This window comes from Pseudomonas sp. NPDC089752 (assembly GCF_044748725.1).
Lineage (GTDB): Bacteria > Pseudomonadota > Gammaproteobacteria > Pseudomonadales > Pseudomonadaceae > Aquipseudomonas.
Window position 1 is genome coordinate 230,257 of sequence record NZ_JBIVGP010000008.1, and the last position, 115,343, is coordinate 345,599.

General features: G+C 56.6%; 103 protein-coding genes (2 of these 103 only partly in view). 49 read left to right on the plus strand and 54 right to left on the minus strand.

Going from position 1 to position 115,343, the window contains the following annotated elements:
- The 14 genes from ACIPZF_RS15785 to ACIPZF_RS15850 form a co-directional block, all read left to right on the plus strand.
- Positions 1-796, plus strand: the 3' portion of a protein-coding gene (locus ACIPZF_RS15785; protein ID WP_400801013.1) for an L-dopachrome tautomerase-related protein. 341 nt of this gene lie to the left of the window's left edge; the window shows 796 of its 1,137 coding nt (coding positions 342-1,137); its start codon lies beyond the left edge, outside the window; it ends in the stop codon at positions 794-796.
- Positions 797-917: 121 nt separating this feature from the next.
- Positions 918-1,925, plus strand: coding sequence for a LacI family DNA-binding transcriptional regulator (locus ACIPZF_RS15790; RefSeq protein ID WP_400801014.1), 1,008 nt, complete (start codon positions 918-920; stop codon positions 1,923-1,925).
- A gap of 283 nt (positions 1,926-2,208) precedes the next feature.
- Positions 2,209-2,934, plus strand: coding sequence for a gluconate 2-dehydrogenase subunit 3 family protein (locus tag ACIPZF_RS15795; RefSeq protein WP_400801016.1), 726 nt, complete (start codon positions 2,209-2,211; stop codon positions 2,932-2,934).
- 52 nt (positions 2,935-2,986) lie between these two features.
- Positions 2,987-4,759 (plus strand): GMC family oxidoreductase, encoded by a 1,773-nt coding sequence (locus ACIPZF_RS15800; RefSeq protein ID WP_400801018.1) that lies wholly within the window; start codon positions 2,987-2,989, stop codon positions 4,757-4,759.
- Positions 4,760-4,769: 10 nt separating this feature from the next.
- On the plus strand, positions 4,770-6,062 hold the full coding sequence (locus tag ACIPZF_RS15805; protein WP_400801020.1) for a cytochrome c: 1,293 nt from the start codon (positions 4,770-4,772) through the stop codon (positions 6,060-6,062).
- Positions 6,063-6,166: 104 nt separating this feature from the next.
- On the plus strand, positions 6,167-7,525 hold the full coding sequence (locus ACIPZF_RS15810; RefSeq protein ID WP_400801022.1) for a carbohydrate porin: 1,359 nt from the start codon (positions 6,167-6,169) through the stop codon (positions 7,523-7,525).
- Between the two features lie 34 nt (positions 7,526-7,559).
- Entirely contained in the window at positions 7,560-8,288 is a 729-nt protein-coding gene (locus ACIPZF_RS15815; RefSeq protein WP_400801024.1) for a gluconate 2-dehydrogenase subunit 3 family protein, read from the plus strand.
- A 17-nt stretch (positions 8,289-8,305) separates the two neighbouring features.
- A complete protein-coding gene (locus ACIPZF_RS15820; protein WP_400801026.1) occupies positions 8,306-10,075 on the plus strand; it encodes a GMC family oxidoreductase in 1,770 nt (589 codons plus the stop codon).
- Between the two features lie 79 nt (positions 10,076-10,154).
- Positions 10,155-11,408: a c-type cytochrome gene (locus tag ACIPZF_RS15825; protein WP_400801028.1), complete on the plus strand. Its 1,254-nt coding sequence runs from the start codon at positions 10,155-10,157 to the stop codon at positions 11,406-11,408.
- A gap of 150 nt (positions 11,409-11,558) precedes the next feature.
- Positions 11,559-12,305, plus strand: coding sequence for an SDR family oxidoreductase (locus tag ACIPZF_RS15830; RefSeq protein ID WP_400801030.1), 747 nt, complete (start codon positions 11,559-11,561; stop codon positions 12,303-12,305).
- 71 nt (positions 12,306-12,376) lie between these two features.
- Complete coding sequence (locus ACIPZF_RS15835; RefSeq protein WP_400801031.1) at positions 12,377-12,751, plus strand: hypothetical protein; 375 nt, start codon at positions 12,377-12,379, stop codon at positions 12,749-12,751.
- Positions 12,752-13,032: 281 nt separating this feature from the next.
- A complete protein-coding gene (locus ACIPZF_RS15840; protein WP_400801033.1) occupies positions 13,033-13,629 on the plus strand; it encodes a carboxymuconolactone decarboxylase family protein in 597 nt (198 codons plus the stop codon).
- 221 nt (positions 13,630-13,850) lie between these two features.
- Positions 13,851-14,186 (plus strand): LysR family transcriptional regulator, encoded by a 336-nt coding sequence (locus ACIPZF_RS15845; RefSeq protein ID WP_400801035.1) that lies wholly within the window; start codon positions 13,851-13,853, stop codon positions 14,184-14,186.
- A 72-nt stretch (positions 14,187-14,258) separates the two neighbouring features.
- Entirely contained in the window at positions 14,259-15,266 is a 1,008-nt protein-coding gene (locus tag ACIPZF_RS15850) for a phenylacetaldoxime dehydratase family protein (RefSeq protein WP_400801037.1), read from the plus strand.
- 486 nt (positions 15,267-15,752) lie between these two features.
- On the opposite strand, the gene ACIPZF_RS15855 is transcribed toward ACIPZF_RS15850, so the two are convergent.
- From ACIPZF_RS15855 to ACIPZF_RS15875, 5 genes are all read right to left on the minus strand, one after another.
- Positions 15,753-17,096 (minus strand): OprD family porin, encoded by a 1,344-nt coding sequence (locus tag ACIPZF_RS15855; RefSeq protein ID WP_400801038.1) that lies wholly within the window; start codon positions 17,094-17,096, stop codon positions 15,753-15,755.
- A 62-nt stretch (positions 17,097-17,158) separates the two neighbouring features.
- Positions 17,159-18,013: an acyl-CoA thioesterase gene (locus ACIPZF_RS15860; protein WP_400801039.1), complete on the minus strand. Its 855-nt coding sequence runs from the start codon at positions 18,011-18,013 to the stop codon at positions 17,159-17,161.
- A gap of 8 nt (positions 18,014-18,021) precedes the next feature.
- Positions 18,022-19,116 carry an alkene reductase gene (locus tag ACIPZF_RS15865; RefSeq protein WP_400801041.1) on the minus strand — a complete coding sequence of 365 codons (1,095 nt, stop codon included), beginning with the start codon at positions 19,114-19,116 and terminating at the stop codon, positions 18,022-18,024.
- A gap of 23 nt (positions 19,117-19,139) precedes the next feature.
- Positions 19,140-19,916: an enoyl-CoA hydratase/isomerase family protein gene (locus ACIPZF_RS15870; RefSeq protein ID WP_400801043.1), complete on the minus strand. Its 777-nt coding sequence runs from the start codon at positions 19,914-19,916 to the stop codon at positions 19,140-19,142.
- Positions 19,917-19,931: 15 nt separating this feature from the next.
- Positions 19,932-21,452, minus strand: coding sequence for a class I adenylate-forming enzyme family protein (locus tag ACIPZF_RS15875; protein WP_400801045.1), 1,521 nt, complete (start codon positions 21,450-21,452; stop codon positions 19,932-19,934).
- A 275-nt stretch (positions 21,453-21,727) separates the two neighbouring features.
- Between ACIPZF_RS15875 and ACIPZF_RS15880 the strand changes: the two genes are divergently transcribed.
- Both ACIPZF_RS15880 and ACIPZF_RS15885 read left to right on the plus strand, forming a co-directional pair.
- Complete coding sequence (locus ACIPZF_RS15880) at positions 21,728-22,492, plus strand: SDR family NAD(P)-dependent oxidoreductase (protein ID WP_400801047.1); 765 nt, start codon at positions 21,728-21,730, stop codon at positions 22,490-22,492.
- 36 nt (positions 22,493-22,528) lie between these two features.
- Positions 22,529-23,128, plus strand: a complete 600-nt coding sequence (locus ACIPZF_RS15885) for a TetR/AcrR family transcriptional regulator (protein WP_400801049.1) — start codon at positions 22,529-22,531, stop codon at positions 23,126-23,128.
- Between the two features lie 55 nt (positions 23,129-23,183).
- Here ACIPZF_RS15885 and ACIPZF_RS15890 read toward each other — a convergent pair whose 3' ends face one another.
- Genes ACIPZF_RS15890 through ACIPZF_RS15900 form a run of 3 tightly spaced genes read right to left on the minus strand, consistent with a single transcriptional unit; the run spans position 23,184 to position 25,929 of the window.
- Complete coding sequence (locus ACIPZF_RS15890; protein WP_400801051.1) at positions 23,184-24,128, minus strand: hydroxymethylglutaryl-CoA lyase; 945 nt, start codon at positions 24,126-24,128, stop codon at positions 23,184-23,186.
- Positions 24,129-24,133: 5 nt separating this feature from the next.
- On the minus strand, positions 24,134-24,535 hold the full coding sequence (locus ACIPZF_RS15895; protein ID WP_400801052.1) for a cupin domain-containing protein: 402 nt from the start codon (positions 24,533-24,535) through the stop codon (positions 24,134-24,136).
- An 11-nt stretch (positions 24,536-24,546) separates the two neighbouring features.
- Positions 24,547-25,929, minus strand: coding sequence for an acetyl/propionyl/methylcrotonyl-CoA carboxylase subunit alpha (locus ACIPZF_RS15900; protein ID WP_400801054.1), 1,383 nt, complete (start codon positions 25,927-25,929; stop codon positions 24,547-24,549).
- Between the two features lie 187 nt (positions 25,930-26,116).
- Here ACIPZF_RS15900 and ACIPZF_RS15905 point away from each other — a divergent pair, with 187 nt between their 5' ends.
- From ACIPZF_RS15905 to bioB, 6 genes are all read left to right on the plus strand, one after another.
- The gene (locus ACIPZF_RS15905) at positions 26,117-26,893 is read left to right on the plus strand and encodes an enoyl-CoA hydratase/isomerase family protein (protein WP_400801056.1); all 777 of its coding nucleotides are present in this window, start codon (positions 26,117-26,119) and stop codon (positions 26,891-26,893) included.
- Positions 26,890-28,422 carry an acyl-CoA carboxylase subunit beta gene (locus ACIPZF_RS15910; protein WP_400801058.1) on the plus strand — a complete coding sequence of 511 codons (1,533 nt, stop codon included), beginning with the start codon at positions 26,890-26,892 and terminating at the stop codon, positions 28,420-28,422. The genes ACIPZF_RS15905 and ACIPZF_RS15910 overlap by 4 nt, the downstream gene beginning before the upstream one ends.
- 34 nt (positions 28,423-28,456) lie before the next feature.
- The gene (locus ACIPZF_RS15915; RefSeq protein WP_400801060.1) at positions 28,457-28,669 is read left to right on the plus strand and encodes an acetyl-CoA carboxylase biotin carboxyl carrier protein subunit; all 213 of its coding nucleotides are present in this window, start codon (positions 28,457-28,459) and stop codon (positions 28,667-28,669) included.
- 17 nt (positions 28,670-28,686) lie between these two features.
- Positions 28,687-29,538, plus strand: coding sequence for a fumarylacetoacetate hydrolase family protein (locus ACIPZF_RS15920; RefSeq protein WP_400801061.1), 852 nt, complete (start codon positions 28,687-28,689; stop codon positions 29,536-29,538).
- A gap of 68 nt (positions 29,539-29,606) precedes the next feature.
- Positions 29,607-30,965 carry an MFS transporter gene (locus ACIPZF_RS15925; RefSeq protein WP_400801062.1) on the plus strand — a complete coding sequence of 453 codons (1,359 nt, stop codon included), beginning with the start codon at positions 29,607-29,609 and terminating at the stop codon, positions 30,963-30,965.
- Positions 30,966-30,983: 18 nt separating this feature from the next.
- Positions 30,984-32,054: a biotin synthase BioB gene (gene bioB / locus ACIPZF_RS15930; protein ID WP_400801063.1), complete on the plus strand. Its 1,071-nt coding sequence runs from the start codon at positions 30,984-30,986 to the stop codon at positions 32,052-32,054.
- A gap of 30 nt (positions 32,055-32,084) precedes the next feature.
- On the opposite strand, the gene nthB (ACIPZF_RS15935) is transcribed toward bioB, so the two are convergent.
- From nthB (ACIPZF_RS15935) to ACIPZF_RS15945, 3 genes are all read right to left on the minus strand, one after another.
- Entirely contained in the window at positions 32,085-32,714 is a 630-nt protein-coding gene (gene nthB / locus ACIPZF_RS15935; protein ID WP_400801064.1) for a nitrile hydratase subunit beta, read from the minus strand.
- A gap of 15 nt (positions 32,715-32,729) precedes the next feature.
- On the minus strand, positions 32,730-33,314 hold the full coding sequence (gene nthA / locus ACIPZF_RS15940) for a nitrile hydratase subunit alpha (protein ID WP_400801066.1): 585 nt from the start codon (positions 33,312-33,314) through the stop codon (positions 32,730-32,732).
- Between the two features lie 88 nt (positions 33,315-33,402).
- Positions 33,403-34,641 (minus strand): GTP-binding protein, encoded by a 1,239-nt coding sequence (locus ACIPZF_RS15945; protein WP_400801068.1) that lies wholly within the window; start codon positions 34,639-34,641, stop codon positions 33,403-33,405.
- A gap of 239 nt (positions 34,642-34,880) precedes the next feature.
- Here ACIPZF_RS15945 and ACIPZF_RS15950 point away from each other — a divergent pair, with 239 nt between their 5' ends.
- Positions 34,881-36,176 (plus strand): MFS transporter, encoded by a 1,296-nt coding sequence (locus tag ACIPZF_RS15950; RefSeq protein WP_400801070.1) that lies wholly within the window; start codon positions 34,881-34,883, stop codon positions 36,174-36,176.
- A 90-nt stretch (positions 36,177-36,266) separates the two neighbouring features.
- Here ACIPZF_RS15950 and fahA read toward each other — a convergent pair whose 3' ends face one another.
- Positions 36,267-37,565: a fumarylacetoacetase gene (gene fahA / locus ACIPZF_RS15955; RefSeq protein ID WP_400801072.1), complete on the minus strand. Its 1,299-nt coding sequence runs from the start codon at positions 37,563-37,565 to the stop codon at positions 36,267-36,269.
- Positions 37,565-38,866 carry a homogentisate 1,2-dioxygenase gene (gene hmgA / locus ACIPZF_RS15960; protein ID WP_400801073.1) on the minus strand — a complete coding sequence of 434 codons (1,302 nt, stop codon included), beginning with the start codon at positions 38,864-38,866 and terminating at the stop codon, positions 37,565-37,567. The genes fahA and hmgA overlap by 1 nt, the downstream gene beginning before the upstream one ends.
- 320 nt (positions 38,867-39,186) lie before the next feature.
- On the opposite strand from hmgA, the gene ACIPZF_RS15965 reads away from it, so the two are divergent.
- A complete protein-coding gene (locus tag ACIPZF_RS15965; protein ID WP_400801075.1) occupies positions 39,187-40,224 on the plus strand; it encodes a carbon-nitrogen hydrolase family protein in 1,038 nt (345 codons plus the stop codon).
- Positions 40,214-41,023, plus strand: coding sequence for an SDR family NAD(P)-dependent oxidoreductase (locus tag ACIPZF_RS15970; protein WP_400801077.1), 810 nt, complete (start codon positions 40,214-40,216; stop codon positions 41,021-41,023). Before ACIPZF_RS15965 ends, ACIPZF_RS15970 begins: the two co-directional genes overlap by 11 nt.
- 121 nt (positions 41,024-41,144) lie before the next feature.
- On the opposite strand, the gene ACIPZF_RS15975 is transcribed toward ACIPZF_RS15970, so the two are convergent.
- On the minus strand, positions 41,145-42,068 hold the full coding sequence (locus tag ACIPZF_RS15975; RefSeq protein WP_400801079.1) for a LysR family transcriptional regulator: 924 nt from the start codon (positions 42,066-42,068) through the stop codon (positions 41,145-41,147).
- Positions 42,069-42,270: 202 nt separating this feature from the next.
- On the opposite strand from ACIPZF_RS15975, the gene ACIPZF_RS15980 reads away from it, so the two are divergent.
- Positions 42,271-43,353 (plus strand): alkene reductase, encoded by a 1,083-nt coding sequence (locus ACIPZF_RS15980; RefSeq protein WP_400801081.1) that lies wholly within the window; start codon positions 42,271-42,273, stop codon positions 43,351-43,353.
- Between the two features lie 45 nt (positions 43,354-43,398).
- Here ACIPZF_RS15980 and ACIPZF_RS15985 read toward each other — a convergent pair whose 3' ends face one another.
- From ACIPZF_RS15985 to ACIPZF_RS16025, 9 genes are all read right to left on the minus strand, one after another.
- Positions 43,399-43,905: a nitrile hydratase accessory protein gene (locus ACIPZF_RS15985; RefSeq protein ID WP_400801082.1), complete on the minus strand. Its 507-nt coding sequence runs from the start codon at positions 43,903-43,905 to the stop codon at positions 43,399-43,401.
- Entirely contained in the window at positions 43,902-44,570 is a 669-nt protein-coding gene (gene nthB, locus ACIPZF_RS15990) for a nitrile hydratase subunit beta (RefSeq protein ID WP_400801084.1), read from the minus strand. Before nthB (ACIPZF_RS15990) ends, ACIPZF_RS15985 begins: the two co-directional genes overlap by 4 nt.
- Before the next feature lie 9 nt (positions 44,571-44,579).
- On the minus strand, positions 44,580-45,191 hold the full coding sequence (gene nthA, locus ACIPZF_RS15995) for a nitrile hydratase subunit alpha (RefSeq protein ID WP_400801086.1): 612 nt from the start codon (positions 45,189-45,191) through the stop codon (positions 44,580-44,582).
- Positions 45,192-45,387: 196 nt separating this feature from the next.
- Positions 45,388-46,818, minus strand: a complete 1,431-nt coding sequence (locus ACIPZF_RS16000) for a carbohydrate porin (RefSeq protein WP_400801088.1) — start codon at positions 46,816-46,818, stop codon at positions 45,388-45,390.
- Between the two features lie 127 nt (positions 46,819-46,945).
- A complete protein-coding gene (locus tag ACIPZF_RS16005) occupies positions 46,946-47,953 on the minus strand; it encodes an ABC transporter permease (RefSeq protein WP_400801090.1) in 1,008 nt (335 codons plus the stop codon).
- Positions 47,950-50,433 (minus strand): ATP-binding cassette domain-containing protein, encoded by a 2,484-nt coding sequence (locus ACIPZF_RS16010; RefSeq protein ID WP_400801092.1) that lies wholly within the window; start codon positions 50,431-50,433, stop codon positions 47,950-47,952. The genes ACIPZF_RS16005 and ACIPZF_RS16010 overlap by 4 nt, the downstream gene beginning before the upstream one ends.
- Before the next feature lie 19 nt (positions 50,434-50,452).
- Positions 50,453-51,529 carry a substrate-binding domain-containing protein gene (locus ACIPZF_RS16015; protein ID WP_400801094.1) on the minus strand — a complete coding sequence of 359 codons (1,077 nt, stop codon included), beginning with the start codon at positions 51,527-51,529 and terminating at the stop codon, positions 50,453-50,455.
- Between the two features lie 33 nt (positions 51,530-51,562).
- On the minus strand, positions 51,563-52,651 hold the full coding sequence (locus tag ACIPZF_RS16020) for a substrate-binding domain-containing protein (RefSeq protein WP_400801095.1): 1,089 nt from the start codon (positions 52,649-52,651) through the stop codon (positions 51,563-51,565).
- Positions 52,652-52,791: 140 nt separating this feature from the next.
- The gene (locus tag ACIPZF_RS16025; RefSeq protein ID WP_400801097.1) at positions 52,792-54,045 is read right to left on the minus strand and encodes an MFS transporter; all 1,254 of its coding nucleotides are present in this window, start codon (positions 54,043-54,045) and stop codon (positions 52,792-52,794) included.
- A 427-nt stretch (positions 54,046-54,472) separates the two neighbouring features.
- Between ACIPZF_RS16025 and ACIPZF_RS16030 the strand changes: the two genes are divergently transcribed.
- The 4 genes from ACIPZF_RS16030 to ACIPZF_RS16045 all read left to right on the plus strand — a co-directional run bounded on the left by ACIPZF_RS16030 (position 54,473) and on the right by ACIPZF_RS16045 (position 59,401).
- Entirely contained in the window at positions 54,473-55,414 is a 942-nt protein-coding gene (locus tag ACIPZF_RS16030) for a helix-turn-helix domain-containing protein (RefSeq protein WP_400801099.1), read from the plus strand.
- 150 nt (positions 55,415-55,564) lie between these two features.
- Positions 55,565-56,971 (plus strand): amidase, encoded by a 1,407-nt coding sequence (locus ACIPZF_RS16035; protein ID WP_400801101.1) that lies wholly within the window; start codon positions 55,565-55,567, stop codon positions 56,969-56,971.
- A gap of 339 nt (positions 56,972-57,310) precedes the next feature.
- Positions 57,311-58,420: a phenylacetaldoxime dehydratase family protein gene (locus ACIPZF_RS16040; protein WP_400801103.1), complete on the plus strand. Its 1,110-nt coding sequence runs from the start codon at positions 57,311-57,313 to the stop codon at positions 58,418-58,420.
- Between the two features lie 81 nt (positions 58,421-58,501).
- Entirely contained in the window at positions 58,502-59,401 is a 900-nt protein-coding gene (locus ACIPZF_RS16045; RefSeq protein WP_400801104.1) for a transporter, read from the plus strand.
- 111 nt (positions 59,402-59,512) lie between these two features.
- On the opposite strand, the gene ACIPZF_RS16050 is transcribed toward ACIPZF_RS16045, so the two are convergent.
- The 6 genes from ACIPZF_RS16050 to ACIPZF_RS16075 all read right to left on the minus strand — a co-directional run bounded on the left by ACIPZF_RS16050 (position 59,513) and on the right by ACIPZF_RS16075 (position 65,429).
- Entirely contained in the window at positions 59,513-60,529 is a 1,017-nt protein-coding gene (locus ACIPZF_RS16050) for an LLM class flavin-dependent oxidoreductase (protein ID WP_400801106.1), read from the minus strand.
- 2 nt (positions 60,530-60,531) lie between these two features.
- Positions 60,532-61,008, minus strand: a complete 477-nt coding sequence (locus ACIPZF_RS16055) for a nuclear transport factor 2 family protein (protein ID WP_400801108.1) — start codon at positions 61,006-61,008, stop codon at positions 60,532-60,534.
- 563 nt (positions 61,009-61,571) lie between these two features.
- Positions 61,572-62,714 carry an L-dopachrome tautomerase-related protein gene (locus tag ACIPZF_RS16060; RefSeq protein WP_400801110.1) on the minus strand — a complete coding sequence of 381 codons (1,143 nt, stop codon included), beginning with the start codon at positions 62,712-62,714 and terminating at the stop codon, positions 61,572-61,574.
- A 163-nt stretch (positions 62,715-62,877) separates the two neighbouring features.
- Positions 62,878-63,420 carry a 2,4'-dihydroxyacetophenone dioxygenase family protein gene (locus ACIPZF_RS16065; protein WP_400801112.1) on the minus strand — a complete coding sequence of 181 codons (543 nt, stop codon included), beginning with the start codon at positions 63,418-63,420 and terminating at the stop codon, positions 62,878-62,880.
- Positions 63,421-63,617: 197 nt separating this feature from the next.
- Positions 63,618-64,523: a helix-turn-helix domain-containing protein gene (locus ACIPZF_RS16070; protein WP_400801114.1), complete on the minus strand. Its 906-nt coding sequence runs from the start codon at positions 64,521-64,523 to the stop codon at positions 63,618-63,620.
- 498 nt (positions 64,524-65,021) lie between these two features.
- Positions 65,022-65,429 (minus strand): cupin domain-containing protein, encoded by a 408-nt coding sequence (locus ACIPZF_RS16075; protein WP_400801116.1) that lies wholly within the window; start codon positions 65,427-65,429, stop codon positions 65,022-65,024.
- A 224-nt stretch (positions 65,430-65,653) separates the two neighbouring features.
- Here ACIPZF_RS16075 and ACIPZF_RS16080 point away from each other — a divergent pair, with 224 nt between their 5' ends.
- Positions 65,654-68,038, plus strand: a complete 2,385-nt coding sequence (locus tag ACIPZF_RS16080) for a membrane-bound PQQ-dependent dehydrogenase, glucose/quinate/shikimate family (RefSeq protein WP_400801118.1) — start codon at positions 65,654-65,656, stop codon at positions 68,036-68,038.
- A 38-nt stretch (positions 68,039-68,076) separates the two neighbouring features.
- Here ACIPZF_RS16080 and ACIPZF_RS16085 read toward each other — a convergent pair whose 3' ends face one another.
- Entirely contained in the window at positions 68,077-68,382 is a 306-nt protein-coding gene (locus ACIPZF_RS16085; protein ID WP_400801120.1) for a DUF2790 domain-containing protein, read from the minus strand.
- A gap of 164 nt (positions 68,383-68,546) precedes the next feature.
- On the opposite strand from ACIPZF_RS16085, the gene ACIPZF_RS16090 reads away from it, so the two are divergent.
- The 5 genes from ACIPZF_RS16090 to ACIPZF_RS16110 all read left to right on the plus strand — a co-directional run bounded on the left by ACIPZF_RS16090 (position 68,547) and on the right by ACIPZF_RS16110 (position 75,382).
- The gene (locus ACIPZF_RS16090) at positions 68,547-69,230 is read left to right on the plus strand and encodes a response regulator transcription factor (RefSeq protein ID WP_400801122.1); all 684 of its coding nucleotides are present in this window, start codon (positions 68,547-68,549) and stop codon (positions 69,228-69,230) included.
- Positions 69,227-70,594 carry an ATP-binding protein gene (locus ACIPZF_RS16095; protein ID WP_400801124.1) on the plus strand — a complete coding sequence of 456 codons (1,368 nt, stop codon included), beginning with the start codon at positions 69,227-69,229 and terminating at the stop codon, positions 70,592-70,594. Before ACIPZF_RS16090 ends, ACIPZF_RS16095 begins: the two co-directional genes overlap by 4 nt.
- 266 nt (positions 70,595-70,860) lie before the next feature.
- On the plus strand, positions 70,861-72,294 hold the full coding sequence (locus ACIPZF_RS16100; protein ID WP_400801126.1) for an ABC-three component system protein: 1,434 nt from the start codon (positions 70,861-70,863) through the stop codon (positions 72,292-72,294).
- Positions 72,291-72,995, plus strand: a complete 705-nt coding sequence (locus tag ACIPZF_RS16105) for an ABC-three component system middle component 1 (RefSeq protein WP_400801128.1) — start codon at positions 72,291-72,293, stop codon at positions 72,993-72,995. The genes ACIPZF_RS16100 and ACIPZF_RS16105 overlap by 4 nt, the downstream gene beginning before the upstream one ends.
- Positions 72,992-75,382 (plus strand): AAA family ATPase, encoded by a 2,391-nt coding sequence (locus tag ACIPZF_RS16110; RefSeq protein ID WP_400801129.1) that lies wholly within the window; start codon positions 72,992-72,994, stop codon positions 75,380-75,382. Before ACIPZF_RS16105 ends, ACIPZF_RS16110 begins: the two co-directional genes overlap by 4 nt.
- Positions 75,383-75,499: 117 nt before the next feature.
- Here the strand turns inward: ACIPZF_RS16110 and ACIPZF_RS16115 are convergent, their stop codons facing one another.
- The 3 genes from ACIPZF_RS16115 to ACIPZF_RS16125 all read right to left on the minus strand — a co-directional run bounded on the left by ACIPZF_RS16115 (position 75,500) and on the right by ACIPZF_RS16125 (position 77,928).
- Positions 75,500-76,129 carry an HAD family hydrolase gene (locus ACIPZF_RS16115; RefSeq protein ID WP_400801131.1) on the minus strand — a complete coding sequence of 210 codons (630 nt, stop codon included), beginning with the start codon at positions 76,127-76,129 and terminating at the stop codon, positions 75,500-75,502.
- A 69-nt stretch (positions 76,130-76,198) separates the two neighbouring features.
- Positions 76,199-76,696: a hypothetical protein gene (locus tag ACIPZF_RS16120; RefSeq protein WP_400801132.1), complete on the minus strand. Its 498-nt coding sequence runs from the start codon at positions 76,694-76,696 to the stop codon at positions 76,199-76,201.
- A gap of 497 nt (positions 76,697-77,193) precedes the next feature.
- Positions 77,194-77,928, minus strand: coding sequence for a metallophosphoesterase (locus ACIPZF_RS16125; protein ID WP_400801134.1), 735 nt, complete (start codon positions 77,926-77,928; stop codon positions 77,194-77,196).
- A 216-nt stretch (positions 77,929-78,144) separates the two neighbouring features.
- Between ACIPZF_RS16125 and ACIPZF_RS16130 the strand changes: the two genes are divergently transcribed.
- Positions 78,145-78,633 carry a helix-turn-helix domain-containing protein gene (locus ACIPZF_RS16130; RefSeq protein ID WP_400801136.1) on the plus strand — a complete coding sequence of 163 codons (489 nt, stop codon included), beginning with the start codon at positions 78,145-78,147 and terminating at the stop codon, positions 78,631-78,633.
- A gap of 123 nt (positions 78,634-78,756) precedes the next feature.
- Here ACIPZF_RS16130 and ACIPZF_RS16135 read toward each other — a convergent pair whose 3' ends face one another.
- From ACIPZF_RS16135 to ACIPZF_RS16155, 5 genes are all read right to left on the minus strand, one after another.
- Positions 78,757-79,269, minus strand: coding sequence for a hypothetical protein (locus ACIPZF_RS16135; RefSeq protein ID WP_400801138.1), 513 nt, complete (start codon positions 79,267-79,269; stop codon positions 78,757-78,759).
- A gap of 4 nt (positions 79,270-79,273) precedes the next feature.
- Positions 79,274-80,197 carry a hypothetical protein gene (locus ACIPZF_RS16140; protein ID WP_400801140.1) on the minus strand — a complete coding sequence of 308 codons (924 nt, stop codon included), beginning with the start codon at positions 80,195-80,197 and terminating at the stop codon, positions 79,274-79,276.
- A gap of 52 nt (positions 80,198-80,249) precedes the next feature.
- Positions 80,250-81,116 (minus strand): hypothetical protein, encoded by an 867-nt coding sequence (locus ACIPZF_RS16145; RefSeq protein ID WP_400801142.1) that lies wholly within the window; start codon positions 81,114-81,116, stop codon positions 80,250-80,252.
- Positions 81,116-82,018 carry a TniB family NTP-binding protein gene (locus ACIPZF_RS16150; RefSeq protein ID WP_400801144.1) on the minus strand — a complete coding sequence of 301 codons (903 nt, stop codon included), beginning with the start codon at positions 82,016-82,018 and terminating at the stop codon, positions 81,116-81,118. Before ACIPZF_RS16150 ends, ACIPZF_RS16145 begins: the two co-directional genes overlap by 1 nt.
- A 435-nt stretch (positions 82,019-82,453) precedes the next feature.
- Entirely contained in the window at positions 82,454-84,382 is a 1,929-nt protein-coding gene (locus ACIPZF_RS16155) for a Mu transposase C-terminal domain-containing protein (protein WP_400801146.1), read from the minus strand.
- A gap of 1,036 nt (positions 84,383-85,418) precedes the next feature.
- Here ACIPZF_RS16155 and ACIPZF_RS16160 point away from each other — a divergent pair.
- Positions 85,419-85,673 carry a type B 50S ribosomal protein L31 gene (locus tag ACIPZF_RS16160; protein WP_400801148.1) on the plus strand — a complete coding sequence of 85 codons (255 nt, stop codon included), beginning with the start codon at positions 85,419-85,421 and terminating at the stop codon, positions 85,671-85,673.
- Positions 85,674-85,764: 91 nt separating this feature from the next.
- Here ACIPZF_RS16160 and ACIPZF_RS16165 read toward each other — a convergent pair whose 3' ends face one another.
- The 4 genes from ACIPZF_RS16165 to ACIPZF_RS16180 all read right to left on the minus strand — a co-directional run bounded on the left by ACIPZF_RS16165 (position 85,765) and on the right by ACIPZF_RS16180 (position 89,982).
- Positions 85,765-87,870, minus strand: a complete 2,106-nt coding sequence (locus tag ACIPZF_RS16165) for a TonB-dependent receptor (RefSeq protein ID WP_400801150.1) — start codon at positions 87,868-87,870, stop codon at positions 85,765-85,767.
- Between the two features lie 150 nt (positions 87,871-88,020).
- Complete coding sequence (dksA, locus tag ACIPZF_RS16170) at positions 88,021-88,425, minus strand: RNA polymerase-binding protein DksA (RefSeq protein WP_400801151.1); 405 nt, start codon at positions 88,423-88,425, stop codon at positions 88,021-88,023.
- Positions 88,426-88,456: 31 nt separating this feature from the next.
- Complete coding sequence (locus ACIPZF_RS16175) at positions 88,457-89,803, minus strand: dihydroorotase (RefSeq protein WP_400801153.1); 1,347 nt, start codon at positions 89,801-89,803, stop codon at positions 88,457-88,459.
- A complete protein-coding gene (locus ACIPZF_RS16180; protein WP_400801154.1) occupies positions 89,800-89,982 on the minus strand; it encodes a hypothetical protein in 183 nt (60 codons plus the stop codon). Before ACIPZF_RS16180 ends, ACIPZF_RS16175 begins: the two co-directional genes overlap by 4 nt.
- A 101-nt stretch (positions 89,983-90,083) precedes the next feature.
- Between ACIPZF_RS16180 and ACIPZF_RS16185 the strand changes: the two genes are divergently transcribed.
- Both ACIPZF_RS16185 and folE2 read left to right on the plus strand, forming a co-directional pair.
- Positions 90,084-90,521, plus strand: a complete 438-nt coding sequence (locus ACIPZF_RS16185; RefSeq protein ID WP_400801155.1) for a DUF4440 domain-containing protein — start codon at positions 90,084-90,086, stop codon at positions 90,519-90,521.
- Between the two features lie 59 nt (positions 90,522-90,580).
- On the plus strand, positions 90,581-91,510 hold the full coding sequence (folE2, locus tag ACIPZF_RS16190; RefSeq protein ID WP_400801157.1) for a GTP cyclohydrolase FolE2: 930 nt from the start codon (positions 90,581-90,583) through the stop codon (positions 91,508-91,510).
- Positions 91,511-91,542: 32 nt separating this feature from the next.
- Here folE2 and ACIPZF_RS16195 read toward each other — a convergent pair whose 3' ends face one another.
- Positions 91,543-93,624, minus strand: coding sequence for a PAS domain-containing protein (locus ACIPZF_RS16195; protein WP_400801159.1), 2,082 nt, complete (start codon positions 93,622-93,624; stop codon positions 91,543-91,545).
- Positions 93,625-93,820: 196 nt separating this feature from the next.
- On the opposite strand from ACIPZF_RS16195, the gene ACIPZF_RS16200 reads away from it, so the two are divergent.
- Positions 93,821-95,023: a zinc-dependent alcohol dehydrogenase gene (locus ACIPZF_RS16200; RefSeq protein ID WP_400801161.1), complete on the plus strand. Its 1,203-nt coding sequence runs from the start codon at positions 93,821-93,823 to the stop codon at positions 95,021-95,023.
- Positions 95,024-95,119: 96 nt separating this feature from the next.
- On the opposite strand, the gene ACIPZF_RS16205 is transcribed toward ACIPZF_RS16200, so the two are convergent.
- The 3 genes from ACIPZF_RS16205 to ACIPZF_RS16215 all read right to left on the minus strand — a co-directional run bounded on the left by ACIPZF_RS16205 (position 95,120) and on the right by ACIPZF_RS16215 (position 96,207).
- Positions 95,120-95,278: a hypothetical protein gene (locus tag ACIPZF_RS16205; RefSeq protein WP_400801163.1), complete on the minus strand. Its 159-nt coding sequence runs from the start codon at positions 95,276-95,278 to the stop codon at positions 95,120-95,122.
- Between the two features lie 82 nt (positions 95,279-95,360).
- The gene (locus tag ACIPZF_RS16210) at positions 95,361-95,681 is read right to left on the minus strand and encodes a hypothetical protein (RefSeq protein WP_400801165.1); all 321 of its coding nucleotides are present in this window, start codon (positions 95,679-95,681) and stop codon (positions 95,361-95,363) included.
- Positions 95,662-96,207 carry a cupin domain-containing protein gene (locus ACIPZF_RS16215; RefSeq protein WP_400801166.1) on the minus strand — a complete coding sequence of 182 codons (546 nt, stop codon included), beginning with the start codon at positions 96,205-96,207 and terminating at the stop codon, positions 95,662-95,664. Before ACIPZF_RS16215 ends, ACIPZF_RS16210 begins: the two co-directional genes overlap by 20 nt.
- A gap of 146 nt (positions 96,208-96,353) precedes the next feature.
- On the opposite strand from ACIPZF_RS16215, the gene ACIPZF_RS16220 reads away from it, so the two are divergent.
- The 4 genes from ACIPZF_RS16220 to ACIPZF_RS16235 all read left to right on the plus strand — a co-directional run bounded on the left by ACIPZF_RS16220 (position 96,354) and on the right by ACIPZF_RS16235 (position 101,960).
- Entirely contained in the window at positions 96,354-98,141 is a 1,788-nt protein-coding gene (locus tag ACIPZF_RS16220) for a thiamine pyrophosphate-requiring protein (protein ID WP_400801167.1), read from the plus strand.
- Positions 98,142-98,239: 98 nt separating this feature from the next.
- Positions 98,240-98,767 (plus strand): (2Fe-2S)-binding protein, encoded by a 528-nt coding sequence (locus ACIPZF_RS16225; protein WP_400801168.1) that lies wholly within the window; start codon positions 98,240-98,242, stop codon positions 98,765-98,767.
- Positions 98,764-99,765, plus strand: coding sequence for an FAD binding domain-containing protein (locus ACIPZF_RS16230; protein ID WP_400801170.1), 1,002 nt, complete (start codon positions 98,764-98,766; stop codon positions 99,763-99,765). The genes ACIPZF_RS16225 and ACIPZF_RS16230 overlap by 4 nt, the downstream gene beginning before the upstream one ends.
- Complete coding sequence (locus ACIPZF_RS16235) at positions 99,762-101,960, plus strand: xanthine dehydrogenase family protein molybdopterin-binding subunit (RefSeq protein WP_400801172.1); 2,199 nt, start codon at positions 99,762-99,764, stop codon at positions 101,958-101,960. Before ACIPZF_RS16230 ends, ACIPZF_RS16235 begins: the two co-directional genes overlap by 4 nt.
- A 39-nt stretch (positions 101,961-101,999) precedes the next feature.
- Here the strand turns inward: ACIPZF_RS16235 and ACIPZF_RS16240 are convergent, their stop codons facing one another.
- The gene (locus ACIPZF_RS16240) at positions 102,000-102,929 is read right to left on the minus strand and encodes a malate dehydrogenase (RefSeq protein ID WP_400801174.1); all 930 of its coding nucleotides are present in this window, start codon (positions 102,927-102,929) and stop codon (positions 102,000-102,002) included.
- A 54-nt stretch (positions 102,930-102,983) separates the two neighbouring features.
- On the minus strand, positions 102,984-103,406 hold the full coding sequence (locus ACIPZF_RS16245; protein ID WP_400801175.1) for a hypothetical protein: 423 nt from the start codon (positions 103,404-103,406) through the stop codon (positions 102,984-102,986).
- Between the two features lie 166 nt (positions 103,407-103,572).
- Between ACIPZF_RS16245 and ACIPZF_RS16250 the strand changes: the two genes are divergently transcribed.
- On the plus strand, positions 103,573-103,743 hold the full coding sequence (locus tag ACIPZF_RS16250) for a hypothetical protein (protein ID WP_400801177.1): 171 nt from the start codon (positions 103,573-103,575) through the stop codon (positions 103,741-103,743).
- Here the strand turns inward: ACIPZF_RS16250 and ACIPZF_RS16255 are convergent.
- Both ACIPZF_RS16255 and ACIPZF_RS16260 read right to left on the minus strand, forming a co-directional pair.
- Positions 103,735-104,343, minus strand: a complete 609-nt coding sequence (locus ACIPZF_RS16255) for a dTMP kinase (protein ID WP_400801179.1) — start codon at positions 104,341-104,343, stop codon at positions 103,735-103,737. The genes ACIPZF_RS16250 and ACIPZF_RS16255 overlap by 9 nt on opposite strands.
- A 68-nt stretch (positions 104,344-104,411) precedes the next feature.
- A complete protein-coding gene (locus ACIPZF_RS16260; RefSeq protein WP_400801181.1) occupies positions 104,412-105,356 on the minus strand; it encodes a GlxA family transcriptional regulator in 945 nt (314 codons plus the stop codon).
- A gap of 106 nt (positions 105,357-105,462) precedes the next feature.
- Here ACIPZF_RS16260 and ACIPZF_RS16265 point away from each other — a divergent pair, with 106 nt between their 5' ends.
- The 3 genes from ACIPZF_RS16265 to ACIPZF_RS16275 all read left to right on the plus strand — a co-directional run bounded on the left by ACIPZF_RS16265 (position 105,463) and on the right by ACIPZF_RS16275 (position 110,101).
- On the plus strand, positions 105,463-106,257 hold the full coding sequence (locus ACIPZF_RS16265; RefSeq protein ID WP_400801183.1) for an SDR family NAD(P)-dependent oxidoreductase: 795 nt from the start codon (positions 105,463-105,465) through the stop codon (positions 106,255-106,257).
- Between the two features lie 137 nt (positions 106,258-106,394).
- Entirely contained in the window at positions 106,395-107,402 is a 1,008-nt protein-coding gene (locus tag ACIPZF_RS16270; protein ID WP_400801185.1) for a zinc-binding alcohol dehydrogenase family protein, read from the plus strand.
- Positions 107,403-107,563: 161 nt separating this feature from the next.
- Positions 107,564-110,101: an HWE histidine kinase domain-containing protein gene (locus ACIPZF_RS16275; protein WP_400801187.1), complete on the plus strand. Its 2,538-nt coding sequence runs from the start codon at positions 107,564-107,566 to the stop codon at positions 110,099-110,101.
- A gap of 165 nt (positions 110,102-110,266) precedes the next feature.
- Here the strand turns inward: ACIPZF_RS16275 and ACIPZF_RS16280 are convergent, their stop codons facing one another.
- From ACIPZF_RS16280 to aldA, 4 genes are all read right to left on the minus strand, one after another.
- Positions 110,267-111,874, minus strand: a complete 1,608-nt coding sequence (locus ACIPZF_RS16280; protein ID WP_400801189.1) for a GMC family oxidoreductase — start codon at positions 111,872-111,874, stop codon at positions 110,267-110,269.
- 54 nt (positions 111,875-111,928) lie between these two features.
- Positions 111,929-113,146, minus strand: a complete 1,218-nt coding sequence (locus ACIPZF_RS16285; protein WP_400801191.1) for a mandelate racemase/muconate lactonizing enzyme family protein — start codon at positions 113,144-113,146, stop codon at positions 111,929-111,931.
- A 1-nt stretch (position 113,147) separates the two neighbouring features.
- Entirely contained in the window at positions 113,148-114,470 is a 1,323-nt protein-coding gene (locus tag ACIPZF_RS16290; RefSeq protein ID WP_400801192.1) for a nitrate/nitrite transporter, read from the minus strand.
- 100 nt (positions 114,471-114,570) lie between these two features.
- Positions 114,571-115,343, minus strand: the 3' portion of a protein-coding gene (gene aldA, locus ACIPZF_RS16295) for an aldehyde dehydrogenase (RefSeq protein WP_400801194.1). Its footprint extends 652 nt past the window's final position; 773 of the gene's 1,425 nt are visible here — the last part of the coding sequence; its start codon lies beyond the right edge, outside the window — the gene reads right to left on this strand; the stop codon is at positions 114,571-114,573.

Below are 115,343 nucleotides of genomic sequence, written 5' to 3' on the forward strand. Positions count from 1 at the left end.
CCAAGGCGCCCCCGATAACAAGGCGACACTCTCCGGCGCAGCCAAGGTCGTGCAGTTCGACAGTAAAACCGGTAAGGCGCTTCGGGTACTTCGCTTCGACGAGAAGATCCTTCCACCCGGCGCAGTGATGAATGACTTGCGCATTTTTGACCAGAAGCTTTATGTCACAGATGCCGGTGTCGGGGCAGTGATCGTTCATGATCTAAAGACAGGGAAGACGCTGCGTCGCCTGGACAAACACCCGATGATGCGGCAAGCAGCAGATCGGCCTATCAAAGCCACCGGCGGGCGCCTGTATGAAGACGAGCACGGTAACCGCCCACAAGTGCATGGCGACATGCTGGAGGTGACCCCAGATGGGCAGTGGCTGCTGGTCTCCACGCCGAGCAGCCCTATGTACAAACTGCCAACCAAGCTGCTGAACGACCCTGCTGTGACGGATGAAGAGCTGGCCAAGCACATTGAGGTCGCCTTTGACAAAGGAACCATCAACGGCACGGCCATTGACTCCCTGGGCAACGTCTATCTGGGGCTGGTTGAATCACGCAGTATTGAAGTCGTGGCGCCGGACGGGCGCCGAGCAACGCTGATCCAAGACGACAGGTTGATCGGGCCGGATGCGCTGTTTATCGACTCGAAACGGCGCCTACTCATTCCTGCTTCTCAGGGGGAGCTCATGGCCAACTTCAACAAAGGTGTAAACGCGACGTCAGGCTCCTTCCACATCTACTCGCTCGCCTTGCCGGAGTCGGTCGGCGGGATTCGCCTGGGGCAGTCGATGTCGTTCCGCAAGTAAGTCCCTAAGGCGATAGCGTCAAGTGGCATGAGGCGCAAGTGGCCAGGTTCACACCTGGTCACATCTCTTGGCAACGAAGGCTGTACTGTCTGGCGGGTACGTCTTATAGTCGTGCCCGCCTATGAACAAGCCATTCACCACTCTGGACGATGTCGCCCTCGCGGCGGGCATGTCCCGCGCCCAAACCTCTCGAGCCCTTCGAGGGGATCCCGGTGTCCGAGCGGAAACCCGAGAGCGTATTGCCAAAATCGCGTCAGAGTTGGGGTATCGCCCCAACCTGGCAGCCAGAAGCCTCGTCTCCGCACACTCTTCCATGGTCGGCTTGCTGATTGGCGACCCGACTAACCCGTTTCACATTGAATTGGCCCAATCCATCGACCGCGCCCTTATAAAGGCGGGTTTTGAGCCGATGACCACGTTGCGTGCAAGTGATGACGCCTCTGTAGGCAGCGCTGTCGAACGGCTTCTGAGGCTGCGTGCCGCCGGCGTCGTTCTGATTGCGAACTCGATTTCATCCAAGACGGTCAGCAATGTCGCCGACAGCCTCCCTTGTGTGTACCTAGGTAGCCTGTCAGTGAAGCACCCTCGCGTTACCGCCATCACAGTGGATGACAACGCTGGCATCCGGAGTGCGATGCAGCACCTGCTTTCACTTGGCCATCGGCGTATCGCGCACCTTGGCGGTGGCACGGAGGCCTCGGCGCGCGAGCGCACCAAGGCGTATTGCCAGGCCATGGAGGAAGCCGGCCTCGAGCCTTTCTTCCTTCGCGGTACCCACGATGCTGCTTCCGGCCGACGCGGCGTCGATGTTTTATTTTCCGACCCTGAGCCGCCAACTGCCATCGTCGCATCCAATGACTTCCTTGCGCTGGGTATCCTCGATCGGCTTCGGGGTATGGGCATGGCGGTGCCTGAAGACGTGTCGGTGATCGGCTTCGACGACATCCCAAACGCGTCTAACTCGGTCTTCTCGCTGACGACCCTGCGTCAGGATACCGAAGCACAGGCGCAGGTTGTCGTCGATTCGCTGCGTGAAATCCTGGCCAATAAGCCCAAGCGTACCAGGCGCCACATCATGCCAGTCGAGTTGATTGTGCGCGACTCTTCGGGCCCTCCCAAAGCGCAGTAATCCCCCTTCCCTTCGCCGTACTCGTTGACGAGACAAATTGTCGCGCCTATGATTTGCCGCCACCAGCCCTCCTGATCACCCCGCAAGGGTGGCCAACGCAAGCTGGTTTTTTTGGCCATCAAAATGAGAGCGTTCTCATTGCAGGCTGCCACCAAGTCGGTGAGCGGCATTTTTTTGGCCATTAAATGAGAGCGCTCTCTAGATTCATTCCAGAATGAAGTCACCCTCTTCGGCGTGAATGAGCGCGACAGGTAATGCCCCGCTAAGGCTCGAAGGAGTTGAGATGGAACGAAGACATGTACTGAAGGCTGGCCTGGTGCTCATTGCGACCTCTGCAGCGGCCTCAATTTTCCGCCCTGCCGGCGCTGCGTTGCGCGTGCTTTCTGGTGGGAACCGTTGGCATGCGAAAGAAACGCCCCCTCCGAGCCTTGTCGATCCCAGCAAGCGCATGTTCCTTTCCGACAAGGAATACGCTCAGGTCACGGCCATTTTTGATCGACTCATACCGGCAGATGAACTGAGCCCAAGCGCTTCGCAAGCAGGATGCGTCGTCTTCATCGACCATCAACTCGCGGGGCCCTATGGTCGTGGCGATGCTCGTTACCGCAAAGGCCCCGAGCAAAAAGGGTCGGCCACTCAAGGTGATCAATCGCTGCGTAATGCGCAGGAGCTGTATCGCACCGGTCTGGCGGAGCTCGAAGCGTACTGCAGCAAGCAATACGGCAAGAGCTTCGAAACGATGTCCGCAGATCAGCAAGACGCGCTTCTTGAGTTGATGGAAAGCGGCAGCGTTGTGCTGGGCACCATTCCATCGGCGGCGCTCTTCAAGGTGCTTCTGGCGAATGTCCAGGAAGGCTTTTTCGCCGATCCACTCTACGGCGGCAATCGCGACATGGTCGGCTGGAAAATGATTGGCTTCCCCGGCGCCCGCTACGACTACCGCGATGTTCTGCCCCTCAAGGGCCAGAAGATCGATCTGATTCCCGTCAGCCTCATTGGTCGCATCTGACCCTCAAATCCTTAGACGCCGTAAAGGCGCGTGCCTGATCTGGAAGTGAAAAATGGATTACAAACGTCCCAAAGCTGACGCCGTGATCGTCGGTCTTGGCTGGGCTGGTTCTTTGATGGCAGAAGAACTGACCCGAGCAGGCCTCGATGTGGTTTGCATCGAGCGCGGCCCCTACGAGGTGACTCACCGTAATTTCTCGCCCAACGTCGCCGCCGATGAGCTGCGCTACGGCGCCCGTCGTGAAGCCCTTCGCCCGCCAAGCGTCGAAACGCTGACCTTTCGCAACCACCGTTCCCAGACGGCCTTGCCGGGTCGCGACTTCAACAACTGGGTTGTTGGTTACAGCGTTGGTGGCGCAGGCAAGCACTGGTCTGCCAACTCTTGGCGGTTCCTGCCTTCCGATTTCACAATGGCGACCCGGGTCAAGGAGCGCTATCCCAAGATGCAGCTCCCTGAAGGGTTGATTGTCCAAGATTGGGGCGTCACCTATGACGACCTTGAGCCGCATTACGACCGCTGGGAGAAAATCGCTGGCGTATCCGGGAAGGCAGGCGTCCTCAGCGGTGTCATTCAGCCAGGCGGCAATCCCTTCGAGGGCTCGCGCAGTTCGGAATACCCAACGCCGCCGCTTGAGCGTTCGCGCTGGAATGACATCTTCCACGCCACAACCGAGAAGATGGGCTTGCACCCCTTCCCGATCCCTGCTGGAACGATCGGCGCGCCATATACCAACCCGCTCGGGATCAACCTTGCTCCCTGCACCTACTGCGGATTCTGTGGCTTCTATGGTTGCGGCAACTGGTCGAAGTCCTCGCCAAATGCGTGCGTTATCCCGGCACTGATGACACGCAAGAACTTCACCTTGCTGACCGAGTGCACCGTATTGAAGGCGGAGAAAGCACCGGACGGCAAGACCGTAACCGGGGTTACCTTCGTTGACTCGGATCGAAATATCGGCTTCCAACCTGCCGACATCGTGATCTTCGCAGCCTTCCAGTTCGACAACGTACGTCTGATGCTGCTCTCCGAGGTCGGCAAGCCGTACGACCCAGCCACGCGAACGGGCACCGTCGGGCGTGCATATAACTTCCAGACCATGTCATACGGCTTCCTGTACTTCGAGAACGAGTACATGAACCCGTTCATCTCCACGGGTGCTCTGGCGACTCAGGTGGACGACTTCAACGGGGACAACTTCGACCATACCGACCTCGGTTTCATCGGTGGTGCAGGGATCATGGCCCTGTCCGACCAGGCCACACCGATGGGGCTCGCAGACCGTGTTCCAGCGGGAACCAAACTGTGGGGGGCGGAGTGGAAAAAGGCCTTCAAGCACAGCTATCAAAACTACGGAAAGATCCAGGGGCAAGGCACTTCTTACGCACACGCGGAAAGCTATCTTTCGCTCGACCCTAACTACAAGGACGACAACGGTCAGCCCCTGCTGCGCATGACCTACGAGTTCAACGAGAACGATCGGCGCATGGCCCGCTTCGTCCGTGACCGTATTGCTGACATCTGCAAGCAGAGCGGCGCCAAGACCTGGGAAGCTGTTGCGTTCCCGGACGAGCCATTCAGCCCAGGCAGGGCTTATGACTCCGGCCACACCATCGGTGGTACCCCGATGGGTCTGGATCCTGCGACCTCAGCGCTCAATCGCTACCAGCAGAGCTGGGACGCCCACAACCTGTTCGTGATCGGTGCCTCTTCCTTCCCTAACAACGGTGGCTACAACCCCACCGGCACCTTGAGCGCGCTCACGCTGTGGACAGCCAAAGCGATCATCAACGACTACATCCGCCAACCTGGCTTGCTGACTCGCTGAGGAGATGCACTTGAAGAAGATCAAGACCATCGCAGCCACAGTTGTCGGCTGTGGAGTACTCGGCTTCGCGGGGTTCCTTGCGTATGCCAAGTACGGTGAAACGCGGGCTTTTCCAGCCATCCAGGTTGAACAGGCTGGGAGCAGCGAGGCACAGATCGAGCGCGGGAAGTACGTGGCGGCCATGGGCGACTGTGCCGCTTGCCACACCGTGCCTGGCAAAGCTGTTTATGCCGGCGGCTACAAGTTGGAAACGCCCTTCGGCGTGATCAAAGCCTCGAACATCACCCAGGACAAAGAGACCGGCATCGGCTCCTGGACGCTCGAAGAGTTCGATAAGGCTGTCCGTCACGGTATCGGGCGCGATGGCTACCTGTACCCCGCGATGCCCTACCCGGCTTACGCCAAGATGACCGACCAGGACATGGCGGATCTGTGGGCATACATGCGCACCATCGCCCCAGTGAAGCAGGTCGTAGTCGAGAACGAGCTTCCGTTCCCGTTCAACCAACGCTTTCTGCTGGCGGGCTGGAACCTGCTGTTCTTCCAGGACAAGCCGTTCACTGCAATGCCAGGTGTCACTCCTCTGGTCAACCGTGGCGACTACCTGGTCAATGGCCCGGGACACTGCGCGGCCTGCCATACCGGCAAGAACCTTCTCGGCGGCGACGTCTCTGCTGCGCTGCAAGGTGGAACGCTGCAAGGCTGGCATGCGCCCGATATCACACCCAACCAACATGTCGGGCTGGGCAAATGGACAACTGACGCCATCGTAACCTACCTGAAGACCGGAGCTAACCATCAGGCAGTTGCCTCGGGCCCGATGATGGAAGCCGTGGAGAACTCAACTCAGTACCTCACGGAAGATGACCTCCAAGCTATCGCTGCTTACCTCCAGCAAATCCCCGCCAGCAAGGTAGTCCGTGAAGCCGCCATCGCATCAACCGATCCGAGAATGGTGACCGGCAAACGCGTGATGGAGACCCAGTGCGAGGCTTGCCACCGCGCAGATGGCACGGGTGTTCGCAACATGATTCCTGCTTTCGCAAGCAGCGCACAAGTGAACGCCACCGATCCATCAAGCCTTCTGAATGTCGTGCTGATGGGGGCGGAAGGCCCGGTCACCGCAGGCAATCCCACCGGTGCTGGCATGCCCCGCTTTGACTGGAAGATGGCTGACGAAGACATCGCAGCCGTCCTGACCTACATCCGCAACAGTTGGCGCAACAGCGCTCCTGGCGTGTCTGCAGCGGATGTGAAGGCCGCTCGAGCACAGTTGGGCGCTGATCACTGGCTCAATCAATAAGCATCAACTGCCGCACTCACTGCAGTGCGGCAGTCCCTCCCCGTTGGCCGCACACAACAGCAAAAACTGCAGCCAATTTTGTAACCCTTGGAAGAAGCCAATACATGGACATCAAGATCTCTCCCCTTGCCTCACGAATTCGACTGACTGCTCTGGCTATCACGGCCTGCACAGCCTCTGGCTGGGCCGTTTTTTCCCAGGCCGATGATGCCTTCGCCCTGGACTCTCGCTGGATGACAGGCGACTGGGGCGGGTTGCGCACTGAGCTGCTGGAAAAAGGCGTAGACATCAAGATGGGCTACATGGGCGAGTCGGCCTCGAACCTGCGCGGCGGCTACCAACCTCACCGCCATGTGACGCGCTATTCCGATCAGTTCAACCTCGGTGTCGATGTTGACCTTGAGAAATGGGCGGGATGGGAAGACACGAAATTCAGCTTCGCACTGTCAAACCGTAACGGTTCTGAGCTCGACGAAGTCACCGCCGATCCACGCGCAAAGAGCTTCAACTCGACTCAAGAAATCAACGGACGCGGAAGCGTGACCCGCTTAGGCCAGCTGTGGCTGAGCAAAGGCTGGTTTGACGACAAAATCAACCTGAAGGCGGGGCGCTATGCAGTGAGCGACGAGTTCGCCGTTGAGGACTGCGTGTTCCAGAACCTGGCTTTCTGCGGCTCGCAGCCTGGCAACTATGTCGACAGCATTCACAACGGCCCGATCAGCCAATGGGCCGCACGCCTGCGTTACCGCTTCACAGATGAGGTTTATGGGCAGATCGGTGCCTACAACGTCAACCCATCCAATCTGGATAACGACAACGGCCTGAAGGTACATGTGCAGGGCACCACTGGCACCCTGGTACCTGTGGAGCTGGTCTGGACTCCAACCCTCAACAAGCTGCCCGGGGAATACCGAGTCGGCTACTACCACAGCACTGCCGAAGCACCGGATGTCTATAAGGACATCAACAATCAGCCAGCAGCCCTGACGGGTGCCGATTATCGTACCAATTCGAGCCGTCACGGTTCCTGGATCGTTGCCAAGCAGCAACTGACCTCTGTCGGCAGCGATACCTCCCGTGGACTCACCGTGGTGGCCAGTGCCACGTTCATGGATCGCGCCAGTACGCCAGTCGACAGCTACCAGAAAGCGGCGCTGCTCTACACCGGTCTGTTTGATAGCCGACCCGGCGACACACTCGGATTCGGTGTTGCCCGCATCCATGGCAGCTCGCGCTTCCTGCGCAATGCCCAAACCGCGAACGAGCAAAGTGGCGCCACCTTCGAAGACCCCGGGTATGTCCCGGAGCAGCACACCATGTACGTCGCCGAGCTGAACTACCGCGTCGCAGTGACCGGCTGGCTCAGCGTCCTGCCAAACCTTCAATACCTGAAGAACCCTGATGGCCAGCGTGAGGTGGACAACACCTGGGTAGCCGGTCTCCAGGTACAGACTCAATTCTAAAAAACTGAAATAGCGCCTTGCATAGGATCCGTGAATGAACCGAAGAGAAGCCCTCTTTTCGTTGGGCACCATTGCCGCTTCGCTAGCTGTGGCTCCAAGTCTCAGTGCTGCTGAGCTCAAAGGTGTGCCCCATGAAACTCAACTCAGCGATGACCATCTGCCAAAACCTGCCATTCGCACAGGCGGATTTCTCGTGCTCTCCGCTGTCGAGCGCGAAACGCTAGGAGCCGTCTATGACCGCCTCTTGCCTGCTGATGAGTACGGGCCTTCGGCCACCCAAGCGGGTTGCCTGGAGTTCATCGACAGTCAACTCGCCGGCGATTACGGATCCGGCAAAGCACTCTACCTTGACGGGCCTATCAGCCCGGCCAATGAGTTGAAGCTGATGGGCACGCCCCAATTCCTTGCCACGCCACTCGTTCGCTATCGCGTCGGCCTGGAAGCGTTGCTGACCTATGCAAAGCGCCATTTCAGCAAGCCGTTTGCCGAGCTCAGCCCGGCTCAGATCGACGAATTTCTCACGAAGCTGGAGGCAGGCGACGTTGATCTTGGTGCCGAGATCGACAGCAAAGCCTTCTTCGAGCTTCTGTTGCAAAACGTGCGCGAAGGTTACCTCTCCGACCCCATCTACGGCGGCAATCGCAACATGGCAGGCTGGAAAATGATCGGTTTCCCAGGCGCCCGCTACGACTACCGACCTTACATCGACCGTCGTGGCGAGAACCTGAGTTTGATTCCCGTAAGCCTGATCCCTGCCGACTGAACCTGAGGAACAACACAATGAATAATGCACGTCCCAGGGCCGACATCGTCATCTGCGGCCTCGGCTGGGCAGGCTCGGTGATGGCCGAAGAGCTGACCCGGGCGGGGTTGAATGTCGTCGCCATCGAACGTGGCGCATGGCGCGACACCTCTACCGATTTTCCTCCTGCAGTTGACCCGGACGAGTTGCGTTGGACAACACGTCGCGAGCTACTGCAACCCATGAGCGTGGAAACCACCACGTTCCGTAATCGCCTGGATCAGACTGCCGCCCCGGTGCGTAGCTGGTCTGCATTCCAGTATGGATGGAACGTGGGCGGTGCCGGCGCGCACTGGGCTGGCATGTCCTGGCGCTTCTCGCCTTGGGATTTCGAGGTGGCCACAAAGACGCGCGAGCGCTACGGCGCGGCGAAGATGAAGGGGCTTCAGTTGCAGGACTGGGGGGTGACCTACGAGGATATGGCGCCCTACTACGATCGCTTTGAGCGCATTGCGGGCACCTCGGGGATCGCGGGCAACATCAACGGCGTGATCAAGCCAGGCGGCAATCCCTTTGAAGGGCCACGGTCACGTGAGTATCCAACGCCACCGTTGAAAGATACCCACTGGATGCGCACGTTCCGTGAGGCGTCCACTCGCATGGGTTATCACCCGTTCACGATCCCTGCGGGCAATATCTCCCAGGCATTCGTAAACCCCCTGGGGGTGACCATGGGGCCTTGCACCTACTGTGGGTTCTGTGATTTCCACGGCTGCGGCAACTTTTCCAAATCATCACCGCAGGCCTGCATCTTGCCTGCCCTGATGCGCCGCCCCAACTTCACGCTGCTCAGCGAGACTGAAGTGCTGCATGCCGTAAAGCATGACGACGGGAAGACGGTTAAAGGCGTCAAGTTCATCACCAAGGAGGGCGTCGAAGGCTTCCAGCCGGCGGATGTGGTGTGCATCACCGCCTACCAGATGGACAACGTACGCCTGATGCTACTGTCACGTGTAGGTGAGCAGTATGACCCACGTACCGGTCGAGGAACGATTGGTCGCAACTACAACTACCAGACCTGCTCGACGGTCACCGGATTCTTCGACGATAGCTACATGAACCCCTTCATTGGTGGCGGCGCTCTGGCGGTTCAGATCGATGACTTCAACGGTGACAACTTCGATCACTCCAACGTGGACTTCATCGGCGGTGCGGGGATCATGGGTTACTCCACCAATGGCCGTCCTATCCAAAATGCCAACACCGTGCGTCCCGGGACTAAGCGCTGGGGCACCGAGTGGAAAAAGGCCTACTCTCGCGACTACCAGCAGTACGGCGGCATCTTCTGCCAAGGCACCTCGATGCCTGTGCGTGAGGCCTACCTTGACCTCGACCCGACCTACAAGGATCGACACGGACAACCGCTGCTGCGCTTGACCTTCGACTGGAATCGCAACGACACCAAGATGCTCGACTTCGTGACCGAACGAGCCGTACGGATCATGAAAGAAGCCGGTGGCAAGGACATCATTGTCGATAACCAGGGTGAGCAAAGCTGGAACCCTTACATGCAGCACAGCTCGCACACGATCGGTGGCGCAGTGATGGGTGCCGACCCTACGACCTCAGCCGTTAATCCCTACCTGCAGAGCTGGGATGCTCACAACCTGTTCGTCGTTGGCGCTTCGGCGTTCCCGAACAACGGTGGCTACAACCCGACCATAACCGTGGGCGCACTGGCCATCAGGGCTGCACGTGCCATCCACGAGACCTACTTCAAGAACCCGGGCGCGCTGGTCAAGGGCTGATCGAACAATGACAAACTGGAAAACAATCGCTAAAGGCGCTGCACTGGCAGCAGCCGTTTGCGCAGCAGGCGCTGGGTGGATGGCCTGGAAAACCTTCAACACGTCGCGCTCTGATGTCGCCGACGACAAGGTTGCGCTTTCAGACTTTCGCAGCACCGACCAGGCAGCTATCACGCGGGGGGAGTACGTCATGCGCCTGGCAGATTGTGCTGCCTGCCACAAACCCAACTTTGCGGGCGGGTACAAGATCGACACCCCGTTCGGCTCGCTCGTAACGTCCAACATCACGCCGGACATCAAAAACGGCATTGGCACCATGACTGAAAGGGATTTTTTCAATGCGGTCAGACAGGGTATTGGTTCGCATGGACTGCTTTATCCCGCCATGCCCTACCCCGCCTACACCAAGCTCAGTGACAAGGACATGCACGACCTGTGGGCGTACATCTCTACCATCACACCGGTAAGCAAGGAGATCAACGAAAACGCCGGGATGAATTTCCCGTACAACATCCGCCTGGCCATGGCGGGTTGGGACATGCTGTTCTTCGACAACACTCAGTACATTGCTGAGGTGACTCAGAGCGTCGAATGGAACAGAGGTAAGTACCTCACGGATGGGCCGGCCCACTGCGGCACCTGTCATACACCGCGCAACCTGCTAGGCGGCGAGCGAGCCGATGCCTACATGCAAGGTGCTCGATTAGGTACCTGGTACGCACCAGACATCACCCCTAATCCGCACACGGGCATCGGCAACTGGTCGGTCGACAGGTTGACCAACTACCTTCAGACCGGATCAGACGGTTTCGCAGTGGCTTCCGGCCCAATGGCTGAGGCAGTGGAGCACTCCTTCCAGTACTACTCGACGTCTGATCTGCAGGCTATCGGCACGTACCTGAAGTCACTGGCAGCCTCCGACCATCAACCCAGCAAGCCGATGACCATGACCAAGCAGGCTACCGATGATGCTGCGCTGGGGTATGAGGTGAACTGCTCCGCATGCCATGGTCTGGAGGGTGAAGGCATTGAGGGGATGGTCACAGCCTTCGCGGGCAATCACCGCATGCTTTCGGATGACCCGACCAACCTGATTCACGCAATGCTCATGGGAGCGCGAGCACCCCACACCGAGTCAAGGCAGACGGCGGCGGGCATGCCTTCCTTCGCGTGGAAAATGAATGACCAAGAGATCGCGGAGATTCTGAATTATGTCCGCAACTCGTGGAGCAACGGCGCGTCTGCCATGACCGCCAACCAAGTGGCTGAGATGCGTGCAGCGCTGGGGGCGCACGCAAAGCTCAGCGTTCCAGAGGGTCAGTCGCAGCGCTGAGATAGCTGAAAAGTCATCCGTGTGTTGCTCTATGATCCAGGCACCGCCCTCAGCCGGCGGTGCCTCTTGAAATGCCCTCTAGCTAATCCCATACACCTGAGATTGCATCCCCCACTCCCTCGAACGTACACAGACCAAAAGGATGTTGAGATGGCTAATCCTGTAGTGCTCCAAGGCCAAGTCGCAATTGTCACCGGCGCGGCGCGAGGCATCGGGCGCGGCATCGCCAAGAAACTTCATGATGAAGGATGCAAGGTGGTCATCTGGGATCTCTGTCCGACAGCGTTCGACCCAGCTGAGGCTGGATTTGAGCCTGACTTGTTACTTCCCGTCGACGTCTCGGACGACAAGTCGGTTCTGATGGCCTTCAAGACTACGATTGAAGAAATCGGGGCGGTAGATATTCTCGTCAACAATGCGGGCATCAACGGCCCGGTTCACGAGCTTCAGGACTACTCCTACTCGGATTTCGACAAGGTCATCGCCGTGAATCTTCGTGGCGTTTTCAACTGCTGCAAGATCGTGACGCCTAAGCTTCGGGAGCGTGGCTATGGACGCATCGTCAACGTGGCGTCTATTGCAGGGAAAGAAGGCAGTCCGGGCATTGCCCCTTATGCAGCCTCCAAGGCAGGTGTGATCGGGCTAAGCAAATCTCTGGCGCGCGAGCTGGCCACCACAGGAGTTACGGTCAACTGCATTGCACCGGTTATCACCGAGACCGATCTTCTCCAGCAAATGACCCAAGATCATATCGAGGCAGTCAGAGCAAAGATCCCGATGAACCGATTCCTGACGGTTCAGGAAATCGCGGATACCGTCGCCTTCATCGCGAGTCCCCAGTGCAGCTTTACGACAGGTTTTGTCTTTGACCTGTCCGGTGGCCGGGCTGATTACTGATCTGAAGCTTCCACCAGGGTGCAGTGAACGGCTACACACTGGGGGAGGCAATATCTGGCCAGGGGACATACATGCCAAACATCACGATTGACTACACCGCGAACATTGCTGATGCCGTTGAGACGTGCCAGCTGGCCTCGAAGCTGCACCTGGCAGCCCATGCCCTTGGGTGCTTCCCAAGCAATGGGATCCGCACCTTTGCTCGATCGCACGACCAGTATCTTGTCGGGCACTGTCGGGGATCAGAGGCGTTCATCCAGATTCAGGTGCGCATAGCACCAGGACGTTCGAGAGAGCTGATGAGCCAAATCATGAATGCCTTGTATAAGGCCGCCGTGGATGCCATGGCAGAGCAATCGGCCAAACGAGAGCTGGGCATCCAGCTCGAGGTCACTGAATTCTCGTCAGCATTGACCCGCAGCCACAACACGATTTCGTCAGACTGAGAAGCAGCGTTTCGCGCGGGCAACGTGTTCGGTGAGCAGGGATTCAAGCTCTGAATCTCGCATCCACTCCGAACAGCTGTCCACCGCTTCACAGCCTGAGCGCCTAGAGCGAATTGACAGCCGAGGCCAGAAAAGTGGGAGCAGAGGCATTTACCATTTGTTTACGGATTATGGAATGTGGGGACGTAATGTGTGGAATTGGAGCTAATTAATCTGCGTGTAGGACACCAATATACTGACCTCATCAACGCAAACCGATGCGTTCAATGAGGAGAATCACAATGGGTCACCCATACATTCCAGAGGGCTACGTTTTCCCTGAAGCCACTCGCCGCCTGCCATACGCCGACACTGAAAGCCCTGCTGTAAAACCAGTCTGGGACAAGTTGGGCTTTGTTCAGGACAACCTGTTCCGCATGCTTGCTCATGCGCCATCGACCTTCGGCCCACTGGGCTCGCTGGTTCACGCCATGCTCGGCGACCTGGAACTGGATATCCGCCACCGCGAGCTCGCGATCATGCACGTCGACCATGTGCGCAATGCTCACTATGGCTGGGCTTGGCACTTCACCATTGCCCGTGACGATGCCGCGATCAACGAACAGCAACTGGCCGCACTGCAAAAAGGCGACATCCAGGGCGAGCTGTGGAGCGAAGAAGACCGTGCGATCCTGCGCTTCATTGATGAGCAAATTCGCAATGGTGTGGTTGGCGAGGAAACCTTCAAGGCGGCCAAGGCCTACATGAACGATCGTCAGCTGGTAGAACTGCTGATCGTAATTGGTGCTTATGCACTGATTGGTAACGTTATGGAAACCACTGAGCTGCAGCTGGAATGGCAGCCAGAGAATCCCCTGCAACGCAAACCGCGCGCCTGACGCCAAGCATCTCCTTGGGCTAGTTTCGCTCGCCCCCTCCTTTAGGCGAGCAGTTTAGCGGGCCTGCATCATGTCAGGCCTGCTTTTTTTGCCATGTTGCAGCTATTTAATGCTGCGATTATTAATGGAGCCGACACTGAAAAAAATGACCGGCAGCCATTCAATTTATATGTCAACCATCGTGATCACCTAGCCTCCTCTTAATTAGAATTTGGTATCGCATGGACAAACTCGCAGCCTTGTCGAAGCTAGACTTGAACCTGGTGATTGCCTTTCTTGCTATTCACAGGGAAGAAAACCTAACTCGTGCGGCAAAAGTCCTAGGGGTGGGCCAGCCGGCTATGAGCGCAACTCTGAATAGGCTGCGGGGGCTCTTTGATGAACCGCTTTTTATTCGTATCAACAAAGGTATGCGCCCAACTGAAGGGGGCGATAAACTCGCTGCCACCCTTGCCCCGATGGTGGAGTCTTTAACAGACGCCCTTCTGCAACAAATCACAAGGAAGGCGCACACAGTCGACCACTCTTCTGATCATAGCTTCACAAAACAGAGCTAATTACGTCAAGCTCAGACCTAAAAGAGGATTGATTGTGTATTCGGCCTGATGAAGTCTAATGAGGATATAATCATGTCAGAATCTGACGAAGCAAAAGAGTCCACCGCTCGCATAGCAATTTTCCCTAAGGCACAAGGGAGTGTGGCTGTTGCGATAATCGGCGTACAACATCTAATAGTATCTTTGGCTCAACATTCTGCAAGTCATCTGAGCAATCTGCTTTCGAAAGCAGCAGCGGCTCCTGGATCTTTAGAGCGGTTCTCTTATACGGACTCTCAGGGGTATCATAATGAAGTTTTCATGGCCTATTGGCTTCACGAGGCTGACTACCAAACTTGGCTAAAAAGCGAAGCAGTTTCCTCTTGGATCTCCCAACTTGGCTTGCAGGACACTGACGTAGGCATCTGGCTAGAGGTGATGACGCCCCCCATTGATCAGTATCAGTATGGCGCCCCCGTGGTGCAAAAGGACGGCCTTGCCACGCTTGGTGAGCTGGCTAAGTCCGAGAAATTTGGGTATTGGGGAGGTTACCGCGATCGCGTGCCAGCTTCCGCATATGACAAGTTTGAGTCTCCGCTGGACTCGATGCCAGATCGGAAGCTGAAATCTACCAAAGGTAAACGTCTGACTCTTCAAATCCCTGATAACGTTTGCTTCATCCGGGAAGGGCAAGACTGGAGCAGAGCTGGTGACGAGGAGCGCGCCGTCTGGAGAGAGACGATGGATGAGGTTGTAAAATCTTGGACGGGCATTCTCGTGGAACGTTCAGGCGATAGCGGAACCTTCAACCTGCGGAGCATGCAAAATATTGACCCTATCAATAACTCGACGCTGGACAAGCAAACCCAGGTCGCATTTTTGCTCTCGCTGTCTGGCATTGAAAAGGCCGCTCGCACCTGGAAGGAACACCTGCAAGTGCATGCGAGCCTAATCAAAATGTTCCGTGAGGCTAAATTCAAGCCAACCATGAATATTTGGGCAGAAATGTTCATTCTCAAATCACAGGATTTTAGCCCAATTTACATAAACTGCCATTCTGAGACCGGCCTCCTGCCCTACTTCGACGTGACCGAGATTTGAGCGTCAGGAAGTCTTCGATTAACCGCTCTGGCATGGAGCTGTCACCAGTCTTCAAATGGTTGATCCACAGCAACCGGACTCTCCAAGTGCAATCTTCGATTCAGGCGCGGGTAGTTCATAAGCCTGCAGTTCACACGCAGGGCCTTTACTCTCAGTTTTCGACAATCATGTCGACTTTAGGCTGACCAGTGTTACTGCATGGGCTGGCATAGATAGCGATGTGCTCTGGCGCACTTCCAAATAGGAACCCGATCACGACCTACCCGATTCTGTAAAGGCCACAGGCTGACTGTTAAGCGGGGCGATCGAATGCTGGTACAGGATTGTTTAGGTGTTGATCGCGCGCCGCTTGCTCGTGGAACACTCCATGTGTGATTGTCCCAATCGCCGATTGCGGCTAGTCAACATGGAGTGCTCATGCCAAGTCCTAATCGACGCGTCAAGATGTAAAAACTTCACCTTTTTTTCGCATTTCACTCTTTATGTTTACAAGATGGAAAGTGGATAGTCGATGATGATCCTCACTTCATCGTTATCGGGGTAACGGTAGCCTGTGGAGGATCTGTGGGTTGCTTGCCTGAGACGGATGGACAGGTCTTTTGCTGCCCCAGATTGCACGACGTACCTGACCTCGATATCCCGCTCCCAATGCCTGACGCCGGCGCCCTCTGGATAGCGATAACGTGCGGTGTAATACGTGTTGTTACTGTGGCGATTGCTGACCCCATCACCACGCACGTACCGCGTCATGAAGGTAAGGCCTGGCACCCCCAGCGCAGCGGCATTGAGGTCGTAGCGAAGCTGGACTGATCGTTCGTTAGGTTCCGTGAAAGTGGCGTACTGCACTGCGTTGGAGAGGCTTACCGAGCCACCCATGGTGCCAAAGCCGACCCAGTCCATGGGCTCATCGCTATCAACCCGCTGATAGGCGATTGAAACGGTATGGGCCGAGATACGGTAGGACAACATCGTCGACCAGGTGGTGTTGTTGATCACACTCGCGAGCTGCTGCCCGGTGTCCAGGGTTCTGTAAAGGTGTCCGTCGAGACTCAAGGATTGCCCATCTCCCAGGGAAAAAGCGTAATTGATGCCGGCGTAGTATTGGTGCCAAGTGTCCTTTAGCTCGGATGCATACAGCGAAAGCCCGCCTCCAGACGGTAACTGGTACCGACCACCTGCATACGTGATGGCATCAATTGATATCGGCAAACCGTAGTCGAGCGTCAAGGCATCATCGTTATTGCTGGAGTCGACACCGGCTTGTGCGGTGAAATGCCCCGCATCGAATGTTGTATTGCTCAGTTCCTTGGAGTTCAGCATCCAGCCGGTGGCGGAGCTTGGAAAGAGCCGTACTGTATTGACGGCAAACACCGGCGTGGCTGGAAACAGCTGGCCGTAGCTGACGGTCGTCCTGGACACCCTGGCCTTTATGGACGCGCCGCTTTTCGAAAAGTGGTCTTGTGGATTGCCATCAGCCCCGATAGGCATCAGGCGCAGCCCTGTTCGACCTCCTCCACTGTCGAGTTTGATGCCCAGGAACGTGTAGGCATCGACGCCGAAACCAACAGCGCCAGGCGTGTAGCCGGAAGAAAGATTGAGCATGAAGCCCTGAGCCCATTCTTCAGCGTATCCATTGCGCTGATCAGGTGTTTTGAAGGCATTGCTGCCGCTGGCATTACTTGCCCCGTGCCGAAAGTCCCGGTTGAAGTAAAAGTTGCGCAGGGCCAAATTCAGGGTGGCCCCATCAATTAAACCATTATCTTGGTCAGCCCTGACATCAAGGCAAAGCAAGGGCGTCAACGCCATACATGCAAGGCGTAGCTGAGTCATCGTTCTGCTCCGTTCTATTGTTTTTGTTGCGAACGCAGATGCTGTGGACGTGTGAAGCTCTGTCAGCGCGGCCTGATCAACCCCTCCTGCGCTACCGACGCGACCAGGCGTCCAGAGCGATCAAATATTTGACCTCGTGACAGCCCCCTTGCGCCGCCTGACCACGGGCTCTCCATGGAATACAGGAGCCAAGAGTCCATGCGAAATGGCGCATGAATCCAGAGTCCATGATCCAGACTCGCCACCTGCATATCAGGCTGCAAATCTGATACGCCGTGGGGAAGTAATGAGGTAATCAACAGGCCGATATCGCTGGCATAGCCGAGCAGGCTTCGGTGCAACGCCGGGTCGTCAGGCACATCGCCTGCCGCCTTGAACCAGAACCGCTTGACGGGGGGCTGCGGTGTGGGAGAGCTGGGGTCGATCGCGTCGACAGGGCGGATCTCGATAGCCTCGGCGGCGGCTGCGCGCAGGCGCACCTGGGATGCCAGTGACTCACAACCTTTGAGTAAATCGGTTTCAAGCCCCAGCACCTCGGGTTCAGGTACTCCCTCCATTCGAGGCTGGTGACTTCTTCCGTCTTCGGCAATATGAAAGGAAGCCGCGCCGGTGAAAATGACCTTTCCGTCCTGGCTGGCACTGATCTGCCGAGTGCTGAAACTTCTGCCATCGTGCAGGTCGCGGACTTCGTAGAGCACGGGGCGGCAGGCCCTGCCAGGGCGAATGAAGTAGCCATGCACCGAATGGACTGCCTTATCAGGGCTTACCGTCAGGCTGGCGGCCTGGATGGTTTGCCCCAGGACTTGGCCACCAAAGAGCTGCGGTAAATGCAGCTCCTGGCTCTGCCCTCGGAATATGCCCTGCTCGATCACCTCGAGGTCGAGCAGGTCGATGAGTTCCCTGAGTGCTTTGCTCATGCCTTCCTCTACGCTTTGATGAGCGCTGGATAATCTGTGTACCCCAGAGGGCCTTCGCCGTAGTAGGTTTCAGGATTGGAGTCATTCAGAGGCGCTGAGACACGCATGCGCTCTGGAAGGTCGGGGTTGGCAATGAAGGGTCTTCCAAACGCGACGGCGTCGGCCAGTTGATCAGCGATCAGAGCCTCTGCCCGCGCTGCGTCATAGTGACCGCAGTAGAGCAGTGCCCCATCAAAGGCCTCACGTACGCTTTTGCGGAATTCGGGTGTAAGGTGGATATCTTTGCCCTGCCAGTCTGGCTCGTTGATGTGCAGGTAGGCGACCTTTCGACGTGACAGCTGATCAGCCAAGTACAACGCCATCTCGCCCGACTCTTCATCGGTCAACCCGAAGATCTCGCTGAATGGGGCGATCCGGATGCCAATGCGCTCATAGCCGACGGCCTTACCAATAGCGTCGACCACCTCGAGTACGATTCGCGCCCGGTTCACCACAGAACCGCCATACTGATCTGAACGCAAATTTGTGCCCGTGGCCATGAACTGGTGCAGCAGGTAGGCGTTGGCTGCGTGCAGCTCAACCATGTCACAACCTGCCCGAACAGCGCGAATCGCCGCTTTTCGATAGTCAGCGACGATGTCACCGATCTCGGAAGTTTCCAGGGCGCGCGGTGTACTCGCGGGCGTTCGGCCAGCGGTTCCATCCTCGAATTCTACGAAAGCCTGCGCACCCTCACCCCGAATGGCACTCGGGGCTACAGGTTGAGCACCATTTGGCTGAACCAGCTCATGCGAGACACGCCCGACGTGCCAGAGCTGCATGGCAACACGCCCTCCTGCAGCATGAATGGCTTCGCATACACCTTTCCAGCCCGCTTCCTGCTCATCCGAGTAGATGCCCGGGGTGTAGACGTACCCCGTGCCGGTTGGGGAGATATTGGTTGCTTCGGTGATGATCAATCCTGCGCTGGCGCGCTGCTTGTAGTAGAGCTCTTGTAACTTGCCTGGCACGGTACTGGGGGTACGGGCACGTGTTAGCGGCGCCATGATGACTCGATTTGGAAGCGTCAGGCTCCCGCACTTCAAGGGGCTGAAGAGGTTCATGCTTACTCCTTGACGGTCAGCTATCAGAGACCTTGGTACTGAGGTTCGCGCTTCTCGGTGAAGGCCTTGATGCCTTCTGCGAAATCATCGCTCATCAATATTCGGCGGAACGCCGTGCGCTCGAGCTCTAGAGCCGCATCCTGACCGCAGTCAGCGCCACGGCGAATGACTTGGAGTGACGCGCGCACAGCCAGCGGGCCATTGCGCGAGATCTGCTGAGCCAGTTCCATAGCCCTCGGCATCAGCTGTTCAGGAACAACCAGTTCACTGACCAGGCCCTCAGCGAGCGCTCGCTGCGCAGAAATAGGCTCGCCCGTGAGAATCATTTGGGTGGCCAGCGACGCAGGGATTACGCGAGACAGGCGTGTAACTCCGCCGGCGCCGGCGATCACGCCCCAGCGAGGTTCAGGCAATGCAAACCGCGCGTGATCAGCGGCAATCCTGATATCGCACGACAACGCGATCTCCAGGCCCCCGGCGTAGGCCAACCCATTAATCGCGGCGATGATCGGCTTCGTGGTGGGTGGCTTTCGGTTGATCCCGCAAAAGTCACCATCATCCAGCTCACGAAGGGCTCGCTCGCGCAGGTAAGGCAGGAACGTGCCAATATCGGCGCCTGAGCAGAACGCCTTTGGCCCTGCCCCGGTGATCACCGCGACGTGAATATGGTCGTCCGAATTGATCTGAGTCCAGACCTTCTGGAATGCCAGGTGAGACTCCAGGTCAATAGCATTCATCGCCTGAGGTCGGTTGATCGTGATCAGGCCGACGTTGTCAACACGTTGAAAATCAATGGACATGCAATGTCTCCCGGATCACGAAACAGTCTGAAAACGCTGACGAAGCTCGCGCTTGAGGATCTTGCCGTTATGGTTGAACGGCATTTCTTCGTAGGCGATGAACTCGATACGCTTCGGTAGCTGGTAGCTGGCCAGGCGTTCACGTGCGTGAGCCAAGATCGACTCCCGGTCAGGCTCACTGCCTGCTTTGAGCACAATGATCGCCGTCACTTCCTCGCCCCATCGCTCGTTGTTCAGACCAACAACTGCAACCTCACGGACGTTCGAGTGCTTGGCCAGGACGGCTTCAACTTCCTGGGAATAAACATTCAGGCCACCGGTTTTAATCATGTCCTTCAGCCGGTCGTAGAAGTACACGTAACCATTGGCATCCATGTGTGCCAGGTCGCCGGTGTGCAACCAACCGTTGGCATCCAGTACTTCGGCGGTGGCGTCAGGGCGATTGTGATACCCGAGCATGATGGTCGGGCCGCGCAGGACAATTTCTCCAATTTCACCGGGTGGCGCCACGCGCCCCTGGTCATCCAGGATTGCCACTTCGATGTTTATGAACGCGCGACCAATGGAGTCCGGGGCTTTGTGGTAATCCTCTTCCTTCAAAACTGTCGCGATCGGCCCAGCCTCCGTCAGCCCGTACTGATAGAAGATCTCCACGCCCGGGATGCAGTCCTTCATGGACTGACGATCGGCAGCCGTCAAAATGCCGCTACCTACGTACCAACGACGAAATGACGTGAGGTCGAGCGATTTGGACAGTGGATGAATGATGAATTCGCGCGTCAAAGACGGAGGCATGAAGGTGTTGGTAACGCGCTCTCGGGCGATCGTTTGCAGGACATCTTCGGTTGCATACTTCTCGAGAATGGTCGCAGTGGCGCCCAGGTACATGTGTGGTAGAAGCCAGCAATTCAGCGCAGCTGAGTGGTGTAGCGGCGTGGCAATAAGCGTGTTGTCCGACTCGACCATACGGGTATCAATGATCTCATCCAGGCTGTTCCAGAACAGATTGGCGTGACTCAGCAACACACCTTTGGAGCGCCCTGTGGTACCGCCCGTATAGAGAATCACCGCTGGATCGTTCTCGGTCAGCGCCTCTACATCGGGCAAATTAGCGCTGAACTCACCCGCGAACTGCCCGAGGTTTTCAAGCATCACAACTGGGATGGTGAGCGACGTCAGTAGGTCAGCGAAAGCCTCTTCGTGGTGATGAGAAATGAACAGCAGTTTCGCGCCGGAGTCTTCCAGCATCATTGCCAACTGCTCGCCCGTCTCGCGGTAATTCAGAGGTACCGCCACCGCTCCAATCTTCTGGATGCCGAAGAATGCTTGAACCCAGCTTCTGCTTGCGCACGCGACGAACGCCACCTTGTCGCCGTGCCCGATACCTTGGGCCATGAGCGCATTACCGACTTTACCCGACAGGTCGTCGAGTTCGGCATAGGTAGTGCGGCCGTGTACATCAATCAAAGCCACTTTGCCGGGGAAACGGTTCGCGTTGTGGGTGATGTGCCCACCCAGCAGCATACGACCAGACATGAGATCTCCTTTTGTAATTGTTATGACTCGGGAGCGCCCCATCAGACAGGCGCGCCCACGCAATCTTAGCGATCCCAGTCAGAATACCTAACAGGCGTTCGTTTACAAGGGGTGGATTTCAAAAAAAAGGCGGAAATTACGTGGAAATTAGGGGTTGGCCTGAGGTGAAAAGCTTGGATGACTGCACCTAGTCTAGGGTTTTCAGTTGAAAATTCCCCAGCAAAAGCAGAAAATAACGGCCGTTAGTTTCCATAAATACAACAAAGGTAACTGCTATGACCCTCCCCTCTATTGATTTGCAAGGAAAAATCGTTCTGATTACGGGCGCCGGTCGGGGCAATGGTGCAGTACTGGCTGGAGGATTCGTCAAAGCCGGGGCAACCGTCCTGATCGTGGACATCGATTTCGACACCGCAAGAGAGACAGCCGTCCAGCTCGCTGAAAATGGCGGAACGATCCACTCTTACGCACTGAATATCTGCGATGAAGGCGCCTGCAAGAGCCTCGCTGCACAGATTGAGCGCGAGGTCGGCTCAGTTGACGTACTGGTCAATAACGCCGGCCTGCTATTCCGGGGGCCTTTCGAAAGCGAGTCAACACTGGAGCAGTGGCGCCGCACCGTCGACGTCAACGTCACAGGCATGCTGAACATGACACACAGCTTCCTGCCTCAGCTCAAACGCACCAAAGGGTCGGTCTTGAACATCGGCTCGATCTGTGGGCAGGCTGCCGGCGTTGAGTTGTCCTCCTACTGCACCTCCAAAGGGGCGGTCTTACAATTCACCAGGGCACTGGCTTCGGAGCTCGCTGTGCATGGGGTGCGGGTAAATGGCATAGCGCCAGGATCCTTCCCCACCGCAATGTCGCAGGCAACCCGTGAGGATTCCAGCAAGCTGCAAAGCTTCCTCAGTCACGTGCCAATGGGGAGAACCGGAGAGCCGGAAGAACTGGTTGGCCCCGCATTATTTTTGTCCTCGTCGCTGGCAAGCTATATTACGGGCGCAATGCTGCCTGTAGACGGCGGCTACCTTACGCGCTAGGCGAGTAAATTCACCCTTTTTGAGACTCAGTAACCAATGCGACCAGTCGGCGCGAAACGAGAAACCACAGAGCAAGCCATCCATACTGCAGGGGTCGAGCTGATCGCCACCTATGGCTATGAAGCCATGACCTTGAGGATGCTGGCTGAAAAAGTGGGCATGAAAGCAGGCTCACTCTACAACTACTTCAGCACCAAGCAGGAATTCCTGGCAATTGTGCTCAAGGCTGTCATGCGAGACCTGCTCATGGAGTTCACCGAGCGGGTGGATTTTCAGCCTACGCCTTTGGCACGCTTCAAGGCACTGGTGATCGTTCATATCGATTTTCACACTCGCCGCCGTCAGGAAGTCTTCATTGGCAACATGGAGCTTCGAAGTCTGGATGAAGAGAACTACCGCATGGTAAGCAGGCTGCGCGCCGAGTATGAGAGACGTGTGCGTCAGCTGATTGAGGAAGGTGTAGCTGAGGGCTTGTTCACTGTCACAGACTGCAATCTGACCACGAAGGCACTCATATCGATGCTTACCGGCATCTGTTCCTGGTACGACCCAGAGGGCCGCCTGACGATCGAGAGCCTGGAACAACAGCACATCGAACTTGCACTCAGGATGGTTGGCTACAATTCTGCTGCTTGATGCATCACTAAAAAACCCCACCTATTAGGTGGGGTTTTTATTTGAGCGCTGGTTGTCAGGCTTTGTATTTAGCGAGGCTTCCCCCGCGCATCACCTTTCCAGGCAGCTGACGTCCAAAGATGTCTTCTGCCAGCCGGGCAACCTCGATGAGCTTGTCCAGATCTACGCCGGTCTCGATTCCCATCTCTTCGGCCATGTATACCAAGTCTTCAGTACAGATGTTCCCCGCTGCCCCTCCGTGGCCAGCAAATGGGCAGCCCCCCAGGCCCGCACAGGAGCTGTCGTACTTCGCAACGCCCAGCTTGAGCGCCGCATAGACGTTGGCAAGGCCAGTCCCCCGCGTGTCGTGCAGGTGAAGAGCAAGTGGCAGATCTGGCCAACGCTCACGCACAGCACCGATCGTGCGCTCCATCATCAGCGGATTGGCCCACCCGACCGTATCTGCCAGGTAAACCCCCTTTAGGTTCACATCCGCTTGAGCAGCAAGATCCAGCACCTCGCCGACCATGCGAACAACCTGCGGAATCGGCATGTATCCTTCGTAGTTGCAACCGAACGCAGTCATCACATAGCCCCACTCCACGGGCACTTTGTGTTCCGCATACGAGCGGAGCCAAGCGCGCTGCTCTTCAAGCGTCTGTTCAATATTCTTGTTGGTGTTCTTGATCGAGAAAGTTTCTGATGCAGTGACCCTGATCGCACCAATGATATCCAGTGGAGACTGATAGGCTCGCTCCAGTCCCTGCTGATTCAGCCAAAGCCCGGTGTAGCGCACACCAGGCTTCCTGCGAATGGCTGCCGCCAGTTCGTCGGCGTCAGCCATCCCCGGCACACGCTTGGGGTTAACGAAAGAGACGCAATCGATCTGTTTGAGCCCGGTCTCGGCCAGTGCCTCGATGAGCTCCACCTTGCGCGATACGGGGATCGGCGTGCGCTCGATTTGGAACCCTTCTCGCGGCCCTTCTTCGTTGATCAGGATACGCTTGGGAATATCACTCATGTGCATCACTCCAGATTCTGACCCGCAAAATCGCCTTCCAGGAACTTGTTAGGGCGCAAGAAGAAAGACAGCACCAGGGCGCCATTGGGTGAGCGAGCCAGATGCCGGTTACCGCGCGGCCTCCACACGAAATCCCCGGCCTTCACCTCGCCCTCGTCATCGACAATGCTGCCCTCGAGCACATAGGTCTGCTCGATCTCGACGTGCTCATGAAGCGGCAGACTCGTGCCTGGGGCCCAGCGGAAAAGGGCTGTCAACAACCCTGTCTCTTGATCCTGCAGCAGGATTTTCATGTCGATCCCGGGTGTTGGGGTCGGTTTCCAAGGCAGCAGGTCAACGCCGACATAGCGCGACGCCAGCTCTGGCAAGGTGTCAAGGCTAGGGAGGTTTGGGGTTAAAGCGACCATGATTGTTCTCCTTATGCAGGCTGGGTGGCAGGGAAGAGAGAGTCGTTGTGCTCGTCGATGAAGCGCGTGTGAACTGACGTCTCGGCGTATGCCGGATGGTTGAGCACGTTAAGCAGGAAGTCGCGGTTGTTCCGTAAGCCGCTGATCTTCAGCTCCGTCAGTGCGCGCTTCAGTCGCTCCACGGCCTGGTGGCGATCGGCCCCATGTGCGATCACCTTCATGATCATGGGGTCGTAAAACGGTGTGATCCGGTCGCCAGCGACGAACCCGGTATCGATCCGGACACCCTCCACCAGCGGCAACTCCAGCTCCTCGATCAGGCCTGGCGCCGGCATGAATTTTCGCTCAGGGGATTCCGCGTAAATTCTTGCCTCAATCGCATGACCATCGCTCTGGATGTTGTCCTGGGACAGCTCCAGGCGAAGATCCTCGCCCAAGGCATGGCGGATCTGCGCAGCCACCAGGTCAACACCTGTCACCGCTTCGGTCACGGGGTGCTCAACTTGAATGCGCGTGTTCATCTCCAGGAAGAAATACGACTGGGTTGCATCGTCGTAGAGAAACTCGACAGTACCGGCCCCGTCATAGCGGCACGCCTCGGCAAGTCGAACAGCAGCAGCAGCCATCTCATCCAGCACGGCCTTGGGTACACGCGGCGCCGGCGATTCTTCCAGCACTTTCTGATATCGCCGCTGGATAGAACAGTCACGCTCGAACAGGTGAACGGCCTCACCGTTGCCGAAGCCAAAGACCTGGACTTCGATATGGCGAGCGCTGAGGATGAGCTTTTCCAGGAACACTGTGCCATCGCCAAATGCACGCTCTGCCATCCGCTGGGTGCTGGCAACAGCTTCAACCAGTTCATCAGGCTTATGAACTGGCTTGAGGCCAATACCTCCCCCTCCAGCAGATGCCTTGACGAGCAAGGGATAGCCAACAGCTGCGGCAGCTTGCAGCAACTGGTCAGGATTATCCGCTGTAACGTTCTCGGCCGCTGGCTGAACCGGAACGCCTGCTTCAATGGCCAGGTGACGGGAGCGCTGCTTGTCACCCATCGCTTTGATTACGGCGGCAGTCGGCCCGATGAATGCGATACCTGCGGCATGGCAGGCGTCGGAGAAATCAGTGTTTTCAGACAGGAATCCATAACCTGGGTGCACCATGGTCACCCCATGTGCCTTGGCCACGGCCAAGACCTTCTGGGCATCAAGATAACTCTCAGTAGCCTTCGCCGGCCCGAGCAGAAATGCTTCGTCCGCAGCCTTGACGTGCTGCGACTGAGCATCTGCTTCCGAGTAAACCGCTACAGTCGCGATCCCAAGCGCTTTCGCAGAGCGGATCACGCGGCACGCGATTTCACCCCGGTTCGCGACCAATAATTTTTGTTCTGTCACGGCCAACCTCCAAAAACTAACGGTTGTAAGTCATAAAACGCTGCACCCCCTCCTCTTCCTAACCCCTATCTTTAGGGCCCCGAACACATTCCAGTGGAAATATGGCGGTGAGGGTTGTGCTGCAATCGAAGCGTAGCTATATTTTAGAAAACTAACAACCGTTAGTAAAACAAGAAAGGAGAAGAACGTGACCTCCACTCAGCTGCTGGTTGAACATGAAGGGGCCTGCGCAACGGTCATCATCAGTAACCCTGCCAAACGCAATGCGATCGCGACGGCCACTGCGGCAGACCTGGTCGAAACACTGCAGGGCCTGGACAAGAATCCTGACGTTCGCGTGATCGTGATCACTGGCGAGGGTGACTGCTTCTCATCTGGTGGTGACCTGGACGAGTTTCTCAGCACGGTGAGCGCTGGCGCCTCGGTGCTTTGGGATACGGGCGAGCCCTGGCAGAAGCTGTTCGGCCTGATACCCACGTTGAGCAAACCTGTGATTGCTCGCGTGGTGGGCCCAGCCATGGCCGGTGCATGTGGTCTTGTTGCTGCATGCGATTTCGCCTATGCCGCCGAGGATGCAACCTTCGGTTCGCCCGAAATCAAGATCGGTCTCTTCCCGCTGTTCATCCTGCCTGCCCTCCTGAATCGAATGGGCCAAAGGCACGCGCTGGATCTAGCGCTCACGGGTCGAAGCATTGGCTCGGCTGACGCTGCGCGCATGGGGCTGGTCAACGCTGTAGTACCGAAAAACGAACTGGATCAGCTGATCAATGACCAGGTGCAAGCGTTGGCCAAGCTTGAGCCGGCAACGGTGCGCCGAGGCAAGCACGCATTCCACAAAATCTCATCGACCGGCGCCGAGGAAGGCCTGGAGCTCGCGCGCGGCCTGCGCCCTGCCTTCATGTGCTCTGAGGAGCTGCGTCGCGGCATCGAGAAATTCTTCAACAAAAAAGGGGCTAAAGCATGAGCGGCATCGAAAACGTCAAAGAATTGCAGCGTCGCGTAGAGATCGCCATGGCCGGTGGCTCCGACAAGGCCAAAGACAAGCACAAAGCCCAGGGCAAGTTGCTGGTGCGTGAGCGGCTGGAAATGATCTTCGATGATGGCAAATACCTCGAGGACGGCCTTCTGGTCGGCGCGTCACGCGGGATGCCAGGTGATGCAGTGGTAACGGCCGTAGGCAAGATTGATGGTCGTGACGTCGCGGTAATCGCTAACGACATGACAGTCAAAGCGGGCACATGGGGCTACCACACCTTCCGCAAGATCGTCCGGATGCAAGAGATCGCAGTCGCTAGCAAGATGCCGATCATCTATCTCGTTGACAGTGCTGGCGCCCGCATCGACAGCCAGTTTGACTGCTACCTCGGCAGAATCGCATGGGGCAACATCTTCTACACCCAGGTGCAAATCTCCGGTGTGGTACCGCAAATCTGCGTGTTGTTTGGCCCATCCCCTGCAGGTTCCGCGTACGTCCCGGCCCTGTGCGACCTGATTATCATGGTCGACAAGCAAGCTACCGCGTATCTGGGCTCACCACGTCTTGCCGAAATGGCGATCGGCGAGAAAGTCACCGAAGAACAAATGGGCGGCGCCCGCATGCACTGCGCCGTCAGTGGGCTTGGCGACTACCTGGCAGAAACTGAAGAGGAAGCCCTCAAGGCAGCGGTCGACTATCTGCGCTTCTTCCCCTCGCACAACAGCGACATGCCGCCGCTGCGTGAGTCACGCAAACCGCTGTCCGAACGCAAGGTCAGCGAAATTGTACCTCCGGATCAGAACCGCCCCTTCGATGTAAAAGATCTGGTTCAAGCGCTGGTGGATGAAGGCAGCCTGTTTGAAATCAAAGCCCTTTTCGCCAAGGAAATGTTCACCGGCCTTGCCTACTTGGGCGGGCGTCCGGTCGGCATCGTAGCCAACAACTCGAAGAACAAGGGCGGCGTGCTGTTCAACGACAGTGCCGATAAAGCGACCCGTTTCATTTGGGCGTGCAACGCGTTCAACGTCCCTCTGCTGTTCCTGCAGGACATCAGCGGCTACATGATCGGCAGTGCCGTGGAGAAGGCCGGCATCATCCGTCATGGTGCAAAGCTGCTGCACGCCGTGTGCGAAGCCAAGGTTCCGCGCATCTCGGTCATGATCCGTAAAGGCTACGGGGGCGGCTACCTGGCCATGTCCGGTGGCCCAACCTTGCCTGACGCACAGCTCGCACTCCCTGGCGCCATGCCCGCACTGATGGGCCCCGAAGCGGCTATCAACGCCATTCACTACAACGAAATCCAGAAAATGGAGCCGGAAGAGCGCGAGCGCTTCATCACGGAAAAGCGCCAGGAGTACGCGAAGGATATCAATGCGTACGATCCAGCCGATCAGTTCTCCTTCGAAGCCGTCGTGGATCCGGATGCCCTGCGTGAAGAGCTGATCCAGCGCTTCAACCTGTACAGCCGCCGCGTCATCCCTCGCATCGATCGCCGTAACGGCATCTACCCCGTCTAACGCTTAGCCACATAACAAGAATTGGAGAAGTTGAATGAGTCAGATCAAAGCACAGATGGCTGGGAACATCTGGAAGATCACCGTGCAGCCTGGCCAGACCATCGACTATGGCGATGAGGTGATCATCATGGAATCCATGAAGATGGAGATTCCCGTCGAAGCTGATGCCGCCGGCGTGATCAAAGAAATTCGTGTTTCTGAAAACGACACGGTAGACGAAGGCGACGTGCTGATCGTCCTCGAATAATCACCGGAGGAATTTCGATGAAAATCGCAAGCTTCATTCATGAGGGGCGGACGACTTACGGCGTCGTTGACCTGAACTACGCATACGATGTTGGTCGGATACTGGGGCGGAAATACCCAGACCTCAAGGCACTGCTGAGCTCGGAAACCGGGCTCGCCGAGCTGCAGGAACTGCTTCCCGACGCACCGGGTGTGCCGGTACGCGCGGCACAATGGCTGCCGCCGATTCCAAACCCGGACAAGGTGCTGTGTGTCGGGCTGAATTATGCCAAACACATCGAAGAGACTGGGCGCGAGGTACCTAAGTACCCCACGCTCTTCACCCGCTTCGCCAACGCTCAGGTTGGTCACGGCGAGCCCCTGGTAAAACCCACGGCCTCTGATGCGTTCGACTTCGAAGGTGAGCTTGCGATTGTCATCGGCAAGGGGGGACGGCATATCAGCGCCGCGAATGCGCTTGACCATGTACTGGGGTACAGCCTATTCAACGACGGCTCCATCCGTGACTGGCAGCGCCACACCCTTCAGTTCACCGCCGGTAAGAACTTCGTCGCGTCTGGCAGTTTCGGCCCCTGGATTGTCACCAAAGATGAGGTTCCGGATGTGAATCAGCTTCGCCTGATCACCCGGCTCAACGGTGTGGAAGTTCAGAACTCCGGAATTGATGACCTGTTGTTCAAGATCGCAGACCTCATCGCTTACATTTCGACGTTCAGCGAACTCGTGCCGGGCGATGTCATCGCCACGGGTACGCCTGGTGGTGTCGGTGCATTCCGTGAGCCGCCACTGTGGATGAAAGCAGGCGACCTGGTTGAGGTAGAAGTCGAAGGTATCGGGCTGCTCAGCAATCGAGTCATTGAAGAAGCATAAGCAGCCAATCCATTGAGGGGCATCGCCCCTCAATGCAGTCCAAGACAAAAACAACACAGGACGATTGAATGAAACCATCAACGGAAATGTCCGGGTGGATGCTTGATGACGCCCAGGATTCAGTAGCCAGGCGTGCGCTTTTTGCCCGAATAACCTGGCGGGTCATGCCCCTCGTGTTCATCGCCTATGTCTTCGCTTTTCTCGACAGGGTCAACATAGGCTACGCAAAGCTTCAAATGGTGCCAGAGCTGGGACTTTCGGAAAGCCAGTACGGCCTTGCGGCGGGAGTCTTCTTCATCGGGTACGCCCTTTTCGAGATTCCAAGCAATATCCTCCTCGATAAGATCGGCGCGCGACGGACAATGACGCGCATCATGCTCTTGTGGGGCATTGCCTCCGCAATGACCATGTTCGTCACCACTGCCCAACAGCTCTACATTATCCGATTCTTGCTTGGTGTCTTCGAAGCAGGCTTTTTCCCCGGTGTAATTCTCTATCTCAGCTACTGGTACCCGAGCTACATGCGCGGACGTGTCACCGCATCGCTGATGATTGCAACACTCGTAGCACCAATCGCCGGCGGGCCGGTATCAGCATTGATCATGCAAGAAATGAATGGCGCCTGGGGTTGGTCAGGATGGCAATGGCTGTTTCTGCTTGAGGCTCTCCCCATCCTGGTCATAGGGGGTATCTGCTTCTTCATGCTCTGCGATCGGCCATCTGAAGCTAGCTGGCTGCCTCAGGATCAGAAAGCCTTGCACCGACGTATCATGGAGCAGGACTCACAAGGCTCCGCCGATCCACAGGCCTCACATGGCAATTCAGCCATCCTGTCAGCGCTGCTCGACCCCAAGGTCTATGTGCTGGCGTTCCTGTACTTCAGCTCCGCACTCGGCACCTACACCTTCAATTTCTGGCTGCCGACCACCATTCAGAAACTGGGTGTGACCGATCTTACGCACGTCGCCTTTTACGCAATGCTCCCCTTCAGCTGCGCCGCGATCGGAATGATCCTGATCGGTCGCAGCTCCGACCTGAGGCGCGAGCGTCGCTGGCACTACGTGATCAGCATTTTGTTTGGGGCCACGATGCTGTCGCTGTCGACACTATGGAGTGATTCGCTGTGGATGTCGCTTGCGCTGCTGGGCGCCTCTGCCTTCGGCTTCAGTGGAGCAATCATTGTTTGCTGGGCAATCCCCGCGACCTACCTAAAAGGCAAAGCAGCGCCCGCTGGTATTGCTCTGGTCAGCAGCCTAGGCGTGACCTGTGGCTTCGCGGGGCCAGCGTTGATCGGTTTCGTACGCGACTTCACGGGGAAGGATCATGCGGGCTTGTACGCCATAAGCTTGATCATGGTCTTGGCTGCGCTCGCCATGTTGTTCCTGACCCCCAAACAAGCACTCCATGTCGGTAGCGCCGACGCCTAATCCAGTGGAGACCAAGCGATGACTTTCTCGAACGAAGCGCGATCAAACTGGACGCTCGACGAAGTGAGAGGATTGTTCAAACAACCTTTCAATGATCTTCTGTTCCACGCCCAGACGGTTCATCGAGCGAACTTTGACCCCAACCAGGTGCAGGTTTCCACGTTGCTGTCGATCAAGACAGGCGCCTGCCCTGAAGACTGCAAGTACTGCCCGCAATCGGGTCATTACAACACCGGACTCGAAAAGCAGAAGCTCATGGAGGTGCAGAAGGTTCTGGAGGAGGCCGCTCGAGCGAAGGCCATCGGCTCTACTCGCTTCTGTATGGGAGCTGCCTGGAAACACCCGTCGGCCAAGGACATGCCCTACGTGCTGCAGATGGTCAAAGGCGTAAAAGCCTTGGGGCTTGAAACCTGCATGACGCTTGGCCGTCTCGACCAGGAACAAAGCCAGGCCCTGGCCGACGCGGGCCTGGACTATTACAACCACAACCTGGATACCTCGCCAGAGTACTACGGCACTATCATCACGACGCGTACCTACAGTGAGCGCCTACAGACCCTGGCCTATGTTCGCGATGCGGGGATGAAAATTTGCTCAGGGGGAATCTTGGGTATGGGCGAGTCCCTGGATGATCGCGCCGGCTTACTGCTTCAACTGGCCAACCTGCCAGAGCATCCGGAGTCCGTTCCGATCAACATGCTAGTCAAGGTCGCCGGCACCCCTTTGGCTGACGTCGAAGACACTGACCCTTTTGACTTCATCCGGATGTTGGCGGTGGCGCGAATTCTCATGCCCCAATCCCATGTACGCCTGTCTGCAGGGCGCGAACAGATGAACGATCAGATGCAAGCACTTGCCTTCATGGCCGGCGCGAACTCGATCTTTTACGGAGACAGGTTACTCACCACCGGCAACCCGCAAGCTGATAAAGATATGCAGTTGTTTGCTCGCCTCGGCATTCAGCCTGAAGCTCGGGAAGGCCATGCGGACGAGGTATACCAGGCGGCGATCGAGCAAGATCTCGAATCCCAGGCAAATAGCAGCTTGTTCTACAACGCTGTCATTGGCAGCGTCTACAGTCCTGCGTGAAAAAGGGAGGGCTAAGCCCTCCCTTCTCTTCTACCGGTCTTCGGCAATGCTCAAGTAACTTTCCCACAAGTCGACAACGACCGTCGCCCCTTCCTCTGCCTCGCCCCATAGATCGCTGGCTTGGAAACAGACGTGGTAAGTCGGTTGTTCGTGCACCGGCAGTCCATGCCCCGCTTCGCCTGGAAACGCCACTGCTTCGGTGACGCTCAGAACAGTACCGGTTTTGCCCTGGCAGTAGCGAGGGGCTCTCAGATGCCCGGGTGGAGGTGCTGTCAGCACGGTAACCCGATCACCTGCGGAAAACGGCAATGACCGCGTTCGGCTTGCGTGCCCCTTTCCGATAGGCATCGAGAGCGGGAAAGTCCCTGGCCCACCAGCATGGTGCTCCAAGTCCGCGTGCGAAATAAGGCCATTCTCAACCGCCAATGTGGCCATCCCTACCAGGACGCGATCGAAATAGGGTGAGTTGATGTACTCAAGAGTTGGCATGCGTTCAATCGCATGGCGTCCGCCATCGAATGTCCACCAGCCCTTCTGCTTAGCCAGAATGGCTACTACGTAGGGCAATGGTTCCCAAGCACTGTGAAACGGTTGCTGGTCGCGAAGTTGTTCGAGTTTACCAAAACCTTCCATCCCACCCATGTCGTGAATGCCGTCCATCAGAGTCTCCTTGGCTTAGGCAGCCACAGTGTTTGGATTGGGAAGTGCTACGCCGATCAGGACGTCCTTGGTCACTAACTTCGCCAGGTCGCCCTCCGACCAGCCCTCAGTACCTTCAGGCCGACATGGGAGCACAACGTAACGCGTTTCAGCGGTCGTATCCCAAACGCGGATCTTGACGTCTTCCGGCAGATTCAACCCAAGTTCGCTCAACACCTTTCGCGGTTCACGCACGACTCGGGCCCTGTACTCAAAGCTCTTGTACCATTCTGGAGGAAGACCAATGATGGGCCAGGCGGTGCATGAACACAGCGTGCACACGATGACGTTCTGCAGATTTGCCTTGTTCTCCAGCGCGACGATGAAACTCCCCTCGTCGCCTCCGAAGCCGAGTTCAGCGCAGGCGGCAGTACCATTGGCGAGCAGTCTGCTCCGGAACGCCGCATCAACCCAGGCCCGCGCTACCACGCGTGCCCCGTTTTCAGGAATCCACTTGGTGAATACGTCCTCCAAGCTCGCGATGTAGTCATCGCTGATCAGGTTTTTTGCCTTCAGCGCCGCCTTGAGCGCCTCCGCACGCGTTTGTGCTGATGCTTTCATCAGCTGTCCTGCACTGGCCATTCCCGGTCAACCTCTCGATTGTAATAATGAGTCAGAGTCTATGGCTCGATAATGAGAGCTACCTGCTTCAGCTGGACAAAATCGATGTTTCCTCGAGGACAGGCTTGCTCTGGGTCGCGAATGGATCGTCATAGCCAGACCACGCCTCCATCCCTGCCGCCAATTCATCGTCCGTGAGCTGGCACTGATCAAGGCGCTCTTGAAGCTCGCCGTAGTTGATAGCCTGACCGATGAAGACAAGCTCTTGGCGACAATCCCCTGCCGACTCAGTCCAGTGCTGCAGGATGCCGTCCCTGCGGTAGGCATCCGTTGGCCATTGGCGTTGCGAGATGAAGCGCCACCACCTGCCTACAAACTCGAATGTGATGCGCCCGCCCGCTTGCGACATTGCCCCGATCTCGGTGATCTGGCTCGCCAACCAGAACGTCCCTTTAGCGCGTAGCAGCGTGCCGTTCGACCAGCGATCATGAAGGAGTGCGTAAAAGCGGCCAGGGTGAAAGGGAATCCGTGCACGATATACGAAGGAATCGATCCCGAATTCGGCTGCCTCGCTATGCGGCTCATCACGAAGCTGCTTCATCCATCCCGGGGCCTGGGCGGCACGCTCGAGGCTAAAACGACCTGTATTGAGCAGCTCATCGAGTGGAACCTGACCATGGCTCATCGGAAGAATCCGAGCCTCTGGATTCAGCTGGTGCAGAATGGCGGTAAGGCTCTCAAGCTCTTGAGTTTCAACCAGGTCGCTTTTGCTAAGTAGCAGGAGGTCAGCAAACTCGACCTGTTCCACCAAGAGTTCACCGATATGTCGGACGTCGTCCTCACCTCGGGCCAATCCCAGGTCGTCGAGCGACTTCATTGATCGATAGTCAGTGAGAAACCGGCTCGCGTCCACGACCGTGATCAGTGAGTCCAGGCGCGCTACGTCGTTCAAGCATCTGCCTGTGTCGTCCACAAAGGTAAACGTTTCGGCCACCGGGAGAGGCTCTGAGATCCCAGTGGACTCAATCAGCAGGTAGTCGAACCGACCGTGTGCCGCCAGCGCATTGATCTCAACCAGCAAGTCCTCACGCAGGGTGCAACAGATGCACCCGTTGCTCATCTCGACCAGGCGTTCATCTGCGAATGCGAGCTGCCCTGATCTCGCGATCGAGTCAGCATCGACATTAATTTCACCCATGTCATTAACGATGACTGCAACCCGAAGCCCTTGTCGGTTGCTCAGGATTTCATTCAATAGCGTCGTTTTGCCGGCACCGAGGAAGCCCGACAGGACTGTGACAGGGAGGCGTTCGTCAGTGTCGCGCATGGTGCTACTGCCTTTACAAAATGATCAAAGGTCACCGTACCGCAGGGGCAGACCTCCCACCTGACTTAAAGAGACAGCATCGGTTGCCCCTGAGAGTCAGGGACGAGCATCAGGGTCTCTAAGCGGGGGCAACTGTCTTTTGTGAGCAATCAAATCTGGCGCAGCCGGGCCATCTCGGCGTGAAGAAGATAGCTAACGTGGGGGCGCGTCTTGAACGTCTTTCCACCAAGGTACGATCCATGAATTATAAGAACACCAATTGGTCACTCGAAAAGCTAGGGCTTCCTCGCAAACTTGCCTGGGGTTTTCTCGCAATTTTCCTCTTCATGACAGGCGATGGCATAGAAACCAATTACCTGTCTGTTTATCTGACAGACCTCGGTTTGACCCAGCAAAAATCGGCCATCGTCATCGCCTATTACGGCATCACGGCCGCGATTGGTGCGGTTTTGGCCGGTACGATCTCTTCGTGGAAAGGCCCACGTGCAGCAATGATGTGGGGCGCCGGGATCTGGATCATTTTTGAGGTCTTGTTCCTGATCGTGGCCGTGCCCTCAGAAAGTTTTGAGCTGATCGCCCTCACCTACACCCTGCGCGGGTTTGGCTATCCGCTGTTTGCATTTGGATTCCTGGTGTGGATCAACACCACCGTCGAGCTGACCAAGCGGACAACAGCGGCAGGTTGGTTCTGGTTTGCGTTCACTGCGGGCTTTCCCACGGTCGGTTCGTTGGTCGCGAGCGCAGGCGTTGATACCTTGGGCAAATATGCCACCCTATGGCTCTCGCTTGGGGTCGTCGTGCTGGGCACTCTCGTAGCCTACTTTGGCATCACCGAGACCCGAGGTCGAAGTGGTTTTAGCCAAGACGGTGCTGGCCCGCTCAAGCAGTTGGCGCGTAGCCTTTCCGCAGTCGTTACGTTCCCTAAGGTAGGCATGGCGGTGGTGCTGCGGGTGATTGCTACCGCGCCCCAGATCGCATCCTTCGTCTACATGCCATTCTTCTTCGTCGACGTCATCAAGCTATCGATCAGCGAATACCTCACCATGACGTTCGTCATGTACGCGGTATGTACCGTCGCCTGCCTGTTCATCGGTCGTTTCTCTGACGACTTCGGTTGGCGCAAGACCATGGTGTACATAGGCGGGATTGGATGCGCTTTGACGACTTTGGCCATGTACTACGGCGCGCTGCAGGTTGGGCCTAATCTGCTGCTTTGCACCTTGATTTGCTGCTGCTACGGTTTCACGCTGACCGGCTTCATCCCACTCACCACTGTGATGTCCACGTTGCGTGATGCCAAAGGTAACGATGATGGCACCATTTTGGCCCTTTACGCGCTCGGTGCAGGCGTCTCTGCGTTTATGGGGCCGGCAATCGTCGGCGCATTGATGCCAGCCATTGGTGTCGAAGGCCTCGTTTGGACATTCGCAGGCATGTATCTGGCCGGCGCTGTTATCGCCCTGCTCCTCAAAACAGAGGCGGATCCCGGGGAGAAAACGTATCGCGAGGCTCAGTGTGAAACCGTCGCTTCTTAGTCTGAATAGCTGACGCAGACGCCCCAAAAGACAACGCCCCGAGCGATTGGGGCGTTGTCTTTCCCTAGCTGGTTGAGACACCGTTGGGCCTTAACAGTTACCAAGGCCTTGGATTTGAGCAACCACCTTCGCTTTGCATTCGCCGAACCCGATGGACTCATGACCTTCACGGACACACCGCGCGCGCATAATTACTTCGTCGCCATCTTCCAAGAAGTAACGGTGCTCTCCGGAAGGAAGCGCGATAGGCTCTTTCCCCCCCTTCGTGAGCTCCAGCAAGCTGCCGTACTGGCTTGGGTGAGGGCCTGACAACGTTCCCGAACCCAAAAGATCTCCAGGTTGAAGTTGGCAGCCGTTCACAGCGTGGTGCGTAACCATTTGCGCAGGCGTCCAGTACATCACTTGGGTATTACTCAAGCTCAAGCGATGTGGCGGCAATTCAGACTTTCGCATCGCTTCAGTAGTGATCAGCACTTCAAGCTGAATATCGAACAACCCCTGCGCCTGGTCTTGGTTGTCACTTAGGTAATCAAGCGGCGCGGGATCTCCATCTGGCCTCGCAGGCACCCTGCATCGGAATGGCTCCAGCGCCTCGGCAGTGATGATCCAAGGCGAGATGGTGGTATGAAAACTCTTCGACAGAAAAGGCCCTAGTGGCTGATACTCCCAGGCCTGAATGTCACGGGCAGACCAATCGTTCAGCAGGCAGTAGCCAGCGATATGATCACGAGCTGAGGAGATTGGAATTGGCTGGCCCAGCCCATTCCCGGTGCCGATCCAAACCCCAAGCTCAAGCTCAAAATCCAGCCGATCGGTGGGGCCAACTGCGGGAACCGAGCTACCAGGGGCAAGGGTTTGTCCCACGGGGCGGATGACGTCGACTCCGGAAGGTCGAATGGTCGAGGCGCGCCCGTGGTAGCCAATCGGAACATACTTGTAGTTAGGCAGCAGCGGGTTGTCAGGTCGGAACAGCTTACCCACGTTCACCGCGTGCTCAATGCCCACGTAGAAATCGGTGTAGTCGCTGATCTTGCTCGGCAAATGAATCTCGCATTGCTCCATCGGTCTCAAATGGAGCGCTACCACCTCTGCATGTTCACTACCTTCGGTCAGCAGGGCCATCACCTGATTCCGTAATGCGACCCGATGGATACGGCCCAGGTCAAAGTACTTGTGTAACGATCCGCCGCGTGTTGCCAACACTGCGGTCTCAGCCTCGTTGTCGAGTAGGCCGGAATTCAGTACCCCCTCAAGATCGAGCACATATTCGCCAATGGCAATACCAGAGGTGCGAGCACCACCACCTGCGCTAAATATGCCAAGTGGGAGGTTTTGTAGCGGGAACTCAGGGTGACCATTCGCACTTTCAATCCAGCTGTTCTGATTCATTAGCGCGACTCCTGATCGAAGGTTGCCGGGATAGCTGCCCAGCATGCATCGTAGTTCGACTGCAAGGATGGCGACTCGAGCGCAAAGCTCGATGGACGCAGCGGCTTGCTAGTTTCAAACATGAAGGCCATTGTGCCCTCTATTTTGACGGGTTTTAGTGGGCTAGCGATCGCCTTGGTGCACGTCTCGCCATCAGGCCCATGCGCGCTCATACAGGGATGGAGAGACGCCCCGCCCGCCGTAAAACCTTCCGCCTTCGCGTCGTACTCACCATGAATCAAACCCATGAACTCATTCATGAGGTTGCGGTGGAACCATGGTGGCCGGAACGTATTCTCTGCCACCATCCACCTCGGGGGGAAGGCAACGAAATCGAGGTTTGCCAAGCCGGGTGTAGAGGTTGGTGAGGTCAATACGGTGAAAATTGAAGGATCTGGGTGATCGTAGCTCACCGTGCCGATCGTGTTGAACCTGCGCAAATCGTACTTGTAAGGAACGTTGTTACCATGCCAAGCAACAACGTCCAGCGGTGAATGAGAGAGTTCACAAGACCACAATTCGCCCAAGAACTTCTGAACAAGCTCAGCGGGTGCGTCGACATTATCGAACCTCGCCTCAGGGGTCAGGAAATCACGTGGGTTGGCTAGCCCGTTACTGCCGATGGGCCCTAGATCGGGTAAGCGAAGCGGTGCACCATGATTTTCCGCGATATAACCACGTGCTGTCGCATCCAGCAGCTTTACCTGGAACTTCAGGCCGCGTGGTATTACCACTATTTCCTGCGGCTCAACAACCATCTCGCCAAGTTCAGTCAGAACATGAAGTCGACCCAACTGAGGGACAATCAGCATTTCCCCATCAGCGTTAAAGAAGAACCGCTCCATGGATCGGTTCGCTGTGTAAATGTATACCGTCGTACCCGTGATGCTTTCTGAGCTCGCATTCGCGACCATGCATGCGATGCCGTCTACAAAATCAGTTGGGGTCACCGGCAATGGCAAGGGATCCCAGCGCAGACGATTCGGGGTAACCGCACCAAGCTGCTGCCCTTTGATTTGGTGAGGAAGCTTGCTGTAAACCGGGTGTAGCGCGGAGGGCCTGATTCGGTACAACCATGTCCTGCGCATTTCGTTACGGGGCATCGTAAAAGCAGTGCCAGAAAAAAGCTCTGCGTATAGCCCATATGGCGATTTCTGCGGGGAATTTTGGCCCTCGGGAAGCGCTCCAGGGAGCGCCTCACTACTGAATTCGTTCCCAAAACCGCTTTGATATCGGGGCTGCAGCCTAGTCGCGTCGATCATGCCGACTCCTACCGGATTTGTCTTTGAAATCATGTGGTTATTGTTTTCGTCACGATACAAATTACGTTTTGCGTAATCACATTACGATTAGCGTAAATTTTCGTCAACCATCCCTCAGCGCCCTCATCCTCAGTACCCGGGTGCTCTGATAGGGCCAGGCCAGGTGAAGCAAGGCACGTGTACCCATTCCCTTGATTGATGCCTTGCGGGAACGACTGTGCGTATTTCGAGGCCGGTTATCCGTGCCCTTATCGGGCATAGACTGAAATTGCTTACGTGCCCCAAAATCACTTCAACATAAGAACAACGAGGTATTTTCCATGGGAACAGTGCATCCGAAATATAAGGTTGCCGCAGTTCAGGCTGCGCCTGCATGGAATGATCTGGAAGGATCGATCCAAAAGTGCATCCACTACATTGAAGAAGCGGCGCGAGCTGGTTGCGAGCTGGTTGCTTTCCCCGAAACCTTCATTCCGGGATATCCGTGGCACATATGGGTTGAGTCCCCTGCTGGCACAATGGTGCGCGGTTATGTTCAGCGCTATTTCGATAATTCGCTGGATTACAAATCGCCAGAAGCTGAACGCATTCGCCAGGCTGTAAAGAAGGCAGGTATTACTGCGGTTTTAGGACTATCGGAGAGGTCGGGGGGCAGTCTCTACATCGCCCAATGGATTATTGGGCCAGATGGAGAGACCATCAGTACCCGCCGCAAAGTTCGTCCGACCCATGCAGAGCGCACCGTTTATGGCGAAGGCGACGGCAGTGACCTCAAGGTTCACGACACACCGCTTGGTCGCTTAGGCGCCCTCTCCTGCTGGGAAAACTTGCTCTCTCTGAATAAGTTTGCCATGTACGCTCAGCACGAGCAGGTGCATGTGGCAGCCTGGCCAAGCTATTCGATCTATCAGCCGTTCGCCTATGCACTCGGCCCCGAGTGTGCGAACGCGATTAGCCAGGTGTATGCGATTGAGGGCGGCTGCTTCGTAATTGCCCCCTGCGCCGTGATCTCTCCCGAAATGATCGAGGAGCTTTGTGATACGCCCGAGAAGCGAGAGCTTCTCAAAGCAGGCGGTGGCCACACAGTTATCTATGGGCCTGACGGCCGACTCCTGGCTGAAAAGCTGCCTGAGGATGGCGAAGGCCTCGTTATTGCCGAATTGGACTTGGGTTTGATCGGCATCGCTAAGAACGCCATGGATCCTGTTGGGCACTATTCCCGCCCGGACGTTTACCGCCTACTGCACAACAAAACACCCTCGTCTCGCGTAGAACACCTGCGCATGCCCCTTGATCAACAGCAATTCGACAAGATCGAGAGCATCGCGAGTGCCGAGGTCGAAAAAAATGAGCAATGACAGACTCGATCTAGTCGCTCGAAGCACCGGCACAGGCTGGAAAGAAGAGCTTTCCAGTGGTCGCTTCAGCGGAATGAGCATCCTCATCACGGGTGCTGGCTCCGGCATCGGCCTGGCGACAGCACTGCGTATTGCTCGTGAAGGCGGGCATGTAATAGCGGTAGATCGCGTTGCAGAGCGGCTGGCGAGCTTGATCGATCTTGCGCAAGGGCTTTCGATTGTCCCTGTCGCGGCAGACATCACAACAAACGAGGGTATCGCAGCCATCACTGCTGCAACCGGTGGTCATCTGGACGGTCTGGTCAACAACGCTGGCATCGCCGACGGCTTCACGCCTCTTGGCGAGACGTCGGATGAACTGTGGGATCGTGTCATGAGTATCAATGTGACGGCGCCGTTCAAGTTGACTCGAGCATTGCTTCCACAGCTTGAGCAATCCCACGCAGCATCGGTTGTCAACATCGCATCCATCGGTGGGTTGAGAGCCGCTGTGGCCGGGACGGCCTATGTAACCTCCAAGCACGCCATCATCGGTATGACCCGCAGCGCCTCGTTCTTCTACCGAGATACGAGCATTCGTTTCAACGCAGTGGCGCCCGGAGCGGTAATGACCAATTTGGAGCTGAGCTTTGAATCAAAGCTCGGCCAAGAGCGAATTGGTGATTACCTTGCGGCCGTACCCCCGCCACCGGCTGAAGCCGAACAAATCGCGGCGTCAGTTACGTTCCTGCTGAGCCGAGACGCCACTAACATCAATGGCGCCGTCCTAAGCAGCGATAACGGCTGGAGTGCGATGTAGGTTTTTCAAACCGATCAGCTTCAACCATCACTGCGCATCACCACGACTTTTTGCGCAGCAAACGGCAGTCGTTGATCGTCGCGCTCCAAACGTCCCCCGTACTTAGTACGGGGGTTTATGTTTAAACGGGCACATGGAATCCACTGTCCGGCAGTTGAGCGATACGAAGCAATTCATCCACCACCACCCTGAGGCGTGGCTGGAAGTAGTTGCTTCGAACCCACACCACGTGAATCGGCATCTCCCCGCCTGACAGGTCACCCAGGACAGTGATGAGTTCCCCGTTAGCCAGATGATCTTTCACTAGCCAGGTCGGGAGTTGTGCTAAACCACAGCCGGCGAGAGTCGCCGCCAGCATCGCGTCACCATCCCCCATTTCGTGGCGTACGGGGATGTCAAAGCTCTCGGTTGCCCCGTTCTTGTCCCTGAGAATCCAGGTATGGCGCTGTCCGCGACGCCAGCCAATGACGCAGCTGTGACTCGCCAGTTCCTCTTTTGTTTGCGGTACCCCACGCTCCGCCAGATACTCCGGAGAGGCGCAGATGACAAGGCGTTGCTCTCCTAGCCGCCGGGCAACCAAATCGGCGTTATCCTGGAGTTCACCAATACGGACAACCATGTCGACCCCATCATTTATCAAGTCGATGGTGCGCTCGCTGAATGTGACTGTCAGGTCGAGACGACTGTGCCGGGCGGTCAGCTTGAGCAGTTCGGGCAAAACGTGACGCCGACCGAAAGCCGCAGGTAGATCGATCCTAAGCCGGCCGACAGGCGTCTGGTGCCCCGTACTCATGCAATTTTCAGTTTCCTCTAGAACAGCCATGGCCTGCATGCAGCTTTCCAAGTAGGCCTCACCATCGTTGGTCAGGCTGACCCGTCTGGTTGTACGGTGCAGCAGCTTCGTACCCAGTCGAGACTCTAGCCTCATTACGCTTTTACTAAGCGCCGATCCAGTGACACCAAGTGACAGCGCAGCAGCTGTGAAGCTGCCCTCTTGGGCGACTTTTACAAAATCTCTGACGCCAGCAAAAATATCTTCACTCATGCACGATTGATTCCCTGCAGGACTTAGAGAAAAGAAATATACCACCTTAATCAACTGCCCGGCATCAATTACAGTATGTACGGTATGGTGAGTGCCTTTCATGGCGATCAAAGCCGCACGCCGTGCGGCTGACCCTGCTCAGGCATCGCGCCTGAGTTAGCGCACCACCTGATGATCAAGCATTCAGTAAAAGGTGTAGATGATGTCCAAGTTGTTCGAGAACTACGATCTGGCAGGCCTCGAGTTACCTAACCGTTTCGTCATGGCCCCTATGACCCGCTCCCGCGCGCTAGACATGGTCGCTGATGACCTTACCGCTGAGTACTACGCCCAACGCGCCGGTGCCGGTCTGATTGTTTCGGAAGGCTCCCAGATTTCAGAGGAAGGTCGTGGATACCTCTTCACGCCCGGCATCCATACCCAAGAGCAGGTCGAAGGCTGGAAGAAGACCACGCGCGCTGTCCATGAGGCTGGCGGACGTATTTTCATTCAGATGTGGCACGTAGGTCGGGTATCCCATACCTCCTTGCAACCCGACAACCTTGCACCAGTTTCTTCCGTTCCAATCAAAGCTCAAGCCACTTACTCATTTACCTACGATGTAAATGGCGTCCCTGGCCAGGTACCTTCCAGTCAACCTCGTGCCCTGACCATTGCGGAAATACACAGGATCACCAATGACTATGTCGCCGCCGCCCAGAACGCCATGGATGCAGGTTTTGATGGCGTCGAAATCCACGCCGCCAACGGTTATCTTTTCGAACAGTTCATCAATGGTGGCCTGAACCAACGGGCCGATGTATTTGGAGGCTCCATCGAGAACCGACTGCGCTTCCTGCTGGAAACCATCGACGCAATGGTCGACAGGATCGGTAAAGACAAAGTCGGCGTTCGGATTTCCCCGCAAGGGCGACTGTTCGACATGCATACGTTCCCAGGTGAGAAGGAAACCTGGTTGAAGCTTGCCGCTGAGCTGACCAAACGCGACATCGCCTATGTGCACATCAGCGACATGGGCATCACTCAGGAATTCCTCAAGGAGTTTCGTGCAGCCTACAAGGGCACCCTGATCCTGGCGTGCTCGTTCGATCAGATTACCGCTGAAAAAGCGTTGGCGGAGGGGCTTGGAGATCTGATTGCATTCGGACGTCCGTTCATTTCGAACCCTGATCTGGTGGAGCGCATGCGCAACGATTGGCCCCTGGCCGCAGGTGACCGCAATACGTTCTACGGTGGTGGGGTGGAGGGCTACACCGACTACCCTCGCTTTGATCCGGCAGCTTAATCGCTGATAAGGCAGCTGGCCTGAGTAAGACTGGCTGCCTTTGGCTCAGGTGGGTCGTGACACCGAGATTGGCCTGGCAACCACATGAGTGTGCCCATGCCCATGCCCATGATCGTGGTCGTGGTCGTGGTCGTGGTCGTGGTCGTGATGATGCCCATGACTGAGAGGAGCATGACTACGTGAAAATATGACGGGTTGACCATGCACGGTATTGAGGTAGGAGCGCCGCCAATGCTCTTGGGTATCCTCGATCTCACTGAGTTTGGCCAGATCCAACGACACCACCACTGACTCCAAAGCGCTGAGCCACTGGCGATAATAGGCATCGTTGACTGACTCATCCGGCTGCTGAGGTTCTGCAGCGATGTGTTCGCTGAAGACTTTCACCCACGCTTTCCAGTCAAGCTGACCACTTTTCACCAAACTGACGGTGACGGCGAAAGCTTCCGCTTGCCACGGGGCATCAAAACTGGCTTTGAGCTTGTCCGAAAGTACACCATCGGACATGCACGGCGACGACATTTCATAAGCAGCTTGTAAAGTCTCATTCATTGAGCAGGCTCCAGATAGCTCTCAAACAGATCGAGGAAGACGGCATCCTTCCTGCCGGCGTCGACGCCCCACAGTTCACCCCCTTCGAAACGCACCGCATACAGGTGCTGAGCCTGACCTAGAACCCCGTGGGCACGGGTATCTGCAAAGTCGAAGCTTCCACGGTAGCTGATGACCACGCCTCGCTTGCCCCGCGCATAGCGTGGGAGCCGGGTGTGACCGATGGGATTTGCGTTTATGCAGCGAACCAACTCACCCTCACTGAATCTTCGAGGTGCCTCCAGTGGTAACGCTGTCGAGCCTCCCGCTTGGAATCCAGGCCAACATTGCTCGGCTGCGACCTTTGAGATGATAGAGCTGCCGATGCCTGACGATATCAGGTGGCCTGCAGCAAGCTCCTCTGGCGTGACCACGCCCTTTTTCACGAGCAGATCCTCCATGAAATGGAGCCAGTGCTCGTAATAGCTGCTCGTCAGGTAGTGCCCAGGGTTCATCGTCTCCATCGAATGCCGCGTCTCATCGGCATTCCAGGCCCCGCCGAACCAAATTGCCATGTTCAGCGTACAGACTTTACGCTCCCACTCTTCATGGAAGATGGGCTCATTGTCCTCAGGGTTGATCGGCCCATGGCCGCGCAGCCCCCCAAGATCTGCCACGTAACTCATGGTAAGTCCTTACTCACTCTGAGTCGGGCTGGACAGTGCCAGGCCAACGCCGATCATGGAGTCCCGGGAAACCAAATCAGCGAGTTGCTCCTCCGAAAAACCTTCAGTCCCCTCAGGCCGCATGGGGAGCACCAGGTACCGAATCTCTGCGTTGGAATCCCAGACCCTCACCTCCGTCGAAGACGGTAAGACAAGCTCGAACTCTTTAAGCACCTCACGTGGTTCGAGCACAACTCGGCTACGGTAGGCTGCAGATTTATACCAGGTGGGTGGCAAGCCTAAGGTTGGCCAGGGATAGCAGGAACACAGCGTGCACACGGTGACGTTGTGCACGCTGGGCGTGTTTTCCAGCACAACCATATGCTCGCCCTGCCCTCCGCTATACCCCAGTTCGGCAATCGCACTGGTTGCGTTGTGGAGCAGACGCCTTTTGTAGTCTTCGTCCACCCAAGCGCGAGCCACGACTCTTGCCCCATTCCTCGGGCCGATACGGTTTTCGACGATGTCGACCAGCTCGTCCACGGCCTTGGGATCAACGAGCTGCTTTTCAACCAGAAGCGTTTCGAGGGCCTTGACGCGCAGTGCAGGAGATGAGGGTGGCTTCGTTGTTGAGTTGCTCATAGTGCATTTCCATGAATGTGCATCGTAAAGCGTCAACTGCGTCAGTGCGCTCCCTTTCAAGGATAGTAGCGCCTGTCATGCCAGAGCTCTTGACTCAAAGGGACAAGCTGAGTTGAACCAAGCCGACAGCGCGGTTTAACCGTGCCGGCTTGGTTTGAGAGCGGTGAGCACTCGATTGAAGCTCACCTGGAAGGGATCAGAACGACGCGCGAATCATCAGGCCAGCGAGCAACGCGCTATCCACCTGATTTACACCACCTGGGTGCTTGATGTACTGCACGTTCGGGCGAAGGGTCAGCCAGTTCGTCATCTTGAATCCGTAGTAGATTTCTGCACTGTACTCGTCGCCCTGTACAGGCAGATAACGCGGATTGTCGTAATCAGAGACGTTGTTGATCTCATTGATCAAGCGCTGACGCTTGCTCACATCGTCCGCAACGCTCAGGCCGCCTACGGCAATGCCGATTGCATCCTGTGGGCGCGCATCGAAGGGCCCATTGATCGTGACACCCAGGGTGTAGTGGCGAGCGACATAGCCAGTGTCACGATCGTTCCAGAAGCCCTGGCTGAAGACTTCGATGTTGCGCAGCGGATCGTTGTTGATCAACCCTACTGTCTGGCGAGCCACATACCACCAGCCCTTTCGGTTCGAATGCTCCTTGAACTCACCGCTGGGCGTCAGCGGTTGAGGTTGTCCATCTGCGCCTTCGTAGACGTCGGTAGCATCCGCTGTGTTGAAGAATCCACCGATCCGGTACTCGGCAGGCAGTCCGAAAAGCGCTTGCTTGGGCGACCAGATAATCTCTGCGGGGATCAGAACGCCGTCGCCACCACTCGTACTGACTTTGAAGGCGTTCCGGTTCTCCAACAGCGTCGGGTTTTGCTCAAAGATCCCGATTTGGAATGCCCACTCAGGCTGGAACTGGTATTTCGCCGACGCAGCCCACTGACCGATCGGGAAGTTGTACCAGTCATCACCGTGCCAGTTGCCTCCCGAGTTACCGCAGAAATCGAGGTTCTGGAAGTCGCATGTAAACTGTCCGAATGCATCCGGCCCGAACCGGCCCAAGGTGTATTCAAACTTCCCATCATCAAGCTTCTGTCGGAACAGGAACTGGGTCAGCCGCGTTACATTCCCTCGACCAAAGACGTTCTGTGCCGACCCCAACTGGCCCTGGCGTGGGTCGATCAAACGAGTTGCAGAAAGGTCTTTACCGTTCCGGTCGGTGAGCGTGACAACTAAGGTGCTGTCTTTCAGGCCCATAACTTTTTCAAGATCGGTTGTCATCGTAAAGGCGAATTGATCAGCATACTCCCATTTACGATCATGATTGTAACCGCCCTTGGCATTGTAAGCCGAGTCATTTCGGTAGGTCATGCTGAACGAATAACCTTTACGTTCAAGTTCTGTCCTAAGGCCACCCCAGTCGCCAAGCATCCACTGACTTCCGCCTTCCCCTGTGTATGCCGCCGTGGGCGAAGGGTTATCGCTGGACTCCGATGTGGAACTCATGGTGGCACTAGGCGCCGGGCTGGAGCTGGAACTTTCCTGGGCCCAAGTATTGCCTGCACCCAAAGTTGCTATCGCAACTGCCGCCCCACCTACCATCGCAAGTTTGTATTTCATTGTTTTTCTCTTATGCACATTTGTTGGACAGACGAAACCCGCCACTTGCTCTACTAGACGCAAGCGTTAGTTACACGGAAAAGTCTTTGGTACTGCGTACCACCTCGTTAGCTGAATTTAGATTCAGTCAACTTCTCTTCAGGAGCCCAGGTACATTGCGCACAGCTACAGCCGCCAAAATGGCCATCGCTTGAACAATCAACTGAACAGCCGAACTGGCGCCCATCGCAAGCACCATTTGTCCCAACTGCGCCATGAACAAAGCGGCGACGGCGCTTGCGACGACACTCCCCTTGCCACCGGTGAAAGGCGTACCCCCTACTACCACTGCGGCAATTGCAGGAAGCAGGTAGTCATTACCTGCAGTGTGAGATGCGCTACCAATGAACCCGGCGAGCAAGATTCCGGCAACCGCAAAGCAAACGGCGGATACCACATAGGCCCCGATCTGGTACGCGTTGACACGGATCCCGGCTGCCAGGGCGGCCTCAGGGTTGATGCCGACCGCCACAAATCGACGGCCAATCGCAGTCTTGCGAGTGATAACCCAGACAACGACAACAAACAGGAAGGCAAATACCACGCTAAACGGTAGCCCCAAGAACTTGGAGTGCGAAAAGTCCTGCAGGGATTGCGCGGTTGAAACCGGTGCGTTACCCGTCAGTGAGCGGATGGCACCAATCAGCAAGGCATTCACCGCCAATGTCGCTACCAGCGGACTGATGGACAACCTGGAGGTCAAGACACCGTTCACGATTCCGACCGCAACCGCTGACAGAAGCGTGATGAGCGCTGCCAGGATCTGAGAGCCCAGCATGTTGCCCAGCAGCGCAGCCAGCACGCCCGCCAAGCCGACCATGCCTATTGCAGACATATCCAGGCCGCGCTGCTGAATCACGACGGTTTGACCTGTCGCCACTATCGCCAGCATGCCTGCGAAAGGCAGCATCGCCAGCAGCGATCCTTGGGTGACTGTACCTGGTGCGACAATGGCGCTGATCACGAACAGCGCTGCGGTGCCAAACCAGACCCAAGAGAATTCATCAAACTGGAACAGGCGGCGCTTGGTAGCTGCCAGCTTCACTGTTTTGCGGTTTCGTGGAGTGTCGTTTTGCTGGAGATTGATCGCGCTCATACCGCCACCGCCATTTGTCGACTCTTGGAATAAAGGGCAACCGAGATCAGGATCATTGCGCCCAGTAGGTAGGACTGCCAGGCGTCATTCAGATCGAGGAAGGTGGTTACAACGTTCACCTGTGTGATCAAAAGCGCACCCAGTAGCGCCCCCACGAACGAGCCGCGCCCACCAAACAGGCTGGCGCCACCGATGACCACCGCTGCAATGCTCGTGAGCGTGTAGCTGGTACCGGCTGAAGGATCCCCCGATCCAACCTGCGCCATCATCGGGATCGCCGCCACAGCAGCCATCAAGGAACAACCCACATAGGCGCCCAGCAGAATCAGGCGCGGGCGCAGGCCCGAGACACGTGCAGCTTCGGGCTTAGAGCCGTAGCCTCGGAACGCAATGCCCCAGCGGCTTCGGAACAATGCGAACTCCAGGGCGAAAGCGACTGCGATTGCCACGAGGATCGCAAGCGGCAGGTACCCGTACTGGAGGTTGATGGTGTCCATGACCTGTTCAGAAATGAGCCCACCTGGAACCGGCCTAAGCATTAGCGAACAAGCCTGCAGTCCCATGAAGGTCACGAAGGTCGCGACCATGGGGTGCATCTTCATGGGATCAACCAGAATCCAGTTGATAACGCCCACAGCGGCTGCGGCACCGAACATGAGCGCCCATCCCATCATGTCTCCACCACCCGTGCCGCCTTCAATCTGGTAGAACGATTGGATGACCAGCGCAAAGCCCATCAGCGGCCCCACTGATAAGTCGATGCCTCCGACAAGCATCAGTATCTGTTGGCCGAACGCCACAAGCGCTAGCGTTGCGACGAGAGCAAGCATCCCTGAAATGTTGCGTTCGCTCAGGTAAAACTCGTTGGCACTGGCGGCGAACACACCCAAGACGAAGATAACGGCGACCAGAATGGCCAGCGGTGCCCAGTCGCCCGCTGCCCACTTCCAGAACGCAGAGATCCCCTGCCTGGCGTGCGAACGGTGGTTAGTCGCAGTGAGCACAGCGGCGGTAATGTTCTGCTCAACCACCTGCTCTTGAACGAGCTCCTTGACGATCTCTCCTCGAGAGAAAATCATCACGCGGTCACACAGCCCCGCCACTTCCGAGGCGTCGGATGAGACCAGGATAATGCCTACCCCACTGTCGGCGACTGCGCGCAGGGTCTGGTAGATCTCCATGCGTGCGCCGATATCGACACCCTGTGTCGGTTCATCGACGATCAGCACCGAAGGTTTGCTTGCGAGCACGCTCGATAGAACGACTTTTTGCTGGTTGCCACCGGAGAGCTGGCGGATCGGGGTATCCAGGGACGGCGTCTTAACCGCAAACTCGTTGACAGCCGCGATCGATCGCTTTTCTTCAAGGCCAGGCGAGATGAAACCCAGCACACTGGAAAGGCGAAGGCTGCGCAGCGAGAAATTCTCGCGGATATTCAGCTCTGCGAATATGCCCTCGCGATGTCGATCACCCGGTACGTAGCGAATGCCACCCGCGCTTGCGACCGCTGAGCTGGAGGTTTTCACAGGCCGGCCATCCACCACCACCTGGCCCTTGGAACGGTTGATCCCGGCGAGTGCTCTGATGAACTCGCGCTGACCATTGCCGTCGATGCCGGCAAGTCCAACGATCTCACCCCGTTTGACGGTCAGGTTGAGGTTGCTGAAGCCCTTACCGCTGTAGCCGGTTACCTGCAGCGACGGCTTCTCTGCTTGGGCTTGCGCACCTTTGGAGGGGAACTCCCGGTTCAGTTCGCCGCCGACAATCAGCTCGACAATGTTCTGTTCGGAAAGCATCTTCGCATCATGGGTGCCTTGATCCTGGCCGTCTCGCAGTACGGTCAGGCGGTCAGAAATCTGTTGGACTTCGCGGATGCGGTGGGAGATATAGACAACCGCAGCTCCGCCCGACACCAGTCTCTGGATATGGGTGAACAAACGCTGTACGTCATCTTTTCCCAAGTGCTCTGTGGGCTCATCGAGCACCAGAACCTTCGGCTTGGCCGCAAGCGCCTTGACGATTTCAACAATGAATTTTTGCTCGGAGTTGAGACTGGCGACACGCGTCGCTGGATCGATTGCGACGCCTAAACTCCACAACTTCAGGCATTTCAAAGCCCATTCCCGAAGCTGGACGGGTGAAGGCCTGGCGCTTGGGGGCATTGCCATGTACAGATTCTCTGCGACCGAAAGATCCGGCATGAGCGCCGGCTCCTGACGTACGATCGCAAGCCCCATTTCACGGGCGAACTCGGGATCTCCAAGCGCTTTGGAGCCATCGATCAAAACACTACCGGACTCTGGGATCAGCGCCCCGGAAGCCACTGCCATCAAGGTTGACTTGCCGGCCCCATTTTCCCCCACCAGGCCGTGCACTTCACCTGCAAGGACAGTAAACGTCACCTCATCCAGCGCTTTCACGCCAGGAAACACCTTGGTTACCCGGTCGACAACCAGGAGCTTTTTTTGTTCGGGACTCATAACCACCCCTCACCTGCGATCAAAATAATTTTTCGAGTTGTTCTTTTGGCAGCAAACTGGAAAGGTCTGTATCTGGTGGCGCCGACGGATCGCACTGTGGGTCGATCGACGCGAAGCTGTCTGCGTAAGTGAACGGCATCAGCGCCGTTCCTTCGCCATTGTCTGTTCCCTGGAAATCAGCCACCGCCCTGCGCATGGCGAAACGTCCGGTGGAGCTGGTTCCATCAAGCGTCAGGTAAGCAAATGCGTGCGGAGAAGATCGGCTGTTCAGGTACTTGCAGCTCAGCTCGTTATTGCTGGCCATCGTCGCCATCGCCGGAATGGGCTTGCCGGCTTGCTCGAAGGACTTGACCGCTGCCAGAGCAGTGACGCCGTAGTCCGTGGCGATGCCGTCGATGTCCGGGTACTTGGCGATGAGGCCTGCTACCGCCTTCTGAGCGGCTGCAGGATCCCAGTTGGTGACGACGAAGTCGTTGCTCAGCAAGTGCAGATCCGGATACTTCTTCAGCCCGGCCTTGAAGCCTTCCAGGAACAACTGGGAGGACTGCGCGCCAGGCGTCCCACCAAGGAAGATGACGTTGCCGCGCTTGAGGTGCGCGCCATACCAGTCCGCCCAGCGCTCACCAACCTTGGCGGTATCCTGGTAGACGTTTGCGGTGAAGTCTTTACCCATCGTCCCGTCGATCTTCGCCAGATAGGGCACGACAGTGACTCCGGCTTTGACGGCTTTGCGCATGGCAGGAATCTGAGCGGTACCGAAGTCAGGGAACATGACGATGATGTTGGCCCCCTGCGAGACCAGGCCGTTGATGTCTGCATTGGCTTTCTGCAAGTCACCGTTAGCGTTCGTGTAGATGAAGCGCGTAACGTTGGAACAGCCCTGGAGCTCATGCTTGATTTCAGCAAGCTTCACTTTCCGATCAGTGTTGCCGCCAACACCATCCGCGACAGCAATCACCATTGGCTTGTCACCGCACATGAGCTTTATGTCAGCGCCCTTCCCCAATACCGTTTCTTCAACAGCAAACACAGGGGTGGACGACAGTACCGAGACCACCAGAGAGCTGAGCGTTGCATTCTTCCAAACCGAGTTCATTGGGCATCTCCCCTTCGTACGATTGACGCCAAATCAGAAGAGCTCGTTGAGCTTTTCAGGTGGCAGAATTGAGCTCAAATCGGCATCCGGGGGCGCTGCTCGATCGCATTTAGGCTGAAGCCCTTTTGCAGAATCCGCGCTCGGGAATGGAATCACCCCCAGGGACTCTGGATTGGCTGTTCCCTGGAAGTCAGCCACCGCCCTGCGAACGGCAAAGCGTGCCAAGGTGGTCGTACCGTCGAGGGCAAAGTAGGGCCAGCTTTTGCCTGCGGCGACATCATCGATGTAGCGGCAGTTGAGCTCATTGCTGCTGGCGAGAGTGGCCTGAGCCGGAACCGGCAGGCCTGCTTGTTGGAATGCCTTTACGGCAGCAAGGGTGGTAGCACCGTAATCGGAGGCAATTGCATCGATTTTCGGGTATTTGGCGATCAGGCCAGCGACAGCTTTCTGGGCGTCAACGGGTGTCCAGTTGGTCACGATGTAGTTTTCGTCGAGCAACTTCAGGCCCGGGTACTTCTTCACGCCCGCCCTGAAACCGTCCATGAAGCGCATCGAGGAGCTGGCCCCGGGTACGCCGCCCAACAGGAGGACATTACCTGTCTTCAGGGTGCTGCCGATCCAGTCTGCCCACATGCCGCCGACACGCTCCTGATCCTGGTAGACCAGCGCTGTGTAGTCACGCCCTGGCGTGCCAGCAATCTTGGAAAAATAAGGCACCACGGTTACGCCCGCTTTGGTAGCCGAACGCAACGCGGGAAGCATGGCGTCACCAAAGTCGGTGAACGACACCATTACGTTGACGCCTTGAGAGACCAGCGAGTTAATGTCGCTATTGGACTTCTGCTGATTCCCGTTGGCGTTGGCGTAAATGAAGCGCTTTACGTTTGCGCACTTGCTCAGCTCATCCTTCACTTCCGCCAAAACGATCTTGCGCCAGGTATCGCCACCATGACCATCGGTCAACGCTACGGTCATGGGCTTGGTACCGCACATGGGGGTGATATCGGCACCCGCCCCCATCACTGCTACATCGTTAGCCATGGCTGGTTGAACCGCTGCCAGGAGCAAGGCTGCAGCGATACCACTCAGTGGTAATGACCAGCTTCTTTTTGCCAATTTCATACAGTGTCTCCAGGAGTGGCAAGCACACACCGTGTGCCTGATCTGTCTCCACTGTACGAACACTACAAACTGATGACGCGCCCCTGAGCGTCAAAATGAATTGACAATTTCAGCCACCCAAAACCGATCTGGAGCCGGATTTACACTCCACTAGGGGCTCTTCTCAGCGGCACCAACAAGAGCCCAAGCATGGCCGTAATCACGGCGAGCATGCAGGCAGAAGCATTCACGATACCGAACGCATCGACCGCAGCTCCCATCAAGATGATGCACGCGCCACTCCCCAGATAGCCTGCCAGATAGAACAAGGAGCCGAGGGTGGCGCGGTGTTCGGTTGGCGCCAAGGTCGTGAACACACCCATGGATCCGACGAAGCAGGCCCCATAGCCCACGCCGGAAATGATCGTGCAGATCAGAAATGTAATGGGCTGTTGTTCGTACAGCGCGTAAAGACACCCTGCCCATGAGGCCACCAGCAGCAGTCCACCCCACCGCATGACGCGCTCAGGCACTTCCTTACGTGCAAAATACTGGGTCAATCCCGCCACTGCTTGGAACACCGTGACGAGCAACCCAGCTCTGGCGTGACTGGAGTGGGATATGGTTGTGAGCGTGCTCAGCACCATAGAAGGCCCAAGCGCGACGAAGACAGAACCCACAGACCAAGCCACCACGAGCAGGCAGCTGATCCTGGAAAACGGCTTCCATGAGCCCGCCATTTGAGATGAAAGTCCGCGCTTGGCCACTCCGGGGAGGCGGGACACTTTCTTCGGTGCACTCCAAGGAATCAGACACAATCCAACACCGGTACCAATCGCGAGCAATGCGTTCCAGGCAAAGGGTGTGACCAAAGGATAGAAGTCAAAGGCCAACGCCACGGAACTCAATACAGGCCCCAGTGCGGCGCCAAGCGTGAACGAGACGGTCGCAAAAACGGGAGCCAACGATCGGTTGTCACGCGCATCGAAGCCGACCAGCGAGGCGTTTGCACTGCCGGTCAATGCGCCTGTTCCAACGCCGGCTAGGAAGCGGCCCAGGAACAATCCATCCAAGGTGCTGGAAAGCGCGAATACGATCGACCCCAATGCAACGATCACCAACGCAGGCACTATCACGATGCGTCGATCGGCAAGTCGGTCTGAAAGCTTGCCCAGAAGCGCCAGGGAAAGCAGTACGCCGATGGCGTAGATCGCAAACAATGCTGTCAAGGTGGTGGAGGTGAACTGCAGAGAGATTTGATAAACCGCATACAACGGCGAAGGTGCGGTGCTGCCTACCAGCGCACTGAGTATCGCAAGTGATACTAAAACGCGCGCCTTCAATAACGAACCGGACGATGTCACGACAAGGTGCTCTGAGAATGAAGGGGGCAATATTTTAAAGCGGTCAACCACCAACCACCTTGCTTATCCGGCCAAAGTCATTAGCCCCAGGAAGACAGAAAGGGCTGGTTGAAAAGGCTGGATTTTGACGCGTTACGTTTTTTCCAATATCCATGCTAAGCACGGGAACACTTGGCTATTCCAAGCAGTTACCGATCATCACAATCTTTGGCGTGACTCACTGCGCCTCGCGCTCATCACCTCTTCAACCCCAAAATGGTGCAGCGTTGCCTCGAGACTCCCGGAAAAGTGCACGGAGCGCTTCGGTAGATACCGTAACAGACGCACTGAGCTCACCTTGAAAGCCTTGTCATTGCTGAAGACGTTGCCCATTCCTTGGCGTCTGGGACGGGTATCAGCCTTCATCGGTCATAGATTATTGAATTGATGGCCTAAAAATTGCTGTTGTGATGGAAGTGAGCGTCTTTTGGAGTAAGCCATGATCAACCATTACAGCACCCAGCCTGTCGCACCGAGGGAGCGGTTCGACTACTGGAGCGAGGTGATCTCCTCGTTGCACTGCGTGGCAGATAGCCAAGCCCTGAACCCAACACATTTCGATGCCGAGCTTTCCATCCATCAGGTTGGCTGCATCCGAGTCAGTGAGATTGCGAGTTCGGGCTTAGGCTACAAGCGCAACGCACGAAATATGGCCAGTGCGCCTTCGGACAGCTATCTGTTCTCGTTTCTGCAGAGCGGTCGCGCCAATCTGGAGCAGGACGGCCGGAAGGTTGTGCAGTGCGCGGGAGACATGGTGCTGTATGACACGGCCCGAGGCTTCGATTACGACTTTCAAGATGACTACAAAATTGTAGTGCTCAATATTCCGCGAAAGCAGCTGCTCTGCCGGCTGCCTGAAGCAGAACGAATGACAGCCATGAAGTTCAACGCACAAGGCGCCATGGGAAGCTTGCTCTCCTCCATGATCCTGAATGCAGTGAATCTCGAGCTGCCTGAGTTTTCAAACGCCGCCGCCAAGGTCAGCTCGTCATTCATCGACATCCTTGCGGCAGCAATGGAATGCGAATTCGCTGATGCAAAGGGCTTGGGGAGCCGCCACAGTGACCTGTTGGCTAAAACGAAGAAATTCATGCTGGCCAACATCGACAACCCCGACATGGACATGGACAGCATCGCCTCGGTCTTGGGCGCATCGTCTAGAACTCTCAGTCGATTGTTCGCCGCCGAAGGCACCACGGCCATGCAGTGGTTGTGGCAGCAGAGACTCGCCAACAGCTATGACGCGCTCACAGAAGGTCGGGCACGGCTGGTGGCCGAGGTCGCGGTAAGCAACGGCTTCAGCAATTTTTCCCACTTCAGCCGGGCGTTCAAAAAGCAATACGGTGTACCGCCAAGCGCCCTCGTGCGTAAAGCGAGCTAGAGCGCTCAATTGTCCACATCAGAAAAGGCAAACTGGCAGCCTGGGTACATTGCCCTGGCCTCAACCCCTCTACAGTAACAGCAAGATTAGGCTCAGGCCTGGCTAAGCCAGGCCTTGGGTTAAAGCCTTCCTACTGTAGAGCACTTACCAATGCCGTCACTGCCTGACACCCCCCTCTACGAGCTCGAAGCTCTCGAAATTGCCAAACTGATTCGCGACGGCGAGCTCTCAAGCGTTGACATCACTCAACTGATGCTTCACCGCGTTGACACACTCAACCCACATCTTCACAGCTACATCTGCTTCATGACAGAGTCTGCGCTAGCGTGCGCCTCCCAAGCTGATGCCGACCTGGCCCAAGGCATCGTCCACGGCCCACTTCACGGCGTTCCACTTAGCGTCAAGGACATGTTCATGACGCGCGAAGCCCCCACAACGGCGGGCATGCCGATTCATCTGGACAATCGATCCGATGTCGATGCGACACCCGTCAAACGACTGCGCGATGGCGGTACTCCGATTCTTGGGAAGCTCGTACTGACTGAAGGCGTCTATGCCGATCACACCCCGCCGTTCCGCGCACCAGTCAACCCTTGGAGTGCTCAGCACTGGTCGGGCGCTTCCTCAAGCGGTAGCGGCGTGGCCGTTGCCTCCGGCATGTGTTTCGCGGCCCTTGGTTCCGAGACCGGCGGTTCGATCCGGTTACCCTCGGCAGCCAATGGCGTCACAGGGCTCAAGCCAACCTGGGGGCGCGTATCTCGGCATGGCGCGTTCGAACTCGCGGCCTCACTCGATCACGTCGGGGTACTCGCCAAAAGTGTGGCGGATGCCGGCGCCATCTTGGGAACCATCGCTGGCCGAGATGTGCTTGATCCCACCTCCTCCTGCAAGCCTGTTCCTGATTACCTAACTGCCATGCAGGCCCCAATCAATGGGGTGCGCATTGGTGTGGATTGGAAATGGATCGCTGGCCTGGCCAACCTGGAGGTTCAAGCCAGCCTGCGCAAAGCACTGCAGATCCTTTGCACGCTGGGTGCTGACGTCGTCGAGATCAGCATGCCGGATGTACAAGCCATGATCGATGACTGGGTACAAGTCTGTGCTGTACAGACAGCCTATGCACATCGAGAACATTATCCACAACGCAAGCAGGAATACGGCGCAAGCCTTGCGCACCTGATCAATATTGGCCAGAACATGTCCGGCATGGCCTATCAGGAGGTATTGCTGCGGCGCGCCGACTTCACAGGGCGACTGGAGGCAGTATTCCAGGGCATTCACGCTATCGCCATGCCGGTGCTCCCGTTCGCCGTGCCTGATCTGGAGCGTATGAAGAACGTCGATCTGGAGCTCATCGCAGCCCTCCACACGTTCACCTGCCCCTTCAACATGTCTGGAAGCCCTTCATTGACCCTGCCCTGCGGTGTCGACCAGAATGGCTTGCCATTGGTGTACCAGCTCGTGGGCCCGCACTTCAGTGAGGATCAGTTGCTCCAGATAGGCCATCAATATCAACAGTCCACCGATTGGCATCGTAGAAGGCCTGTGATCGCCTGAGATCCTGGTTGAGGAGCATGAGGCAATCGTGCTCCTTAACACTTCTGAACGTCTTCGGATTGCCCTCCCTTCCTTTGACAAACCCCACCTTCACCACATCCTGACTGCGGCATACATTCTCACCCAAACGACTCCAACTCATCGTATTTAGATTGCGCAAATTACCTATTAGAAACCGCAACAAGTGTGTCCAGTCAAGGCATGACCACCTGTCTGTCACAGAACAGTCATCTCCCATCTAAAGGGTTAAGCTTCAGATTAGTCCCCTGAGGAAAGTTCAACGAATAATAATAGCAGTATGGGATACCTCCCTGCCTTCTCAAAACAGGAACTAATTAGATGACTGAGAGCAAATGCCCGTTCAGCAACTTAGCTGAAAACAATCCGCCCAAAGAATCCGATGAGCTGCCGAAGACTTACCCTGGCCGTATCGTCTCATTCCCAGATGACGTAGATCATCTTGTCTTTGGAATGTTCGGCATTCAGCATACTGATGAAAATCTGACCGAGGTTCCCACCTATCTCTCTGAGCTCATTGAGCTTTTGCAGCTCCCCCATGGTGCCATGTCAATCGAGCGAGCACATCATATCGATAAACAGGGGTTCCATAATCAAGTAATCCTGGGGTATTGGCTCGGGCGTGATTCTTATGACCTTTGGGTTGAAAGCCCGACTGTCAAATCGTGGTGGGCTAATCGATCGGTGTCGGGGCACTCTAAAATTGGTTACTGGCGAGAAGTCATGAGCCCGTCACAGGATCACTTCAGTTACGGGGCTGGCAAGGACGAAAAGTCAGGAAGCGCAGCTATACTGCCCTTGATTCCAAGCGACCGTTTTGGCTACTGGGGAAGTTATCGTCACCGAATAAATGCATCAGCAACCGACCAACTAAAAAGCCCACTACCAGCCCTCCCTGCGCCTCAACCAGCTAACTCTCGAGGTTTACGCCTGAAGGTCAAAGGCCCAGACTATATGTGTTTCATTCGCGAGGCCCAATATTGGGAGAAGTGCGGGGAGAAGGAGCGCGCGGTTTGGCACGACAAAATGGTTGCCCCTGTCCAGACCTGGATTGACTTCCTATCCAGCAACCCTGTGCAGACCGGCTGCATGAGCATTCGGTTCTGCCGGGAGCAGGATGTGATGGCCGGCACTCCGTTGGATCGTCAATCGCAGTTCGGTTTACTGCTTTCTCTCGGTCACATTGAGCAAGCTGCACGCACACAAGCCTCTCACCTCTGTGTCCGAAAAGAATTTACAGATCTCTACGTCGAACCTGAATACGTACCGCAACTTCACCCATGGGTTGAAGTGCACATTTTGAAAAGCAACGAGCTTTTGACTGAGTACATCAACTGTCACGAGTTAACTGGCTTGCTACCGTACTTTGCATCTCAGATAGCTGACCCTTCGGAGAAATTTACTTTTTCGACGGAACTTCCCGAAAGCTAGTAGTAGCAGTCAGCGATATCCAGCAATTTTAAAATAATAGCCCCAAGGTCGGGTCACAATATTGCCGATGGATACAATTCAATGAATACATTCACACTTCGCTACGTCAAGCCAATCATTCTTGGGCCCGCTTTCCTAGTGTTTAGCATGCACTCCAACTTCGCCCATGCAATAGGCGCAGACATTGGTGACTGGGTTGCGCCGATGCCTGGTCATGATCTATTAGCTCTGTATGGCGTGCATACCAAGAACAGCAAAATTTATGAGGACGGGCATGTCACTGACAAGCAGGCACAACTGGATGTGGATTTTGGCTTGTTGCGCTACACGCACCCCATGTATTGGGGGTCATGGATAGCCAATCCCCAGATCGCAATCCCATATGTAAACTACGAGCCAAAAGGGGTTAACACACTGAACAAAGCATCCGGCGTAGGGGACGTCTTCATTGTGCTACCGTTTTGGCCGCTAGCAGACCGCGCGTCTCGACACTACTTCAGCGTTTCACCATTTCTGTACATACCTACAGGGGAGTACAAATCTGACAAGGCTTTAAATCCAGGCGAAAATCGCTGGAAAGCTGCCCTCCAGCTAGGATATCAAAAAGGTCTCGGGGAAAACTTCAATGTGGAATTGATTGCTGACGCAACAGTGTTCGGCTCCAACCAAGACTATGGCCCTAACAGACTCAAGCTCACTCAGAAGCCGCTCTACGATATCCGAGCTGCAATCACTTACCAGTTCAACGACAATCGCAACACACTCATGGGCTTCGGTGTCCAACAAGTCTTTGGCGGTGAGAACAAATTAGACGGGGTTGAAGCTGACGATCGCCAGAAAACCACGTCTGTTTATGCTCAAGCGAGTGCATTCGTCACCCCCAAGGATCAGTTGCTTTTTTCAACCACCAAAGACATTGAGACAGAGTCAGGTTTCAAGCTCGACTACCAATTTAAAATACGTTATCTGCATGTCTTCTAGGGATTACTCGAAGGGAGACCCATCGACGAAAGATGGTGCCACTAGAGAGCCTCAGAGCTCCTAGTGGCGTTACAGATTCGCCGGGTACATGCAGACGTCTCACCCAGTCTTCTAGATTGACTTGGCCATTTCAACGATCAAACCTTCGAGCGCTTTTAGACGTGCAGCCTCACCGGGCATCATGATGTTGACCATGACTTCGTCAGTCCCATACAGGTCAGCAAGCGCGTTGAGCTGAGCCACCACATCATGGGCTGTTCCTGAGATGAGCCTACCCTGGTTTCGCTCACGTGTGGCCAGCTCTTCTGACGTCCATCGGTGATCACGCGCGTTAGCGAGCGATGGTACTCGGTCAAGCGGACTGGCGCTCTCGGCATAGGCAAGCCAGAGATGAAATGCAGATGCGTAATCCCGCGCCTCCTCGTCTGTTTCCCCTAAAGCCACAAAGACCGCAACGACCACTGTGGGCGACGCAGAAAAGTCAGTGGGAATGAAGGCGCGTCTGTAGGCGCTTGCCGCGAGACGTCCATCTCCGCGCGGGTTAATGAAATGGGCAAACGTGAACCCAAGGCCAGCCTGAGCTGCGGCTTCAGCAGTGGCGCCTGATGCACCCAGCACAAATGGCTGTGGCATGCCGTGGGTTTCTGGATGCGCGCGCATGCCGGTATAGGGTGAGTTTGGCCCGTGTTTTCCGGTCAGGAAGCCGAGGAGATCCTCAACTTTCCGTCCATATGGAATGCGATCGCCCTTCTCATCGTTCAACGCCATGCTCGTGCGCTGATCAGCCCCAGGTGCCCTCCCGAAGCCCAGGTCGATGCGACCAGGGAAAAGCGCTTCCAGTAGTTGGTAATTCTCAGCGATCTTCAAGCTGCTGTAGTTTGGCAAAAGCACTCCGCCGGAACCCACTCTGATTGAGTTCGTAGCCGAAGCGATTCGAGACATCAGTATTTCCGGAGAGTTGCTCGCCAGCGCACGGATCCCGTGGTGCTCGGACACCCAAAATCTGGTGAAGCCACTCTCCTCGGCACGCTGTGCGAGGCGCACACTCGCGGCCAGTGCGTCGGCAGCGACTAACCCCTCATCGATGGGTGAATAGTCCAGGATGCTTAGTTTCAGCGCAGTCGTCATGATCACGCTCCTGCTGCCTGAGCGGCGCCGTTACCACCTGCGCTCTGGTTAGGCCATACCACCTCTAGCACGGAGCGATGGATCCGCCATTCACCATCGATACGTGAGTACTCATCGGCGTAGACCCCGAGCAGGAACAATGGATGTGGATCATCTTTAGATGCCGTTTCAAACCCTGTGAGATAGCAGCGCCCCACAGCCGTGTCAGGGCCGGTAATCTGGATCCAGTGGTTGGTGATCGCATGCATGAACGGGTAGCTTCCCCGTTGGTCACGATCGAATAGGCTGAATGCAGCGTTCAACCCGTCTCGGATTGCCGCGATGCCTTCCATTTTCCCGACGGTGACTTCCACCACCGCATCCGGTGAAAAGACCTGGTCAAGCGCTTGGACGTTGTTACTGTCCAGGTGATGGGCGTAGAGCGTTCTGAGCGCACGTATGTCTTCACGATCCAACAAATGTTGAAGAGTGCCATTCATAGGTTTGTCCTCTGTAATCAGTATCCAAGAGCGCGAGGATAGGCAGCTTGCTCAGGGTGGCGCTGGTCGGCTCCAGCCAGTCGATAAGCCCATCGGTTGCAGCCCAGATCAATCGCGCGAGGTAGGCCGAAGTGCAGGCCTCGGCCTTGATACCTCTACTGTAATTACCTGGACGGAAAAGATAATCGGCCCTGGATTCCATACATTTGTGAATCACAGGATGTAATCAAAGGGTCTCTTGTATCAGCTCGTGCGCTGAGCCCTTCTCCGGGGTGTCTGGGTTAAGGGGGCACGCTCAGGATCCCCTGCTGACCGTCACCAGGCTGTGGCGAAGGTGATCGGCAAAGTCATTGGACAGGCGGGATAGCATCTCGATGCAGTGCCCCGTACTGGTTTCCGAGGGAGTCGTCGCCTTGCAGTCCGAGCCAAGCGCGGCGGGGCTTGCTGGCGAGATGTCTGCCGTTCACTGACGCCCCACTTGTGAGTGACGTCGTTTCGCAATCTGCAGTCCGCTAACGCGTCCGGTGCAAAAAAGGGCCGCACGCGGCCCTGCTGGGGATCAATCACTGAGGCGTGATTTTGAAGATTGCACTGGGAGTGGTAGTTGCCTTTGGATTGAACCATGGGCTGTCACCGATGAAACTGGCGCTGACATACAACGACCCGTCAGGGCCTTGTGCAAAGCTGTCCGGCCATCGCATCCGCTTGTCCTTGAAGAGGGTTCTCAACGGCCCCCCCACCTTATCCGCGATTTCCACCGCATCTTCACTGGGATTGCTCACGAAGAACTGCCCCGCTGCGTCGATCCACAACCCGTCCGCAGGGTGTGTTTTGGCAACAGCTTTGGGCTGAACCGATTTCGCTCGTTCGGGATCATTTAGGTCAGCAGTGGGCACGCTGTAAACAGTGTCGCCGGTCAACGCTTGCCAATAGAACGTCTTGCCGTCGGGGGATATTTCGATGCCGTCTATGTTGAGCTGTAGCCCTTCTCCTTTGGGCGTCAGCAGCTTTTTGCCGTCAGCCATGAGGTAAAGATCCGCTGCGGTTTGGGTTGACGGGTGACCTGAGAGCGCACGCCACGACTTGCCAGTCTGCAGATCCATGACCACGATCGCTCCTGGGTATCCAGGGTTGGCCACATCGCTCAGGTAGGCATAGCGATCGTCCGGACTAAACCGGACATCATTCAATGAGGCCCCCTCTGGTACGGCCTGCTCATCGAAGTGCAACACCTTGTCGACCTGGTTTTTAACCAGATTGATGCGAACCAGCTTGGCACCGCCTTTAAGAGGGCCGCTGCGATGTGGGGTTGCCGGATCTACCACCCAGAGGTTGTCTGCGTGGTCAAACACGATAGCCTGGGCGGTGACGAACTGATGGGACGCATCGTTGCCCGAAGTTTCCGAGTTTGCGTTGCGGTAGCCATTCCAAGCCTTGTTCGGGTACATGATCAGCTTGCCATCAACCAGTTCTGCAAGACTCGTTTCGACATCCATGCTGATCCGGGGAAAACTGACAAAAATCCGACCCGCTTTTGAAACCGCCACTCCTGTGTTCTGTTGCTCAGGGAAAAATGCTATCCGCTCAACCTTCACAGGCCCCGAACCGAATGCAGGTGCGGTTTTTCCGATCAGGTCTGCCGCGTGCGTGACACCTGCGATGGCACAGCTTGTAGCCAGTGCCAATGAACAAAGCATTAACTTCATGCGATCACTCCGCAAACATGTAGACGATGGCTGACTCAACTCCAGTGTCCCAGTGTGCTGTTAGGCGCCTAGCCCCGACAGTTAAAAACGTTTAAACGTGCAACCGAAGATTGCATTAACGACGGGAACGGCTTACCACCAGCTGATTCGGCGACATCGCCCGTCAGGTATTGATAAAGCCAGTACGGGCACCACCGATCAGGGGAGGAACCGGGTCACCCTGAGCACGAAGCGCCTCGGCCCAGTCATTGATATGGCTCGCCGCGTCCAATACTTGGATGACCCTACGATCACTGTCCAAGATCAGCATGGCGCCGGTGATGATGAAGATGACATCTGTTTCGTCTTCATTGTCGTGCGGAATGGTGAGGGTGTGGATCGAACCAGGTGGCTCAAAAAGATAGGAGCCCGCCACGTTGTGGGGCGAGCTGTCTTTGTACTCTTGGTAGTACCAACGCCCCGCTAATGTGTAGGCGTATACCACGCCGGAATGGTGATGCGGAGGGAGCTGAACCCCGGGAGCCAAGCGGAGCCGCACCGCGAACGTATTGCCTTCGATGTCAGCGTGCAGGAGTTGCAGGCTCACGCCTGGAGCCCCGAAGTTCTTGGCGAATGGACGATTGTGCGTATCAATGTGCAGGGCTTCCGGAATGCCATGGGAGGCAACCTGAGCGACGGGGCGGGAAACGAGTTGGTCAATCAGCATATTCTTGTCCTTATAGGCAAAACAGAAAGCACACCCAGCAGGCATGGGAGCAGTGCTTTTCAATAGCCTAAAGGCGCAGGGTGTCACTGTGAATGATCCCGATCACGCTGGGCGAAATGTTAATTATCTATATATTTCAGTGAGTTATGATTGGTGCGCTGTGTCAGGAATCAAAAAAACGGCACACATCCATCACGTTATCGATTCCCCTTCAGTGCGCGATATTGCCCTGGAGTGACCCCATGACGCCGCCTGAAGGCAACCCCCAGGTGGGAGCCACTTGCAAAGCCGGTGGAATGGGCGACCTGGGCCAGGGTCAAGCTTCGGTCGGTCAGGAGTTGGCTCGCTTTCTCCACTCGCCTGGCAATCAGCATCTGGTGGGGCGTCATGCCAGTGCTGCGCTTGAATGCTCTGATGAAGTGCCCTTCCGACAGGCAGGCTATCGCTGCGAGGTCGGCAAGCACAACGTTCTGGGTCAGATTGGCCTGTAGAAACTCGTCGACCCGACTTAGCACACGCGCAGTCAGGCGAGTGGATGTCCGAGCAGGCTCACTCGGTAGTACCCGGTGACTGTAGAACTGAAGAAGATGCTCCAGAATGAGATCACCCATATGACTGAGCAACCTCGACTCATTGGCAGTTCGATTCAACATGTGGTCTTGAACAATCATCATGAACAGCGCACTCAACCAGGGATCATCCTTAGCGAAGCAAGGCTTTAGCCAGGGCGCTCGAGCAATACCCTGGGTACGCTGCACGTAGTCATCAAGTGCACCTTGAGAAAGGTACAGGTGGACAAAGGACAATTGCCCACCGAGTTCCCAACGGGTGCTCTCATTGCCGAGGAGCGTGATGCTGGCGTGCCTGGCCCCTTGACCTACGCAGCGGCCTGCTTTGAAACCGCTGACGCGGGTGCTGCCCGACAGGTGAAATATCAACGTACAGGCGGAGCTCTCCGGATGCGTGAACTGCACATCCTCGGTGTCCCACTGCGCAAGCGCCATGCGCTGGGTATCAGCACCGAAGCTCCATTGAGGCCCTGCGCCCAACTGCGCCTGAAGCGCTGACATCACGGGAGCATGAAATGGGGTGGAGCTATTCATACCAGCCTCTGATTTTTGTAGTTATCTGATCCAGTATCCCCTGAGGCCCGACACTGAACCATTGCACTTTTGCGGCCTTCACATGCACTTTCCACTGCTCCTCCCAGACCCGCATCAGAGTCGCAAGTCCATGCAGAGGCATCAATAATCTAGCGCCCGCCTCGCTGCTGTTTACGCTCAATCGCATCAGCCAGTAGCCGCCTCAGGAGCTCCAGGCGCAATCGGCTGCGGTTGAAAGTGGGAAGGACTGGAATGAGCCAGGCATGCGTTGCGCGCCATTGTTGCGCGCCATTAGAGTCAGGACAGGTATGGCCTGGACGCTGAGACTGAATGCTGACGGTACTCAGCTAGGCCGCGCTGAACCTTTGCATGTTTGCAGGAGGGACAAAAGGTGTTCGCCATGCTTGCAAGGTCATCGCAGCAGAGTTGGATCAGGCCCTCACCTTGGTGACGATCGGGCGAGCCACACCAACTCCAGTGCGTTTCACCAAACCCAAATCAGGGCTTGAGTACTTCCATCATCGGCTTGTCTTTCTCAACGACGTAGGTCGAGACGATGACGGTTTTGTGCGGGCCATTTTTGAACCAGTGCGGGGTATTGGGACTCACGATCGTAGTCATCCCGGGCTTCATTTCTTTAGCAGCCATACCCTGAATTGTCAGCGTGCCACCCCCCTCAAGAATGTAGCCAGACTCAATCCCAGCATGCTGATGCAAGGGCGCTTGGGCATTGGCCGGAATCTCGGTTCGCAGCACAGTGGTCTTGTAGCCTGGTGGATAGTCGGTTTCGGCCAGCAGTGTTTTGCTCGCCTTCGAGGCATCTGCGGCGTAGGCAGCCACTGGAGACATCAAGGCCCCCAGCAGCAACGTACCGATGAGAAATCGATTTTTTTCTGTCGCTTTCACGCTCAACTCCTTAACACGTCATTCAGAGCGCCGACGCTACCGAGCGCCAGTGGAGCGAGCCAGTTAAAAAACTTTAAACCTCCTCCTCCCCCCGATCCCGGATCATTCAGGATCTTTAAACACTGAATAAATGGGATCGGTACACAGTGAACCGCACAGGCGACACAGCGCCCGCTACCAGTCGGGCGATAGATAAGCCGCTATTCATCGGATACGGCATTTTCATGGTCATCGTGGGCTTCGCATTAGCCTACTTGGGCATCAGGCTCTCAATCGTTGGTGGATCTTGGTACTACCTGCTCGCCGGATTGGCCACCATCCTGGCAGGCGTGCAGATCATCAAGTTACGCGTAACCGGGGCCTACACGATTGGCGCGTTGAGCGTGCTGACGCTTGCATGGTCATGGTGGGAGGTCGGCTACAACGGTTGGGCGATGATTCCACGACTGGATTGGGTCATTGTGCTCGGAGTCATGTTGTTGGTAGCGGTGCGCCCGGCGCGTCGCACACTTCTTGGCTTCCGTGGCCGCGCCTATGTAGCGGCCACGGCGGTGCCCGCTGCAGCAGGCCTACTCACCATTCTGGTTCCATTGCTGGTTCCGCAGAACGTCAAAATAGCCGAGCCTGCGCTCGCGGAGAAACGGCCTGCCGGGCCGTTCAGCCGCCAACAGGTAGACTCCCCTGACGGTAATGTTGCTGGCAACCACGACGAAACCAACTGGACGGCCTACGCCGGCTCCAACCTGTCCAACCACTTCTCCCCTGCGAAACAAATCACCGCGCAGAACGTGGGGCAGTTGGAGAAAGCTTGGGAGTACCACACCGGTGACCTCCCAACCCCAGGATCCAAGATTCCCTACCTGAGTGAGAATACCCCACTCAAAGTCGGGTCGAATGTGTACGTCTGCACGCCATCGCAGCAAGTGATTGCATTGGACGCCGGCACCGGTAAGGAAAAATGGCGTTTTGATCCAAAAGCAGATCCCAAGGCCCTGGAAACTGCCGGCGCTTATTGCCGAGGTGTTGCCTACTTCGAAGTGCCCGAGACCGTTGCGGTGCAAAACTGCCGCAAACGCATCATCTGGGGTGTGACAGGTGGCCGTATGGCTGCGGTTGACGCCGACACCGGTGAATCGTGCAAAGGCTTTGCAGAGAACGGCTTTATCGACCTTTCAAAGGGTATCGGTAATTTCGCGCCGGGCTATTGGGGCAATACCTCCGCGCCAATCGTGATCCGAGGCAACGTGATCATTGGGCACATGGTGCGTGATGGCCAGGATCGCTATGCCCCGTCCGGCGTCGTACGTGCTTACGATGCAGTCACAGGCAAATTTGCCTGGGCGTGGGATCTGGGTAATCCGGGAGTGACTACCGAGCCTGGCCCGAATGAGCACTACACGCCAGGCACGCCTAACGTCTGGGCACCGATTGCGGGTGATGACGAGCTTGGCTTGATCTATGTCGGAACCGGTAATGCCTCGGGCGACTTTTACGGGTCGACCCGAACCAAGGCAGAAGAGGAATACACCTCGGCCATTGTCGCGATCGATGCCAAGACCGGTATCGAAAAATGGCACTTCCGAACCGTCAATCATGACCTGTGGGATTTTGATATTGGGCCGCAGCCCAACCTGGTCGACTGGCCAACCAAGACCGGTATGCGCGCTGCTGTCGTACAGGCGACCAAGTCCGGTCAGATCTTTGTACTTGACCGCGAAACAGGCGAGCCCCTGATGCCTGTCGAACATCTACCGGTGCCTCAAGGTGCCGACGGAGGAAACTGGACTGCCGCTACCCAGCCCTTCTCCACCGGCATGCCCAACACTGTGGGTGCGCCAAGCAAGGAGGCACGCGATCTGACCGAGAGCGACGCGTGGGGTATCAGCCCATTCGATCAGGCAATGTGCCGTATCCAATACCGCAGCTTGCGCTACGACGGTATGTACACTCCACCGATGACCACCGGCACGCTCGCGTATCCAGGTAACCATGGAGGCCTGAACTGGGGCGGCGTGGCCATCGATGTCCATCGCGGCATCATGACCATGAACACGAACAACCTGCCCTACGTTGAGCGCGTCATCAGCCGCGAAGAGATCGATTCCAAGGGCTCGAAATCTCTTAACCAAGGGGGTGGTTCGAAGGGTTTGATGCCTCAGGTCGGCCTTCCAATGGGTGCTGAGAAAGCCCCCTGGCTTTCGGTACTAGGCGTGCCTTGCATCGCCCCGCCTTGGGGCTACCTCAGTGGTGTTGACCTGCGTACCACGGATGTCATCTGGCAAAGGCCATTGGGAAGTGGATACGACACCGGCCCGCTGGGAATTCCATCACGGGTCAAGCTGGATATGGGTACCCCGTCTGACGGCGGCCCATTGATCACTGCCGGTGGTGTGACGTTCGTGGGTGCCACTCTGGACTACTTCATGCGTGCATTCGATAGCGAAACAGGCAAGAAGCTCTGGGAGGCGAGACTTCCAGCAGGCGCGCAAGGCGCTCCAATGACCTACGTCCAGGATGGTAAGCAATACGTTGTCGCTGTAGTGGGTGGCCACCAGCGGTTGGGCACCAAAATCGGTGACAGCGTCATCGCGTGGAAACTACCGGACTGAGCTGAACGTAAAACGCCTGAATAAATTCAGGCGTTTTTTTATTTGTAGCAAGACCCCACGTTTTTAAATATGACGGTACGTAAAGCATTCTCTCCATCGACATATGTCATCGCCATAGCGATGGGCTTGCAGCTTTTCACCTCCTCCGTAAACCCCACCACGTTCTTGATATCCAGGCTTGAACCGTATTTGTATTCGGCTACTACGGGGCGCGTTTGGTGGGTTCTGTCCGCATATGCGTTCATGCTTTGTATATGATCAAGCACGCGAGGATCACTTGCCAGGGTGCTGGCATGCACTGGCCAAGCGAGCGCCGCCAACATGTAGACCAAAGGTAATTTCATTGCCCTCTCCACACCTCCAAGGTTAAGTATTGCGACGCATACATCGCAACTCCTCACACTGTATAACCCCAAGCAATCGCTCAAAATATAAAGTATTTTAACTACCGCCCTCTTTTAACATGCTCTATAATGCGTAGGGGCAAACTCTATGAGAAGGCAACATTGTGAGAAACGCACTGTGCATTGAAGATGATTTAGTTACTGCAAGCGAAATCATCTTGGAGCTCGAGCGGGCGGGTTTCGCTGTCTCACATGCAACCGACGGCGCAGAGGGCCTCGCGCTAGCGCTCGGCAGCGACTTCGATGTCATCACCCTCGACAGAATGCTGCCTAATGTGGATGGTCTGGAAATAATTTCCAAGCTTCGCGCGGCGGGTCGAGACACACCAGTTTTGATGATCAGTGCGCTATCCGCGCTGGATGACCGAATTCAGGGAATCCGGGCAGGTGGCGACGATTACTTGATAAAACCCTTCGCTTCCGAGGAAATGGCCGTCCGTGTAGAGGCCCTGCTCCGGCGGCACAGCCGAATTGAACAAGCCACCCTTCTACAGGTCGGTGACCTGTCACTGCATTTAATACATCGTAAACTCACGTGCTCTGCCAACACCATTGACCTTCAACCCACTGAATTTAAGCTCGTCGAATTTTTTATGCGCAACCCCAACAAAGTAGTAACGAGGGGTTTGATATTTGAGGCGGTCTGGGGTTACAGCTTTGACCCTGGAACAAAGCTGATAGATGTCCATTTGACTCGGCTACGACGCAAACTCGAAGAATTGAACTGCAATGCCTGCATAAAAACCATTCGGGGATCTGGCTTTATTCTTGAGAGTCCGGCCCCATGAAAGCAAGCCCTTGGCGAACTACGGCGTTTCGGCTGACCCTGAGTTATGCGCTGATACTTGCTTTGACGCTGATGGCTTCAATGGGAGCCGTGTATTGGAAGTCGGCAGAATACTTCAGCCGAATTGGCGATATTTTTGTCATCGGCCAGGCCAGCGTCTTGGTACGCGTCCCGCCATCGGAACTCCCTAGAGAGCTAGAACAGCTGCAAACGGGGGATATCAGGGGAATCGCTCGCTATGGTTTGTTCACAAAAAACGGTGTACATCTGGCGGGCAATATTGACTCGCTCCCCGCCGACCTCCCGCTTGACGGAAATCCATACCGCCTGAATTTACCTGGCTATGAGTCAGGGGCAAGAGCCACCGCTCAACAGTTGCGCAGTGGCGAAATACTGGTCACCGGCTATGACGCAAAAACGTTAAGTGGAATTGGCGACATTCTATTGGACATCATCCTGTGGGCTGCCTCCATCTGCTTGTTGGGAGGTCTGGCACTGGGGTTGGTGCTGGCGGCCAGGCCGCTTAAACGGGTACATGAAGTCCAGATCATCAGTAAGCGGATCGCTGATGGGGATCTATCACAACGACTTCCGTTGAGTAAGCGTGGCGATGAGCTTGATGTGCTCTCGAGCCTGATCAACCAAATGATGGGAGAGGTCGAATATCTCCTGTCAGAGGTTCGAAGCATGGGAAATAATCTCGCGCATGATCTACGCACGCCGCTCAATCGCTTACGGGCAAACCTCCACCGCTTGATTGAAGATTACAGGGAAGAGGTTCCGGAGCGGCTGATGCCCCGTCTGTATGACTCACTTGAGGAAACGGAGCATTTGCTCACCCGCTTCCGGGCAATCCAGAGAATTTCCGAAATTGACAGCAGAGCGCGTCGCTCGGAGATGAGGCCCATTTCGCCTGAGGGTCTTCTCGAGCGTCTGGCTTCTGACTTTCAGATTGTCGCTGACGAGGCCAGTTTGCATTTTGAGCACATCGTGCATCCAAGCCATCACATACTGGCTGACGAGGAGCTTCTCGCTGAAGCCATTATCAATCTCCTGGATAACGCCATGAAATTCACGCCAGCAGGAGGAAAAGTACTGCTGGCGCTAAGGCAGGCTGATGCAGGGCCAGTTATCACGGTGTCCGACAACGGCCCAGGTGTTCCAGAGCGTGATAAAGAACGTGTGCTTCTCCGATTTGGGCGGTGCGCGAGAGATACTCAGGTTGAAGGAGGCGGATTAGGCTTGGCAATCGTAGCGGCGATCGTGAAGATGCATGGCTTCACGCTGGATCTCAAAGATGCAAACCCAGGCCTCACGGTAGAAATACATTGCACCGCCGCGCCTGACATCTCTTCTCCTGGCTAACCTTCAGCCCCCTTCCTCAGCAAGGCGTTAGGCCGTGGTGCATCACTGCAAAGGCCTAGGATGCTGTGTACCGCGCCGTTCTGGAGGATACGCCAACTTGGGGCAGCTCCTTGCTTATATAACAAGCCACAAACCCCACAGCTCTCCGAAAGAATGGCACATAGCCACATTTATCCATTAAAATCATCACGGCGTAGGGAGACGCTGCACTGTCCATCAGGCGTCCCCGCCCTGAAATTCTATGTGATGGTGCTGGAGATTTTCCGATGGCTTTCGATGCTTCACCCTCCTGGAGTGGATTCAACTACCAAGGTAAAGTCGCTTTACATCATGCGCTGACGCTGATAAATGCTCAGCCAATAGATCACGATTTTTCCAAAACAGATCTGATGCTTGAAGCCAATGAAGACTTCGAGATTATCATCAATGATGAGTCAGTCTCTTTTCATCAGGTGAAGGCTTATAATACAAGCACGTTCGATGAATACTCGGATGCGTTGTTCGGCCTGACGATTGAGTTATACAAAAGAGACGGCGTAAAAGGTTTCATTCACACCTGGCAAAAAGTCAATGATCGACCCCATTGCAAAGGTCTGATTGCGTCGGTCAAAAATGACTTCGTCAAAGTCCTCAAAGAATATCGGGACACTGAGCCGAAAGCCGGTACCATCTTGGAGACAGCCGCAGCAGGCGGAAAAAATCTTAAAAAGAAAGCTTCAATTCTTAGGGCGGCACTCCCTGGCCTGGACGCCAGCGATCTAGAAAAGATAATTGACGACATCATTGAGGATAAAAGTGACGCATTAAAACGTCTTGCTTGCTATGAATACAAAGAAGATGAGAGTTTTTGCGACCTGGACGATATTAATACCAATATAAAAAAAGAACTATCATTAGCGCTCGGCGCTCGCGGCATTTTGATCACTGACGAGCAGCTCGAGAAAGCATTCAACTACTTTTTGGGTGTCATGGATAGTTACATCATTGACCGGCATAAGGCGAAAACCACAGCCGATGCCAAACCTATCAAGTTTACTGAAATCATCAGCGCAGTAAATTTTGATCATGAAGATGTTGGAAAGAATTACATCGCTTGCCGATTCAAGGATAGATTCTCCCGCCTGATCGACGAGTACCTGGGAGATCAGGAGGATTATCCAACATTGGAATCCTCCGAGCCCTGCAACCTGAGGGCTGCGCAGAAGCTGCTTTTGTCACTGTCGCCCATTGACCTATGGGAGCACTACAGGCACTTTTCGCCACAGCTTCATCTGGCCAGCGGAAACAACACGGACAATGCCTTCAGTGCTAGCGACGAGGGCATCCGCTTTTGTCTGCTCAAAATACTTCACGGAATAAGTTTTTCCCGCATATCTCAGGATGCTGAGCGCTATAGGTTCTCCTATAAATCCTCAACAATGCCATCACAAGGGTATCTTCCTACGACCATCACCCCCATTGGCAGAATCAGCAATACCGTCCGCCAATTAAACTCAAATCCTTGCCTTGGCGATCTGCTCTTCGAGGTTCGAAACTTAATTCACTGTGGAACGGAAGTTCACCCGTTTGTACCGGACGTGGAGAAAAGTACAAAAGCTCCACCGTCGACCGAAGACAACCCCCGGGCCAAGCGTGACGATGTACTACCTTTGATCACCCTCCTCCCTCTCACTAATGCGAAGGACGTGCTTGCAGAATGATTACAATCCTCAACAACATCATGGCAAGCAATCGCTTCAGTGTGGTTGACGTCGACCTGACCGACAACTCAGTTGAATTCATTCTGTACAAGGCTGACAGCAGAAAAAGGCAAGAGTATTTCTTGATTGTTGATCTAAGTACGCTCAGCGGTGAAGAATTGAGGTACTTTTTGGAGCAGACATCCCAAGAGATATTCGAAGACATCCAGAATTCCGGAAAAGTAGAACTATACTTTGAAAAGAATTGCACGATGATCATTTGCCTCAACACCTCAGTAGAAAACCAAGACATGATCCTGGCACTTGAGGAAGACCCATATAATTTCAAAAAAAATGTCGTCAGGTACTCGGCCGGCGAGCTCGCAGCGCTAAACGGCTATCTGACTAGGCACTCTGTGACTGCAATCACTAACGACATCATTAATGACATTTTGAATGCCAATGGCGGCGCAGACTTTTTGGAATTTAAGCTTAATCACAAAACTGGAAGTCAGCTTTACTCCCTGATTACGCGTATCATCATGAAGCTATCGTTTCTGGTGTACAGCCCACGGGAGCAAAAACTAGAAAATCTTGCGGGGCAGATTGAAGCGGCCATACCTGTTGGACTCACTGAGACATTTGATAAGATCCTGACAACAGAATGGACGGACGAGGCAGTTATTGCAAATGTTGAATCGATTTGGGGAGGCCGAGCATGATTACGCTCAACAAGGTGACACTGAAAAATTTTAAAGTATATGGTGGTGACCCCTACACCATTAATTTTGAAAACAATCGACTCATTTTGCTAGATGGCCCTAACGGATATGGCAAGACATCCGTATTCGATGCGATAGAGCTTGCAATTACTGGCACTATTACTCGCCTCATTGTACTCGAGGGTCGTCAGAATCCGGCCGACATCGTGGTGGCCCATAACGGAAACAATGATGTTGAGATAATCATTGAATTCCTGAATGAAGACAACACAAAACGAGTCTTTCGGCGCAAGCTTAAGTCGAATATTTCAAATGCTGCTAGGCGCATTAGTAATTTCTCGGATCTTTGGGATATCCACGAAATTACTGGCACACAGACTATACCAGCCGATAAAACAACTTTTGATGAATTATTCAAAAGCAGAGACTTCGCCCGGGACTACTTACTTTTTCATTACATCGAACAGGAAGACACTTCACGCTTCCTGAAATCAAACTCGGAAACTCAGCGCGCCGAGAAACTTTCCAAGCTATTTGGCGACACCCTGGAGGCTGAGCAAAAGTTACTTAAGTTAAACGATGTAAAAAAGAGATTTCAAGCAGCTCGCCGGGACATAAATACTAAAGCCGAAAATATCAAAAGCCTACACAACCTGGAGGCAATTAAAAGCTTGTCAACAGGCGAAACAGAACAACATGCTTATGCTTTGCCCTGGCTTTCTGGGGACAAGTCTCCATTCTGGGATCGCCCGACAATAACGCAGTTAAACGAAGATCGATTGAATAAGGGGGTGGCTGAACTGGCGAAGATTCGCGCCCTCTTCACCCACAAAGATTTTTTCATTCGATCTAGGTGGTATAAGCGCGCCGTTAATGAACAAGAGCTCATTGAGCTTTACGTTGGTTATGCAAATACGTATCACAAGCATCAGCAGATAGAAGCCGACTATAGTACATATCAGTTCATCAACAGATCTCTAGAGCTGCTGAAAAGTGGTGACCTTAAAGTCATTCAGCAAAACTTGGATGCATCAGAGTTATTTCAGAAACTCAATCTTGAGTTCCCAGATGCCTTCATCAGCGCAATTACGGCATTGATTGATATCCAAGAGGCATCGCGAGGCATCACAACAATTTACACTGAGCTGATGAAGCATCATGTGGCTATGCATGACAGTATCAAATCTCAATCTACAGATACTGACTGTGCGCTGTGCGGCCATCACTACCCTACGCACGACGCTTTGAACACCGCAATCGCCGAGCATGGTCACCTTCTGCGCACTCAGCTTGGCGACCAGGATCGTACCTTGGTGTTAGCACGAGAAACCTTCGAACACACGCAGCTCAAACCGTTGCTCAAAGCATGTATCGAATTCCTCGACCTCCGAGAACCCCCATCACAACTTGATTTGTCTAAGCTAGCAAAAGCCTCCGCCTCTAAAGATAGGTTGGAACGGTTACGCGGTTGGTTGGTCAGAGAAGGAATTTCTGATGAAGACCTGATTGCTATGGCCTTCCCAGTTACTGGTGGGCAAGCTTATATATCAGAGAAGTCTGAATTGCTGTCGGAGCGAATTCGGTCGCGTATCGGGCCGACCCCAGACGGGTACAACGAACTCTTTGATGACGAGGTTTATGAGCGCATTTACCTTGATTACTTCGATCAGGAAAATGAAAAGCTGCGAGTATTTGACGAGTCGTTGCTCGATCGTAAAGAGCGCTATATCAGGTCTCAATACTTCAGCTCACTAACTGAAGTGGCTGAGCGACTACGGAAACTAGAGCTGCAAGGGGGGCTGCTGGATAAGGCTCTTGTTGACACTGGCACTCTGATCGACGTAGTCAGCAATCAAATAGGTCAGTACCGGAAGAAGCTGATTACCGACATTGAAATTCCGTTCTTCATATACTCTGGAAAAATTCTCCAGAGTCATCAGGCTGGAGATTGTCAGGGCGTATTCATTAAGGATCCTCTAGGCAATGATGTATTGAAAAATGTCCGACTGGTATCTGACTGGGCAACAGATCATGACATCATGAACACAATGAGTTCTGGTCAGATTTCTGCAGTGGTCATCGCGCTCACGCTGGCACTTAATCGCGTCTACGCCAAGAACTTTTCAAGCATTCTGATTGATGACCCCGTTCAGACCATGGACGATATCAACATGTCCTCTCTTGTGGAGTTGCTTCGAAACGACTTCAGCGACCGGCAGATCATTATGTCGACCCACGAGGACAAGGTTTCTAGGTACTTCACATACAAGTACATCAAACACAGTGGTAAGGTAAAAATTGTCAATCTCATGCAGCGTAAGGAGTACGAACCTGCCAACAGCTACATCTATCGCTCAGGTCTGAAAGCTGACGCTCCAGCAGGATAAGCCGCGCCTTTCGAGTAGGCGTGTAGCGCAGTCTGTACTTGCTATACGTCTTCTCGGGCGCGACTCACCCTTTGGCATTTCAGCGCGCCAGATATCTCGTCATGACGCGTTGAAGGCTCAAGCGTTGCTGATGCCTGCAACAAACTCACGCAGATCACGTATGCGACCCGCCCCACTACGATCCAAATGGTGGCCTTCGATACCGACTGCCCGGGGGCCATCAGCATCACATCGTCGGGAATCTCCGATCATCAAGACTTGAGGCGCATTCGATCCTGGGAGTTGGCTAGGTGCAACCTCGAGTTGGGTGCAGATGTGCTGATACATGGCCACGTCAGGTTTCATCAGCCCAACCTCAGCGCTGAGCGCATAGCCATCGAGCCCCGGCAGCAAATTTCTGGCTACCGGGCAATAAGGGCCGCCCAAGTTCGAGCAAACACAGATTCTGATTTTTCGGCGTCGCAGCAGTTCGATCGCTGGCAGCGCATCTTCAAAGGGTGTGATCGATTCGATTTCGTCGTCGAGACATCTTTGAAGCTCAGCGAGTTGAATGGAGGACAGCTTGATTCCAAAAAAATCTGCAGCCTCCTGCAACCCACATGCGTTGGTCATGATCCAGCGGATGTCATCCGGTGAAGAGGCGCGTCCCTGCTGGGAGCCCAAGCGGAGAAGCCGCCGATAGGGGTTCTGCCGGTTTCGAATCTCCAAAAGCGTACCGAAGAGATCAAAGATTACGGCTGCTGCCATTTATTGCTCCTCATCAGCAAGCACTCAAACTTCAAACCAGCCCCGCCGCGCTGCAGTCCAGGCTCGCAGCTACTGCACAACCACTCCATGAGCAGCAAGATCGTTTACCAGCGTGCTCCTACGCAACATTCGGGGAATTGTAAAGAGGCTTCTGTATGCATAGAAGAGGCACACAGGCGTAAACAGTAGCCCGACACCAAAAGTCGCTGTTGCGATGATCAGCCCCGCTGGAATTGCCGCCACCGCGAACACGATCCCTCTGAGAAAGCTGGATTTAGCAATCTGCCGCAGGTGATCAAGGTCGTATTCGACCTTTCCATCTGACTTTTGAAACGCTACTAGAACGATGGTTTTCTTGTTCAAATGCTTGTAGTACCAAGTACGGGGCTTGTCAGTGACAATCGCTCCGTGCCTTTTCAGGTAGTCCAGCATGCAAACTTCTTTGAAATAGAAGGTCTTACCTTCACTGTCTTCGCACCGAACCTGGCTATAGAGCGTATCAATGTCAGCAGCGTTTTTAACATTGTAGTTCTTGACGGTAAGCTCAATTCGTTTCAGATCAGGCATGCATTTTCCTTAGTGCATTGAAAAAGGCCACGTGAATACGGACGGGCACGAAGCCGTCCAGCCGGTTGGTCAGCGGATACATAAAGCTTTAAATCCAAGGTGCTTGCCGCGCCTTGCCAGGTACTACAGCTTGAAAGCGGCCTTCATGCTGGGTGAGCCAACCCAAGTGGATGCTCACTGCGACTCGCTGAGCTCGCTAGCGATAACGTAGTAGTCTTTGCCACTTAGGCTGCGCATTAGCTTGAACCCCGCCCTTGTCTCAACCAGCTGAAGTGGAGGGGTAGCAACCGTCATTCCATTCGAGCTCACGTTTGACTGATCGTTGTAAACGAGCGCCGCATAGCTCTGCCCTACCCTTGCTGCGTTGACAAGGTAAGCGTCTACCATCACACCCCAGGTAATGTCCTGTGCCTGAATGACTTCTAAGGGGAGATCGCGCTCGAGCGCTATCGGCTCCACGGCGTGGTCAAAAAAGTGCTTCATCGCCGAAGTGGCCATTAGATTTGGATCTCGAAGTAAGGGTCAAAACTGGTGCTCTCCCCAGGGTAGCCACGGGGGTTTGAAATCACCCGGCAGCCGGCCAGCTCAACATCTGTAGCCTCATGCGTGTGACCGAACACCCACACATGGGCCTTCTCGATCAAACGCGGCCAGTCGTTGGCGTACGCTGCAGTAAGATGCCCTTCATGCTGCTCACCAATAACCACGGAAGATGGTGAGTGATGTGTCACCACTACCGTTTTGCCGTCAAACGGTTGAGCAAGCTCTTGCGTGAGCCAGTCCCTGGCGATGTGGTTCCGGGCAACCAGGTCGTCCGGTCTCAACCGTCGGTAGTTCGAGTCTGTCCTGATGTACTTGAAATCGTTCATGCACTGCCTAGCTGCGCTGCTAGCCGCAATCTGATCCCCTGTGGCGGTGAAGTCAGTCCAAGCAGTTGTGCCTAAGATCCTGACGTTATCCAGAACCAAGGCTTCGTTCTCCAGTACGTGGACATGGCCGGCCGAGGTGTCCTTCATTTTCTGCAAGGTGCGATCGATGTGGCCGTCGTAGTACTCATGATTCCCAGCGATGTACACGACCTGGCAGGCGAAGGTCTCGTTGGCCCACCGGACGCCCCTGGCCTTCTTGTTCACATCGCCGGCGAGGATTACCAGGTCAACCCCAGCATCAAGAGGCGGCGGGTCAAAACGGTGGAACTCGGCGTGGAGGTCTGAGTAGATTCTGATTCGCAAAACGCTGGCCTTGAAGCTTTAGCTATAAATTGACGCAGCTGGATCACAGGGCGCACGCGTGCCGGGACTACCGGCACAATGGAGCGGAAGCATCCCGGTCTTCACATCCTCGATCAGAACAGCGCGCAAGCGTGTCAGCCGGTTCGTTTCACGGCACTATATTGCATGGAGTCGAACCGCGCAATATGGCTTTATCATCGGCTTTGGATATTCCAAATGTCGTTGAGAGAACCGCTGGCCGCAGTCTTGAGGCTGACACGTACCGCCCGAAACCTGTCTCAAGAAGACTTTCATGGCCGGGTCGAAGCTCGACAGATGAACAACATCGAGCGCGCGAAAAGCAGCCCTACCCTGTCCTCGCTCGAAGACATCGCCATTGCATTGGACGTTGATCTTGTAGCGCTCGTGGCCGTGGCCAGCGCTCATGTCCGTAGCCAGACCCCGAAGGAATTTTTGAAAGACTTGGCCGGCGAGATCACTAAGCTTGAGAAGCTAGGTGTCCTGGGCAAGCTCGACGGCGAGTTCACCGACGGCAAGCTTCAGTCAGTGCATGGTCGCATTCGATCAGGCGCTGCCAATCGAGCAGCGGTGCTTCAGTGCAAGGCTGAGGGAAAGACGCAGAAGGAGACTGCGGAGCTGCTAGGGCTTGCCAAATCGACGGTGAGCAAGCTGTGGAAGACGCCGGAGGGTGGTTTGATTCAATAAAGGCGCTTGGCCCGATGCTACGGCGTCAACCATCTTGCGAACCCATTGTAGAGTTTAGCTAGGCCAGCACAGCCTAAAATTAGTCAAGCAAGCTGGTGGGATCCCATGTCGGGACGCTCGGGCTCAGGCGTCAAAAAAGTTGACGACACCGGAGTCAACCGCACTATTGAAGCGACCTACTAGACGATTCAAGATCCGGACAAGCTGGCTCGAATTAATTACCTGGAAACTATCGAGCTCGTTGAGCACTGAATAATCCCAATCATAAAACATATGGGCCACAAGCACACCGGCTTTTGACCAGTCAAACGTATTAGGCCTAGGATACCTGTGTGTTTCAAGAGATAACTGGTACGCATCAGTCTGAACCTCGCGCTTCGCTAAAGATATGTCCCCTGAGGCACTCCTGTACAAATGTTTAGCTGCTGCTGAGCGAATCATTTTTTCCTGAAATGCGAGCTGTGCGAGGACGTGCAATTTGCAACGTGGCAAACCATAGCTGAAGCTGTATGAAATGATCATGCCTGTTGCACTATCAATCAAGAAACAGACTGGCGTGATAGCGTAGTCGTTAGCGGGCACCGTACAGACGCGCAAACCGGAAACCCAGTAAAGGGGTATGAGATATTTATACACGCGCTTACTTCCAGCCTTTCAAAGAAGACACGCCCAAAAAATCAGTACTGTACAGCTGTAACATTGTACGAAGGCCTTGCGACAAGTTAATCCGTCGCCACAAAGAAGATCCCGACGTGCTCAGATAAAGGTCATGATCTGGCCGAGCATTCGAGGCTTGCTCGTCGGTAATCCACCCCAATAGCAGGCCTACCAGATAAAACGCCCGAGCGCGAGCGATCGCCGTGACGCGCAATGGCAACTGATGAAACAGGGCAATCCCGCTTACATTATCAAACTCGCTACTCGACTGAACCCTGAACTTCAGCACTGACGTGTAATCGCCCACGATCTCGGTCGTCAGTGCAAGACGAACAAGCGTCAACAGAAAGTGTTCAGCGTTACGCTGCACTACCTGATCATGAGAACCTTTTATTAGTTTATCTGCGCGCTCAACGACCATTCTGGCAAGTAGCTGCACTTCCCTGTCCTTCTCGAGCCATTTCGTTTCCCGTTCCAACTCATGACCACGCGCGCTGTCGTATTCGAAAACATCCATCGCAAAATCCACTGAGTCATGCAGATAATTCCCAGCACTACGCAGAACACAGCCATGCACCTGACAAAAGGGCTTCAATAAGTATCGCCAGCTTTTGAGATACACTGGAAAGCCAGTTGCCGTCACCGATTCTTCCATACAACTAAGGCAGTAATCTGATCGAAAGTAGATTGGTATGATTTGAGCCTCAGAAGGACGGAACATGGATTCGATCCACTCCATCGAGATCTCATAGCATTCTGCAAACGCCTTGACCCCTGGTAGACTGAAATCAAAGTCATAGTCATTACCTCTGCCTCCTAAAGCTTCGATGTAGGGCGCGAGGAGAGTTGAGCCTTCCCATGCGTCGGAGGGCATGCTCCAAAGCGCTCGCACTTCAGGCTCAGGCATGACCTCACGCACCCTGTACATCCAAGACGAAAGCGTTTCATCGGGATAAGGCTCAGGTATAGATAAACTGGAGGACATAGCTTTCGTACTCATTTAAATCATTCGTCGTGCTGAGTGTCGCCACTGCGCCTCGCTGATAAAGGAATTGCTCTACCAGCTTCAGCCTGAGTGACCTATTGACGTCCTGAATGTCTAAGCCAAATTGTGGCTCAGGGACTCTAAGGCTTTCTGTAGTAAGGCTGAGCGAGTACTCACGATTCAATCCTTCCCCTAGGCGCCTCGCGAAGTCATGGTATTCTTCATCCGTGAGCCGCTGCCTGAAGGTGTAGCGGCGCCAACCAAGCCGCAAGTATCTGGCGAACCTCTTTTGGAGTAGAGCACTGCGCGTTGAGATTACAAATTTGAGATCTCGAATTTCTTCTGTGAGAAGACAGATAACACCGAAAACTGTGTCATAGTCTTCAATATCACTTGCCAATACATCTAGATCATCGACCAGAATCATTTTTTGAGATGAGAGCGACAAAGTCCGTACCAAATTCGGCGCCAATACTCTCTTTTTGGGATGGTACTTACGCCTGACATGGAATGCATCAGACAAATGATCCAAAAATTCAGATCCGCCGATATACATATCACCCTGCAGGAGCTGAATGCTACTAGGATGACGTTGATGCAGCGTTCTGAATAACGTTGTGATGCCGCATCCTGAAATACCATCCAGCAGCATCACGTTTGCCTCTGGACTTGCCTCTGTTTTTGTATGTGCCTCTGACTTTGATTGAGGGATTGGGTCTCTGGGGCAGATGGATTGTTCTAAAGTCTTGATCATGACCCGCTGTTCTGCTGAAAAATACGGGAGGACGAAATCGCCCTCCAATACTTCTCGAGCTAGAGCTTTAGCTTGAGAGTGCGTCATTACGCGCAGTCCTTCTCCATGCTCACGTCGTGCAGGCCCTGCAAACTCGTTCCCAGTTCCATCGACATAATGGCTTCTACGTCACGGACATGCTTCAGGGTAATGCGTTCGGTACCGTCTGCGATCGCAGCCCAAGCCGATGCCTGCAGAATCTTGACGATGTTGTCGGTGATCCCCAGCGACTTCTCGACAATGGCCAAGCAGAGCTCCTGGTCACGAAAATCCGTCGGCTTTTTCAGGGGCAGCCGGTGGATATAGCTGAATACGAAATTCCGAACATCTTGGCCATTCGACCAAGTTTCCAAGTCGTGAACTGCATAACGACGAGCAAGTTGCGGATCCTCCCTTAAGAAACGGGCGGCGTCAGGCACACCAAAGGCGAATACCGAAAGGCCATAAGTGGAACCTGAGAGGTTCTTCAGCAGCGACAGGTTGACCTTTCGCTGGAAAGGCGAGAGCGTAAGCGCATCATGCACCTCATCAATAACAATGGCTTTGATGTTCTGGCTCTTGATGAGATGCTGGAGATCCGGACTGATCCTCCGAGACTGGCGGGCTCTCCGGCTCGTGTCCAACCCCATTTCGGCAAGTATCAGCTCCTTCAGACCCATATTGTCAGCGTTTTGGTGCATCGTTACGGTGACAATTCGGTTCACAGAAGTGATATTCCTGCGTCCAAGCTCCTCGATCATGCTCGTCTTTCCGACGCCCCCCTGACCCAAACACAACAAGCAAGGGGCAACAACCTTCCTTGGCATGGACATAATCATGTCCATCTTTTTGAACAACCGCTCGGCGGAGGGGTGCGGAACGAAAAAATCTTTCAGGCAGGACATAGCCCGATCATGATTGCTCAGCTCAAACAGTTTGTGGCAGCTGCAGTGCACATGAGAAAGATCCATAATTTATCTCCAGATATATGTGTAATAGGTATTGATGATTACAAGACACGCTGAAGCCTCAGTTATATCTTTGAACTGAAGCTTTAGGCTGCGCGAATAAGTTGCCAGGCTTGTTTTTGTAGCGCTCTGTAGCGCCCTACAGATGCGCTGACTAGATACTGACTGATTATTATAGTTATTCTGTATCTAATCAGCAGCATGGGCTGCGCAAGCAGGCCGAATAGGTGATAACCACGATCTTAAGCACCCTGCATGCAGGGTGTAGAAGTTGGAAAGTAACTATTGCGGTTTCTTTACCTCACACTTGTTGATTGGATCGGGTTTTGGAATCTGATTTTGAATTCTGGGACTGGGCTTGGGGTGAGTCTGGGACTGAGTCTTGACTGAATCCCAGTCTGAGGCCTAGTCCCAGTCGTTCATAAGCTCAAGCCAGCTTCAGTAGAGAGTCGGTGGCGCATCAAAGTCGATCTGCTCTGCCACGTTGCTCCTCGAAAAGCCTTGCCAGGAACGCTCTGAGGCCTTTGGCCCTCCCTCAACAGCTCGAAGTGCTGCACGCCCTTTCCGAACTTTGGAACCTTCGGGTTTGGGATTTGTGGTGTTTTTGGGCTTTTTGGGGTTTGCGTTGCTGGCCGGCTTGGCAGTTGCAGCATTGTCAAGAAAGCTATCCAAGTGTTCCGTCTGATCCGTAAGCTCAGGTTCGGCTTGCGTCTTGACTTGAGACTTGGAATCAAGCGACTCGGTATAATTCCGCTGATCGCGTTTGCCCGCCGTTTTGGCAGCTTGGCGTTTGCTTTGAGCAGTCCGCCGATACTCTTCTTGGACGATTGCATTGCCCAAAGCAAGAGACGCGGTCGCGTCAGCAGAGTAGGTGCCATCCCGCTCACCCTTCGCCTGCCGCTCAACCCTGTACAGGGCATAGTCGTGGCTACGCCGCATCTGATTTCTATACTCTGGTATACTTACGTAGTTACCATCTCCTTCAAGGTCTACGAATATCCTCGAAAGATCATTTGGGTCGTACTTAACTACCAGTTCTTCTCGCACTTTGTTCTGCAGGCACGGTGCATAGTAGAACCGTCCGTGCATTTCGATCCCGCCTGCGCGGATGAGCTTTGGCCTTTCTGGGTAAAGTGCGTACCGAAATCCTTCATGCAAAGAATCGTCGATCTGACGAGGCTGTGAATGCTTCCCGAAATACTCATCCCACTTTTGGGAGGGAAACATCTTTATCGCCGGATGCTTGCGATCGTTATAAGCATGAATGGCACAGACGAAGAATTTCCTAAGTGCAGTGATAGAGATGGATGCCCTAGCCACACTGTTCTCATCACCTCGCTGCTGTGTATTGGAATAGGTTGTCCCCCTCAAGAAATGGATATGAGATCGCATCATCGTACCTATCAAGCGCTCGATGTGCCCTCCCTGATGTTTTTTACCGACGTCACGGTGTTCAACTCTCACACCAAAACGTTTTAACCTCGCCTTCAGCACCTCTGAGCGAAACTCAGCCGCATTATCCGCGTGTATGACCTCGGGCACGCCGTGCATAGGCCAGACGCTTGCATCCAGCCCAAGACTGGCGAGCATGGCCGTTTTGGGAAGGACGCAGTTCTCGATCAGCATCGCTACTGTTACAGAATTGGGCGGAAGTAAGCTCAGGTAAAACCCGACAATCGCCCTCGTATGTATGCAGATAGCAAAGCTAACCCAAGGGCGATCAATCACCGTCCGATCATGCTCATCCACGACAATCATGTCGACACGGGTATGGTCGATCTGAACCCATTCAAGCGGGCGGGACGTAACCTTGTACCCGGGGCGAGCCTCGAAGATGTCAGCAGCATCAACCTTCCCTAGCTTCATGTTAGCCAGGAACCGCTTGCCCTTCTTCAAAAGCCGCCGTCGTACAGCATGATAGCTAGGCCGTTTGAGACCACGCTCGTCAGCAAGCATTTGGGCGGTCACCCAAACACGTTCGATGGTTGCTGCCTTCCCTGCATAGGCCTTGATGGAGTCAACGATCAACTCCTCAAGTTCTCCCCCAAGCTCGGACGGCGTCGGACGACGTCCCGGCATGCTGGACGTAACGGCACTTAGATCACCGCCACGTGCCCTCACTCGCCGGATAATTTTATGGAAGCCTGATGGCTTCATACCGATCGCCCTCGCTGCCTCAACAGCGCTGATTTGACCGGAAAGATAAAGCTTGATCGTCGGAATCCGGTCGCTGGCAAGATCGAAGCGAGCAATGGTCTTTTCCGAACTATCCAGGTTTAGCTTTGAGCTCGATTTGGATTCTGCGACCAGCACGGGCGCTATCGTTGGCTCACTGTCTTTTTCAGATTTTTTATTGCGATTTGTCATTCCGCCTACCATTTGACGAGTTGCCATTGGTAAATGGCATCTGCCCGTTGGTTATGGGTAGTGGTTATCACTTGATGGTTTTTAAAGAGCGGCACTGCGAAAGCCGAGCTAGTTTTACTTCCTAGACCGGCAAGGTCAAGCCCCACTCCGAAAAGCGTGAAAGTTAAATTAGTCATATATTGATTGGCAATTTAGGCGGTTTAATTTTACTGCTGTCAACGCCTAAAAAAATACTGGGGGGCCGATGGCGTCAGGCTTTGAGGGGTTGAGCTGGTCTTATGAGAAATTTGCCAAACGAGACGAATAATGGAGTAATATTATATATATTGACAAAAATCGTATCCATACCATCGATATATGCTAAGTAATCTCGCCACATTCGCATCGAAATCACAAATCATTTTTGTGCAAAATTTTTCTTTAGACTCTATCTTCTTGGCCAGGACGGCAGAAAAAGCGCAAGGTAATTCGGACACTTTCCGCAGTTTGTGCGGCTAATGCGGACACTTTCAGCTCGATCTGCCAGTTTAATCGGACACTTTCTAGAAAAACTTTGCAAACAACCTGGACACTTTCCGTCAAAAAGTGTCCTGAGTGCAAATTGGAATGCTGGAGGCCATGGATTTCGGCGCTTGCGGGGAGTGTCCACGATTCGCAAAGGTCACACTATCTGCGTCAACGACCTACGCATCCTTCCTCCCTTGCCTTCGAGCTTCTCGCCGTTCCCCGCTACCAAATTTACAGGCTTAAAAACCAGAATCCCATTCACGTCCCTAGTCCTTTTTACATCAGTAGATGATCTCCTGATCACGCTTTGCCATCAAAGAAGTCGACTAGCTCCTCTTTCATGGGGCTCGCTTCGAAACGAACTCAGCATAGGTCTTTTTTAGCTGCCCCCGGGCAATCGGGCTCGGTTTAGGCTCGCTGACCCCGAATGGGCACTGGCGCATCACAGCGGCCTCCTGCGACCCGGCTTGTAATGAGATACTTTCGCACCTATTATTGTTACGTTATATCACTGCAAATGGAGTTAATGATGAAACCCGCCATCCATCCAGACTATCGTCCCGTCCTGTTTCATGACGTGTCCGCTAACGCATTTTGGCTTATTGGTTCGACCATTGATACCGACAAAACCTATGCTCACACCGATGGGAACACTTACCCATACGTAACGCTGGACGTCTCCAGCGCCTCACATCCTGTGTACACCGGCCAAGAACGCAAAGCTAAAACCGAGGGTCGCGTAGCAGGGTTCAACAAGCGTTTTGGCGCTTTCACTTCGAAGTAATGGCCCACCGAACGGAATAGTCACTCCGCCCCGCTCCACTAAGAGCCTTCATCAGAAGGCTCCTGGTATCTGCCGCGGTACTGATTTCGGGTCAGAAATAGTACCTGACGGACGCCCCCAAGGTAGTCGAAGGCTGCGGGACGATCACGAGACCATCGTAGGTGCCGTAAGCAATTTCAGTCCCGTATCGATGGGGTTGGAAGGTGCCATACACACTGAATTGGTAGTCCTGGTAGTCGTAGCTCGCTCGCAAGTCATAGCGGGTATAGGGAGGCATTTCATGCTTCTCGGTTCGGATGTAATAGGGGATCCCATCCAGGTGGTAGACATCCGCGTTGAGGGTCAACTGGCCGCCCATGAACCCATTTCGATATTGAACACCGGCCTTGTAGGTGTGCTCTGGCACAACCAGTTGTGCCCCGGTACCTGACGGTGGACTGTTGATCACCGCGTCGATGATACGACCGTAGCTCATGTAGGCACTGACCGTGGATGTCGCCTGATAATTGAAGCTGGTTTCTGCTCCTCGCCGAGTGGTGTCGCCCACCTGTTCATAAACCCCGGGCGAGGTCTGCACGGTTTCGCTGTCGTTCTCGATGTAGTAGAGCTCGGTGGTGTTTGACAGTCGCTCAGTTGGCCTCACTGTGAAGCCTACGTCGTACGACTTGACCTTGCTTGGGCGAACGCTGCTGTTGACCTGGCCACCCGTTTGGCTCGGTGGCAACGCACTGCTGCTACCTGAACTGATGTACTCAGCTGCAGGTGAGCGAAATCCCTCAGCAGCGTTGGTGAAGATTTCAAGCTGCTCAATCGGAGTCCATACCAGCCCCAGCTTCGGCGTGGTGACAGAGCTGTGATATCCCGTGTCTGCGTTGCGGAATTTCAGATTGTCGATGTCGTAGTCGAAACGATCATAGCGAATCCCGGCCAACACCTTCAGTGAATCAAACGGCTTGTACTGGCCCTGGGCGAACACGCCATAGGTGATCAAGTCCATGTCAAAGTCGTAGTAAAAATTCGGCGTTGGTTCGAAATTCCGATACTGTTGCCGAAAGGCATCGCCTTTATCTCGGCGTACATCTGCGCCCACCATCAAGGAGGCGATTTCCGGGTAGACGAAATTGTAAGCTACTCGGCCACCATAGATATCGCGATCGTCCTTGCCGTAATTGTGGGTGAAGGTACCGTTGGAAATAGCTCGGACACGTTTAAAATTTTCGTAGTAGCCCGTGTAGTACAGACCGGCTTCGTCATAGGCTGGAGCTCGGTTGAACACGATCGTATTTCGATTGGCGTTGCCAAAGCCATAAAGATTGTCAGTGTCCCGCCGACTGATGGTACCTGCGCGCAGGGCGGGCAGGTTCAGATAGCCATCATTCTTGAAATCCGACTCGTAGTGGCTGAACCGGGCCGAGTACTTTGCATCATCGAAGACCTTGGAAAGCTTCCAGAAATAGTTGTCGCGGTTAGTTTCTGCAGCTTTCCGATACCCATTGGTCTTGTAGACGTCGGCAACGAACAGGGACTCGAAGCCTTCGTGCTCGCCCGCAAGAACCAGGTTGGCTCGGCGACCGTCATAGCTCGCGATATCCAGGCCAATACTCGAAGCAACATCGCTCCCATCCAGAGTCTCGATGTCTACTGCCCCTGCTCGGTTTTGATCGCCAAACAACGCCGACACAGGCCCCTTGATGACATCGACCCGCTTGATCATCTGCGGCGTAAGCCACTCCATGAACACCGGGCCATGACCAGCACCACCTTGGCTGGATGGAATGTTTTGAGGTACCCCGTCCACATACACAGCCACGTCCGCACCGTGAGTACCGTTCGTGGCGAAGCCACGCATGCGCAAGCCATTACCGGTGTCGCCCTGATCGATGTTGTTCGCAACCACGCCTGGCACGCGACGATAGATGTTGGAGATGTCCCGATCCACGTTGAGCGTGCGAATTTCTTCCTGAGTGATAGTCGACACGGCCGCCGGCAAGCTCTCTGGTGCGTTGCTAACCTTGTTGCGTACCAATGGCTCAATTCGAGCAGTGCTTCCTCCCTCCCCCGTAACCTTGATTGCTTCAAGCTCGGTAATCTCCGCGGCTTCCACTTCAACCGCGCCAACCGGTTCAAATGCACTCAACCCTGTCAACGCCGCACCAGTGAGAACCCACACCCTGCTGCGCTTCGCACGTCCATACATACAAAACAACCTTATAGTTATGTTATAACGTTTTTGCCGCACGATACAGGATTGCAGGGCCGAGCGCTACGGAACAGCTTCACGACTGCCCACGACGGCGGGCGACCGCAATTGTTTGAAACAGCGGTCTCAACATCATTGCAGCGCGAGCTAAGGTTGCACTAGATGACGCTCTTGGCGCTCCTGCCGCTCTTTTGCCTCAATGCTCAGCGTCGCTGTAGGCCGCAAGAGCAACCGCCGCAAGCCAATGGGCTCGCCGGTCTCCTTGCACCATCCATATTCCCCGCGCGCGATCCGCTCCAAAGCTTCATCGATCTTGTCCAAAAGCTTTTTCTCACGTTCCAGAAGGCGTAGTTGCCACTGCCTCTGTTCTTCAACCGTACCCAGATCGGAAGGATCGCTGCTGGGCTCAAACTCACGCATCACCTGGAATTCTCCGGAGATGCGTTCCTGAAGCTCCGTCCGCTGAGACAGCAAGAGCTCGCGAAAAAAAGCTTGCTGTGCAGCATCCATATACGCCTCATCGGGCAAAGAAAGCAGTTCTTGTTCAGTCATGGCGGTTACCCCACATCAGTAATTTGTTTGCTCAGGATCGCTGCGCACTGAAGGCAAGCGGCAACCCTTGGCACCCCTCGTTCAGCCGCCCTTCATGCCACGCGAGCTGTCCGGATACGATCGTGGTTCTCACACGATGACGCAGCTGGTGATTCTGGAACGGCGTCCACTGGCAGTGAGCGAGGATGGGATCAAGGCTGACCGGGCGCGGACTCTCAAGCCGCTCAATGAGTGCCAGATCCGCCCAATAACCTTCGCGCAGGTACCCACGCTCGTGAATTGCGAACAAATCGGCGACCGCATGGCTGGTTTTGCGCACCAGTTGAGTAATCGGCAGAACGCCCTCCTCGACCAGTTCGAAAAGAGCCGGAAAAGCATGCTGCACCAGCGGTAGACCTGAAGGTGCCGATGCATATGGCCGCTGCTTCTCCGCCAGGGTGTGAGGCGCATGATCAGTGCCAATCACATCGATACGGTCACAGAGCAGTGCTTGGCGCAAAGCATCTCGATCCTCACGCGTTTTGATGGAAGGATTGCACTTGATGAGATTCCCAAGGCTTGCATAGTCACGGTCATCGAACAGCAGATGGTGCGCGCAAACCTCAGCGGTGATCAGCTTGTTCGCCAGCGGCCCAGGCTCGAACAATCCCAGCTCTTTGGCCGTAGTCAGATGCAGCACATGCAGCCTTGTACCGAACTTGTTAGCCAGCCCCACCGCCAAACGGGAGGAACCGAAGCAGGCCTCCACATCACGAATTTTTGGATGCATCTCCGGCGGTATGAAATCACCGAATTGCTCCCGGTAGCGCGCCTCATTAGCCAGGATTGAAGGCGTGTGTTCGCAGTGCGCCAGCAGGATCGTGGGCACGCAGTCAAAAAGGCGCTCGAGCACCTTGGGATCATCCACGAGCATGTCTCCCGTAGATGCCCCCATAAACACCTTCACCCCAGCCACCTGGCGAGGATCGAGCCCCGCAACGATTTCCAGATTGTCTTTGCTCACGCCAAAATGAAAGCCATAGTTGGCGACTGAAGACGCCGCGGCCCGAGCCTTTTTGTCATCAAGGGCGTCGACAGAAAGTGTCGCAGGATGGGTGTTCGGCATGTCCATGAAACTGGTGATGCCACCTGCGACAGCGGCTCGAGACTCACTTGCCATGGTTGCTTTATGCGAGGCGCCGGGCTCTCGAAAATGCACTTGATCGTCAATCATCCCGGGCACAAGCCAACAACCTTGCGCATCGATTTCGACGGGTACGTTCTGGCCACCGATGCTCGGGGCGATCTTCTCAATCCGCCCGTAGGCAATAAGAACGTCGGCATCGAAGACTTCACCCTCGTTCACCAGCCGAGCATTTCTGAAAAGGATGCGGCTCATGCTAGAGCCTCCCCTTGATTGTCAGTCACCACCACCTCATCAAGCATCAGCACCTCCCCGCTGTCATGCTGCAGCGCAATTGCAGCGACGAGACCTTGAGAGCTCCAGGGCACCTGGCTGAGCACGTCGCTTAAAACGAAGCGGCTTCCCGCCCCCGCCTGTTCGAGCTTGTAAAACATGATCCGAGACCCAAATTACAATAGTTATGTTATAACTTATCATTAATTTACCCTAGCATCAGCATTTCACCTCCCAATTCAGACCCATCAGGTAAGCATTCATGAGCGAAGCCCCTACCCTCTCCGTCAGCACCGAAACGTATGCCGACACCGAGCTGGCCTGCCTCGCGGGAGCCAAAGCTGCCCTCTATCGGTGGGCGGCGACCGTCGCTACTCGCGATGTCGACAAGATTCTTGAGCTCTACGCCGCAGATGCCATTCTGGTTCCTACCTTGTCCAACCAGGTACGCGATTGCGATGACAGTCGCCGGAACTACTTCGAGAACTTCCTGGCCAACGATGGCCTTGTCTGTGACATCCAGGTCTTCAAAAAACGGGTAAGCCGAAAGCTGGGCACAGTCGTTGTCGGAGGGCTCTACACCTTCGTCTACCGTGATGGCGGCGAGCAGCGCATCGTACCAGCGCGATTCCTTTTCACCTTTGAGCGCATCAACGACGAGTGGCTGATCACTGGCCATCACTCTTCTATCGAAGCTTGATCCAAACCGGTACCTAGGCCTCCTGTCACGGGAGGGCCATACACCTGCGGACATACCAAATGAGTGCACAACTACCCGACGTTTCCGTCACCGACATCGCTCCGACGCTTGGCCCCCTGGAATGGGTTGGCATGCAAAGCATCGATATACCGGTGACGATTGACGAAGCGGGCTATCACCGCGAGCTTCATGCCAGAGCGGACGTACAAGTCGATCTACCTGCACCCCAGGTCAAGGGCATCCACATGTCCCGGCTCTATCGACTGCTGGACAGCTGGGGAGAGGTTCATCACCTCTCACCAACGCATGTTCGCGAGTTGCTCACCAGCATGATCGAGAGCCATCACGATTGCGACAGCCGAAGCGCTCGCCTCCAGCTGGACTTTGATCTCCTCGTGCGCCGCCCAGCACTAGTCACCGAGGGCTTGTCTGGCTGGAAATCGTATCCTGTGAACGTGAATGCATCTTTGGTAGAGGGCGCATTTTCCTTGAGTGTTGAAGCCACGATTGGTTATTCGTCTACGTGCCCCTGTTCAGCGGCATTGTCGCGTCAGCTAGTCGAAGAAAGCTTCCTGAAAGCGTTCAAAAATCGGTCCGCAGTTGAACCCGCGATCGTGGCGCAATGGCTGCGTGCAAACGCATCCATAGCAACGCCACACAGCCAGCGGAGCGAGGCGCGCGTGTCTGTCGTGATTGATCAAGAAGCTGCCAATTTGGGCCTCCTCTCGTTGATCAACTCGGTAGAAAATGCGCTGGGTACGCCGGTGCAGACCGCGGTGAAACGAGCCGACGAACAAGCCTTCGCAGCACTGAATGGGCAGAATCTCATGTTCGTAGAAGATGCCGCACGGCGGATTCGTGCAGCCCTTTCGAACTACCGAGCCCCACGAGTCCACGTCAGGCACCTGGAAAGCCTGCATCCTCATGACGCTGCTGCGTGGTCTGCTCCTCACCGACATGAGGCTGATCATGGGGGAAGGTTTGTGTAGCTGATGCCCTGCGCGAGTAACCGTGCTCGCAACTAGACCTTACCGCGGCACTTGCGCAGCAGGTTATTGACGTTCAGCGCCAGGGTTTCAAGTGCGAATGGTTTGGTTACTACCGCCGTGTCTGCCTCTAATTGGGCGTTGTCCAGCACATGCGGTTGCGCGTACCCAGTCATGAACAGGACCGGAAGACCAGGCCTGCTGCGACGTCCGGTATCGGCCATCTGCCTGCCGTCAATTCCTCCTGGAAGGCCAATGTCTGTCACAAGCACATCGATGCGGGTATCTGACCGGAGTAACTGGAGGCCGGCAAGGCTGTCAGCCGCCTCAATCACAATGTACCCGCAACTACCCAAGGCCTCGCTCACAAACATGCGCACGGAGGGCTCGTCATCGACGACCAGTACCGTCTCGCCTGAAGAAGCCACTGCCGATTCAGCCAGCGGCTCACAGCGAGTTACAACCTCGATCTCGGCTTTGTGAGTGGGTAGTTGTAGGTAAACCCGGGCACCACCCCCCTCCTCCGACTTGATCCTGACCTGCCCGCCTGATTGTTTGGCGAAGCCATAGATCATGGACAGGCCAAGTCCGGTGCCTGCCCCGACAGGTTTTGTCGTGAAGAACGGTTCAAATGCCCGAGCAAGCGTCTCAGGGCTCATGCCGACGCCATCGTCGGAAACACAGACGGTGAAGTAGGTTCCGGGTACCAGTTCTGGATCCAGCTCAACTCCCTGCGCCAGGTCCTCGTTGTACGTCTTGATGGAAATCGACCCTCCGCCGTCCAAGGCGTCACGAGCATTGATACACAGGTTCAAGAGTGAGTTCTCCACCTGGGCCGGGTCAACCAGGCACGTACTCGATGTCGCATTCAGCTCCACCTTGAGTTGTATTGTTGGCCCGACTGTCCGGCTAATCAGCTCTTCCATATCTCTGATCAGGGTGTTCACATCGGTGTGAACAGGCATCAAGGTCTGACGTCGAGAGAAGGCCAGGAGTCGATGGGTCAGGGATGCAGCCCTTTGCGCTGCCCCGTGAGCCACAGTCAGGTAGCGTTCAACATCGGCGACACGCCCCTGCTTCAACCGAAGCTTGATCAAATCCAGGCTTCCGGTGATGCCAGCCAGCAAATTGTTGAAGTCGTGGGCGATACCCCCGGTCAGTTGCCCGACCGCCTCCATTTTCTGCGATTGCCGGAGCGCCGCTTGGGCTGCCTCTCGCTCAGCCACAGCTTCTTCGATCCTCGCCTCCAGGGTGCGGTTAAGCTCTAAGAGCTTCGATTCGGCGGTTCTTCGCGCAGTTACGTCAATGGATGAGCCAATGAGTCCCATGACCTCGCCCGCTTCATCGCAAAAAGGTGCTTTGATCGACAGCCAGTAGGTAGCTGTGCCATCAGGCATGTCGACACGCTCTTCGATCTGTACAGCCTTCCCGTCATGCATGATGCGCTGATCGGTTTCCATTATCTGGCGAGCCTGAGCCTTGTCTTCCAGAACCTCCAGGTCAGTTTTGCCTAAATAGAACTCTGGCGGTTTGCCGATTAGTTGGGTGGCACCATCATTTGCAACGAGCAGTCTCCCCTCCAGGTCTTTGGCGTAGACAACACCTGGCACGGCAGCTGTGAATGTCCGAAGCAAAGCTGACACCCTGTCACGCTCAGCCTCCGCCGACCGGCGTGATTCAATGTCCATGAGAATCCCAGGGAAGCGAACAGCCCGTCCCTCTTCGTTGAGCTCAGCTCGTCCATTGGCCTCAATCCACCTGTAACTGCCATCGTGCTGGCGCACCCGGTATTCGCAACGGTATGCACCGCCCCGCTTCATGGCCTCCTGGATGTCGGCGGAGACGCGATCACAGTCATCTGGGTGAATTGACGAGAATGCTTCTTCGATCGGAATGCCTGCCAAGCACCTCTGCGCCGGCAACCCGAATGATCGTGAAAATCGCTCATCGGCGGTGACCCGGTTTTCCGGAATGTCCCACACCCAAGTTCCGATGATAGCGCCAGCATCGAGTGCTAGTTGCAGGCGCTCTGAAGCAGTCGTCGGAAACGCTTGTTCATGATTTGATGATGCTGGCGCATCAGGGGTGCCTGGAGTACCAGGACCTCCGCGATCCATAATTAGATTCCCTGCAAAATTTCTCAAGGTTAAGTCAACTCAACGTTCCCCGTAATGCCCCCGTTTGGGATCATTGGCCCAAAGGGACGAGAGGAATTATGCCTTGATTCTGCCGTTGAAGCGTTTGATCTGAACTTTGCATCGTCAGCTATCCTCCCTGCATAACCCGATCAATCCGGCTGCAGGAGCTGACACGATGAGAGCACTGACTTACCACGGCGCCCACGATGTCCGAGTGGATACCGTTGCCGATCCCATCCTCCAGGATCCCGATGACATTATTCTTCGGGTCACCGCTACCGCTATCTGTGGTTCTGACCTCCATCTTTATCGCGGCAAGATCCCTCAAACCGAAGCCGGCGATATCTTCGGCCATGAATTCATGGGTATCGTCGAGGATGTTGGTCGGGAAGTCACCAACCTGAAAGTGGGCGACCGCGTGGTGATTCCCTTCGTCATTGCCTGTGGCAGTTGCTTTTTCTGTCAGCATGACCTGTTCGCCGCCTGCGAAACGACCAACACCGGGCGCGGCTCGATCATCAACAAGAAAGGCATTCCACCGGGTGCGGCCTTGTTCGGTTACAGCCATTTGTATGGCGGAATTCCCGGAGGCCAGGCCGATTATGTCAGGGTGCCTAAAGGCAATGTCGGCCCCTTCAAGGTTCCAACGACGCTGCCCGACGACAAAGTGCTGTTTCTCTCCGACATTCTGCCCACCGCCTGGCAAGCCGTGACCAATGCTGAAATCGGCCAGGGCTCATCGGTGGCCATCTACGGCGCCGGGCCGGTCGGGTTGCTCAGTGCGGCCTGCGCGAAGATGCTGGGTGCACACACCATCTTCATGGTGGACGATAACGACCACCGGCTGGCCTACGCTCGCGACGCCTACGATGTGATCCCGATCAACTTCGAGAACGACGACGACCCGGCGGACTCGATCATTCGCCAGACGTCCGGAATGCGGGGCGTGGACGCTGTCATCGACGCCGTAGGCTTCGAGGCCAAGGGCAGCACCGCCGAGACAGTCCTGACCGCCTTGAAGATCGAAGGCAGCAGCGGGAAAGCGCTGCGCCAGAGTATCGCCGCTGCTCGGCGCGGTGGCACGGTCAGTGTGCCGGGCGTGTATGCAGGCTTCATTCACGCGTTCATGTTCGGTGATGCTTTCGACAAGGGCCTGACCTTCAAGATGGGACAGACCCACGTTCAGAAATACCTCCCAGAGCTGCTCGAACACATCGAGGCGGGACGGCTGGAACCCGAGCTGATCGTCACCCACCGACTCGCCCTGGAGGAAGCGGCCTTGGGTTACAAGATGTTCGACCAGAAACAGGACAATTGCCGCAAGGTCATTCTGGTACCCGGCGCTGCTGCGGGCACCCTGGGTCAAGAACAGGTGTGATGCACAGGAGCCAGGTCATGACGATCAAGCAACAGGTATGACATAAGGTCAACGAACCCAGGTCAGCAGCGTTGACCACAGCGCTGCTCTTGGGGTCTATATCGACTCTGCGTCGTCCTGGATGTCTTCCTCGGCCTCAGCTGCATCCGTGGCATCGGCATCGTTCAAGGGTGGAGAGCTGGGTTTTTCAGGATCGTTGATGAACGGGACACCGCTAGGGCCTTGCTCTTCAAATCCTTCGGTTTTGGGCTGCATGGCAAATCCTCCGAGTGATGGTACTTGGAGAGTCGCTCTTGCCTCGATGTTCAGTTGCGTTTGGCCCTGTCTTCATCGGATATCAACGCTGCTCGGCGAGTTGGTGGTACCAGCCAGCGTAGGGCGTATTGGTCACCTTATGGCGGTTGTAGTCAGGACTGCCGTCATCCCACCACACCGGCCCCCTCTCCCCTAACGCTACCTTAGCGTCATTTACCGCTGCTCGAGCGGCACGCAGCTGGTCGTCGTCGTTGGATACCTTGGCGTCCTTCACGGCTCGCCGCGCTTTCATCAGATCCTGCACCAGGCGCTGACGCACCTCATCGCAAAGCGCGGGATTGCTGCAGCGCCATAGCTGACCCTTGACCACGAAATAGCGACCGTCAGGTGTCGTTGGACGCATTCGCCGGCCATCGAGTCATCAACGCCCCCCCAATACCGCTGACCGGGTCTTGCTCAGGGCGCGGCACCTTGGAGATGCGGGCTAGGGCGCGCGAGTGCGCTGCTCTGTCTGGCCGCTGGATGTCGTAGTCTTCCTGCCCATGGGGATAGGCGCCGACCACCAGAAAATCGTCACTGCAATCGATGCAGCGATGGCCCGTGCCCGCCGGCAGCACCAGCACATCGCCGCGTTTCACGCTCAGGCTCTGCCCAGCCTCCCCGCCAAGCGTCAATCGGGCCCGCCCACAGGCAACGCCCAGTGCCTCATGGGCGTTAGGGTGAAAGTGGTGATAATGGAAGATCCCGGCGCGCCAGAGCGGTGTCCATTGGTGCGCCGCGAACATCGCTTCGAATGCGCTGGCAGCATCCCCCGCCGGATCGAGCTTCAATCGGTACAGCAGCACGGGAAAACGGCTGTTCGGCGTCGCGCCGTCGTCTTCGAAATACAGGGCCTGCACGCTGGCATCCGTCATGTTCATGAGGCTCATGATGCATCCTGATCGGGTTGTCGTTTCACCTTCGAGCCTGCCAGCTGCTCTCAGGTTCCAGCGGGCAGACCGGGGCGCACACCGTTGAAACTTTCCCGACACGTGCCAAGTCCAGACCCCTATCGATGACAGAACGGGAGCAGGCAATGACCGGCACGGTAGGCGACTTTCTGGTGGAGCGTTTGTATCAATGGGGGGTGCGGCGCATTTTCGGTTACCCCGGCGACGGCATCAACGGGGTGTTCGGCGCGCTGAGCCGAGCCAACGGCAAGATTGAATTCATCCAGGCCCGGCATGAGGAAATGGCCGCCTTCATGGCCAGCGCACATGCCAAGTTCACCGGCGAGCTCGGTGTCTGCATGGCCACCTCCGGTCCGGGCGCCTCGCACCTGCTGACCGGCCTTTACGATGCTCGCATGGACCACCAGCCGGTACTGGCCATCGTGGGTCAACAGGCGCGTGCGGCATTGGGCGGGCATTACCAGCAGGAGCTGGACCTGCTGTCGATGTTCAAGGACGTCGCAGGTGCGTTCGTTCAGCAGGCATCGACACCGGAGCAGGTACGCCACCTGCTCGACCGTGCGGTGCGTACGGCCGTCGGTGAACGCCGCGTCACTGCCGTCATCCTGCCCAACGACCTGCAGGACATGCCCTACCATGAACCACCGAGGGCGCACGGTACGGTGCATTCCGGCATCGGCTACAGCAAGCCCAGGGTGTTGCCGTTCGACGAAGACCTGCAGCGCGCCGCCGCCGTGCTCAACGACGGCCGCAAGGTGGCGATCCTGGTCGGTGCAGGCGCGCTGCAGGCGACTGATCAAGTCATGGCGATCGCCGAAAAACTCGGCGCCGGGGTGGCCAAAGCGTTGCTGGGCAAGGCTGTGCTGCCGGACGACCTGCCATGGGTCACCGGGTCGATCGGCCTGCTCGGCACGGAACCGAGCTATCAGCTGATGACCGAGTGCGACACCTTGCTGATGATCGGCTCCGGCTTTCCCTACGCCGAGTTCCTGCCCAAGGAAGGCCAGGCGCGTGGCGTACAGATCGACCTGCAACCCGACATGCTCAGCCTGCGCTACCCGATGGAGGTCAACCTGGTCGGCGATGCCAGCGAAACCCTGCGCGCCCTGTTGCCGTTGCTCGAGTACAAGACCGACCGTCGCTGGCGCGACAAGGTCGAGACCTGGCGTGCGCAGTGGGACAAGACCGTGGCCAAGCGTGCCCTGGTCAAGGCTGACCCGATCAACCCGCAGCGCGTGGTCCACGAGCTGTCCCCTCGCCTGCCCGACCACGCCATCATCACCAGCGACTCCGGCTCCTGTGCCAACTGGTTCGCCCGCGACCTGCAGATTCGCCAAGGTATGCAGTGTTCGCTGTCCGGTGGCCTGGCATGCATGGGCGCAGCCGTGCCCTATGCGATCGCAGCCAAGTTCGCCCACCCGCAGCGGCCTGTGGTTGCACTGGTGGGCGATGGGGCGATGCAGATGAACAACCTCGCCGAGCTCATCACCGTGGCCAAGTATTGGCAGCAGTGGGACAACCCTCAATGGATCTGTGCGGTGTTCAACAATGAGGATCTCAACCAGGTCACCTGGGAGCAGCGGGTAATGGAGGGAGACCCCAAGTTCGAGGCTTCGCAGTCCATCCCTGACGTGCCCTACCATCTGTTCGCCATCTCCATTGGCCTGCAAGGTATCTACGTGGATCGCGAAGAGGACGTTGCCGCTGCGTGGGAGCGCGCCCTGGCCGCCGAGCGCCCCGTATTGATCGAGTTCAAGACCGACCCGAACGTGCCACCCCTGCCGCCCCACATAAAGCTGGAGCAGGCGAAGAAGTTCGCCAGCACCTTGCTCAAGGGTGACCCCGACCAGGCGGGCATCATCGTTCAAACCGCCAAGCAGGTACTCGGCTCGGTGCTGCCTGGCAAGAAGTGATCGGTAACTGGGCGAGCCGGCTGAACGTTTGTTCGGCCGGCCCGGTCGCACAACTGAGACGCAGCCAACTGCGCGAACCCTGACCGTGAGGACCTACCATGAGCGCGATCACTCCCCATGGGGCTGAAGAGCACCCTCTCTCCCTGACCCTCAACGGTCAGCCCCGAAAACTGGTGGTGCATCCCTGGACCACCTTGCTCGATCTGTTGCGTGAACAGTTGGACCTGGTCGGTACCAAGAAAGGTTGCGACCATGGCCAGTGCGGCGCCTGCACGGTGCTGCGCGATGGCAAACGCGTCAATGCCTGCCTGACCTTGGCCATCATGTGCGACGGAGCCGAGTTGGTGACCATCGAAGGGCTGGCCAGCGGCGACGCCCTGCATCCCATGCAGCGCGCATTCATCACCCACGATGCTTTCCAGTGCGGTTACTGCACTCCGGGGCAGATCTGCTCCGCAATCGGGCTTGCTCACGAAGGGCGGGCCGATAGTCGCGAGGCCATTCGCGAACAGATGAGCGGCAACCTTTGCCGTTGTGGTGCCTATGGCAACATCGTCGCTGCGGTTGAAGAAGCCCTGCCGTTGATGACTGACAGGGCGCAGCCACAACGAGGGCCGAACCCATGACGCCCTTCAGCTACCAAAAGCCCGCATCGGTCAGCGAAGCCGTGAGCCTGGCTGATGCCGGCTCGCGCTTCATTGCCGGTGGCACCAACATCGTCGACCTGATGAAGGAGAACGTCGTTCGCCCCGAGCGTCTGATCGACATCAGCGGCCTAGGGCTGAACGATATTCAACCAACCCCCAGCGGCGGCGTACTGATCGGCGCGCTGGTGAGCAATGCCGACCTGGCCTGGCACCCGCTGATCGAAGCGCATTACCCGCTGCTGTCCGACGCTATTCTGGCTGGAGCATCACCGCAGCTGAGGAACATGGCCAGCACCGGTGGCAACTTGCTGCAACGCACCCGGTGCTACTACTTCTATGACACCGGCACCCCGTGCAACAAACGAGAGCCCGGCAGCGGCTGCCCCGCGCGAAATGGCCAGAACCGGATCCACGCGATCCTTGGCGCCAGCGCTGCCTGCGTCGCGACCCATCCCTCCGACATGTGCGTGGCAATGGCAGCGCTCGAAGCCGTGGTGCATGTACAAGGACCGGACGGCGAACGCCAGATACCTTTTGCGGCTTTCCATCGCCTCCCCGAAGACACCCCGGAGCGCGACAATCAACTGGCAGTCAATGAACTGGTGACCGGCATCGAGCTGCCGCCCCCGGTGTTCGAGCACCATTACCGTTATCTGAAAATACGCGACCGCGCCTCTTATGCATTCGCGCTGGTATCGGTCGCTGCGGCGTTGAGCTTCGATGGCGAGGTGATCCAGCAGGCTCGTCTGGCGCTGGGTGGTGTTGCCCACAAGCCGTGGCGGGACCCGGATGTGGAGCGCCTGCTGGTCGGCCAGGCGCCTTGTGAAGCGCTTTTCACGCGTGCCGCGCAAGCGTTGCTGCAGGGTGCGCAACCGCTGAGCCACAACGGCTTCAAGGTAACGCTTGCCCAGCGTGCAATCGTGCGGGCATTGAATGACGCGGTGCACGGTACCGCTGACAGAGGGGCACGACCATGAGCAACTCCACACCGGTAGTCGGCGCGCCCCTGGACCGCGTGGACGGGGTGGCGAAAGTCACCGGGCAGGCACGCTACGCGGGCGAATACCCCGAGGCGGGGCTGCTCCACGGCAGCGTCGTGTCCAGTACGATAGCGCGCGGTCGGGTACTCGACATCGACAGTACACACGCCCTGAACGTGCCCGGGGTGATCGCCGTGCTCGACCATGTTCATCGTCCGCGCATTTCCAGCTACGACGACGACTACAGCGACGCCGACTCTGCCGAGGGGTCGCCGTTTCGGCCCCTGTTCAATGATCGAGTGCTCTACAGCGGGCAACCGTTGGCGCTGGTGGTGGCCGAAACCCTCGAACTGGCCCGGTACGCAGGTTCGCTGATCAGCATCGACTATGCCGAGGAGGCCCACCAGACGGACCTGGGCGCATGCCAACAGGGGCATGAGGCACCCGCCGAGACACCGGCACCGCGTGGCGAATTCGCCGGGCAGTTCGCCGGATCGCCGGTGCAGGTGGACGCCACCTACCTGACGGCCAACGAGCACCACAACCCGATGGAACCCCATGCGTCCACGGTGCAGTACAAGGCCGACGGCACCCTGGAAATCCACGACAAGACCCAGGGCACGCAAAACTGCCAAGACTACCTGCACAAGGTGTTCGGCCTGCCCAAGGCCAGCATCCGGGTGCGCGCGGCGTTCGTCGGCGGCGCCTTCGGCTCGGGTTTGCGTCCGCAGTACCAGTTGCCGCTGGCCGTGATGGCGGCATTGCACCTGCAGCGTTCGGTACGCGTCACGCTGACGCGCCAGCAGATGTTCACCTTTGGCTACCGGCCCCGAACCGAACAGCGCCTGCGCCTGGGTGCAGACGCCAACGGGCAATTGCTGGCGATCGCTCACGATGCACTTGGCCAGACCTCCCGCTTCGAGGATTTCACCGAGCACCTGGTGGAATGGAGCGGCATGCTCTACCAGTGCGACAACGTTGCGCTCAGCTATCGACTGGCGCCGCTCGATGTGTACACCCCACTCGACATGCGGGCGCCTGGGGCCGGGTCAGGGATGATCGCGTTGGAATGCGCCATGGATGAACTCGCCTGTGCCGCGCAGATCGACCCGGTCGAACTGCGCCGGCGCAACTTTGCTGCCAACAACGGCAATGAGGGCAAGCCTTACTCCAGCAAGGAACTGATGGCCTGCTACCAGCAAGGCGCCGAACGCTTTGGCTGGCATTTGCGCAATCCGCAACCGCGCAGCATGCGCCATGGCAACCAGCTGGTGGGCTGGGGCATGGCCGGCGGCGTCTGGGAAGCCATGCAGATGAAGGCCAGCGCCAAGGCACGCATCGACGCCCGGGGCCATCTCACCGTCAGCAGTGCCACCACCGATATCGGCACCGGCACCTATACCGTCATGACCCAGATCGCAGCCGACGCTGCCGGCATCAGCGTGCAGGATGTCACCTTCGTACTGGGCGACTCTTCACTACCCACCGCTCCGCTTCAGGGCGGATCGTTCACGGTCTCGTCAGTGGGCTCGGCGGTGCGCCAGGCCTGCCAGATACTGCGCACCAAGGTGCTGGAACAAGCGCGCATGATGAACCCTCAGTTGGCCAGCAGCGCTTGGGAGCAGATCGCGTTCGCTGATGGCTATCTGCATGCTGGCAACCATCGCTTCGCCATGGCGGACATCGTCGCCAGCGCCCCCGATGGTGAGTTCGAAGTACAGATCGACGCCGAGCCCGGCGCCAGGCGCCAACAGTTTGCTACGGCGACGCATTCGGCGGTGTTCGTGGAAGTCCACGTCGACGAGGACCTTGGCACGATCAAGGTGGCCCGGGTGGTCAGTGCTGTGGCGGCAGGTCGCGTGGTCAACCCGAAAACCGCTCGCAGCCAGATTCTGGGAGGCGTGGTCTGGGGGGTAGGCATGGCCCTGCACGAATCAGCACTGACCGACCATCGGTTGGGCCGCATCGTCAATCACAACCTGGCGGAGTACCACATTCCGGTCAATGCAGACTGCGGTGATATCGATGTGATCTTCGTTGAGGAACACGACGAGATTGTCAACGAACTGGGGTCCAAGGGCGTAGGCGAAATCGGCGTCGTTGGGGTGGCGGCTGCGGTGGCCAATGCGGTCTACCATGCCACGGGCAAGCGTGTGAGGGAATTTCCGATCACCCTCGACAAGATGTTGTGAGCGGGCGGGGGCAAAGCCCCCACCCCCATGCCATCCGATTCACAGCGCATCTATTTCCGCGATATCCCGCGCAACCTGATCGGCAGAATGATCGAACATCGCTTGCTCCTGTGCATCCAACGTCAGCTCGATCACCCGCTCGATCCCATGCCCGGCCAACACACAGGGAACGCCCATGGCAATCCCTTTGCGCCCATACTCGCCCTCGAGAATCGCAACCGCCGGCAAAATGCGGTTTCGCCGGTTGGCAATAGCGTCCACCATCTGTGCAATGGCTACACCTGGCGCGTCGCAGGCGCTGCCCAGCTTCTTCAAGGCCAGAATCTCGCCGCCACCTTGGCGTGTGCGCTGCACAATCCGCTCTATTTGCTGGTCGGACAAAAAGTGCGACAACGGCACCGAACCGATCGCACAATAGCGCATCAACGGGACCATGCTGTCGCCATGTCCTCCGAGGACCAGCGCCGTGATGTCCCGCGCCGAAAAGTCTGTCTCCTCGGCGATGAAACACTTCATCCGCGCGGTATCCAGTACTCCTGCCTGGCCGAACACCTTGTCGCGCCCCAGTTTACTGAGGCTCCAGGCCCTATAAGTCAGCACGTCGACAGGGTTCGACACCACCAGGACCGTCGCTGACGGCGCATACGTGTTTATGTCCTGCATGATGCCGTCGAGAATGGGCAGATTGATGCTCAGTACATCCTGACGCGATTGACCTGGCTTGCGTGGCACGCCCGCGGTAATCACCACCAGGTCGGAATCCCTCAGCATCTCGGCGTTTGATCCACCGTAAACCCGGGTATCAGATCCCGCCTCGACTGCCGCCTGCCAGACATCCAGCGCCTTGCCCTTGGCCAAGTCACCCTGGACATCGATCAGACTCAACTCACCGCAGAGTTCATCCCGAGCGATCATCTGCGCCGCCGCCTCGCCGACCATGCCGGCACCCACGATAGATAGCTTGTTCATCTCATACCTCCCGCAGCTTGCATTGGCGACGAGCCAGGGATAACCCGAGGCCCCTCACATCAGGCAATAGAACTCGCTGACCTGGGCAACGACCGTGCCGTTGCCATCGAACAAACGCGCCTCCGGCGTCAGCGCCATCGACCGCGCCTCCAGCACATAGCGTTCTCCGGCCTTGAAATGCGCATAGGGGATGGTCAGGTAACATTCGCGTACGGTAGTGCCACCCATCATGCTCATGCCTCCGCCCCCACCGACTTCGTAGTCGAATCGCACCATCAGCTCATGACTGCCGGGGCTCACTTGAAAGAACCGCCCGTCCTTCAGCCGTTGCTGGTCCAGCCGCTCGGCCAGCAGCACTCGGTCATTGGGGAATGGCATCGAGAAATCGACCCAGGCCATCTGTGGATTGGCGGTTGGCATGGGCGCCTGACAACCCGCCGCCAGCGCGATTGCGAGTAACAGCATCGACCTGCACATGATGAATTGTCCCCAGGGATCATCTGTTCAGCATAGCTGCCGCCACGGGCCGTTCTGCCATTTCACAGGCAAACACTGCCACATCGACACATGCGGGCTGCGCGATTGCAATCAGCGCGTTATGGTGAGCGTTCAGGCGCGATACCTATCTGCAGCGGAGGCAGTCATGACAACCCTTTTTCGCATCAGCGTGCTGGTATTGATCGCAGGCATGCTGCTGGGCGATATCGTGCTTGCCAGCTTCGGCCTGGTTGCTGTGTGTGGCTTGGCTGTCTACAGCAATATCCAGGAGGACGAACAGGCAGAATGCCAACAACCGCCTGATTTTCTAGCGTAAAAGCGCCAGCACACGTTCGATCTCAGCAGCCACCTGCACCGTCGCTTCTTCGACCGTTCGCTCATTGCGGCACAGGAACCAGCCGTTGTCGGTGATCGCCCGCTCGAACGCCTCGGTACAAGCAACTTGCTCCTGGAGGTTGAACATCACGGTACTGCGCAGCCCGGCCGAGCGTGCCTCTGCCCTCGCCCATGAAATGTCAGGCTCGGTGACAACCCCCACATGCAGGTCTGGCACCCGCACGTCTCGCTCGATGTTCAACGCCAGTACCTCGGCAAACGGAACGAGCCGGCGAAACGCCGCATCAGACGGATACCAGCGATCGATCAGGATGATGCTGTCCGCAGGTTGCTTTGGCAGCACATGCCGGGAAATCCAGGCGCGGCTATCGGCCAGCCGCTCACACACTTCCAACTCCAGTGTTTGGCTAGGGTTCCTGACGAATGTGTTGACCAGGGCCATCGTGTCAGCGCGGCTTGGGTCGTTGTTTCGCTCGCACAGTCGGATCACCTTGTGCCTTTTTGCCCGCAAGGCTTGGGTCACCGCCTCCAGTAGTGTCGTTTTACCCGTTCCCTTGGGCCCATCGAATGAAATGAACATTCCTTGAGGTGCCTTAGTAAGCCAATACGCCAGGAGCACATTTGTACTCCATCGATAAATTCCGCACTTCACTCTACCCGCCGAGCATCACGGCGTATCGCTTGCGGCGGCACGCCATACCCGCGCATGAACACCTCGCGCATATGTCGCCGGTCCCTGAAGCCCGTTTCCGTGGCCACGGTATCCAGGCTGTGGCGGCTTTGCTCGATCATCAAACGGGCAGCCTCCAGCCGCAGACTTTCCACGGCCTTGGCCGGTGATTGACCGGTTTCTGCAGTGAACACGCGGGTGAATTGCCGAGGGCTCAGATGGGCCACCTCTGCCAACTCTTCCACGCCCAACGGGCGGTTGAGGTGCTGCCGTGCGTAAGCCAGCGTGCTCTGGATACGGTCCGATTTGGGCGCGAGCGCCAGCAGTTCCGAATGCTGCGACTGCCCGCCGGAGCGGCGCTGGTGCATCACCATCTTGTGCGCAATGGAACGGGCAAGCGCGGCCCCCAAGTCCTTCTCCACCATCGCCAGCGCCATGTCCAGGGCGGCGGTCATCCCCGCTGACGTCCACACAGGGCCATCGACGATGAAGATCCGGTCCTCTTCGACCTTGACCTTGGGGTGCGTGCGTTTCATCGCATCGGCGTAGTACCAGTGGGTCGTAGCGCGCCGCCCGTCGAGCACCCCGGACTGGGCCAGCACGAACGACCCGGTGCACAGGCCGGCCGTGCGCCGCGCCGCTTCGACGAATCCGCGCACGCTGTGCAGTACCTCATCGCCAGGTGGGCTCTGCGGCGTGAGCGTGCCGGTCACCATCCAGGTGTCTGCCAACCCAGGCGCCCCCAGCGGCAGGGTATCGACATGCATGCCCAGTGAAGAGCGCACAGTCCCCCCGCTCATGGAGAAGTTCTGAATCCTGTAGACCTCCCTGCCTGCCACCAGATTGGCGAACTCGAACACGGTCTGTGTCGCCAGTGACATGACCTGGAAGCCTTCGGTGAGCAGATAGCCGACGCGGTGCATTGCGTTGTTCCGTTTCTGGATGTCCTGAAACAATACCCTATACGTCATTTAAGTCATTCGCAACGTTCCGCATCATGGCTGCAACCCCAACCCAAGGAGCTCGGCCATGACACAGCAATACAAAGGCACTGCATTGATCACCGGCGCATCCACCGGTATCGGCTCAATCTTCGCAGAGCGCCTGGCGCGCCGCGGTTATGACCTGGTGCTGGTAGCGCGCAACCGTGAGCGCCTCGATGCACTTGCCAGCCGCCTCACCGCGCAAACCCAGCAAAGCGTCGAAGTGTTCCCGGCAGATCTGGGCAACGCCGCCGACCTGGCGCGGGTCGAACGTAAGTTGCGTGAAGACGCCAGCATCAGCCTGCTGGTCAACAACGCTGGCATCGGCACCCACACCAGCCTGCTTGAAAGCGATGTCGAGCGCATGGCCGAGATGATCAGCCTCAACGTCACCGCCCTCACCCGCCTTAGCTACGCCGCCGTACCCGGTTTTGCCGAGCGCAAGCACGGTGCGCTGATCAACATCTCCTCCATCGTCAGCCTGGCGCCGGAGCTGCTCAATGGCGTGTATGGCGCCAGCAAGGCCTATGTCACCGCCTTCACCCAGTCGCTGCACAAGGAGCTGGCCGCCGATGGGATCAAGGTTCAAGCGGTATTGCCCGGCGCCACGGCGACCGACTTCTGGGAAATCGGCGGCCTGCCTGTCGAGAATCTCGACCCGAACATCGTCATGTCGGCGACCGACCTGGTCGAAGGGGCTCTTCAGGACTTCGACAGGAATGTACTGATTTCCATCCCGTCGATGCATGACCTGAAGCCTTACGAAACCTTCGAGGCCAGCCGCCAAGCGCTGCTCGGCCAACTTTCGAACAACCGCCTGGCGCCTCGCTACAACGCCTGACCGCATTTACAACGGCAGGCGCAGGTAATTTCCCGGACTTTCATCGCAGCAGTGAAAGTCTTACCTCGCCTCGCCGGTTTTTGTACGAAACCAACACGGATACCCTGGCTCACTTTCACTTTTTCGAGGTCATGCCAATGAAGGCCGTTGTCTATACCCAAGCCGGTTTGCCTATTCAGGATCCGCAGTCCCTGTTCGAGACAGACCTGCCTTACCCCACGCCTGGCCCCCGCGACCTGCTGGTCGAGGTCAAGGCCATTGCGGTGAACCCGGTCGATACCAAGGTTCGCGCCAGTCGCACTACCGGCCAGCCGCAGGTCCTGGGCTGGGACGCGGTGGGCGTCGTGCGCGAGGTCGGCAGCGAAGTGTCGCTGTTCCAGCCTGGCGACGAGGTGTTTTATGCCGGCGCCATCGACCGCCCCGGCAGCTACTGCGAGTTTCACCTGGTCGACGAGCGCATCGTCGGCCACAAACCGCGCAGCCTGGACAACGCCAGCGCCGCCGCCCTGCCGCTGACGTCCATTACCGCCTGGGAGCTGTTGTTCGACCGGCTGGGCGTCGAGGAGAACGGCGGCAAGGGCCAGCGCCTGCTGATCATTGGCGCTGGCGGTGGCGTGGGCTCGATCCTCGTGCAATTGGCCCGGCAGCTCACGCAGCTGACGGTGATCGGCACCGCCTCGCGCCCTGAAACACAGCAATGGGTCAGCGAACTGGGTGCCCACCACGTGATCGACCATTCGCTTTCGCTCCCGCTGCAACTGGCGGAGCTGAAGCATGACCCGGTGGACTACGTGATCAGCTTGACGCACACCGACACGTACCTCGCGCAACTGGTGGAAGTGCTGCGGCCACAAGGCAAGCTGGCCCTGATCGATGATCCGGCGCAGCTGGACGTCATGCCGCTCAAGCGCAAATCGCTGTCCCTGCACTGGGAGTTGATGTTCACCCGTTCGCTGTACAAGACCGAAGACATGATCAAGCAGCATCAACTGCTGGAGCGGTTATCCGCACTGGTCGACGAGGGCGTGATCAAGACCACGGTCGGCGAGCATTTCGGCGTGATCAACGCAAACAACCTGAAGCGCGCCCATGCCTTGATCGAAAGTGGCAAGGCCCGCGGCAAGATTGTTCTGGAAGGCTTCTGACCCCTTGACCTTCTCCGAGCCCGGCACCTCCGTGTGCCGGGTGACGAATAGCACCATGCCAGCTAGACTCGGAGCTTGAATATGACTGTAACCACTTCGTTTACTTGAAAATATTCGGCAGTCTCGCTGGCCGCCGGTATTCGCGATACCGGCAGGTGCCCATGACTTTGCAACCCCGCGTCGACTTGACCAACTGTGATCGCGAGCCGATCCAGATCCCCGGCAGCATTCAACCGCACGGTTGCCTGTTGGCCTGCAACGCGTCGGCGAGCCTGGTGTTGCGCCATTCAGCCAATGCCCCAGGCATGCTGGGTGCGGCCGGCGAGCTCAACGGGCAAAAGCTGGACACGATCATCGGCAGCGAAGCTGCGCACACCCTGCGCAACTCGCTGGCCCGGGTCAAGGAAGCGTCGCGGCCGGCGCTGTCGTTCGGCGTGAGGCTGATCTCGGGCCAGACCTTCGATGTCTCAGCACACCTCTTCAAAGGCACAGTCATCCTCGAGTTCGAACCTTCGGGCGCGAGCATCGCCGAGCCGATCGAGTTGGTGCGCACAGTGATCGGCCAGCTGCGCGAGATCGACCGCTCCGACAAACTTTTCCCCGACACTGCCAGGCGTGTCCGCGCCCTGCTCGGCTACGACCGGGTGATGATCTATCAACTGGGCGTCGACGGTGCCGGCAAAGTCATTGCCGAAGCCAAGCGCAGCGGCCTGGAAAGCTTTCTGGGCCAGTATTTCCCGGCGTCCGATATTCCCCAGCAGGCGCGCGCGTTGTACCTGCGCAACCCGGTACGGATCATTTCCGACGCCCAGTTCAAGGCTGTGCCCATCGAACCGGTGCTGGACTTGTCGGGTGAACCGCTGGACCTTTCCTACGCCCACCTGCGCAGCGTCTCGCCGATTCACTGTGAATACCTGAGCAACATGGGCGTCGGCGCTTCGATGTCGATTTCGGTGATCGTCGATGGCGCGCTGTGGGGGCTGATTGCTTGCCACCATTACGCGCCGCGTACGTTGTCCATGGGCCAGCGGGTTGCTGCGGAAATGTTCGGCGAATTTTTCTCGCTGCACATCCAGACCCTGCGTGCACGGCAAACCCTGGAAGCCGCCGCGCATGCCCGCCAGGTGCTCGACACCCTGCTGCACGAGGCGCATCGCACTGCAGACATCGAAGCGCTGCTGCGCGCGCACATGGCCGACTTCCAGGCGCTCATCCCCTGCGATGGCATCGGCATGGCGCTGCAGGGGCGATGGACCAGCGACGGGGTGACACCGCCCAAAGCCGCGATACCGGGCCTACTGAGCTTCGCAGAGAGCGTCGCCGAAGGCCGCTCATGGGCATCGAACTGCCTGTCGATGGCGCATCCGGCCGCCCAGGATTATGCCGTCGATGTTGCCGGCGCACTGATCATCCCAATGTCGCAGCACCCGCGGGACTACCTCATGCTGTTTCGCAGGGAGGTAGTCGAAACCCTGGACTGGGCCGGCGACCCCAACAAGACCTACGAAAGCGGCCCGCTGGGCGAGCGCCTGACCCCACGCAAGAGCTTCGCCGTATGGAAGCAGACCGTGCACCAGCATTGCCTGCCCTGGAACGAACAGGACCGCCAGTTCGGTGAAGCCATCCGCGCCGCGATCGTCGAAGTGGCGCTGCACAATAGCGAACTGTTGGCCGATGAGCGTTCACGATCGGATGTGCGCCAACGGATGCTCAACGAAGAGCTCAACCACCGGGTGAAGAACATTCTCTCGCTGATCGGTGCCTTGGTCGCCCACCCGACGTCGGAGAACCAGACCCTCAACGGCTACGTGGCAACCCTGAAGGGCCGGATCCAGGCGCTGTCGCTGGCCCATGACCAGGTCGTGCGCGGTGACGGTGGCGGGCGTTTTTCCGCGCTGCTGGAAGCCGAGCTCTCGCCTTATCGCACCTCGGCCGATGCGCTCGAACTGTGGGGGCCCAACCTGCTCCTCGATGCCCGCGCCTTTTCCGTGCTGGCGTTGGTGCTGCACGAACTGGCCACCAACGCCGCCAAGTACGGCGCGCTGTCGCGAGCCGGTGGCAAGCTGTCGGTCACCTGGGTAGTCGATGCGGGTGGCGCTTGCGAAATCACCTGGTCCGAGAGCGGCGGGCCAACGGTGCGCCCGCCAACACGCAGCGGCTTCGGTTCGGTGCTGATCGAACGCAGCATTCCCTTCGATCTCGGCGGTAGCAGCACGCTTGAATACAGGCCCGAGGGCCTGTTTGGCCTGCTCAGAATCCCCGCCAAGCACCTGACCTTGGTGGAAGACACCGTTGCCGACGCAGCGCAGGTGGCACAAGCGCTGCCGCAGGTGGACTGCACGCGCCTGGTCGATGCTTGTGTGCTGATACTCGAAGACCAACTGGTGATTGCGGTCGGTCTTGAACAGATCCTGGCCGATGCGCAGGTGGAGGATGTCCTGACGGTAAGCTCCGAGGGAGAAACGATGAAGCTGCTGCTTGAGCGGAAACCGGATGTGGCAGTGCTGGACATCAACCTCGGTACCGGCACATCCATCGCCGTGGCTGAAGAACTCACCCGGCTGGACATCCCGTTCCTGTTCGCCACCGGCTATGGCGACAGCATCATCATTCCCGAGCACTTGAAACATATACCCGTGGTGCGCAAGCCCTATGATGCTGCCTCGATCTTGCTCAACCTGGAAAAGCTAATCGCGTAGTGCGCACTGCAACCTATTTCTCAGAGGTTTAGCAGGGACTTGTGGGAGCGGCGGTGCGGCGATCCGACTTGTCCCGCGAAACAAACACTGCGCTGGATGGCACGGGCTTCGCCCGTGTTCGCGGGGCAAGCCCGCTCCCACAGAAATCGCGCAGGCTAATAAGAACTACTGGCCCTGCAAGATCAGATCGGCGCCCTTCTCCGCCACCATCAACACCGCAGCATGGGTATTGCCCGAGGTAACGTTGGGGAAGATCGACGCATCGACGATGCGCAGCCCATCCAACCCATGCACCTTGAGCCGCGTGTCCACCACCGAGGTCTGCTCGTCCGGCCCCATCGCGCACGAGCCGCACAGGTGGTAGATGGACCCGCAGTTCTCGCGGAAATACGCCAGCATCTGCTCTTCGCTCTGCACTGCCGGCCCCGGCAGCACTTCCTCCACGGTAATGCCCTTGAGCGCCGGCGCCTGCATGATCTTGCGCATCAGCTGGCTGCCCTGGATCACCTCGTCGATGTCCTTTTGCGTGGTCAGGTAGTTCGGGTCGATCAGCGCGGCATCGCGCGGATTGGCCGAGGCGATCTCGACATGGCCACGGCTGGTCGGCCGGCACGGGTTGAAGCACAGCAGGAAGCCTGAGTAGGGTTCCGGCTTGAGGCTGGCCTTGTTGTTCTTCGGGATCTGGTACGACAGCGGGTTGAAGTACAGCTGCAGGTTCGGGTTCTGCTCTCCCTCGTCACCCCGGAAAAAACCACCTGCCTGGTTGACGCTCATCGCCAGCGCGCCTTTGCGCGTCAGCATATATTGCAAGCCGAGCTTCAATTGCCCGAACAGCGAGCTGAGCTGGTCGTTCAGGGTCGGGATATTGGCCTTGTAGTAGTAGCTGACGCACAGGTGATCCTGCAGATTACGCCCTACCGCCGGCAGTTGCTTGACCTGGGCAATGCCGTGACGGTCGAGCAATGCCCGGTCGCCAACGCCGGACAGTTGCAGGATCTTCGGTGTGTCCACCGCGCCCGCACAGAGGATCACTTCCCTGCGCGCGGTGAAGGAGCGCGAAACGCCCTTCTGGCTGACCAGCACACCGATGGCTCGCTGTCCCTCGAACAACACGCGATCAACCAGCGCATGATGCTCAACGGTCAGGTTCGGGCGCTGCAACGCCGGGTGCAAGTGGGCAAAGCTGCTGGAGCAGCGCTGGCCATTGCGGGTGTTCACATCATAGATGCCCGCCCCTTCGAAATTCGGCCCGTTGAAGTCGTCGCTCTGCGGGTAGCCCAGCTGTTCGCAGCCCTTGAGGAACACGTCGCAGATCGGGTGCGTCTGGCCCTTCATCGGGGTGATGCTGATCGGGCCGCTGCCGCCGTGGTACTCACTGTCGCCCAGCGGGTGGTTCTCCAGCTTGCGAAAGTACGGCAGCACGTCCTTGAAGCCCCAACCCGGGTTGCCCTTGGCCGCCCAGTCATCGAAGTCGTGGGCCTGGCCGCGCACATAGATCATCGCGTTGATCGACCCCGAGCCGCCCTGCACCTTGCCGCGCGGTGCATACAAGGCGCGCCCGCCAAGCTGCTGCTGCGGCTGGCTGTAGTACATCCAGTTGTAGGTCGGGTTGTAGTACATCTTGGCGAAGCCGACCGGGATCTTGAACCAGAACGAATCGTCCTTGCCGCCTGCTTCCAGCAGCAACACGGAATGCTTGCCCGAAGCGGACAGGCGGTTGGCCAGGATGCAACCGGCAGCACCCGCGCCGGCGATGATGTAATCGTATGTCATGCAGGATACCGCGTAAGTCGGTTTGAACGCCGCCCGTTGCCGGGCGGCATCGGGTCAGCCTTTGGCCGGCGAGATGTCGCGCACGTCGGCTGGCGTCGGGGCCATCTGCAGGTGCAGGCGCTGGCCGGTATACGGCGTGTGCTGGCGCACCACGTCCATGTTCAGCTCAACGCCCAGGCCAGGCTCGCTGGAGGGGATGATGTAGCCGTCTTCCCACCGCAGCGGTTTGTTCAGCACTTGCGCGTGGAAGCCGCCCCAGGTCTCGATGCTTTCCTGGATCAGGAAGTTCGGCGTGCAGGCCGCCAGCTGGAAGCTGGCCGCCGCGCCGATCGGGCCGTTGTACAGGTGCGGAGCGATCTGTGCGTAGTACACCTCGGCCAGGCTGGCGATCTTCTTCGCCTCCAGCAGGCCGCCGCAGCGCGCCACGTTCATCTGCAGAATCGAGGCGCCGCCGGCCTGCAGCAGCTTGAAGAACTCGTATTTGGTGGTCAGCCGCTCGCCCGTGGCGATGGGGATGCTGGTCTTGCCGGCGACCTGGGCCATGGCGTCTTCCTGCCCTGGCGGGATGGGCTCCTCGAACCACAGCGGGTCGTATTTTTCCAGGCGCTTGGCCAGGCGAATGGCCGAGGACGGCACCATCTGGCCATGGGTGCCGAACAGCAGGTCGCACTTGTCGCCGACCGCTTCGCGGATCTTGCGGCAGAAGGTTTCACAACGCTCCAGCACCTCCAGCGAGATCTGGTGCCCGGAATAGGCGGTGTAAGGCCCGGCCGGGTCGAACTTCACGGCGGTAAAGCCCTTGTTCATGTTCTGCACGGCGCATTCGGCGGCCAGGTCCGGGTCATCGTAGTCGTACTCACCCTGGCTGTTGACCGGGTACAGGTAGGTGTAGGAGCGCAGGCGCTCATGGACCTTGCCGCCCAACAGCTCGTACACCGGTTTGTTCGCCGCCTTGCCGATGATGTCCCAGCAGGCCATCTCCAGGCCGCTGACCACACCCATCATGGTCAGGTCCGGGCGCTGGGTGAAACCGCTGGAATAGGCCTGGCGGAAGAAGCGTTCGATGTGGTGCGGGTCCTGGTCGAGCAGGTAGCGCTCGAACACGTCCTCGATGATCGGCAGCATGGCCTTGGGGCCGAAGGTCGCGGCGTAGATCTCGCCGACGCCTTCGATGCCGCAGGCAGTGCGCAGCTTGACGAACAGCCAGTACATGCCGCCGATGTGCGGTGGCGGGACGGCGACGATATGGGTTTCAAGGGCGACGATTTTCATCTCAGGCACCTGTGTTCTGAAGGAGTGCTTTGCGGTTTACCCGGGCGCGCAGTACCACTGCCGCCAGAGTGCCAATCAGCCCCACGCTGCCGACGTAGCCGAAATACAGCTTGTAGCCGAGGGCGCCGGGGAAATGTTCGGTGAGGTAGCCGTTGATCAGCGGTATGAAGGCATCGGGCAGGTAGCCGATCACCGAGACGATTCCGATGGCAAGGCCGGTGATGCGCAGCGGGATGTCGCAGGTATCCAGGATCGCCCAGTACAGGCCCCGGATGGCGTAGGTCATCAGGCCGATGAAGATCACCGTGGCGATCAGCAGGCCCAGGCTGTTCAGCGCCGGGAACAGGATCAGGCCGAATACCCCGAGCGACGCGAGCAGCATGGCGACGATCAACACCGAGACATTGCTGAACTTGTCGCCCAGCCAACCGCCACCGATTCCGCCGATAGGTCGCATCCACAGTTTGATCGTGGTGATGGTGCCGGCCATCACGGCGGTCATGCCGCTGCCTTGCAGGTAGTCGGAGAAGCTGTAGGTGGCCCAGAAGATGTGATAGCCGCAGAACACGATGGCGGTTACCAGCCACAGTTCGGGGATCTTCACCAGGGTCGCCAGGTCGGCCAGTAGGTTGAACCTGCCCTTCTCCACCGCCTCGGTCGCTTCCATGGACTTGGGGTCCTTCAGCAGCACCAGCACGAAACCAATGGCGATACAGGTGAAGGAATACAGATAGACCACATGCCGGAAACCTTCGGCCGCCGATTCGCCACGTGTCTCGGTCGCCAGCGCGAACAGTGCCAGCGCCACGGTCGCCAGCAGCGCCTCGACCAGGCCACGGCCACCGTCGAGGATGCCGAAGAAGCGGCCCTGTTCGGACTGCCGGGCGATCATCTTCACCCGCTTGAGTACCGAGGCCCAAAATGTCAGGCCCGTGGTCAAGCCCCAGCAACCGAAGATGACCAGCAGCGACGACATGCCCGGCGCAGTGGAATACCAAAGCCCCAGGGCACCGGTGGCCACCAGCGAGAAGAAGATCAGAAAGCGTGGCGCAATGCGGTCGGCCAGCCAGCCGCTGGGCAGGTAGCTGAGCAGGAAGATCGTGCCGAGCATGGAATACAGGTAGCCCAGCTCGCTGTGGTTGATCTGGAACACCTCCAGCATGGTGGTCTGGTAGACCTGGCGCAGGTAGAGGATCGGGTAGATCGCGCCAGCGGCAAGCACCAGCAGCAGAAGTTGGAAATAGCGACTTCCCTTGTCGCTGTTGCCCTGGGCAAGGGCGGCAGAACCCTGAACAGCGGCAGCATTGGCAGCATGCTTGGACATGGATGAGGCCTCGGGCAGCCCGCAATACGGGCCTGCCTGTTGATTGTTTTTATTGGGGGTGAAACGGCTGCACGCGTGCGTACAGCTTGCTACGTGCCGCTCAGTACTTCATGACCACCAGTCGGGTCTGGGTGAACTCGAGCATCCCATGCTTGCCGTCGTCGCCGCCCAGGCCCGAGCGCTTCCAGCCGGCATGGAAGCCCTGGTACGGGTCGGCCGGGGTGCGGTTGACGTACAGCTCGCCCGCCTCGATGGCGCCCGCCACTTTCATCGCGGTGCGGTAGTTCTCGCTGTACAGCACCGAGGACAGGCCGAACTGGTGGTCGTTGGCCATCGCCAGGGCATGGTCGATGTCGCGGTAGCTGAGCAGCGCCAGCACCGGGCCGAAGGTTTCTTCCTGGACGATCTCCATGTCCTGGCGGCAGTGGCTGAGCAGGGTTGGCGGGTAGAAGTGACCCGGGCCTTGCGGCACCACGCCGCCGGTTTCCAGCACAGCGCCTTGGGCCACGGCGCGCTCGACCATGGCGTGGATGTTGCGCCGTGCAGCGGCGTTGACCAGCGGCCCCATAAGTTGCGGCTCTTCGGCGCGGTTGCCGAAGCGCACCGCTTCGAACTTGGCCTTGAGCAGTGCCAGCAGGCGGTCGTGCACGCTTTCGTGGGCGTACACCCGTTCGACTGCCGTGCACAGCTGGCCGCAGTGGGTGGTCTTGGAACCGACAATGGCGCTGGCGGCCTGCTCAAGGTCGGCGTCAGCCTCGACGATCACCGGGGTCTTGCCGCCCAGCTCCAGCGACGGCTTGGCGATGTTGGCCTTGCAGTAGTCGAGCACGATGCGCCCGGCATTGACACTGCCGGTGAGGGTGATCAGGCCGA

Bases quoted from the DNA above. Each gene is read 5' to 3' on its own strand.
- ACIPZF_RS15790 (WP_400801014.1), top strand. From the start codon at position 918: ATGAACAAGCCATTCACCACTCTGGACGATGTCGCCCTCGCGGCGGGC.
- ACIPZF_RS15795 (WP_400801016.1), top strand. From the start codon at position 2,209: ATGGAACGAAGACATGTACTGAAGGCTGGCCTGGTGCTCATTGCGACC.
- ACIPZF_RS15800 (WP_400801018.1), top strand. From the start codon at position 2,987: ATGGATTACAAACGTCCCAAAGCTGACGCCGTGATCGTCGGTCTTGGC.
- ACIPZF_RS15810 (WP_400801022.1), top strand. From the start codon at position 6,167: ATGGACATCAAGATCTCTCCCCTTGCCTCACGAATTCGACTGACTGCT.
- ACIPZF_RS15815 (WP_400801024.1), top strand. From the start codon at position 7,560: ATGAACCGAAGAGAAGCCCTCTTTTCGTTGGGCACCATTGCCGCTTCG.
- ACIPZF_RS15820 (WP_400801026.1), top strand. From the start codon at position 8,306: ATGAATAATGCACGTCCCAGGGCCGACATCGTCATCTGCGGCCTCGGC.
- ACIPZF_RS15825 (WP_400801028.1), top strand. From the start codon at position 10,155: ATGGCCTGGAAAACCTTCAACACGTCGCGCTCTGATGTCGCCGACGAC.
- ACIPZF_RS15830 (WP_400801030.1), top strand. From the start codon at position 11,559: ATGGCTAATCCTGTAGTGCTCCAAGGCCAAGTCGCAATTGTCACCGGC.
- ACIPZF_RS15835 (WP_400801031.1), top strand. From the start codon at position 12,377: ATGCCAAACATCACGATTGACTACACCGCGAACATTGCTGATGCCGTT.
- ACIPZF_RS15840 (WP_400801033.1), top strand. From the start codon at position 13,033: ATGGGTCACCCATACATTCCAGAGGGCTACGTTTTCCCTGAAGCCACT.
- ACIPZF_RS15845 (WP_400801035.1), top strand. From the start codon at position 13,851: ATGGACAAACTCGCAGCCTTGTCGAAGCTAGACTTGAACCTGGTGATT.
- ACIPZF_RS15850 (WP_400801037.1), top strand. From the start codon at position 14,259: ATGTCAGAATCTGACGAAGCAAAAGAGTCCACCGCTCGCATAGCAATT.
- ACIPZF_RS15855 (WP_400801038.1), bottom strand. From the start codon at position 17,096: ATGACTCAGCTACGCCTTGCATGTATGGCGTTGACGCCCTTGCTTTGC.
- ACIPZF_RS15860 (WP_400801039.1), bottom strand. From the start codon at position 18,013: ATGAGCAAAGCACTCAGGGAACTCATCGACCTGCTCGACCTCGAGGTG.
- ACIPZF_RS15865 (WP_400801041.1), bottom strand. From the start codon at position 19,116: ATGAACCTCTTCAGCCCCTTGAAGTGCGGGAGCCTGACGCTTCCAAAT.
- ACIPZF_RS15870 (WP_400801043.1), bottom strand. From the start codon at position 19,916: ATGTCCATTGATTTTCAACGTGTTGACAACGTCGGCCTGATCACGATC.
- ACIPZF_RS15875 (WP_400801045.1), bottom strand. From the start codon at position 21,452: ATGTCTGGTCGTATGCTGCTGGGTGGGCACATCACCCACAACGCGAAC.
- ACIPZF_RS15880 (WP_400801047.1), top strand. From the start codon at position 21,728: ATGACCCTCCCCTCTATTGATTTGCAAGGAAAAATCGTTCTGATTACG.
- ACIPZF_RS15885 (WP_400801049.1), top strand. From the start codon at position 22,529: ATGCGACCAGTCGGCGCGAAACGAGAAACCACAGAGCAAGCCATCCAT.
- ACIPZF_RS15890 (WP_400801051.1), bottom strand. From the start codon at position 24,128: ATGAGTGATATTCCCAAGCGTATCCTGATCAACGAAGAAGGGCCGCGA.
- ACIPZF_RS15895 (WP_400801052.1), bottom strand. From the start codon at position 24,535: ATGGTCGCTTTAACCCCAAACCTCCCTAGCCTTGACACCTTGCCAGAG.
- ACIPZF_RS15910 (WP_400801058.1), top strand. From the start codon at position 26,890: ATGAGCGGCATCGAAAACGTCAAAGAATTGCAGCGTCGCGTAGAGATC.
- ACIPZF_RS15915 (WP_400801060.1), top strand. From the start codon at position 28,457: ATGAGTCAGATCAAAGCACAGATGGCTGGGAACATCTGGAAGATCACC.
- ACIPZF_RS15920 (WP_400801061.1), top strand. From the start codon at position 28,687: ATGAAAATCGCAAGCTTCATTCATGAGGGGCGGACGACTTACGGCGTC.
- ACIPZF_RS15925 (WP_400801062.1), top strand. From the start codon at position 29,607: ATGAAACCATCAACGGAAATGTCCGGGTGGATGCTTGATGACGCCCAG.
- bioB (WP_400801063.1), top strand. From the start codon at position 30,984: ATGACTTTCTCGAACGAAGCGCGATCAAACTGGACGCTCGACGAAGTG.
- nthB (WP_400801064.1), bottom strand. From the start codon at position 32,714: ATGGACGGCATTCACGACATGGGTGGGATGGAAGGTTTTGGTAAACTC.
- nthA (WP_400801066.1), bottom strand. From the start codon at position 33,314: ATGAAAGCATCAGCACAAACGCGTGCGGAGGCGCTCAAGGCGGCGCTG.
- ACIPZF_RS15945 (WP_400801068.1), bottom strand. From the start codon at position 34,641: ATGCGCGACACTGACGAACGCCTCCCTGTCACAGTCCTGTCGGGCTTC.
- ACIPZF_RS15950 (WP_400801070.1), top strand. From the start codon at position 34,881: ATGAATTATAAGAACACCAATTGGTCACTCGAAAAGCTAGGGCTTCCT.
- fahA (WP_400801072.1), bottom strand. From the start codon at position 37,565: ATGAATCAGAACAGCTGGATTGAAAGTGCGAATGGTCACCCTGAGTTC.
- hmgA (WP_400801073.1), bottom strand. From the start codon at position 38,866: ATGATCGACGCGACTAGGCTGCAGCCCCGATATCAAAGCGGTTTTGGG.
- ACIPZF_RS15965 (WP_400801075.1), top strand. From the start codon at position 39,187: ATGGGAACAGTGCATCCGAAATATAAGGTTGCCGCAGTTCAGGCTGCG.
- ACIPZF_RS15970 (WP_400801077.1), top strand. From the start codon at position 40,214: ATGAGCAATGACAGACTCGATCTAGTCGCTCGAAGCACCGGCACAGGC.
- ACIPZF_RS15975 (WP_400801079.1), bottom strand. From the start codon at position 42,068: ATGAGTGAAGATATTTTTGCTGGCGTCAGAGATTTTGTAAAAGTCGCC.
- ACIPZF_RS15980 (WP_400801081.1), top strand. From the start codon at position 42,271: ATGTCCAAGTTGTTCGAGAACTACGATCTGGCAGGCCTCGAGTTACCT.
- ACIPZF_RS15985 (WP_400801082.1), bottom strand. From the start codon at position 43,905: ATGAATGAGACTTTACAAGCTGCTTATGAAATGTCGTCGCCGTGCATG.
- nthB (WP_400801084.1), bottom strand. From the start codon at position 44,570: ATGAGTTACGTGGCAGATCTTGGGGGGCTGCGCGGCCATGGGCCGATC.
- nthA (WP_400801086.1), bottom strand. From the start codon at position 45,191: ATGAGCAACTCAACAACGAAGCCACCCTCATCTCCTGCACTGCGCGTC.
- ACIPZF_RS16000 (WP_400801088.1), bottom strand. From the start codon at position 46,818: ATGAAATACAAACTTGCGATGGTAGGTGGGGCGGCAGTTGCGATAGCA.
- ACIPZF_RS16005 (WP_400801090.1), bottom strand. From the start codon at position 47,953: ATGAGCGCGATCAATCTCCAGCAAAACGACACTCCACGAAACCGCAAA.
- ACIPZF_RS16010 (WP_400801092.1), bottom strand. From the start codon at position 50,433: ATGAGTCCCGAACAAAAAAAGCTCCTGGTTGTCGACCGGGTAACCAAG.
- ACIPZF_RS16015 (WP_400801094.1), bottom strand. From the start codon at position 51,529: ATGAACTCGGTTTGGAAGAATGCAACGCTCAGCTCTCTGGTGGTCTCG.
- ACIPZF_RS16020 (WP_400801095.1), bottom strand. From the start codon at position 52,651: ATGAAATTGGCAAAAAGAAGCTGGTCATTACCACTGAGTGGTATCGCT.
- ACIPZF_RS16030 (WP_400801099.1), top strand. From the start codon at position 54,473: ATGATCAACCATTACAGCACCCAGCCTGTCGCACCGAGGGAGCGGTTC.
- ACIPZF_RS16035 (WP_400801101.1), top strand. From the start codon at position 55,565: ATGCCGTCACTGCCTGACACCCCCCTCTACGAGCTCGAAGCTCTCGAA.
- ACIPZF_RS16040 (WP_400801103.1), top strand. From the start codon at position 57,311: ATGACTGAGAGCAAATGCCCGTTCAGCAACTTAGCTGAAAACAATCCG.
- ACIPZF_RS16045 (WP_400801104.1), top strand. From the start codon at position 58,502: ATGAATACATTCACACTTCGCTACGTCAAGCCAATCATTCTTGGGCCC.
- ACIPZF_RS16050 (WP_400801106.1), bottom strand. From the start codon at position 60,529: ATGACGACTGCGCTGAAACTAAGCATCCTGGACTATTCACCCATCGAT.
- ACIPZF_RS16055 (WP_400801108.1), bottom strand. From the start codon at position 61,008: ATGAATGGCACTCTTCAACATTTGTTGGATCGTGAAGACATACGTGCG.
- ACIPZF_RS16060 (WP_400801110.1), bottom strand. From the start codon at position 62,714: ATGAAGTTAATGCTTTGTTCATTGGCACTGGCTACAAGCTGTGCCATC.
- ACIPZF_RS16065 (WP_400801112.1), bottom strand. From the start codon at position 63,420: ATGCTGATTGACCAACTCGTTTCCCGCCCCGTCGCTCAGGTTGCCTCC.
- ACIPZF_RS16070 (WP_400801114.1), bottom strand. From the start codon at position 64,523: ATGAATAGCTCCACCCCATTTCATGCTCCCGTGATGTCAGCGCTTCAG.
- ACIPZF_RS16080 (WP_400801118.1), top strand. From the start codon at position 65,654: ATGGTCATCGTGGGCTTCGCATTAGCCTACTTGGGCATCAGGCTCTCA.
- ACIPZF_RS16085 (WP_400801120.1), bottom strand. From the start codon at position 68,382: ATGAAATTACCTTTGGTCTACATGTTGGCGGCGCTCGCTTGGCCAGTG.
- ACIPZF_RS16095 (WP_400801124.1), top strand. From the start codon at position 69,227: ATGAAAGCAAGCCCTTGGCGAACTACGGCGTTTCGGCTGACCCTGAGT.
- ACIPZF_RS16100 (WP_400801126.1), top strand. From the start codon at position 70,861: ATGGCTTTCGATGCTTCACCCTCCTGGAGTGGATTCAACTACCAAGGT.
- ACIPZF_RS16105 (WP_400801128.1), top strand. From the start codon at position 72,291: ATGATTACAATCCTCAACAACATCATGGCAAGCAATCGCTTCAGTGTG.
- ACIPZF_RS16110 (WP_400801129.1), top strand. From the start codon at position 72,992: ATGATTACGCTCAACAAGGTGACACTGAAAAATTTTAAAGTATATGGT.
- ACIPZF_RS16115 (WP_400801131.1), bottom strand. From the start codon at position 76,129: ATGGCAGCAGCCGTAATCTTTGATCTCTTCGGTACGCTTTTGGAGATT.
- ACIPZF_RS16120 (WP_400801132.1), bottom strand. From the start codon at position 76,696: ATGCCTGATCTGAAACGAATTGAGCTTACCGTCAAGAACTACAATGTT.
- ACIPZF_RS16130 (WP_400801136.1), top strand. From the start codon at position 78,145: ATGTCGTTGAGAGAACCGCTGGCCGCAGTCTTGAGGCTGACACGTACC.
- ACIPZF_RS16140 (WP_400801140.1), bottom strand. From the start codon at position 80,197: ATGCCTGAGCCTGAAGTGCGAGCGCTTTGGAGCATGCCCTCCGACGCA.
- ACIPZF_RS16145 (WP_400801142.1), bottom strand. From the start codon at position 81,116: ATGACGCACTCTCAAGCTAAAGCTCTAGCTCGAGAAGTATTGGAGGGC.
- ACIPZF_RS16150 (WP_400801144.1), bottom strand. From the start codon at position 82,018: ATGGATCTTTCTCATGTGCACTGCAGCTGCCACAAACTGTTTGAGCTG.
- ACIPZF_RS16155 (WP_400801146.1), bottom strand. From the start codon at position 84,382: ATGACAAATCGCAATAAAAAATCTGAAAAAGACAGTGAGCCAACGATA.
- ACIPZF_RS16160 (WP_400801148.1), top strand. From the start codon at position 85,419: ATGAAACCCGCCATCCATCCAGACTATCGTCCCGTCCTGTTTCATGAC.
- ACIPZF_RS16165 (WP_400801150.1), bottom strand. From the start codon at position 87,870: ATGTATGGACGTGCGAAGCGCAGCAGGGTGTGGGTTCTCACTGGTGCG.
- dksA (WP_400801151.1), bottom strand. From the start codon at position 88,425: ATGACTGAACAAGAACTGCTTTCTTTGCCCGATGAGGCGTATATGGAT.
- ACIPZF_RS16175 (WP_400801153.1), bottom strand. From the start codon at position 89,803: ATGAGCCGCATCCTTTTCAGAAATGCTCGGCTGGTGAACGAGGGTGAA.
- ACIPZF_RS16180 (WP_400801154.1), bottom strand. From the start codon at position 89,982: ATGTTTTACAAGCTCGAACAGGCGGGGGCGGGAAGCCGCTTCGTTTTA.
- ACIPZF_RS16185 (WP_400801155.1), top strand. From the start codon at position 90,084: ATGAGCGAAGCCCCTACCCTCTCCGTCAGCACCGAAACGTATGCCGAC.
- folE2 (WP_400801157.1), top strand. From the start codon at position 90,581: ATGAGTGCACAACTACCCGACGTTTCCGTCACCGACATCGCTCCGACG.
- ACIPZF_RS16195 (WP_400801159.1), bottom strand. From the start codon at position 93,624: ATGGATCGCGGAGGTCCTGGTACTCCAGGCACCCCTGATGCGCCAGCA.
- ACIPZF_RS16200 (WP_400801161.1), top strand. From the start codon at position 93,821: ATGAGAGCACTGACTTACCACGGCGCCCACGATGTCCGAGTGGATACC.
- ACIPZF_RS16205 (WP_400801163.1), bottom strand. From the start codon at position 95,278: ATGCAGCCCAAAACCGAAGGATTTGAAGAGCAAGGCCCTAGCGGTGTC.
- ACIPZF_RS16210 (WP_400801165.1), bottom strand. From the start codon at position 95,681: ATGCGTCCAACGACACCTGACGGTCGCTATTTCGTGGTCAAGGGTCAG.
- ACIPZF_RS16215 (WP_400801166.1), bottom strand. From the start codon at position 96,207: ATGAGCCTCATGAACATGACGGATGCCAGCGTGCAGGCCCTGTATTTC.
- ACIPZF_RS16220 (WP_400801167.1), top strand. From the start codon at position 96,354: ATGACCGGCACGGTAGGCGACTTTCTGGTGGAGCGTTTGTATCAATGG.
- ACIPZF_RS16225 (WP_400801168.1), top strand. From the start codon at position 98,240: ATGAGCGCGATCACTCCCCATGGGGCTGAAGAGCACCCTCTCTCCCTG.
- ACIPZF_RS16230 (WP_400801170.1), top strand. From the start codon at position 98,764: ATGACGCCCTTCAGCTACCAAAAGCCCGCATCGGTCAGCGAAGCCGTG.
- ACIPZF_RS16235 (WP_400801172.1), top strand. From the start codon at position 99,762: ATGAGCAACTCCACACCGGTAGTCGGCGCGCCCCTGGACCGCGTGGAC.
- ACIPZF_RS16240 (WP_400801174.1), bottom strand. From the start codon at position 102,929: ATGAACAAGCTATCTATCGTGGGTGCCGGCATGGTCGGCGAGGCGGCG.
- ACIPZF_RS16245 (WP_400801175.1), bottom strand. From the start codon at position 103,406: ATGTGCAGGTCGATGCTGTTACTCGCAATCGCGCTGGCGGCGGGTTGT.
- ACIPZF_RS16250 (WP_400801177.1), top strand. From the start codon at position 103,573: ATGACAACCCTTTTTCGCATCAGCGTGCTGGTATTGATCGCAGGCATG.
- ACIPZF_RS16255 (WP_400801179.1), bottom strand. From the start codon at position 104,343: ATGTTCATTTCATTCGATGGGCCCAAGGGAACGGGTAAAACGACACTA.
- ACIPZF_RS16260 (WP_400801181.1), bottom strand. From the start codon at position 105,356: ATGCACCGCGTCGGCTATCTGCTCACCGAAGGCTTCCAGGTCATGTCA.
- ACIPZF_RS16265 (WP_400801183.1), top strand. From the start codon at position 105,463: ATGACACAGCAATACAAAGGCACTGCATTGATCACCGGCGCATCCACC.
- ACIPZF_RS16270 (WP_400801185.1), top strand. From the start codon at position 106,395: ATGAAGGCCGTTGTCTATACCCAAGCCGGTTTGCCTATTCAGGATCCG.
- ACIPZF_RS16275 (WP_400801187.1), top strand. From the start codon at position 107,564: ATGACTTTGCAACCCCGCGTCGACTTGACCAACTGTGATCGCGAGCCG.
- ACIPZF_RS16280 (WP_400801189.1), bottom strand. From the start codon at position 111,874: ATGACATACGATTACATCATCGCCGGCGCGGGTGCTGCCGGTTGCATC.
- ACIPZF_RS16285 (WP_400801191.1), bottom strand. From the start codon at position 113,146: ATGAAAATCGTCGCCCTTGAAACCCATATCGTCGCCGTCCCGCCACCG.
- ACIPZF_RS16290 (WP_400801192.1), bottom strand. From the start codon at position 114,470: ATGTCCAAGCATGCTGCCAATGCTGCCGCTGTTCAGGGTTCTGCCGCC.